This is a genomic window from Sorangium sp. So ce128 (genome assembly GCF_051525245.1).
Classification (GTDB): domain Bacteria; phylum Myxococcota_A; class Polyangia; order Polyangiales; family Polyangiaceae; genus Sorangium; species Sorangium cellulosum_B.
On sequence record NZ_CP150313.1, the window covers coordinates 5,289,629 to 5,404,971 of the forward strand.

Consider the following 115,343-nt stretch of genomic DNA (forward strand, 5'->3'; position numbering starts at 1 on the left):
CGCGAGGGAGTCGTCCGCAGCCCCGGCCAGGCCCGAGAGGAGCAGGCCGTAGAGCGCCGTGTACGCGAGCAGCAACCCGCTCGTGATCGCGCTCAGGAACAGCTCGATCTTCGGCGACGCGCCGCGCGGCTCGGACCGCCGCCACACGGCGCGGTGGGGCGGCTCGCCGCAGCGAGCACAGGGGTCCGCGGGGCCACATCGCCGCCGCGTCCCGCAGCCGAGGCAGATGTCGATCGGGGGCAACCGGCTTGGCATCGGTGGTCCAGAATAGTGGCGCATCCTCGGTTCGTCGCCACGACCGTGACCCACGGCGCGGGCTCGCCGCGCGCACGGTTTCGCACACGCGCACAGGGCGGGAGCGCGCCCCTGCCCGCTTCGGGCTTGTCGTCGCGCCCTGTCCGGCGCATCGAGTCGCACATGCCCCATCGCCGGCTCCGCATGGTCGCTGTCAGCCACCTCGCCGTCCTCGCCCTGTGCCAAGACGTCGCCCTCGCGCAGCCGGCGCCTCCCCAGGGTCGGCCGGGCCAGCAGGCTCAGCCGCGGCCGGGCCAGCAGGCGCCCGCGGCGGCCCCGACGACGGCGGCCGCCGCGCCGGCGGCGATGCCGCAGCGCATCGAGGTGAACGACCCGGCGCTCGCGCCGGTCCCCCCGCCGGCGCGCACGCTGGCGAGCTGGAACGACGCGCGCGTGATGATCGAACAGCGGTCGGTGGACTTCGCCATCGCCGTGCAGGAGGTCGCCCGCGCCGAGGGGGTCGCGCGGCGGGCGCTCGCCGCGGCGCTCCCGAGCCTCGACGCGCGCGGCGACCTGACGCACGAGCTGGCGGGCGGCAGCAGCGTGAGCCCCTCGCTCCCCGCGCCAGGGGGGCCGGGCGCGGGGGCGATCGAGGATGCGCCGACGACCGCGTCGGCGTCGCTCACGCTCCGCCAGCCCATCCTCGCCCCGCGCGCCTGGTACGGCATCGGCACCGCCAGGCGCTCGGTGGACGTCGCCAAGCTGAGCCTGGAGGATCGCCGCCGCGTCACCGTCGGCGCGGTGGCGGACGCCGTCGTCTCGATCGTCACGGCCGAGCGGGTCAGCGAGATCAACCGGGTCGGGCTGCGCAGCGCGCTCGAGCGGCTCGAGCTGACCCGGCGGCGCGAGCGCCTCGGCACCGGCACGAAGCTCGATGTCGTCCGCGCGGAGCAGGACGTCGCCCTCGCCCGCGCGACGCTCGTGTCCGGCGACGAGGCGCTGCGCAAGGCGCGGGAGACGCTCGGGGCCGTGCTGGGCGAGCGCGGCGAGGTCGGCGTCCCGCAGGGCTTCTCGCTGAACGCGATCGCGGCGGAGGTGCAGTCGGAGTGCGCCGAGGCGCGCTCGGATCAGCGCGCGGACGTCCGCGCCGCCCGGGCCGAGCTCGAGATCGCGGAGCGCAACCTCACCGACGCGAAGCTCGCGTTCGCCCCGTACGTCGATCTGTCGAGCACGCTGAGCGCCCGCACCTCGATCGGGGACGAGTCCACCCGAAGGGCGCGGTCCTGGGGGTGGTCCATCAGCGCCGTGCTCACCGTCCCCATCTGGGACGGCGGGGCGCGCTACGGCGATCTCCAGATCAGCAGGGCCGCGGTCGAGCAGCAGCGGGTTCGCCTCGGGGCGGTGGAGCGCACCGCCGGGCTCGAGACGACGCAGGCGGTCCGGGGCGTCGCCGTCGCCGAGCAGTCGCGCGCGGTCGCCGAGCAGTCGCGCGACCTCGCGCGCGAGACCGCGCGCCTCACGCAGGTCGCGTTCGAGGCCGGCACCACGACGAGCTTCGATCTTGTCGAGTCCGGCCGCAGGCAGCGCGAGGCCGAGCTCGATCTCGCGGTGCGGGAGTTCGAGGTGGTGAAGGCGAAGATCACCGCGCTGCTCGCGTCCGCCTCGTGCAAATGAGGTGCGCGCAGGACGTGCGCCCGCCGAGCGCGGCCGCGGCCCGGCGCGCGCCGAGCGCGGCCACGACCTCGCGCGGGGGTTGTGCCGAGCGACCGCGCGAGTAGGCTACGCGCCCGATGGAGCGGCTCGAGAGCTACGTCGAAGGGCAGTGGCGCGCCGGCCAGGGCGCGCCGCACGTGCTCGTCAACCCCGCGACCGAGGAGCCGCTCGCCGAGACGAGCACGGACGGCCTCGACCTCGCGGCCGCGGTGGCGTTCGCGCGCGCCGAGGGCGGGCCCGCGCTGCGCGCGCTCACGTTCGCCGAGCGCGGCGAGCTGCTCCGCGCCATGTCGCGCGCCGCGCACGCCGAGCGCGACGCGCTCATCGACGTCGCCATCCGGAATGGCGGCAACACCCGCGGCGACGCCAAGTTCGACATCGACGGCGCGATCGGCACGCTCGCCTACTACGCCGACCTCGGCGCCCAGCTCGGCGACGCGCGGCTGCTCACGGACGGCGACGGCGTGCAGCTCGGGCGCTCGCCGCGCTTCTTCGGCCAGCACATCCTCGTCCCGCGCCCCGGCGTCGCGGTGCACATCAACGCCTTCAACTTCCCCGCGTGGGGGCTCGCGGAGAAGGCCGCCTGCGCGCTCCTCGCGGGCATGCCCGTCATCACGAAGCCCGCGACCAGCACCGCGCTCGTCGCGCTGCGGCTGATGAAGATCTTCACCGAGCGCGCCCCGCTGCCGCGCGGCGCGCTCTCCTTCGTCGCCGGCCCGCCGGGCGATCTCCTCGCGCACCTCGGCGGCGAGGACGTCCTCGCCTTCACCGGATCGAGCGCCACCGGCGCCGCGCTCCGGCTCTCGCCCGGCCTCGTGCGCGACGGCGTCCGCGTGAACGTCGAGGCCGACAGCCTGAACGGCGCCGTCCTCGGCCCCGACGCCGTCCCCGGCTCCGAGACGTACGCGATGTTCCTGCGCGACGTCGTGCGCGACATCACCCAGAAGGCCGGCCAGAAGTGCACGGCGATCCGCCGCGTCTTCGCGCCCGCGGCCGTCGTCGACGCCGTGCGCGACGACCTCGTCGACCGCCTCCGCGACGCGCGCGTCGGCGATCCCGCGCAGGACGGCGTCACGGTGGGTCCGCTGACCACGTCCGATCAGCTCCGCGGCGTGCGCGCGGGCATCGAGCGCCTCGCGGCAGGTGCTGCGGTGGCGCTCGGCGGCGCCGGGCCCTTCGAGGCGATCGGCGTACCCTCGGGCAAGGGGTACTTCGTGCCGCCGACGCTGCTCGTCGCGAGCGGCCCCGACGGCGCGCCCGCCGCGCACGAGCACGAGGTCTTCGGCCCCGTCGCCACGCTCTTCCCGTACGACGGCGGCGCGGCGCACGCCGTGGCGCTGCTGCGACGTGGCCGCGGGAGCCTCGTTTGCTCCGTCTACAGCGACGACCGCGCCTTCGCGGCGGAGGTGCTGATCGGCGTCGCGCCGTACCACGGCCGCGTCCTGCTCGGCAGCGAGAAGATCGCCGATCAGGCGCCCGGCCCGGGCACCGTCCTCCCTCAGACGATCCACGGCGGCCCGGGCCGCGCCGGCGGCGGCGAGGAGCTCGGCGGCCTGCGCGGGCTCCATTTCTACTCGCAGCGCACCGCCGTGCAGGGGTCGCGGCCGATCCTGGAGGCGATCCTCGGGGCGAAGGGCGAGCCCCGCCCCGCGCCGGCGAAGCCGTAGATCGCGAAGGCCGGGGTAGCTCTTTCCGTGGACTTTATGGTGAAGTCTCGCTCATGAGCGCGGGCCCGCAACTCATCGGCAAGACGATCGCAGGGCGCTTCCGCGTCACCGGGTTCATCGGCGAAGGCGCGATGGCGGCGGTCTACCGCGGCGAGCAGGACGCGGAGCCGCGCGACGTCGCCATCAAGATCATGCACCCGCAGCTGCTCGGCGACGAGACGTTCGTCACCCGCTTCTACCGGGAGGCGAAGGCGGCGTCGCGCCTCCACCACCCGAACACGGTGCAGATCCTCGACTCCGGCGTGGAAGGGCACCTGCCGTACATCGTGATGGAGCTCGTCGCCGGGCAGGACCTGTTCGAGGTCCTGCTCGCCGAGCGCCGCTTCTCCGAGGCCCGCGCCGCGCGGTTCCTGATCGGCATCACCGACGCCCTCGCCGCCGCCCACGCGCGGGGCATCGTGCACCGCGATCTCAAGCCCGAGAACGTGATGGTCATGCGGGATCCGGCGGATCCGGCGGTCGAGCGCGTGAAGGTGCTCGACTTCGGGATCGCGAAGATGGTCGAGAGGAACACCCGCGGCGACGACGACGGGCCGAACAGCGCGCCCATCAGCGTATGGGGCTCGGTCACCACGGTCGGCGTGGTCGTCGGCACGCCCGCGTACATGTCCCCGGAGCAGTGCCGCGGCGACGTCATCGACGGGCGCAGCGACGTGTACGCGTGCGGGGTGCTCCTGTTCCTGCTCGTCACGGGCCGGCTACCCTTCCCGCCCACGGCCGTCGCGTGGGAGGTGGCGATGGATCACCTCCGGAAGCCGCCGCCCGCGCCGAGCCAGTTCCTGCCGCGGATCCACCCTGCCCTCGAGGCGATCATCCTCACCGCGCTCGCGAAATGGCCGAACCAGCGCCAGCAGAGCGCGGCCGAGCTGCGCGACGAGCTCGAGCGGCTCCTCCCCCACCTGTCGGACGCGCTGCTCCCTGCCGCCCGGACGAGCGCGCCCGAGGACGCGCCGACCCTCGAAGTGGCGATGCCGCCGTCGCTCCGGAGCTCCATGTCGGCCGCGCCGCCGCTGCGCGAGGGCGATCTGCCGCCGCCGGCGCAGCGGGGCGAGGTGCTGGCGAAGTCCGTGTTCCGCGAGGCGTCGCTGACGGACGGGCCGCCGTCGAGCGCGATCCTGTCGCTCGCCGCGACGCTCCCCGGCATCGCCCTCCCGCGCGAGGCGCCGGCCGGACCGACGTCGGACGACCTCTCGCGCACGCTCCCGGCGGTGCGGCGGCTCGTCGCGCCGACGAGCGATCCGCCGGCGAGCGACGTCGTGATCCACGATCGCAAGGACTTCGGGCCGCTCCTCCCCGCCGCGGGCGCCCGCGCGCCGTCCCCGAGGCCGGAGGCGCGGCGAGGCGCCGGCGCGACCGCCGCCGCCGCGCCGCCGCGACCGCCCTCGCGGTCCTCGGCCGAGAACGTCATCGAGATCGCGCCTGCGCCGGTCCGGCGCGACCGCCGCCCGCCCGCGCGCCCGACGGACCTGTGGATGGTCAAGCTCGTGGTGCCGCTGGCGCTGGTGATCGGGCTGGCGCTCGGGGTGCTCGCCTTCTTCCTGAGCCGCTGACGCCTGGCGCCTCAGGCGCTGGCCGGCGTGACGGGCGCCGACGCCTCGCGCCTCAGGCGCTGGCCGGCATGACGGGCGCCTCGAAGGCGGCCCGGAGCGCCTGCGCGCGCAGCTCGACCGCCGCCGACGCGGGCGGCGGGACCGGCGCCTCCGCCTCGGCCGACAGCGCCATCGCGAACGCGTCGAGCGCGGCCTCGACGACGCCCTCGATCGGGCGCGCCGCGAGCTCGTCGGGGGCGTCGTGGACCGCCACCATGCCCATCAGGACGGCGCGCACGTGGGCCGCCGCCCGCGGCGACGGCGCGGCGCCCCCTTCTTCGGCGCCGCTCGCGCCGCGCGCGCCGCGCGCCCCCGGCTCCGCGCCGGCCCGCGCCGCCCTCGCGATCTCGGCGGAGAGCGGCCAGCTCAGCCGCGCCACGAGCCGCTCCTGCACGTAGGCGCGGACGCTCGCGTCGGTGCGCTTGCGCTCCTCGGGCAGCGCCGCGATCGGGCGCAGGTCGGACGCGAGCTCCCGGCGCGCCGGCTCGAGCGCCTTGTCGATCGCCGCGGCGAGCGCGCGCCGGTCGCGGCGCAGGTACGCCGCGCTCGCGCGGAGCCGATCCGCCTCGGCGCGCGCCCTCCGCCCGGCCTCGCGGTCCTCGGCCGCGCGCGCCGACGCCGCATGGGCGAGCTCGGCCGCGATGCGGCCCGCCTTGCGGCGGAGCGCGCGCTCGCGGAGCGCGTCGCTCGCGTCGACGATCTGCTCGGCGAAGAGCGCCTCGACCTCGGCCCACCCCGACGCCGCGAGCGCCGCCTCGTCGCCGAGGCGCCCCTTCAGCGAGAGCCGCGCCGAGAACGCGATCGGCGGCGTGAGCGAGGCGATGGAGCTCGCCGCGAGGCTGTCGCGCACGTGCGCGAGCACCGTCTCCAGGGCGTCGGGCTTGAGCCGGTCGGCCTTGTTCGCGAGGATCTGCACGGGCACGCCGAGCGCGCTGATCTCGGAGAGCACCCGCCGCTCCGACTCCTTCATCGCCTGGGGCGCGTCGAGCAGCCAGATGGCGACGTGGGCCTCGTCGAACGCCCGCCGCGCCTCGGCGATGTGATCGGGGTCGGGCGCGTTGAAGCCGGGCGTGTCGAGGATCTCGACGCGCTTGAGCCGCTCGATGGGCGCGTAGATGAACACCCGCGCGACCTTGTCCCCGGCCGCCGCGAGCGCGCGCAGCGTGTCCTTCAGCGCCGCGTGCGGCACGACGCGGTCCTGGCCGCCGCGCACGACGATGCGCGCGAACGGATCGGGCGCCCAGGCGACCCAGTGGAGCGTCGCGGTCGTGGGCAGGACGCCGGTCGGCGCCACGTCCTCGCCGAGCAGCGCGTTCAGGAAGGTGCTCTTGCCCGCGTTGAACTCGCCCACCACGGCCGCGCGGAGCGGCCGCTCCCGCTCCACCGCGAGGGCCTCGATCGCCGCGAGCAGGTCGAGCCGGTCGAGGAGCTTGGCCGTGCGCGCGAGCTCGCGCAGCACGTCGCCCCACGCGGCGGCGGCGCGGGCCCCGGCGGGGCCGCCCGCGGGGGGCACCCACGCCAGCGCGATCGCGCGGCGCATGTCGTCGGCCCACGCGGCGCCCTCGCCGGTCACCGCGTCGAGCGCGTCGAGCGCGCCGCTCCCCTGCCCCGCGGACGCCATCGCCGCGGCGTCGCGCAGCCGGACGAGGTCGGGGGGGAGCGGGGGCGCGGCCGCGCCGCGCCGCTCCTTGTCGTCGTCGTGGTCCTTGCCGCGCGCGGCGAGCGCGTCGAGCGCGCCGAGGTCGCGGGTCTCGACGGCCATGCGGAGCAGCGCCGCCGCGGCGGCGCGGTCGCCCGCGGAGAGCCCGCGCGCGAGCGCCTGCCGCGCGTCGTCGCGCCGCCCCTCGGCGAAGGCGAACGCGGCGGCCCAGGTCGGCTCGTCGAGCGCGCCCGCGGCGCGGACGACGCGGCGCACGCGGTCGATGACGAGCACGTCGCGGGAGGCGGCGACCAGGGCGGCGCAGAGCTCGGCCGCGCCGGGCACGTCGAGCACGAGCGCCCGCAGCCCGAGGTCGAGCGCCCGCCCCACCACGGCGGGCGGCAGGGCCGCCGCGGAGGAGCCCGCCGCGGGGAACCCCGCCGCGGCGCTCGCCTCGGCCAGCGCGAGCCGGGCGAGCACGAGGGCGGCGCGCCCCTCGATCGCGGTGGGCTCGCCGAGGATCTCCGCGGCGGCGCGCGCGCCGTCGAGATCGCCGTACGCGAGCGCGCACTCGGCGCGGCGGAGGGCCACGTCGCGGTCGGGCACGGTGGTGAGCGGCGCCGGGATGCGGTCGAGCCAGCGCTGCGCGCGGGCCGGGTCGCCCGCGGCGAGGTCGAGGTCCGAGAGATCGAGCAGCGCGAGGCGCGCCGCGTCGCGCTCCTCCGGCGCCGACGTGGCCCGCTCGAGCGCGTCGCGCGCGCCGTCCCAGCCGATGCGCTGCCCCGCGCGGCCGAGGCGGAGCCACACGTCGGCGCGCCACGGGACGCGCTTCGCGAGATCCGTGAGCGAGGCGACGACCTCCTGGTCGAGCCACGCGTCCTCCGCGGCGTCGGCCCAGAGCGCCAGCCCGACCGCCGAGTCGGGCAGCACGGAGAGGATGGTGCGGGCGTGCTCGCGGGCCTCGAGGGGCATGCCCTTCGCGAGCGCGGCCTCGGCGGCGCTGCGCTCGTTCTCGAGGCCGAGGGCGAGGATCTCGACCCGCCCGAAGAACCGGTTCAGCGCCTCGACCAGCCTCGCCATGGGCGGGATGAAAGCCTTCCGGGAGGGCGGTCGTCCAGGAAGAAGCGAAGGCCGGAGCGGCGGGCGTCGCGCGGCGGGGGATCAGGCCGGGGGCCAGCCAGGACTTCTCCGGAAGGGCTGCGGGGCGCGCGCGAGGTCATCGGGCAGCGGAGCCGGCCGAGTGACCGCAAGCGGAGCTGGCTTCGCTGGTGCTCCGCATGCGCCGCCGACGGACGGACCGACAAGGACAAAAGGTACGCCGTGTCCATACGCTTGAGGTACTTACGAGGGCGCCGCGGACCGCACCGCGGGGTCGGTGGCGATCGTCATGCCAGACAACCGGATCACGGAGATTCACGCAAAGGGGCTGCGCTCGCTCGCCGATGTGCGGCTCCAGCTTGACGGTCTCACCGTCCTCATCGGGGACAACGGCAGCGGCAAGAGCAGCCTGATCGAGGTGTGCGAGCTGCTACAGCGCGCGGCAGGCGAGAGCTTCTTCGAGGATCTGAACAAGATCCACGGAGGTCTCGGGAGCCTTCTCCGCGTCGGCGCCGAGCACCTGGAGCTCGGCCTGGTCTTCGCGCCCGACGGTGACTCCTACACCAGGTACGAGTACGCCTTCGCACTCGACAGGAGCGGAGTCATCCTGCGCGAGCGCCTTGATAGGGTCCGCGGTGAAGTCGATGACAGCGACGCTGTCGTGGAACAACGTATCGGTATCATCTCGCGCGAGGGGGGGCTCTCCAGGAGCAGCTCCTTCAGGTTTCTGATCGATGAGACAGAAACTCCACCCATCGAAAGGGCCATCGATCCCAGGCGTCTGGCTCTCTCTTCGTTCGGCGAGTTCCCACCGCATTGGCTCGTGCGTGAAGCGCTGGCCGTGCTCCGCGCGATCGACGTCCACGTCCCCTTCGACACCACGGCGCGCTGGGTGCAGCGCTCGCGCGGCCAGCCTTCGCCCTTGCGCGGCGCGGCGACGATCGAGCCGGCGGAGGCGCTCTCGCGCTTCGGGGCCAACCTCCCGAACGCATGGAGCGCGCTCAAGAACGATTTCTCCGAGGCGCACTGGCGCGAGACGATGGACTACGTCCGTCTGGGCCTCGGTCCCGACGTCGAGTCCGTCAACGTGCGCGCGGATCCAGGCGGCGGCTCGATCGCCCTGCGGATCAAGTACGCCGGCCTCGACGAGCAGATCCCCTCGTTCGCGATCTCCGACGGCACGCTCGCGTACCTCGCGTTCGTGGCCCTCCACCGGCTGAACACGAAGAAGAGCCTCATCGCCTTCGACGAGCCAGAGACGCACCTGCACCCCGAGCTGCTCCAGCGCGTGCTCGGGTTCTTCGAGGCCATGGCGAAGGAGCGGCCGGTGCTGCTCGCGACGCACTCCGACCGGCTGCTCGACGGCCTCTCCGACCCGGCCCGTTCGGTCGTCCTCTGCGAGCTCGATGAGCGCCGCGCCACGAGGCTCGTGCGGCCCGACCCCGAGGCGCTGCGAGACTGGCTCACGGACTACCGCGGGCTCGGTGACGTGCGGGGAGCCGGCCACGCGGCCTCGATCCTGACGCGGCGGGAGGGGGCGTGACCCCGCTCGCGGTGATCCTGTACGAAGATCAGCGGGGCCCGGAGAAGGAGTTCGGCCTTCACAACCTCGTCGTCGCGTGCGTGACCGATGACGCCGGGGAAGACCGCTTCGCGCTCCGGAGGAAGCTCGACGGCCGGCCGATGAAGGGCGTGCAGAACCTGCTGCGGAGCTGCCGGAAGGACATCCGCCGCTTGAGCGCGAAGGGCCAGCAGGTCTTTGTGCTCGTCGACAACGACGCCATACGCCACCAGCTCAAGCATGAGGGAATCACGGAGAGCTCCGAGGACGCGGCGGTGGTGCGTGCGATCAAGGACAGGTGCGACGCTCCGGAGCGGCTCCACGTCTTCCTGCTGAAGGAGAACACGGAGACCGTCATCAAGGCAGCCGAGCAATGCGACAAGGACCTCGCGAGATCGCTCGTGGCGCAGGCGCTCCAGAAGGACGTCAACGCCCGCGACGCGATCTTCAACAGGATCTCGTGGCAACCGGATCGCGCTGTGCGCGATTGCATCCGACAGCGCGTGGAGGCGATCCTGGAGATCGTGAAGGCGCTCACCGCGCTCGTGCGCGGAGGCGACGTCAGCGCCTGAACGGGGGCGGGCGAAGCCGGCCGGGTCTCGACCTGGACCGAGCCTTGAAAACGACGGGATCGCCAGACCGGGGCCCGGCTCAGGTCCTGGCGACGAGCGCTCGATCAGGCCTCGACCCAGACCGAGCCCGGAACGTGAGCGCTTATTGTTAGAGTGGACCTGTGCCGGCAGACATCGTTACAGGGCGCGTCGACGCGCTGATCGTCACCGCGCTGCAGGACGAGCTCGAGGCGGTCCTCGCGCTCGGCGAGGGCGGTCGAGACGGCTGGCGGGAGGCGCGGGATCCGGGCGGGTTCCCGTACTACGTCCGCGACGTCCCGAACGACCGCGGCGAGCCGCTCCGCGTCGCCGCTGCGTGGTCGGGCCGGATGGGCGAGAGCGCGGCGGCGGCGAGGGCGCAGGGGCTCATCGAGGAGCTCGATCCGGGGTGCCTCGCGATGTGCGGCATCTGCGCCGGCAAACGCGGCGAGGTGTCGCTCGGCGACGTCATCGTCGCCGACCGGGTCTACAGCTACGACGAGGGCAAGCGCGTCGCCCACCCCGGCGGCGAGGGCGCGTTCTTCCACGACATCGAGACGTACAACCTCGAGCGCACGTGGAACATGGATGCCGCGCTCTTCGCGCGCGAGTTCGAGCGGCAGGCGGCGTTCGCGGCCGAGCGCCCGCCGTCGAAGCCGTCGCAAGCGTGGTGGCTCCGGCACGCGCTCTACGAGAGCCAGGTGGAGGGGGGACCGCCGCCCGTCTCGCGGCCGGAGCGCGCGGCGCGGTGCCCGGGCTGGACCGAGCGCATCGGCGAGCTGGAGGCGGCGGGCGTGCTCCGCATCGGCGACGGCGGCCTCGAGCTCACCGAGGCGGGCGTGGCGCAGGTCCGCCGGGATCGCCTGCTCCACCCGGACGGCCCGCCGCCGGCCCGGCCGTTCCGCGTGCACATCGGCCCGATCGCCACGGGGAAGGCGGTGCAGGAGGACGCGGGGCTGTTCGAGGGGCTGAAGCCGATCGGGCGGAAGGTGCTCGGCGTGGAGATGGAGGCCGCGGCGATCGGCTACGTCGCGGAGCGCCTCGGGCGGCGGTCGATCATCGCGAAGGCCGTCTCGGATCACGCCGATCACGACAAGGACGACAGCTTCCGCGCGTTCGCGTGCCGCGCCTCGGCGGAGTTCCTCGTCGCGTTTCTGAGGCGCTTTCTTCCGCCTGCGCGCGCCGAGCACGCCGGGCGGGGCCCGAGGCTGCGCCGCCTCCCGGCGCGCGCGCGGGGCGGCCACGCGAGTCCGCACGGCGACGACATCCTCCTGCCAGGGGAAGGGCGCAGCGACGACTTCCTCTCGCGGGTCGAGCGCGTGTGCAGGCTCCGCGAGCCCGAGGGCGTGAAGATCGAGTGGTTCGACGCGCCCCTCCCCTTCGGCGTCTACCTTCGCGTCTCGGTCAACGAGGGCGGCATCGTCCGGATCGCGCCGCTCGCGGCGCTCGAGAGCGGCATCTCGACCGAGGCGGTCTCCGCGTTCATCGAGAGCATCGACGCCTCGTACCGGCGCGAGGATCCCGGCCTCGTGTCCACGCTGGTCTACGGCGGCGAGCCCGCGCCGGAGGAGCTCGTGCGTTACGCGAGCGCGCGCCGCGTGCGCCTCGTGCGGTTCCTCGAGTACCAGGGGCTCATCGACTTCCGCGGCTACCTGGCGTGGCAGAACGCGAGCCTCGAGCGGGACCCCACGTATCCGCCGGCGCTCTACGTCGACCAGCGCATCGCGCTCACGATGGGCCAGGAGGAGGCGGTGCGCGAGCGCGCGCTCGACGCGATCGCAGAGCTGCTCGACTCGGAGCACAGCCGGTTCGTGCTGGTGCTCGGCGACTTCGGCACGGGCAAGACGTTCCTCCTGCACGAGCTCGCGCGGCGAATGGGCAAGGCGGGCGGCCCGCTGACGCCGGTGCTCATCGAGATGCGCGCGCTGGAGAAGGCGCGCGACCTGAACGCGCTCATCGCGCAGCACCTGGCGCTCGCGGGGCTCGGCAAGATCGATCTGCCCGCGTTCCGGCACATGCTGGCCGAGGGGCGGATCGCCCTGCTGTTCGACGGCTTCGACGAGCTCGCCTTCCGCGTGACGTACGACCGCGCGGTCGAGCACTTCGACACGCTGATCCAGGCAGCGCAGGGCAAGGCGGCGAAGGTCGTGGTCACGAGCCGGAGCCAGCACTTCATCTCGGAGCAGCAGGCGAGATCGGCGCTCGCGGAGAGGGCTGCCTTGCTGCCCGGCTACCGGCTCGCGCGTCTGCAGCCTTTCACCGGGGCGCAGATCCGCAGATTCCTGGTGAACCGGCTCGATAGCGAGGAGGCGGCCGACGAGCGAATGCAACTGCTCGCGGAGGTCAAGGACCTCCTGGGCCTGTCGGCGAACCCGCGGATGCTGGGGTTCATCGCCGAGATCGAGGAGGCGCAGCTGCGGCAGGCGAAGTCGGGTGACGGGGAGATCACCTCGGCGGGGCTGTACAAGCTGCTCCTGGATCGGTGGCTCGTCTGGGAGTACGAGCGCGCGCACCCGAAGGGCGCGCAGCCGGGGCTGTCGGTGGCGCAGAGGTGGCGGGCAGTGACGGAGCTCGCGACGCGGCTGTGGCAGCGGACGGAGCAGAGCGTGAACGTGCGCGAACTGCCGGCAGACCTGATCGCGGCACTGCAGGCGCTCGGCAGGCACGAGCTCGACCTGGGCGTGACGGCGCACCAGATCGGGTCGGGGACGCTGCTCGTGTGGGACGATCAGGAGAACTTCCGGTTCATCCACCAGTCGGTGCTCGAGTGGCTCGTGGCGCGGGCGGCGGCCGAGGAGGTGCAGCGTACCGGCGAGGCGGCGGCGCTGGCGCAGCGGGAGGTGAGCGACCTGATGGCCGACTTCTTCGGGGCGCTCGCGGGGCGCGAAGCGACGGAGACCTGGGTACGGGCAGGGCTCGGCGGGGCGTGGGGGACGGTGGCGGCGGCGAACGCGCTGCGAATCGACGGGCGGATGGCGCTCAGGGTGAGCGAGCGGATGAACCTCGCGGGGGCGGATCTGCGGGGGCAGGACCTCTCGAGGAGAGACCTCCGCGGGTGCGATCTCCGGGGGGCCGACCTGAGGGAAGCGAAGCTCGTGGGGGCGAACCTGAGCGGTGCGTTGATGGCGGGGGCGCTGCTCGACGGGGCAGAGCTCTCGGGGGCGGAGCTCCGCGGGGCAGATCTGACGGGGGCGACGGCGGTGCGGGGGCGCCTTGTGGGCGCGGATCTGACAGGGGCGACGCTCGCCTCGACGAGGCTGCGCGGGGCGAAGCTCGTGGGGGCGCGGGGGGCGCGGTTCGACGGGTGCGACACGTTCGGCGCGGCGATGCCGGAGGCGGGGAGGTTCGAGCCAACCTGGGTGCAAGGCGGCCGGTGCAACGCCGTGGCGATCAGCCCCGATGGGATCTTGCTCGCATCGGGTCACTCCCACGGGATCGTGTTGTGGGAAATGGCGACAGGGAGCGCGCTGCGCAGGCTGAACGGCCACGCCGACTGGGTCACGAGCGTCGCCTTCAGCCCCGACGGCGAGACGCTCGCATCCGGCTCGGACGACTGCACCGTCCGCCTCTGGGACGTGTCGACTGGCAACGCGCTCTGCGTGCTCAAGGGGCACGCTCGTTATGTGACCAGCGTGACATTCAGTCCTGACGGCGAGACGCTGGCTTCCGGGTCTTCTGACCGTACCGTCCGGCTCTGGCAGGTGGCCACCTTCCAACAGATCGCCATGCTCCGCGGCCATCTGGATGGAGTGATGGCCGTAAAGTTCAGCCCTGACGGCGAGACGCTGGCCTCCGGTGCCCACGACGCCATCATCCGGCTCTGGAAGGTCGCGACAGGCGAAACGCTCCGCGTCTTGAGCGGCCACCGAGCTGGCGTACTCAGCGTCGCGTTCAGCCCCGACGGCGAGACGCTGGCCTCCGGCTCCGTGGACTACGACATTGGCCTCTGGCGCGTATCGACGGCCGAGGTACTGCACATGCTGAAGGGCCACTCGCGACATGTGAGGAGCGTCGCGTTCAGCCCCGACGGCGCAACGCTCGCTTCTGGCTCGGGAGACGGGGCGGTGCAGCTGTGGAATCGATCAGGCGTCGCGTTACACGCGCTCGATGGCCACTCCGCTGGCGTAACGAGCGTCGCGTTCAGCCCTGACGGCGCGACGCTCGCCTCTGGCTCGAAGGACAGCACGGTGCGACTGTGGCACGTGTCCACTGGCGGCGCCTTGCGCGTGCTGGAAGGACAGCCGAGCGTGTCCATGGCGATGGCATTGAGCAGCGATGGCGCGACGCTCGCGCTCGGCTCCGAGGACTTTGGCGCTCATCTCTGGCGGAGGTCGACATGGACCGCGCTGCCGCCACTCAAAAATAGCGGCATTTCTTCCGCGAAGCTGGCCTTCAGCCCTGACAGTGCGACGCTGGCGTTCGCGCACCGCGACCACACGATCCGGCTCCGGAGGCTCGACGCAGCCCGCACGGTGCTCGTGTTGAGGGGGCATTATCACAGCATCACGGATATCGCCTTCAGCCATGACGGGGACATGATCGCGTCAGGCTCGCTCGACAGGACAGTGCGACTCTGGCGCACCGAGACAGCAGAGCCGTTTCGCGTTCTGGTGGGTCACGACGATGGAATCAGCAGCGTGGCGTTCAGCCCTGATGGCGTGACGCTGGCCTCGGGATCGAGCGATCGGACCATCCGGCTCTGGAAGGTGGACGGCAAACGAGCAGCGCGCCGCGTGCTGGAAGGTCATCATCATATCGTAAGGAGCGTGACGTTCAGCCCCGATGGCACGACGCTGGCCTCGGGATCCGACGACATGGCCGTGCTGCTCTGGCCGCTCGTCGAGGGCGGCGGCGAGCCACGTGCGCTGCGCGGTCACGCCGGCGGGGTGAGGTGCCTGTCCTTCAGCCCCGACGGTGCGTGGCTCGCATCGGGGTCCGACGACGGCAGCGTTCTCCTCTGGCGCGTGTCCGCCGACGAGATGGCGCGCGTCCTCCAGGGGCACACCGGCGAGGTCGTGAACGTGGCCTTCATGCCGGATGGCGAGACGCTGCTCTCCAGCTCCACCGACGGCACGGTCCGCTTCTGGGACGTGCTGACCGGCGCTTGCCTCGCCGTGCTCCTCAAGCTCCCCGAGGGCTGGGTCGCCTTCCGCCCCGACGGCCGCTACAAGCTCGGCGGCAACATCGCGGGCGGCTTCTGGCACGCTGCCAGCCTCTGCCGCTTCGAGCCGGGCGAGCTCGACGCGCTGGTCCCTGGGCTTCGCATCCCGGACGACGAGCCGCTGCTCCCCTTGCGGCCGACGCTAGCCCGGGGCTGAGCGCGGCCTCGTCGAGCTAGCTGCCAGGCCGAGCGACTACGGCACCTTGTCGATCGCCTCGATCACGATCCCGCCGAACCGGGCCTCGTCGGCGCGGCACCGCACGCCCCGGATGACGCATGCGTGGCTGTCCCGAGGCTCGCCGGTATCCGCGTAGCGCGCCCCGAAGCCGCCGCCAAATGACGTGTTGAAGAACTCGAGAGGCCGCCCGGCCTCGTCCGTGGCCTCATGCTTGCAGAGCCCGCACACCGCGCGCGGGTGGCGCGGCCACAGCTCCAAGGGATCGCCGCAGATCGGGCAGCCGTGCGTCCCATCCGGCATCCCGCTCCCGTCGGCGGTCACGAGGCGCGCGCCGCGCTCCCCCGCGGCGGACCGGTACGGGCCGCTGATCCCCGCGATGCTGGCGCGGTCCTCGCTCGCGACCGCGAACAGGCCGGCGCCGGCGAGGGTGAGCGCTTCGATCGCCGCCGCGAAGCCGGGCCGGTCGCCGATGTCCTCCCCGCGATCCTCGTGCCAGGACGCGATCTCGACGCGTTCCCGGCTGGACCAGGCATCGATCGCTGCGCGCTGCTCCGCAGCGGAGGCGCACGCGGCGTCCGTGGAGACGCGGACGTAGGCGACGGCGCGCTCGGGGCTGCCGCGCTTGAACCGGCGAGCTGTCATCCGGATGAGACAATCCTGGACGGCGACGGTTGTCCAGCGCCGTGGTCGCGGGTGGCTCGTCTCCGAGCGGTGCGCGGCAGAGGTTCGCCGGGCTGCCGTAAGCCCAGGGGCGGGGCGTGCGCGTTGCTCGTCGTCGAGATCGACGCGGGCGCAGAGGCGGAGAACGACGACCTGCTGCGCTTGTTCGGGTTCGGCGAGGTCCGGACCGTCGAGGCTCGACGGTGGCTCGCGCAGCAGCTTGGATCCGAGGAGATCGCCGTGGAAGTCCAAGACTTGGAGGGCTTAGAAGAGGAGATCCTCAGGCTCCTGGCCACCTTCCCGCCCGAGCGGGTGTTGTCGGCTTACACGCCCGAGCAGCGGTTGGCGGGGCTGTCGCCCGAGCAACGGATGGCAGGGCTATCGCCTGAGCAACGGTTGGCAGGGTTGTCGCCCGAGCAGGTGCTGCTCGCCTTGCCCGACGACGTGCTCCGCGCCCTGTCCGACGCCTACGTCGACACGCTCTCGGCGGAGGCGCGCGCCGCCATCCGAGCGCGCATCGGACGGTAACGCGGCAGCTCTGCGGACCGCGCCCAGCAGATCAGCGCGCCCGAAAGGCGCGGCGCTTGCGTGATGAGCCCCGCCAAGGCATCCGCTGCGTCCGGGTAGACTCCGGATCGATGCTCCTCCCGCCGAGAACGACAGGCCTCGCCGCGCCCGCGGGCCCCCTGCGCCCGTGGCCCTCCGTGCTGGCGACGTGGGGCCCTGGAGAGCGGAGCACGCTGCACGCCCACCATTGCTGGCACCTCGTGCTGGCGCTCGACGGGGAGCTCCAGATCCAGACGGCCGACAGGGGCGCGTTCCAGCCGGGAGGCGCCGTCCTCACGACCCCGGACACCGCGCATGCGATCGACGCGTCGGGCGTCCGTGTGCTCATCGTGTTCATCGAGCCGGAGAGCGACGTTGGCGATGGGCTCACCCAGGCGCTCGGGGCGTCGCCCATCGAGGTCATGGGCAGCGAGATGGCGGATCGGCTGCGGTCGCGCATCGCCGAGCGCGGAGAGGCCGGGCTCCCGGCGGCGCTGCCCGGCGTGTTCGAGGCGCTGGGGATCGCGGTCCCGCCCTCCTCGCCGAGGCCGAGGCACCCCGGGGTCCAGCGGGTGCTGCGCCACCTGCGGGCGAGCGCCGGAGACGCGGACACGTCGCTCGAAGCCCTGGCCGGCATCGCGCGGCTCTCGCCGGGGCGGTTCATGCACGCCTTCACGGAGAGCGTCGGCGTGCCGCTGCGGCCGTACCTCCTGTGGCTCAAGCTGGAGCGCGCCGGGGCGGCGATCGCCGGCGGCGCGGCGCTCTCGGAGGCCGCCAGCGCGGCCGGCTTCGCGGACGCGGCGCATATGACCCGGACCTTCCGCCGGATGTTCGGGGTGAGCCCATCCGATCTGAGACGCCGTAGCCAGCTCGTTCAAGACGGGTGAGGAGCGGGTCGCCACCTTGAGGGCATGGCACCTCTGCTCGTTCTCTCGATCTCGTTCGCGCTGTTCGTTGTCCTCGGGCGCCTCGGCGTCAGGCACCTCGGGAGCTGGGTGACGTGCTTGCGGTACGCCCTCGCGGCGATGTTCCTGCTGACCGGATCAGCCCACTTCGGGAGCCGGCGCGCCGAGCTCGTGGCGATGGTGCCGCCGGCGCTGCCCGGCCCCGAGCTCCTCGTGGCCGCGACGGGGGTCCTGGAGATCGCAGGCGCGGCGGCGCTCCTGGTGCCGCGGCTCGCGCCGTGGGCGGCTGCGGGGCTGACGGTGCTGCTCGTGGCGATGTTCCCTGCGAACGTGCATGCGGCGCGCGCGGGGCTCACGCTGGGCGGCAGCCCGGTGACGCCGCTCGGGCCGCGAACGCTGATGCAGTTCGTGTTCGTCGCCGCGACGGTCGCCGTGGCGCTCGGCGCTCGTGGCGGGGAGCGGACGGACCGGGCTCGGACGAAGTAGCACCCGGTCCGGTGCTTTGCTCCACGTCCCTGATCCTTCCTCGGCCTGCGGCCACCACACGGCGGCACGAGGAGGTCGTCTGTTAGACTGCCGCGGTGGCGAGGGACATCATCGACTTCGGCATCGAGCGCAGCCGCCACGAGCGCTTCTTCGGCCGAGAGGATGTGCTCGCCGCCATCGATCGCCACCTCGACGGCGCGGGCGCGTCCGGCCGCTGGGTGCTCGTCACGGGCGGGCCTGGCATGGGGAAGAGCGCGATCCTCTCGCGATGGCTCGACGTGCAGGAGCAGCGCGGGCACAAGACGCCGCACCACTTCCTCCGGCGCGACGTCATGGACTGGGATCGCCCCGACGCGGTCGCGCGCTCCCTCTCGGCGCAGATCGAGGTGCTCTTCCCGGCGCAGAAGGACCCCGAGGCGCGGCCGGAGAGCCGGCTGATCGAGCTCCTGGCCAAGGTCTCCAAGCACGAGCTCGCCCCCCCGTGGAGAGCGCCTCGTGCTCGTCGTGGATGGTCTCGACGAGGCGCGAAGCGACGGCGCCGGGCAGAACCCGCTGCCGAACTTTCTGCCGTACGCGCTGCCGCCCCGCGTGCACGCGCTCTGCGCCTCGCGCCCGCAGTACCCGCACCTCGGGTGGCTGGAGAGCCGCGGGAACGTGCGGCGCATCGATCTCGACGCGCCCGCGTGGGCGAGCTCGAACGAGCAGGCCTGCCGCGCGTTCTGGGCAGACCAGGGGCCCAGGTTCACGCCGCGGCTCGACCGGAAGCTCGTCGAGGAGGCGGTTGCCCGGGCGGAGGGGAACCTGCTCTATGCGGTGAAGCTCAGGGAATGGCTCGAAGAGCAGCCGGTCGAGCAGCGACGTGTGGAGCGGCTTCCTCGCGGACTGAGCGGGTTTCTGGAGCAAATCTGGCAGCAGCTCCGGAGCCTGCCACGCGAGCAATTCGGGCTTGTCGCGAACGGGCTCGGGCTGGTCTGCGCGGCGCGCGAGGCGCTGCCGATCGAGGAGATCGAGGCGGCGTGGGGGTGGAAGGACGTGGAGGCGGGCGAGGACCTCCTTCGCGCAGCGCGGGCGCTGCTCCTGGAGGAGCCGGCGTCGTGGCGCGGCGCGCGGGCGTATCGGCCGTATCACGAGGCGTTTCGCGCGTTCGTCACAGAGAAGCTCGGGGCGAAGCGCATGGCCGAGTTGCACCGGCGGCTGCTGGAGACGACCGCGCGGTGGCCGCAGGCAGAGGGGGAGAATGATTTCCGGAGGCGGTATGCCGCGCGGCACGCGATCGCGCACGCGTTCGCCGCGGACGATAAGGGGAAAGCGCGGGGGTTGTGCCGGGATCTCGGCCTTCTGGGGGCGCGCTGTAGCGAGGATGGCGCTGCGGCGCTCGAGGAGACACTGCGCTTCGGAGCGAAGGAGCTCGGAGACGGCGACATCGACCTGCTCCACCGTGCGGTGCGTGCCGAGTCGCACTGGCTCCGCGATGCGCCGGAGGCGCTCCCGGAGCTGGTCTACAACCGGCTGCGCTCGGCCGGATGGGAGGCGGAGCGAATCGCGCGGACGCTTCAGTTCCCGCGCGGCTTGCCGAAGATCCGACTGCGGTATCCGGTACGGATGTGGACTGGAGAAGAGCGCACGCTGCACGGCCACTCCGAGTCGGTCAATGCTTGCGCGATCAGCCCGGATGGCCAGCGCATCGTCTCGGCCTCCGACGACAGCACGCTCAGGGTATGGGATCTTGCGACCGGGCAGCTCCTGTCCACCCTCGAAGGCCACTCCGAGTCGGTCAAAGCTTGCGCGATCAGCCCGGATGGCCAGCGCATCGTCTCGGCCTCCTGGGACAAGACGCTCAAGCTATGGGACCTTGCGACCGGGCAGCTCCTCTCCTCCCTCGAGGACCACTCCAGTGGGGTCGAGGCCTGTGCGATCAGCCCGGATGGCCAGCGCATCGTCTCGGCCTCCTCCGACAGCACGCTCAAGGTATGGGACCTTGCGACCGGGCAGCTCCTCTGCACCCTCGAAGGCCACTCCGATCCGGTCGCTGCCTGCGCGATCAGCCCAGATGGCCAGCGCATCGTCTCGGCCTCATGGGACACGGCGCTCAAGGTATGGGACCTCGCGACCGGACAGCTCCTCTCCCCCCTCGAAGACCACTCCGATTCGGTTGATGCTTGCGCGATCAGTCCAGATGGCCGCCGCATCGTCTCGGCCTCCAACGACAAGACGCTCAAGGTATGGGACCTTGCGACCGGACAGCTCCTCTCCACCCTCGAAAGCCACTCCAATTGGGTCAATGCTTGCGCGATCAGCCCGGATGGCCAGCGCATCGTATCGACCTCCTCCGACAGCACGCTCAAGGTATGGGACCTTGCGACCGGACAGCTCCTCTCCACCCTCGAAGGTCACTCCGGTCCGGTCGCTGCCTGCGCGATCAGCCCGGATGGCCAGCGCATCGTATCGACCTCCTACGACAGCACGCTCAAGGTATGGGACCTTGCGACCGGGCAGCTCCTCTGCACCCTCGAAGGCCACTCCGATTCGGTCAATGCTTGCGCGATCAGCTCGGATGGCCAGCGCATCGTATCGGCCTCCTCCGACATGACTATCAAGAGATGGGAAACGTCGACAGGAAAATGCTTGGATACAGTGCATGGAATAGGCACCTTCATTAGCGTGGCCGGATCGCAACAGCTCCTCTGCGCGGGAGATGCACATGGCAACCTCTGGCATCTCTATTTCACGGCTCCAATACCTCGTGGGGAAAGTTTCCCGATAAAGAATGCCACCCGCCTCTTCTTCAGCTACTCCCACCAGGACGAGGCTCTCCGCGACGAGCTGGAGGCCCACCTCGCCCTTCTCAAGCACGACGGCCTCCTCCAGAGCTGGCATGATCGCCGCATCGCCGCCGGCGAAGCGTGGGCTGGCCAGATCGACAAGAACCTCGACACGGCCGAGGTGATCCTCCTCCTCATCAGCGCCGACTTCCTCGCGTCCGACTACTGCTTCGACAAGGAGATGAGGCGCGCCCTCGAACGCCACGACGCCGGCCGGGCACGCGTCATCCCGGTCATCCTTCGGGAGACCGACTGGCGCGGCGCGCCTTTCGCCAGGCTCCAGGCGCTGCCCAGGGATGGTAGACCGGTCACCAGCTGGAGGAACCGCGACGCAGCCTGGACCGACGTGGCCCTCGGCATCCGGCGTGCGGTCGAGGCGCTCCGAGGACACGTCGAGTAGCTTCCCGGGACGTTCGTCTGGTGCACACGGCGACCACGAGCGCCGCCGGGCCAAGGTCCTCTCGGACATCGTGGGCTACCAGGTCGGCCTGAACCGCTGCCGCGGCTCCGCGATGCGGAACAGCGCGAGCGCCTGGGTGGTGGAAGCGCGGGAGGCGCTCGCCCTGATGAACCCACGCGACGCGGTGCCTCGCGAGCGCGCCAGGGGGCGGCTCGCCCAGGCCGAGGCGGAGCTGACAGCGGCGACGCGCGGGCTGGATGCAGCGACGCCGTGAACGGCGCTGGAAACGAAGCGGACCGCGCTACGATGGGCGCATCGACGCCCTTCAAGGAGCACGCGATGTCCGACGCGATCACGACGTCTCAGGCTGAGCCGATCGACGACGAACAGTACCCGGCCTTCCTCGAAGCCATCCGCGCCCGCTTCGGTGAGGTGACCGCCGGCGGCGCGCGCCTCTTCACCACGGACGCCGCCGGCCTCTTCGACGCGTTCCTCGACGGGCTCCGCGCGGAGCGGCGCCAGCACTACACATGCAGCGCGTGCCGCCGCTTCGTCGAGCGCTTCGGCGGGCTGGTGAAGGTCGCGCCCGATGGGACCGCAACGTCAATCGCGTGGGCCCCCGACGCAGCACCGCCGTTCTTCCGGACGTCCGTCGAGGCCATGGCGCTCCTCGTCGCGCGCGCGAAGGTGACCGGCGTCTTCCTCTCCGACGAGCGCACGTGGGGGATGCCGAAGAACAAGAGCCAGAAGCCGCCCTTCTCCTGGAATCACATGGCCGTCGCGCCCGGGCGGGAGCTCGTCTTCAAGCCGTCCGCGGTGCAGACCACCTCGCAGGTCGTGGCCGAGAAGCTCCAGGACTACGGCACCCTCTGCCGAGGGCTCGCCGAGTTCCCGCTCGAGGTCGTGAGGCAGGCGCACACCCTCCTGGTCACCGGGAACCTCTACCGATCGGAGAAGTGCATCGGCGTGGCGAAGTGGCTGGTCGATCTGCACGAGGCGCGCGCGGCGACGAAGAACCCCGTCGCCCGCGACAACCTCACATGGCTCGCCGCGGCGACCGCGCCGGCCGGGTTCTGCCACGTGCGCAGCGGCATGATCGGCACCCTCCTGGAGGATATCCAGGCCGGGCTCGGCTTCGCCGACATCAAGGCGAAGTTTGACGCCAAGATGCACCCGCTCCTCTACCAGCGCCCCCAGGCGGCGCCGAGCGCCGGCAACATCGCGCAGGCCGAGGCCATCGTGCAGAAGCTCGGCTCGGCCGGCGCGCTGGAACGCCGGTTCGCCAGGCTGGAAGACATCCAGGCGCTGTGGAAGCCGAAGGCGGGTGCGTCCCAGGAGCGGGGCGGCGGCGTCTTCGGCCACCTGAAGGCCAAGATCACCACGGCCGCAGCGTCCGTGGAGCAGCCGCCGGTCATCATGACCTGGGAGAAGTTCCAGCGGACCGTGCTCGCGGACGCGGAGCGCATCGAGTTCTTCGTGCCCGAGCAGAACGCGTCGTACGCAGCGCTGGTGACGGCCGCGACCCCTGATTCGCCGCCCATCCTCCAGTGGGATCGCGAAGAGAAGCGGAACCAGGTGAGCTGGTACATGTACGTCAAGGGCTCGCCGGCGAGCGCGTGGAACCTGAAGGCGGGGCAGTTCCAGGACGTCACGGCGATCGCGCTGCAGCCGACGATGTGGGACGGCCCGGACAAGTACCCGCACCAGGGCCAGTCGGTCTTCTTCCTCCTCGACGGCGCGCGAGACGTGAACCACGAGCGCAGCGGCGGCTTCTTTCCGGAAGACCTGCGAAGCGAGTACCACGGCATCCGCGCCACCATGGAGGCGTACGCGAAGAACGCGACCATCGCGGGAGCCAACGAGGCGTCAGCCTGCGGCATCAAGCTCCAGAAGAGCGCCGGCAAGTGGGATTACCTCTTCCGCGTCACCACGAAGAACGGGCGGGTTACCTACAAGCTCGACCGCTGGGACTGAGGATCGGGGACCGGGAGCGCGGACACGCCGCTCGAAGCCCTGGTCCGCGTCGCACGGCGCTCGCCGGGCGGTGCATGCGCGCTGGTAGACTGGCGCCGTGGCGAGAGACCTCATCGACTTCGGCATCGAGCGCAGCCGCCACGAGCACTTCTTCGGTCGAGAGGACGTGCTCTCGGCCATCGATCGCCACCTCGACGGCGCGGGGACGTCAGGCCGCTGGGTGCTCGTCACGGGCGGGCCCGGCATGGGCAAGAGCGCGATCCTCTCGCGATGGCTCGACGTGCAGGAGCAGCGCGGCCGCAGGGCGCCGCACCACTTCCTCCGGCGCGACGTCATGGACTGGGATCGCCCCGAGGCGGTCGCGCGCTCCCTCTCGGCGCAGATCGAGGCGCTCTACCCAGCGCAGAAGGACCCCGAGGCGCGGCCGGAGAACCGGCTGATCGAGCTTCTCGCCAGGGTGTCGAAGCATGAGCTCGTCCCTCGCGGAGAGCGCCTGGTACTCGTCGTGGACGGCCTCGACGAGGCGCGGAACGAGGGCGCCGGGCAGAACCCGCTTCCAGGCTTCCTGCCGTACGCGCTCCCGCCGCGCGTGCACGCGCTCTGCGCCTCGCGCCCGCAGTATCCGCACCTCGATTGGCTGGAGAGCCGTGGCAACGTGCGGCGCATCGATCTCGACGCGCCCGCGTGGGCGGACCGACGTGACCCTCGGCATCCGACACGCCATCGAAGCGTTCCGAAGGCGCGCCGCATAGCTCCCGGGCCGTATCCGACATACCCGCCCGTCCTGCCGACCAGACCCCGGGGCGTATCCGACATACCCGCCCGCCCTGCCGACCAGGCCCCAGGCCATATCCGACATACCCGCCTGCCCTGCCGACCAGGCCCCAGGCCATATCCGACATACCCGCCTGCCCTGCCGACCAGGTCCCGGCGATGTCCCGACATCTCGCCCGCTCCGCCGACCAGGCCGGGCCATATCCGACATGCCGACCCGCCCTGCCGACCAGCCGCGGGCCATATCTCGTCCCCGCCCTCGCTCCCCCTCACCGGTACGGCCCGCCCCGCCCCTCCCCCCGCATCTGCCGCGCGAGCGCCAGCATGGGCCGCAGCACCTCCCGCGCCGCCGCGGGATCCGCGAGCGGCGCCCCGATCACCACCGCGATCGCGCCCGGCGCCACCGCGACCCCCTCCTCCGCATCCGCAACCCCACCGAGGCGCGCCGCCTGCTCCAGGATCGCCGCTGCGATCCCCTGCTCCGCCGCGTTCCTCGGCCGGGCCGCGCCCTCGATCGGCGGATCCAGCCGCAACGAGACCCGCGTCCTCGCCGGAACGGCCCCCTTGAATAGCGTCTCCAGCTCGAACCGCGCCCCTTCGAGCGTCCCCGATAGCCGCATCGAACCGACCCGGAGCGCCCCGTCGCTCTCCTCCGCGAAGCGGCGCCACGCGGGCAGCCACGCCGCCATCGCCACCGGCGGCGGCAGCGCCGCGCCGGCCCCCGCGAGCGCCTGCGCGAGCGCGTTGACCTGCGCCAGGAACGCGTCGAGCGCGTGCTCGTCCGACGCCTCCGCGGCGCTCCACACCCACGCCTCCCTGTCGTCCACGTCGGCCCGATGGAAAGCACGCAGCGCACGCCGGAGCGCAGGCCCGAGCACGGCCAGCACCTGCGCCTCCTCCCGTCCCGCCGCCCGGAAGCGCCGATCGAATCCCTCGTCCCCCGTCTCCAGCCCATCGAGCTCCAGCACGCGCCGCCACTGCACGTCGAGGCGCAACCCCCAGGGCTCCGCGAACCGCACCGTCGCGCCCAGGCCGGCCCTCAACCCCTTCACGGCAGAGGCCACCTCGACGGTGCACCCAGCGCGCACGCCGCGGAGCCGCAGCCCCCGTTCCAGCGAGAGCCCCACCCGCCGCCCCGCGCGCGCCCAGACCGCGCGCCAGCGATCCGCGCCGATCCGGGGCCGCTTTCCATCGCGCCCGGTCCGCGGCTCGAACAGGCCGACGATCACCGGCACGCGGTGCCGCACCAGCTCCCCGCCCGCCAGGTGCTCGATCGTCACCTCCAGCGCGTACTCCAGGGCAACCTCGCGGAGGCGGAAGGACGGCGCGAGATCGCCCGGCAGAGAGATGCGGAAAGGCACCTCCGTTCCCTCGGCGATCCCTGTGACATCCTGGAAGAACACGTTCGGGCAGCTCTCGTACGAACCGCTGCGCGCGTTCACCTGCTCCACCCCATTGCCGACCAGCGCGACGCGGAGCCCGAAGGGGTAGCGCCCCGGGAGACCCCCGAAGGCGACGGCCCCGGTCACGATCGCGCCCGGGGTGAGGGTCCGGCCCGGCAGCGACACCTCGACGAACGCGCCGCGCCCCCGGTGGCTCGCGTCGATGAACGGCTCGTCCTCCGGCCGCCGAGCGGACCTGGGCCGGACGAGGACCTCCTGGCTCTCCCGGGCGTCGAGCCACCACGGAATGGAGACGTGCGCGCGGACCTCGCACCGGCACGCCTGGAAGGCGCCGGCGAACGTCGGCGGGAGATCACCAGGCAGCGCGAACGAGACCCGGTAGCGGTGAATCCCCTCGCCGAGCCGCCCCTCCCCGGCCACCTCCTCGCTGAGGAGGAGCAGATCGCGAACCTCGAAGGTCCCCTCGACCGGAACCAGCCGCTCGTGCGTGTGCCGCAGGGCCACGCGCACGAAGTTGATGGGCGTCTTCGCGGCGCTCTCGAGCGAGAGCCCGACGTCGAACGTCTCGCCCGGATGAACGACCCTGGGGAGGCGCAGCGTGATGAAAGGGCGGCTCCTCATCGCCGCCTCCCAGTGTAAACGACCTGGCCGACCGCCCTCCGACGGGGCGTAGCACCGCCCGCTCGCTCGCGGTCAGGAGGTCGCGCCGCCCGCTCGCTCGCGGTAGGATCGACCGGAGAACGACGGCGCAGGCCACCCCGGCGGCGCAGCGGCGGGCGCGCGGGCCGCGCAGCGCTCCTCGCCTGGAGCGACGAGCGCGCTCGGCTACTCCGCCGCCTCGCCCAGCCACGCCCGCGCGAGCTCGAGCGTGCGCGCGTTGTCCACGGCCCGCTCCAGGAAGTGCGCCCGGAACGCGCCGTCGCTGATCTTCTCGGCGCGCGCGAGCAGGCGATCGCGCGCCTCGGCGATCGCCTGCGCGGCGTCGGCGCCACGCCCGCAGACCGACAGCGCCTCGGCGTAGACCAGGCGCACCACCGACTCGCCCTCCTCCACGCCCACCTCGTCGAGCAGCGCGCGCGCACGCTCGGCGGCGGCGAGCGCGTCGCCAGGGCTGCCGAGGTGGAGCAGCGCGCGCCCGAGCACCGCGACGGCGTAGGCGCGCATCGGCGGGGCCCGCTCGAGGATCGCGTCCGCGGCCCGCGCCTCGCGCGCCGCCGCCTCGGGATCGCCCGCGAGGAGCAGGATGCTCGCGAGGTAGACGCGCGCGCAGCCCTCCATCCGCACGTCGCCGTGGCGCTCCAGCATCGCGCACGCGGTCTCCTCGACCGACCTCGCCTCGTCGAGCCGGCCGCGGTAGGAGAGCACCAGGCCGAGGTTCTGGAGGACGTACGCCGTGGTGCCGCGCAGCTCCATGCGCTCCGACTCGGCGAGCGCCTGGCGCAGCGCCGCCTCGGCCTCCTCGAGCTGACCCACCTGGCCGTACGAGTAGCCGAGGTTCATGCGCGCCATGCACGCCCGCCGCACGTCGCCGGCCTGCTCGAACGCCGCGAGCGCCGCCGCGATGCCCGCGAGGCTCGCGCCGGGGTCGCCGCCCGCGTGCGCGCGGATCGCGCGCGCCTCGTGGAGGTTCGCCACGGCCTCGAGATCCGGCGCCGGGGCGCCCTCGATCGCGCGCTCCGCGCCCTCGAGCAGCGCGTCGGCCAGCGCATAGCGGCCGCCGAAGATCAGCATGAGCGCGGCGGAGCTCAGGCAGGCGCTCTTGGCGGAGCTCCCGTCCTCGAGGGGCGCAGGCGTGTCGCGCGCGACGGCGGCCCAGCGCTCGACGCGCTCGAGGCCGCCCGTGGCGCCCGCGGCGATGATGATCCGGGTCAGCGCGGCGAACCAGGCGGCGGATCCCTCCGCGAGGTGCTCCGCGGAGGCCGCGGCGCGCTCCTCGGCGAGCGCGAGATCGCCGCGCCAGAAGTGCGCCTGGCTCTCGAGCAGGCGGAGCTCGCCCACGGTGACGGGCGCCGGATCACACGCGACGCCGCGCGCCGCGCGCGCCAGCACCGCGCCGAGGTCGTTGCCCCGCAGCGCCTGCCGCGCCGCCGCGAGGTACGCCGTGGCCGCGCGCGCGGGCTCGCCGCCGCGCTCGAAGTGCTCGGCGAGCGCCATGGGATCGGCCTCGCCGCGCTGCGCGAGGAAGCCGCCCGCGAGCGCGTGGCCGAGCCGCCGATCGCCCTCGGTCAGCATGCCGTAGGCGGCCTCGCGGATGAGCGCGTGGCGGAACCGGAGCGCGGCGTCGCCGGCCGCGCTCCGCGGCCCGATCCGCACGATCGCCTCGTGCCGCACGAGCTCGTCGACCTCGCGCGCGACCTCCGACCGGCCCACGAGCGCGGCGACCCCCGCCTCGGAGAACGCCTCGCCGAAGACGCTCGCGGCGCGCAGCACGCGGCGCGCCTCCGGGTCGAGCGCGTCGAGCCCGGCCTGCACCATCGCGAGCACCGTCTCCGGCGGCGCCGCGGTCCGGCCGCGGGCGGCGGCGCGGATCTGCTCCTCCAGGTAGAACACGTTGCCGTCGGCCCGCTCCACGAGCGTCCTCACGAGCTCCGCGCTCGCCCGGGCGCCGAGCGCCTCCCGCACGAGCTGCTCTCCGCCCGACGGCGCGAGCGGAGAGAGGCGGACCTCCCGGACGAGGTGAGGCCCCCAGAGCCCCGGGAAGAGCTCGTGCACGCCGGGCCGCGCCAGCGCGAGCACCGCGAACCGCCTGCCCTTCAGGTTGCGCAGCGCGGCCTCGACCAGCGTCACGGTCGGCAGATCGCCCCAGTGCAGGTCGTCGAGGACGAGGAGCACCGGCTGCGCGGCGCACTCGGCGTCGAGGAAATCCTCCCACGCGAGGCGCAGCTGGTCGCTCATCAGGAGCGGGTGCCGCCGCGCCGCCCTGAGCTGCACGTCGTCGTCGTCCGGGAACGGCGCGCCCGCGAGCTCGCCGAGGAACGGCGCGACGCGCGCGGCCGCCGCGGCGCCGCAGCGGCGCTCGACGCGCGCGCGGATCTTGCGCCGCTTCGACTCGATCGGCTCGCCGTCGCGCAGGCCGAGCCCGCGGCGGAGCGCGCGCTGGAGCAGGCCGAAGGCGGAGCCGGCACTCATCGGGTCCGCCTGGCCGAGCCACACCGCGAGGGGCTCGCTGCGCGACCGGAGCGCGCGGACGAGCTCGTAGCAGAGGCGCGATTTGCCCGACCCCACCGCGCCCGTCACCAGCACCGCGCCCGGGGCCGCCCCGCGGAAGCAGGCGTCGATCTCGGCCTCGATCAGCCCGAGCTCGCGCTCGCGCCCGACGTAGGGCGCCGGCCGGCCGAGGAGCGAGGGCTGCGTCTCGGGCTCCTCGCGCGCGCCGTGGAGCCAGCACCCCGACGCGTCCCGGGTGGCGTCGAACCGCGCGCCGAGCAGGCCCGCGGTCGTGTCGTCGATGCGGATCGCCGCCGGATGGAGGGGCTCGCGGCTGCCCTGCACGAGCTGCACGAGGCGATCGATCACCGCGCCGACCGGCAGCCGCGCGGCGACCTCGGCCCGGCCGGTGACGAGCGAGAGGCGGGCGCCGCCGAGCAGCTCCCTGAGCGAGAGGGCGCAGCGGGCCGCCTGCGCCGCGAGGTCGGTGGGCGCGGCCGATCCCGAGAGCGTCACGAGCAGCCACCGCGCCTCCAGGAGCTCGATCCGGCCGCGGTGGCGCTCGACGATCTCGCGGATCGCCCGCGCCCTCGCCTCGTCCTCGACGTCGGAGAGCGTCGCCTCCGCGTCGGCCTGGCCCTCCCGGGCGAGGAGGAGGCACATGACCTTCCGTTCGCTGGTCGTGATCTCGCGGCCGCGCTGCGCCGGCGGGTGGGACGACGGGGGCTGAAGCGACGGCGGGCCCGCGTCGAGGCGTGAATCCAGCGCCTCCGAGGCGAGCGCCGCCGCGACGACGCCCGCGTCGCGCGGCCGGGACTCCCGCGCCTTCGACAGCATCCGCGCGACGAGCCGATCGAGCCAGGCCGGGACGTCGTCGCGGAGCTCCCTGAGCCGCGGCGGCTCCTCGAGGAGGACCTTCATGAGGACCGAGAGCGGGTCGCTGCCGCCGAACGCGGCGCGCCCGGTGAGGCACTCGAAGAGCACGCTGCCGAGCGCGAACACGTCGGCGCGCGCGTCGATCTGCGGCTCGCCGCGGGCCTGCTCCGGGGCCATGTACTGGGGCGTGCCGCGGATGTCGCCGAGCGTCGGGAACTCCTCCTCATCATCCCCGGAGAAGCGCGCGACGCCGAAGTCGATGAGCCGGACGCGCTGGAGGTCGCCGCCCTCGAGGATGAGGTTGCCCGGCTTCACGTCGCAGTGCACGAACCCCAGCTGGTGGACGGCGGCGAGCGTCTCGGCGATGCGCGCGGCGAGCGTGAGGCCCTCGGCGAGCGTGAGCGGGCCGCGATCGAGCCGCTCCGAGAGGGTCTCGCCATCGAGCCACTCCATCGCGAGGTAGAGCCGGCCGCCGCCCGTCGCTCCGTGCGCGACGTAACGGGCGACGCCGGGGATCGCGAGCGTCGCGAGGGCGAGATGCTCGCGCGCGAGGGCGCTCAGCGACGCGGTCGCGGCTGTCTGGAGGAGCTTGAGGGCGACGAGCTCGCCGGACCGGAGGTCGCGCGCGCGGTACACGCGCGCCGTCGCGCCCGAGGCGGCGTGCTCCTCGATCTCGAACCGGTCGTCGACGACCTCTCCTGCCTGCATCGAGCTGACGCGCTCCTGGCGGGCGCTCTGCCGCTATCGCACAGCGTGCCAGCGGCGCGCGCCGTCCGTCCACTGTCACTTCGCTCGACGCCGCGCGGCGTGCGCGCCGGCTCACCTCGGCCGATCCCCTGGCCGAGCCACCTCCCAGGGACGCATGTCGCGGCGCAGGCGCTCGCGTCGGCGCGGCGCACACGCCGGCGCACCGGCGCGCCTCGCCGGCTCACCTACCTGTCGCGCTGCGCGCCCGCGCCACGGGGCGCTTTGCCTGCGTCCGCGTCGTCTGCGCGCCGCCGCAGCACGAGGTAGCGGAGGTGCGGGAGGCCGCTCACCGCCACGGGAGCGAACGCGTCGCCAGCGCCGGGCAGGCGCGCGACGCGCTGCTCCACCCCGCGCGCGAACCGCGACGCGGGCCACGGCGACGCGGGCGCCTCGCCCTCGGCGAGCAGCAGCACCAGCGCGTCCACCCGGCGCGCGTCGAGCAGCGCCCCGGGGATCCGCTTCGTTGTGTGCCCGCCGGGCAGCGCCGCGATGGCCGGATCCGTGACGCCCGCGAGATCGACGAGGGTCGCGCCCGTCGCCGCCCCGAGCCAGCCGATGTCGAGCGCCGCGACGACCTCCGCCCCGGCGAGCGCGCCGCGGAGCTCCTCGACGACGCGCAGCCGGTCGCTGCCCACCCGCGCGGCGGTCGGCCCGACCCGGACCATCACGAAGAGCTCCCCCGCGAGCGCGAGCGCGAGCCGGAGCGCCGTGGCGCGCGCGTGGGCCACCGAGGCGACGTGGGCCGCCGCGAGCACCACGGCGGGCAGCGCCGGGACGACGAGCCGCGACAGCGGCATCCAGTCGCCGCCCGCCGCCGCGACCGCGAGGAAGTGCACCGCGACCGCCGCGAGCAGCCCGCGGGGCCACGCGGGGAGCGCGCGCCACGCGGCCGGCGCGATCAGCGCCGCAGGCCCGGTCAGGAGGAAACACGCGAGCGCGTACCGGGCCCCGAGCGCCGCGTCCGGCGCCTTCGCCAGCGCGGCGAGCGGCGCGGCCCGCCCGAAGAGCGAGAGGCGCGCCAGGGCCACGGCGACGAAGGGGAGGCCCGCGAGCGCGAGCGCGGCGAGCGCTCGCGCCCACGCGGGGCGCGGCGGCGCGCCCCCCGCGGCGTCGCGGCGCGGAGCCGCCTGGGCCGAGAGCGCGACGACGAGCGCGAACGGCAGGAGCTCCGGCCGGAGCGCCGCCGCGGCCCCGGCGCAGGCCGCGCCGGCGAGCGCGCGGCCGAGCGCCGGCAGCGCGACGGCGAGCGCCCCGAGCGCCGCGACGACGCCCGTCTCCATGCCCGCCACGCTCCAGGCGGCGAGCGGCGCCGACGCCGGCACGAGCGCGAGCGCCGCGAACCGGATGGGACGAGCGGAGGCGCGATCGATCGCGAGCGCCAGGACGCCGGCGGCGAGCGTCCACGCGAGGGCGCCGAGCGCCTTCGCGGCCGCGAGCGCGGCGAGCGGCCCGCCGGCCGCGAACGGCGCCAGCACGAACGCCCACCCGAGCGGCGTCACGCCGTCGGTCACCGGCCCGGCCGCGTTGAAGCGGTAGCCCAGCCCCCGGGCGAGGTGGTGCGCATAACGCGCCGTGATCAGGGCGTCGTCGACCGTGAACCCCGAGAGCGCGAGCGCCGGGAGCAGCGCCGAGAGCGCGCCGGCGAGCGCAACGAGCAGCGAACGCTCCCGCCCCGTCACGCCGCCCGTGCGTCCGCGCGGCACTCCGATGGACACGAGGCGCTGACGCCCGCGCTGCACCGGAGCCCGCGCCGCTCCGCGCGTTCTCCATCGAGGACGCACCGGCAGCAGAGCAAGCGCTCAGGGTGTACGGCGATCAGCACGCAGCGATCCTGTGACAGGCGCACGAAGGACGCAATTGCGCTCGTCTGCTCGCAATCGTGCGAGCAGACGAGATGCGAGACGCGACCACGCGGGCACGTGCGCGCGAACGTCGCGAACACCTGGGCTCGCCGCGGCGCGCACGCCTCGGACAACGGCGGCGCCGCTGCGCCTCATGGCAGCCATGCGCCCTCGTGGACGGTATAGTTCCCCGCATGGCACTTCCCGCCGCGCTCCTGGCCGCCGTCGAGCGGCATTCGTGTTTTACCGGCTGCTATCGCAGCGAATCGGAAGTCCAGGTCTGCATCGATCCGGCGCAGGCGCTCGTGCCGACGGTGCCTGTCTGTTGCAGCGATTGCCTGAACTTCCACCCGGCGGCGCTCGTGAGCCTCTTGCCCCTCGGCATGACGTCGTACGCGCTCGCGAACGCGCTGACGACACACGTGCGCTCGCTGCGCGGGTACAAGTGGGCGACCGGCGGCTACCACACCGCGGGCACCGGCTTCTGGCTCAACGCCGCCTACTACGGCAATGGCCTCTTCCTGGTCGACGCCGCGCGCAACCGCAACGCGAGGACGGACGTCGACATGCTGATCGAGGCCTTCCAGCACGGGATCGTCCAGCCGGAGGACCCGCGCATGCTCGATCCGGCGCTCTACACGATCGAGCTCGCGTACATCAACATGTCGCGGCCCATCCTGCCGGTCCGCAGCAAGCAGGATCTCCTGACGTCGCCGCAGCGCAGCGCCACGCCGAGGCAGGGGTTCTCGCGCGTGTCGATCGTGGAGTTCCAGCCGCTCGCCGTCGTGGGGACGTCCCCTTCCGCGCAGCCGGCGAAGCCGGCGCCGCAGCCCCGCGAGCTCAAGCTCGGCGACACGTGCCCGACGTGCGGCGCCGCCGTGATGGAGCGACCGCTGTTCTCGGGCACGTTCGTGGGCTGCCTCTGCTGAGGGCGCGCCGCGGGCCACGCCGGCGACCGGCTCACGGCGACGGCGGCGTGGTCGCGCGCCACGCGGTCTCTCCGGTCGCCGGATCGATCGCGCGCAGCGCGGCGCCGCTCACCGCGGCGCCGCTGATGACGTAGACGTAGGGGCCGGACGCCTTCGCCGCCGTGAGCCGGTCGCCGAGGTAGGCCGCGGCGCGCTCGTACCGCACGGCCCCGGACACCGGATCGAGGGAGATGATCCGCGGCTCGGTGCCGTTCACCACGTCGACGCCGACGACGACGGCGGCGCCGCCGCTCGCGACGAGGAACAGGTCGGGCCGCCCGCCGGAGAGCGGCGCGCGCGCGGCGAGCTCCTTCTTCCAGAGCGACTCGCTGCCCCGCCGCCCCTCGGCGGTGAGCCGCGGCGGGCCCCCGGCCGGCGCGGCAAGCACGACCTCCACGCCGCCGGCCTGGACCACCTGGGGGTTCTTCTTGCGCTCCCAGAAGTGCCCCGTGATCGCCGACGGCTGCGGCGCCGTCGGGCAGTCGGCCGCCCCGCCCCCTTCGAGCTTGATCCCGGTCGCCGTGCCGTCCTTCATCACCACGGTCGCGCAGCCGTCGCCCCCCGCGATCTCGTCGGGGACCCCGGGGAGGTTCGCCACCCAGCGCTCCTTGCCGGTGCGGGCGTCGAGCGCGCGCAGCGCGGCGTCGCCCCCGCCCGCGAGCACCATGTTCGGGTCCGCGCAGGCGAGCGCGTCCGGCTCCTCGATCTGCTGCGAGGCCCAGATCCCCTGCCCGCTGCGCCCATCGACGGCCACCACGCGCCCGCGGGTCTTGCCGTCCTGCCACAGCACCGGGTCGGGCGCGTCGTCGCCGTTCGCGTCCACGAAGCAGAGGGCGTCGAGCTGCGTGGAGAGCGGGCGCGCGCGCGGCGCGGGCTCCTGCGGCGGGTCGACGCGCGCGAAGAACATCACCGCGAAGCCGATCCCGACCGCGGCCATCGCCGCGGCGAGGAGCACCTTCGTCGCCCGCGATGGCCCCGGCGCGGGCGCGGGCGCGCCCCGCGGCGCAGCCGCGCCTGCGACGCCGGGGGCATCTGCGCCGCAGCGCGGGCATGCGATCCCATCACGACTTGCCTCCAGCGAGGCACCACAGCTCCAGCAGGGCCGCATCCCGACAGTCTATCGCCGCCGGGTGCCCGTGATCGAGAGCGACCGTGCGCGGCCCGCCGGACCGGGGACTCGCCTCCGCTACTTCGCCCAGAGCACCGAGAGATCGATCTCGATGGCCTCGAAGGGCACGACCCGGACCCGCGCCGCGTCGCGGTGGACGGGGCCGGGCTCCCAGCCCCTGTCCGCGGCGAGCGAGAAGACCTCGAGGGTGCGCCGGATTGGATCGACGAGCCACGCGTGGAGCACGCCTTCGCGCGCATAGAGGGGCATCTTCTCCGTGCGATCGACGTCCTCGGTCGACGGGCTCAGGACCTCGCAGATCCAGTCGGGAGCGAGCGGGAAGAAGGCCGTCTCGGGCAGCTCGGGCATGCGCTCGATCCGCCAGCCGGCGAGGTCGGGCACGAGCACGTCGAACTCACCAGGCGTGCGCGGGTCGGGGAGGTGCAGCTCAGGCTCGACCAGGATGGTCCAGCCGCCGGGCCCGCCTTCGCCCAGGTCGAAGGGGCCGGACAGCTTCCCCCCGAGCCGGGACGCGGCTCGCGCATGCCGCGGCGCCGGGCGGGGGAACACGTGCAGGGTGCCGCGGACGAGCTCCGCCACCTTGTTCGACGGGACGGCTTCAAGGTCCGCGTACGTGGCGCGGGGCTGCTTCTCGGCGGGCTGGCCCATGACCGGAGCCTGCCTGGACGCCCAGGGAGAGGCAAGGGTGTGTGGCGCGCCGAACCTGAACGCTCGCGCGGCGCCGCGCGCCTGCCCCTCCCCGGCGCGCGTCGGCGCCCGCCTGCCCCTCCCCGCTACGGCTTCGGTATCCTCAACGTGCCGCTGACCATGGCGCTGCCGCTCACGACATAGACCAGGCTGAGCGGGTGGAACGCCCAGGGGCCGAGCGCGATGGACCCGAGCCAGAGCTGCTCGTGCACGCGCTCCTTGGCAAACAGCACCCCGAAGAGCAGCACGATGAGCAGGCTCGTGGGGATCGGCGTCCCCTCGTAGTAGCGCACCTTTCCTCGCTCGTCCGACAGCTCGGCCGCCGTCACGTTGTACCGCGCGAGGCGGCTGATCCCGCAGGCGACGAAGTAGACGAGGGCGGCGGCGTCCCACGGCCCGCGCAGGCCGAGCGCGTAGCCGAGCACCGCGGGCGCGACGCCGAACGAGACCACGTCGGCGAGGGAGTCGAGATCGGCCCCGAGCGGCGAGTGCTTGCGACGCCAGCGCGCGATCGTGCCGTCGAGGACGTCGCACGCCAGCGCGAACGGCAGGAGCCCGAACGCCACCCAGATATAGATGCGCTCTCGCTCGGCCACGTAGTTCAGGCAAAGCAGGATGCTCAGCGTGCCGCTCGCCGCGTTCGCCAGCGTGACGAAGTCGGCGAGCGCGAACGACCGGAGCATCGAGAAATGGGGCGGTCTCTCGGCAGGCATGGCGCTCGGGGTGCGCAGTGTCGCACGTCCGGTTCGATTGCCAACCATTCTGCGCGGCGCGCGTCGCCGTTCTCGGGGCGTCCTCGCGTCGCAGGGCGCCTCGGGCCGCGGCGCGCCCGGCGCCGGCGCCGTCTAGCCAGGTGGCACGTGCTTGTCCACTCCGCGGCGATCCGCGCACAAAACTTAGGACCGGGCCGCGCGCTGCCTAGCATCCGTCGGCGGATGCCCGGACTGTCACTTGTCGCCGACAACACCCGTTGCTCATCGGAGCCCGAGCGCACGTCGCTGCACGATGTGCTCGACTTCGTCCTGGAGGGGGCGCGCAACGCGTCTCCTCCGCTCGATGGAGCGGCGCTGCCGCTACGCGCCGAGGCCGAGGCGCTGCCGCTGCTCTGCGAGCTCGCCGAGGCCGCGGCGGAGCTCGCCTCCGGACGCCGCGCGCGCGCAGTCGTGCGCCTGTGCCTCGAGCCCGACCCCTGGGAGCTCGGGCTGGAGCGCGTGGGCCGCGACCTCCTCGTCACCGTCTTCCAGGGCGGGGACGTGCCCGAGGTCGCCCTGCACGAGCGGCGCTTCGACGGCGAAGCGCTCTGCGCGCGCCTCCTCGCGGCCATCGACCGGTTCGCCTCGCGCAGGGGCCCGGGCGCGCGCCGCGACGCCGCCTTCGCCGAGAACGACGCGGATCTCGGCGGGATCGGCGAGCAGCGGCTCCCGGCCGCGCGGCGGTGCCTCGCGGCCTCCCTGCCGTTCTCGCCCGACGAGGCGGGAGGAGAGCCCGCGATCGTGGGCGTCGAGCCGACCGGCGAGATCCCGATCGCCATCGCGGCCGAGGCGCTCCTGCGCACGTCGCAGGGCGCGGCGCTCACGCAGCCGGCCGTGCTCCGGGCCGACCTCTTCTCGCTCCTCTTCCGGGGCAAGATCCGCGTGCTCGTGGGCGAGGAGGCGCGGGAGCTGCCCGACGTCTTCGTCTTCCCGTTCGCCGAGCAGCTCGCGTCGCTGTCGCTCGAGTCGCTCGACGCGTGGGCGCGGCGCCAGCCCTACCACCGGCGGCTGACCGTCGGCGGCGCGATCCTCGGCGTCCGGCTGCACAGCGAGGGGGCGCTGTCGCTCACGCTCGGCGTGCCCCGCGTGGGCCGCGTCCCCTCCGCGGATCCCCGCGCGCCCGGCGCTGGCCGCGTACCCTCGTTCGCGGCCGCCGAGGAGCGGGCGCAGACCTGGACCTTCCCGGCCGTCGACGTGGCCGCGCTCGCCCAGGGCGTGGTCGCGTTCGGGCGTGCGCTCGCGCGCAGCCTTGTGCGCCGCGATCGCGGCCAGACGTCGAACCTGCGCCTGTTCGAGTTCCGGGCGCGCGTCCGCGAGCTCGCCGAGCGGCTCCGCGAGCTCACGCGCAACGAAGCGAAGATCAACGTGGCCCCGGAGACGTACCGCGCCTTCGCGGCGGCGGCGCGCCCGCAGGCCGCCGCCGAGGACACGTTCGGGCGGACGCGCCTGCGCTTCACGGCCCGGTGGATCGCGGCGATCCCGTCGATCGATCTCCGCGCCACGTTCCTCTGCGGCGACGTGCTGGTGGTGGGCTCGACGCGCGAGCTGACGTGCATCGATCGGCGGACTGGCGAGTGCCTGTGGCGCAAGCCTGCGCCGCGCGCGGTCTCGGTGATGACGCCGGTCGGCCTCGGGCGGCTCCTGCCCGACGGCACGCTGCAGCTGCACGATCTGTCGAGCGGCGAGGTCGCCTGGTCGACGCGGCTCTCGCCGCGCGTGGGCGCGAACGCCTCGGGCGCGGTGGTGAGCGCCCCCGGGCTGCCGCGGATGCTCATCGTGAGCGAGGGGACGCGCCACCTCGCGGCCGTGGACCTCTACTCCGGCGAGGTGCGCTGGCGCTACGCCGCGCGGCGCGGCGAGAACTTCCGGCTCCGCCGCGCGGGCAAGCTCGTCCTCGTGGGCAGCGGCGAGCCGGCCCTCGCGGCGCTCGACGTGCTGAGCGGCGAGGTCGTGTGGCGCTTCTGCGACCGGCTCCCGTTCGCGTCGCCGGTGGCGGTCGATCACGACGCGCTCTTCGCGCTGGCGGGCGACGGCGCCTTCGTCGGCCGCGGCGGGGCGCGGCTGCACCACCTCGACCCGTGGTCCGGCGAGGCGCGGTGGACGGTCGATCTGCCGAAGCACGTGGCGCCGGTCGGCGCGCCGCTGCTCGGGCCCGAGACGGTGTGCGTGGTGACCCACGGGCGGCGCGGCACGGGGCTCGTGGGGATCGATCGCCGCACCGGGGCGACGCGCTTCGACCTGACCGCGTGCGCGTCGACGGCCTCGTGCCTCATGGTGGACGATGTGGTCGTCGTGAACAGCGAGGCAGGCGAGATCGTCGGGGTCGGCGCGCACGACGGCGCGGTCCGGTACCGGCACGTCATCGCGGGCGGCGTCGAGGGCGACAGGCCGCGGCGCCTCGAGCCGGTGCTCCGCTCGGGCGCGCTGTTCGTGCCGCAGAGCGAGGTGCACGTCGTCCGGCCGCGCGACGGCGCGCTGCTCGGCAAGGTGCCGACGGACCTCATCCCGGATCTCCTGCGGGTGGACGAGCGGTGCGACGTCTACGTGGCCGAGGAGAGCGGCCACCTCGCGGCCTTCGCCGCGGCCCCGCGGCTCAGCCTCGTCCAGTAGCCGCGGCGGCGCGCGTCAGCGCGGCCGTCAGTAGCCGCGGCGGCGCGCGTCAGCGCGGCCGTCGCGCCGGCTTCCAGATGAGCTCGAGCGTCACCTGGGTGACGCCGTCCTCGATGAGCCCGATCCGCTCGGCGGCCCTGCGCGACAGATCGATGATCCTGCCGCGCTTGAACGGGCCGCGGTCGTTGATCCGCACGCGCACGCGGCGGCCGTCCCGGCGGACCACGTCGACCACGGCGCCGAAGGGCAGCGTCCGGTGCGCGGCCGTGAGCGCGCGCGGGTTGTAGCGCTCGCCGCTCGCGGTGCGGCGGCCGTTGAACTTGTCGGCGTAGTAGGTGGCGCGCCCGCCCTGGATCGGCGTCCCCTTCGCCGCGCTCCGCGCGCTCGCGGGCGCGATCGGCGTGGAGACGCTGTCGATGTCGTCCGGATCGTCGTCCTCGGCCTGGTGCCGCGGGGGCGCCGGCGGGGTGCTCGGCGCGACGCCGAGCGCGATCGGCGCGTCGGCTCCCGTGCGGGGCGCTGCAGGCTGGTGAGCGGAGCAGGCGGGGGTGCAAAAGAGGAGGAGGAAGGCGAGCGTCCTCGCCACGCCGCGGCGTCCACCGGGCGTCATCACGTCGCCTCGGGCGCGGCGCGATCGGCCGACGAGGGGTCGAGGTCGGCCGCGGGCGAGGTCACCGCGGCGACCAGGGCCAGGGCCGCGGGCTCGCCGCTCCCCGCCCCGTCCGCGGACGGCGCCGCCTGGGGCCTGGCCTTGGCCCGAACGAACCCGGCCAGCTCGCGGAACGGCACGCCGGTCGGGCAGATCCTCTCCTTCTCGGCGAGCACCTCCTCCGGCACGTGCGCGAGCGCGAGCGCCGCGGCGTCGAAGTCCGGCATGCTCCGCGACGACGCGAGCACCACGGTCATGAGGCCGCGGTAAGCCCCCCTGGAGGCCGCGATGCGCTCGGCCTCCCCGAGGTCGCAGCGCCCGCACGCGATGCAGCGGGAGAAGCGGGGCAGGGCCGCGCGCTCGGCGGGCGAGAGCGGCGGCAGGCCATCGGCGTCGTAGTTCTCGCGGAAGAGCGCGAGCCCGCTCGGACCGTCGTCGAAGAGACGGCGCACCGCGACCTTGAGGAGCGACCACGCGAGGACCGCGAGGGCCAGGGCACGACCGGAGAGCACGATCCGTCCATAACCCGAAACAGGCCCGCGCGCCGAGCCGATGCGCGCGGGGTCTCCAGAACGGCGCCGGGCGCGTGAACCCGCGTTAACAGCGCCTCGGGCACGCGCAGGTCCGCGACGACCCGCCGCCGCTGCGATGACCCCTGCGACGCGCGCTCGTCGCCCGAGCTCCGCGGCTCCGGAGATCGCGTGCCGCGTCGGCGCTCCGCGGAAGATCGCGCGACGACGGCCGCCGCCGGGCGAGGACGCCGCGCAGCGACGCGACGCCCCGCGCATCGGTCCTCGCTGGCATGTCGGGTGCACAGGAGCCAGGCATGCCCAACGACTTGCTTCTCGGCGACAACGGACGCGAAGACCTCGGCGAGCTCGCCGAAGGTGCGCTGGTGGAGGCGATGATCGCGGGGGACGAGCGCGCCTGGCGCGCCTTCCACGCCCGCTACGATCGGCTCGTCCACCGCTGCATCAGCGGCGTGATCGCCCGCTTCTCCGCTGTGGTCGCGCAGGACGACATCCGCGACATCCACGCCACGCTGCTCGTGCAGCTGCTCTCGAACGACATGCGCAAGCTGAGGACCTTCGACGCAGGCCGCGGGTCGCGGCTGAGCTCCTGGATCGGCACGCTCGCCGTCCACTGCGCGTACGACCATCTGCGCTCGAGGCGGCGCGCGCCGCGCTGTGCCCCGCTCGACGACGCGGCGGTCGAGCTCCCCTGCGAGCGCCCCTCGCCGCAGGAGCAGGCCGAGCGCCGCGAGCGCGCCGCGCTCGTCGGGCGGGTGCTCCACGCGTTCTCCAACAAGGACCGCGAGTTCGTCGCGCTCTACTTCGCCGAGGGCCTGCCCCCGGAGCAGATCGCGACGCGGATGGGGATCAGCGTGAAGACGGTGTACTCGAAGCGCCACAAGATCCAGAGCCGCCTGGAGGCGATGCTGTCCAGCGTCAGCCTCGCGGCGTGACGTTTCCCTCCCCCGAAGGGGGCTCGGCGGCCGTCGGCCCTGTGGTATGAGCCGAGGAGGATGGCTCGCCCGCCCCGCACCTCCTCCGCGCTCCCGCTCATCGCGGCCGCCGCCCCGCTGCTCGGCGCGTGCGGCGGCGGCGACGGAGATGCCCCCGCGATCCCCCTCGCCGACGAGCGCGGCGGCGGCGCGCGCGTCGCCGAGATCGTCGGTGACGCCGGGTGGCTCGACCCGGAGGACGAAGAGAGCCGGCGCTGCGCCGCGCCGCCCGCTCGCCGCGCCCACGTCACCGGCGCCACCCTCGTCGCCATCGACAGCTTCGACGAGACCGGCGAGGGCGCGCGCGGCAACCACTACGTGCAAGACAGCGCCGACAAGCCGGTCCCCTACTCGGGGATGACGGTCTTCCAGCCCGCGTTCGACCCCCCGGATCTGCGGCTCATCCCCGGCGACGTCGTCGACGTGCTCGGCGAGCTCACCGAGTTCCTCGGCCCCTCCGCCGGCCGCTTCGGCGGCTGCCGCACCTTGCCCGAGCTCGGCGGGACCATGAGCTTCCGCTTCGAGGACCGCCCCGCCGTCCCGATCCGCGTGCCCCTCGACGACCTGAGGGGCTACGCGTCGGCGCGCCCGTACATCGGCATGCTCGTGCGGGTCGAGGGCGTCAGGATCGCCGGCGACCCCTCGAACCGCGACGGCCGCTACGCCGCGTCGATCGACGTCGGGGCCGGCGTGCGCCCCGCCGACGTCCCGCGCCTCTCGAACGAGCTCTACGATCTCGAGCGCGAGGGGCCGCCGCTCGCGGACGGCGCCTCCTTCCGGTCCGTCACCGGCGTGCTCACCTACTTCTACGGCTTCAAGATCGCCCCGCGTTGCCCGGCCGATTTCCAGCTGGAAGGCGCGCCGCTGCCCTCCGACGACGCATGCGCTCCCTGAGGCCCGCGCTCCTCTCGCCGCTCGTCCTGCTCGCAGCCTGCCGCGGCGCGGCGCCCGGCGGCCCGCCGGCGCCGGGGCACGCCCTCGCCTCGACGCCCGAGGGCAGCGTCGGGCGCATCGAGGTGCGCCACCTCGACGCCCGGCCGCGGCTCGCGCTCGTCTCGCGCGACGGCGATCCCGCGCCCGCGCTCGTCGTCTCGGTCGCGACCGATCTCGGCTCGGTCGCGACGACGGCGCTCGCCAGCGTGGTCGAGGCGCGCCTGCTCGCCGCCGGCTTCGACGTGGACGCGCGCATCGACCGCAGCGCCTTCCGCGTGCGCCTGCTCGTCAGGGACGCGGCGCGCGTCACGCCGTTCCTGCGCGCGCTGTCGGCGGCGTTCGCGCAGCCCATCGCGGCGGGCAGCCCGGAGGTCGCCCGGGCCGCGGAGCGGACGCAGGCGCTCCGATCGAGCCCGCTCGACGCGCCGGAGCTCTCGCCGATCGCGGCCTGCACCGGCCAGCTGGGCCTCGCGGGCGCCGAGCCCGTGGTCGATCTGGCGACGCCCGCGGGCGCGCGCGAGCTCGAGGGGTGGCGCGCCGCGGCGCTGCACGCCGGGCGCACCTCGATCGCCGCCGTCGGCCCCGCCGCGTTCTGCGAGGAGGCGGCGCGCGCGGCGGAGGGCATCGACGCCTGGCCGGCGGGCGGCCCGCCCACGGACCCCTGGCCGGCGGCGGACACGGTCGGCGTGTACACGACGAACCAGCTCGGACGGCGCGCCGCCCGCGTGACCGTGGCCGCGCGCGTCGCGAGCCCCCAGGCGGCCGTCGCCGCGGCGGAGCGGCTCGGCGCGCCTGGGTCCCCGCTCCGCGCGCGCCTCTCGGCGCTCCCCTCCCCATTTCGCGCCGTCGAGGTGCTCGGGGTCGCCCGCCCGCGCGGCGGCTGCGTGAGCGTGACCATCGAGGCCGCCGATCTGCCCGCGGCCCCGCCCGTCGAGGCCTCGGCGGCGCTCGCGGCCGCGGTGGCGCGGCAGGAGATCCGCCGCGGCTTCTCGGCGCCGCCGAACCCCGACGTCGCCACGCGTCAGGTCCTCACCGCGCAGGACCCTCGCGACGCCGGCGCGCGCGCCGCGTGGTGGGCGCTCTCGGGGAGCGCCCCGGGCGCGCCGCCGGAGCGGTGGGCGACGGCGCTCGGCCTCCCTCCGAGCGCCGACCCGCCGAAGCCCGCGGCGCCGGGCGAGGCCGGCGCTCGGCGCTTCGAGGCCGAGCTCTCGCGCGCGCTGGCGCCGGGAGCCCAGCCCTCCCTGGAGCGGCGGGCGCTGGTCGAGCGCGGGCAAGGCGAGGTCTGGGTCCTGCTCGGGAGCCCGTGCGGCGTCGCCGAGGAGGGGCTGTACGACGCCGGCGCGACGGCGCTCGCCGCGCTCGCCGCCGTGCAGACCCGGCGGCGCGAGCTCGACGTCACGATCGAGCCGTGGGTCACGGCGGATGCCGTCGGCGTGATCGCGCACGCGCCGTTCCGCGACGAGCGCGAGACCCCGGCCGAGCTCGGGCGCCGCGTGGCGAACGCCGCCGCGCGCGCGGTCGCGGCGACCACGCTGGGCCCCGAGGCGCTCACGCTGGCGCGCGCCGCGGCGCTCCAGCACCTGGAGCACCTCTCCGGAGGGCGGGCCGCGGCGCTCGAGGCCTTCGCCTCCGCGATCGCGCCCGACCACCCGTCCTGGATCGAGCCGTTCGGCGTCTGGGACCGGGTGGCGAGCGGCGCGCTCGAGACCGTGCAGCTCCGCTGGCAGGCCCTCGCGACCGGCCCGCTCCGGCTCGCCGTCCTCGCGAACGCCGACGCTTCCCAGGCGGCCGCCGCGGCGGAGGCCGCCGAGCGCTGGCTCGCGCCGCGGCTCACCCCGCGCGGGTGCGGCTCACCGGACGGCGCGGTGGTGCCCCGGCTCGGTCACCACGACGCCCGCCTGCCGGCCGGGGCGGCCCTGTCGCAGGCCGTCGTCGGCGCGCGGCTCCCTGCGGCGCGCGAGGCCTCTCCCACGGCGCGCGAGCTCGCCGAGCTCACGGCCTTCGCCCTCAACGGCGAAGGCGGACTGCTCGCGGCCGCGCTCTCTCCCGCGGCGAGCACGGCGTCCCCGGCTCCAGCCAGCGCAGCGCCGACGAAGCGGCCGCTCGCGGCCCGCGCGAGCGCGCGCGTCCTCGGCGGGACACGCGCCGCGGCGCTCGCCGTCGAGATCAGGGCAGAGGCCGGCGAGCTGAGCGAGGCCTCGGCCCGCGCGAAGGAGCTCCTCGCCGGCCTGGCGCAGCGGGTGACCGACGCCGATCTCGGCCGCGCCGAGGCCCACCTCGCCCGGCGGGAGCGCGACGCGCTCGCGGAGCCCAGGCGCCGGCTCATCCACCTGTTCAACGGCCGCCCCTCCCGCGCGGCCGCTGCGAAAATCACGCTGGCCGCGTGGCGCGCCTTCCTGGCGGGCGCGCTCGGCGCGGACGCGATCGTGACCGTCGAGGCCCGGCCCGACTGATCACTCCCCGCCGTCGAAGTCGCCGGCGTCCTCGATCTCGGCCGGCCGCCCAGCGCGGGTCGGCTCGGGGCCCTCGTCCTCGGCGTCGCCGTCCGCGCCCGTGGCCTCTTCCTCGTCGACCTCGTCCTCGTCGTCGTCGTCGTCCGGCTGGGTCAGCACGGGGAGCCGGCGCTTGCCGACCGGACCCTCGTCGACGAAATCGCGCAGCGCCATCATGTCCTTCAGCGCCTCTAGCTTCGCGAGCGCCTTGACCTCGACCTGGCGGATCCGCTCGCGGGTCAGGTTCATGATCGCCCCGACGTCCTCGAGCGTCGTGCCGCCGCGATCCGCGACGTCGAGCGCGCACGTCTCGTTCATGTCCCAGACCTCGAGATCGGGGAAGTTCAGCTTGATGGCGCCCGTCCTGGCGGAGACGTCGAGATAGAGGTGGTGCTGGCACGAGACGTACGGGCACGGCCTCGGACCGTCGACGCACTCGGCGCGGGCCCGCGGCTTGTAGTAGTCGGTCTCGGGGTAGAGCATCCGGCCGATCTCGAGCTCGCGCTTGGTCATGCGCTTGACGCTGATCGTCCGCGCCCGGATCTCGCGCTTCCGCCGCGACCTGCGCTGCTCGCGCGTGATGGCGTTCCCCGACTCCGCGGGGTCGACCTGGAGCGCGAGCGCGCCCTCCACGACGGGCTCCGTTGAGCCCGCTGGGTCGCGATCGCCCTCCGCCGCATCCGCACCGTCCAGGCCGAAGATCTCGAGCTCGCTGTCAGACACCGTCGCCATGCGCTGCCTCCGTTTGGTAGCGTCTCCGCTCTCAAGCGCGCGCGTCTCTCCCCGTACGTCCGAGTCCCAGCTCGAACGCAGAGGGATCCGCTCCTTAAGCCCGACGTAAAGCCGGATGCCGTCCCTAAAAAATTGCGACGAAACGAGCCGATGCTCGTCCCGTCGATCGCATCAAACCCAGGCGGGGCCGCGCCCGCGGCCCCATGTACTTCACGACGACGAAAGCCCCGCGACTCGGCCCCTCAAGAGGAAGCCGCCTGTTTCGTGAGCCGCGCTTGCGCCATCAAGCGCTCTTCTATCAACGCCAGCTTGGCGACGAGCTCCCGCGCGAGCGACTCTGCGCTCGCGAGGTCCTGGGCTATCGCCCTGCCGCTCGTCTCGCTCCGCCTCTCCTTGGCGGCATCCCTGAGCGCATTGAAGACCTTGGCCATCGTGCGCTCGAGCTCCTCGATATCACCTCTCACGAACAGGAATTCACGCTGGATCTCTTCGATGGTGTAGTCCTGGGCCATCATCTCTTTGATGCGCTGGACCTGGCGGACTACCGTGGCCGGATACATCCCCTGCGAGCCCTGGTGCTTGCCCTTGCGCCCCACCCGCACGCTGCGCGGGAGCAAGCCGAGCTGCACATACTTCCGGAGCGTCGCCTCGCTGAACTTGATGCCATGAGCCGCGAACAGCTCGAGGATATCGCTCGATGTGATCCCCTGGGCGTGCTCCCGCTCGATGCGCTCAAGCACCTCCTCAGGGATCCTCTGCACCGGTCCTCCCATCGATTGCCGGAGGCCCTACCCAACCGACGCGGGCGACTCTATTCCACTGAATGGAATACAGTCAATTGACGCGACTACGATTATTGTGTGGCTGTCGCGAGACGCGGTGCTTTGCCGGGGTTCTTGACATACCTCGGACATTTTTCGTCCGTCGGAGCGACGCGTCGGCCCGCCCGGCACGACGCGGGTCGGGGGCCGTGAGGGGAAAAAAGCGACGCTCGGTGCAATGGGTGCGAGCAGGGGGGCGCCCGACACCCAGCGGGGCTCGTGGAGCGGCATGCCCCGTACCCTGACACACATCGGTCCTTTCAGACAAAAGGGCTGATAGTCTCGCCGCCACCATGGCCAAAGCCCTCGCCAGCGAGGGTCGGGGCTCGGCCTCTCCCGCCGCCCCCCGACCCGTCGAACGCGTCATCAGGGATGTCACCGCCCGGGGTGTCAGGATGCGGGTCCTGGTCGCCGGCGCGGGCAACGGCCCGGCGCTGCTGCTGATCCACAGCTTCCTCGTCAGCCACCTGGAGTTCGATGACGTGATCGACACGCTGGCCCAGCGGTTCCACGTCATCGCCCCGGACCTGCCGGGCTTCGGCGAGAGCGAGAAGCCGAGCCCGGCGCGGTACGCCTACGGTATCGAGACGTTCTCCGAGGCCGTGGCCGACCTCATCGCCGCCTTCGGCGTCGGCCGCGCGCACCTCGTCGGCCACGCGATGGGCGCCGCCGTCGCGATCACGCTGGCCGCCAACCACCCGGAGCTCGTGCAGCGGCTCGTCCTGGAGGACGCGCTCTGTTACCCGTTCCCGATGAGCTTCAAGATGAAGCTCCCGCTCCTGCCGGTCGTGGGCGGCATCGTCTTCAAGCAGCTCCACGGCCGCGGCACGTTCCGGTCGTACTTCCGCGACGACGTGTTCCGGGCGGACGCGGCCGTGCCGCTCTCGCGCGTCGACCGGCACTACGATCTCTTCAACGCCCCCTCGGCGCGCGAGAGCGCCCACGCGGTGATGCGCGCGGTGCTCGACGCGCGCCCCGTCGTCGCGCGCCTCACCCGGATCACGGCGCCGACCCTCGTCGTGTGGGGGCGCGACGATCGCATCTTCCCGGCGGCGAGCGCGCAGCGGCTCGCCCGCGAGATCTCCGGCGCGATGCTCGAGATCATGGACGCCGGGCACTCGCCCCACGAGGAGCGGCCGGGGGAGTTCGTCGCGCTCGTGACGCAGTTCCTCGAAGGGAAGCGGTGACGGCGACGGCGCGCTGGGCTCGGCTCTCGCGCGGCGCGGCGCGAGCGGCCGGGCGCGCTGGGCGCGCCGTCCTCGGCGAGGACGCGGCGCGGCGGTTCCTCGGGGACCGCTCGGCGCTGCTCGGCCTCGGGATCGTCGCGCTGCTCTCGCTGTTCGCCGCGGTGGGGCCGGCCGTCATCCCCCACGACCCGAACGCGAGCGACTTCACCCTGGCCCGCGACGCCTCCGGAGCGCCGCCCGGGCCGTCGGCCGCCCACTGGCTCGGGACGGACCCGCTCTTCCGCGACCTGCTCGCGCGCCTCGCGCACGGCGCGCGGCTCTCGCTCGCCGTCGCGCTCTCGTCCACGGCCCTCGCCACGGGGCTCGGCGCGCTCGTCGGCGTCACGGCCGGCATGGCCGCCGGCACGCGGGCGGACGCGCTCGACGGCGCGCTCATGCGGCTCGTCGACGTGATCCTCGCCCTGCCGTACCTCCTGTTCGTGACCGCGATCGGCGTCGCCGTGGGGCGCGCGGACGTGGGGACGATCCTGCTCGTGCTCGGCCTCACGGGGTGGACCGGGGCGGCGCGGGTCGTCCGGGCCAAGACCGCAGAGCTCGCGCAGCGCGATTTCGTGGCCTCGGCGCGCGCGCTCGGCGCGGGGCCGCTGCACATCGTCCGGCGGCACGTCCTGCCGAACGTGGGCGGGACGCTGCTCGCGCTCGCGACCATCAGCGCCGGGCAGATGATCCTCGCGGAGGCCGCCCTCGGCTACCTGGGCGTCGGCGCGCAGCCGCCGACCGCGACCTGGGGCCGCATGCTGCACGAGGCCGAGCCGTACCTCGGGGTAAGGCCGCTCCTTGTGGCCGCGCCGGGCTTCGCCATCGTGCTCGCCGTGCTCGGCTTCCACCGCGCGAGCGAGGGGCTCCGCGACGCGCTCGATCCAGCCGGCGCGGCGCTCCCGCGCGGCCGTCGCCTGCCGGTCGATCTGCTCGTCGCGGGCGCGGCGCTGCTCCTGCTCTCGGGCGGCTCGGCGGGCGGCGTCCGCGCGCCCCTCGGCGGCGAGCCGGCGCCCGGCGCGCCCGTGCGCGGCGGGACGCTGCGCCTCGCGACCACGGTCAACGCGCGCGCGCTCGATCCGGCGCTCGCCTACGACGAGCTCTCGAGCACCGTCGCGGAGCTCGTCTTCGCCCGCCTCGTCACGTGGGACCAGGGCGGCCGCATCACGCCCGATCTCGCGCGCGCGATCGAGGTGGAGCGCGGCGGGCGGACGTACGTCTTCACGCTGCGCGAGGGCGTGCGGTTCCACGACGGCGCGGAGCTCCGCGCCGCCGACGTGAAGCGCTCGATCGAGCGGACGCTCCACCCGAGGACGCCGAGCCCGGGCGCGAGCCAGTACGACATGATCGAGGGCTTCGCCGAGTACCACGCGGGCGCGGCGCCGCACCTCGCCGGCGTGCGGGTGCTCGGCGATCACGCCGTCGCGATCGATCTGCGCGCGCCGGACGCGACGTTCCTGCCCCTCATGACGCTCGCGTTCATGGCGCCGGTGTGCCCCTCGTCCGGGGCCGCGGTCGACGCGGCGAGCCCGCCGCCGCCGTGCGGCGCCGGCCCGTTCCGCGTCGCGCGGTGGGACCAGGACGGCGGCATCGGGCTCGCCCGCCACGAGGGGTACTTCCGCCCGGGCCTGCCGTACCTCGACGCCATCGCGTGGCAGACCGGCGTGCGCGCGACGACCCAGCGCTACAAGTTCGAGGAGGGCGAGCTCGACGTCCTGCGCGATCTGACCGCGATCGACGCGGCGGCCTACCGCGCCGCGCCCGGGTGGGAGGGGCAGAGGCGCTGGGTGACGCGGGACAGGACCAACGCCGTCTTCCTCAACACCGAGCTCGCGCCGTTCGATCAGCTCGCCGTCCGGCGCGCTGTCGCGTTCGCCCTCGACCCCGCCGTGCTGGAGAAGGTGCGCCCCGATCTGCTCGCGCTCGACCGGGTGCTGCCGCCGTCGATCCCGGGCCCCCCGCGCGACGCGCCGATGCGGCAGCACGACCTCCCGCGCGCGCTCGAGCAGATGGCCGCGGCCGGCTACCCGTACGACCCGGCGACCGGGAGGGGCGGCTACCCGGGCGTCATCGACTACATCGCGGTCCCGGACACGCTGGAGCAGGCGATCGGCGAGATCGTCCAGCAGCAGCTCGCCAGGATCGGCCTCCGCGTCCGCCTGCGGCTCGTCAGCTGGGCGACCTACCTCGCCGAGGCCTCGCGGCGCCGCGCCGTCCCCATGGGCTGGGTCGGATGGCAGGCCGATTTCCCCGACCCGGCGAGCGTCTTCGAGCCGACGCTCTCGACGCGCGCCATCCGCGACGAGGGCTCGCAGAACTACGCCTTCTTCAGCGACGAGGAGCTCGATCGCACGCTCGACGCCGCCCACGCCGAGCAGGATCGCGCGCGGCGCCTCGCGCTGTACGACCGCGCCGAGCGCATCGTCCGCGATCGCGCGCCGTGGGTGCCCACGTACACGGCGCGGCAGCTCGAGCTCTGGCACCCCTACGTGCGCGGCCACGAGGGCGCCGCAGCGCTCACGTCCCGCTTGCACGAGGTCTGGCTCGACCCGTCCGCGCGACCCGGGGCCGGCGGAGGGCCGCGCGCGGCCGCGCCACGAACCGCGACGCCGCTCCGCGCGCTGCTCGCGCGAGCGGCCCTCCCCCGATGAGCACCCCGCGCGCGCGCCGTGCCCTCACGCCCCGCCCGGGCCGCGCCTCCGCGGTGGGCTCCGCGCTCGTGCGCCTGCTCCGGCGCCTCGGCTGGGCCGCGATCGTCATCGCGGGGGTCACCGCGGTCTCGTTCGGGATAGCGTACCTCCTCCCGGGAGACGCCGCGCGGATGCTCGTCGGACCGCAGGCCTCGGCGGCGGACCTCGAGCGCGCGCGGGCCATCCACGGGCTCGATCGCCCGGTCCCCGTGCAGTTCGCGCGGTTCGTCCGGCGGCTCGTCCACCTCGGCCCCGCGGGGGGCGGCGACGGCGGAGCCCCTGGCGCCCACGCGGGCGCGCGCGCCGATCCGGAGCACCGCAGCTGCGCGGCGGGGCCGCTCGGCCTGCACGTCGACCTCGGCTACAGCTTCCATTACCGCAAGCCGGTCGTGGATCTGCTCGAGGCGAAGGTGCCGCGATCCGTCGAGCTCGCGCTGGCCGCCCTGCTGGTGCAGCTCCTGCTCGGCCTCTCGCTCGGGATCGTCGCCGCGGTCCGCCGCGGGACGGCCTGGGAGGACGCGGCGCTCGGCGCCACCCTGCTCGGCGCCAGCGCGCCGACCTTCGTGATCGGCCCCGCGCTCCAGTACGTGCTCGCCTACAAGCTCCGGCTCTTGCCGTACGACGGGTACGGCGCCACGGCGGCCGATCACCTGCGCTCCCTCGTCCTGCCGGCGCTGACGCTCGGCGTGTTCGGCAGCGCCCTCTACGCGCGCATCGTCCGCGAGGAGCTCCGGACGCTGCTCCGCCAGGACTTCATCCGCACCGCGCGGGCCAAGGGCGCCTCTCGCCTGCGCGCGCTCGTCGTCCATGCGCTGCGCAACGCGCTCTTGCCGCTCGCCACGCTCGCCGCGCTCGACCTCGGGGCGCTGGCGGGCGGCGCGATCGTCACGGAGAAGCTCTTCCGCTGGCCCGGCGTCGGGAGCATGGCGGTCGAGGCGCTCCAGAACCGGGACGGCCCGCTCATCGTCGGGACGGTGCTCTTCTCCGCGGCCGCCATCGTGCTCGCCACCGTGGCGCTCGATGTGGCGGCCCTGGCCCTCGATCCCCGGCTCAGGTCGCGGTCGCGCTGAGCGCGGACCGCACGCTCACGGCATGCCGGCGAGCGCGCGGCACTCGGCGCCGAGCGAGGACTCGGGCGAGGAGAGCTCGGCGCACTTGCGGAACGAGGCCCGCCCGCCGCGCCCGGCCGCCTGCTCTGCGGCGCCGCGCAGGTGCCACGCCGCGGCGCTCCCCGGGGAGGCGGCGGTGAGCTGCTGCGCGAGCTGCACCGCCTTGCCGGTCTGCCCCGACTCCAGGGCGCGCATCACGCGCGTCGAGAGGGGCCCGCCCTCCTCGTCCGGCGCGGCAGGCGCGGGCGCGGCAGGCGCCGACGCGGGCGGGGCAGCCGAGGGCTCCGGCTCCCGCGTCGGCGCGGCGGCCTGGCCCGCGGTCGCCGCCGCGCTCGGCGGCGCCGCGTGGGTGGTCGGCGCGTGCGAAGCGTGCTCGGAAGGCGCTCCGGCCGGCGCGGGGCTCGCCGCGGCAGGCTTCGCCCGCGCGCTCGCCGAGGCTGGCGCGGCCGGCTGGCCCGCCGGGGCGTCGGCGGGGGTCGCTGCGGAGAGCCCCGCCGCTGCAGCGGCCGCCGGCTCTCCTTCCGGCTCCGACGCGGCCAGAGCCGCCGCGGGCACCACCGCGGAGTGCTGCCCCGCCGGCCCCTCCTCCGGCAATGGCGCATGGACCGGCGCCGCTGGCACGGGGCGCCCCGTCTGGCCGACCAGCCACACGCCGGCGGCCCCGAGCGCGAGCGCCGTGACCAGGCCGGCGACGATCCGCGCGATGCGGGCCCGGCGCTCCTCGTGGCGAGGCCCGAAGAGCGTGGCCTCGACTGCGCCGGCGGTCGTGTCGGCGTCCTCGGCCGAGGGATGCTCCCGCGCCGCCATCCCCTCCGGCGCGTCCACCCCGCCACCGAGGAAGAAGCGCTCGCTCTCGCTGATCGGCCCGGGGTCGCCAGGAGGCGCGTCGTCCGGCGCCGCCGCGAGGCTCGCCGCCGGGGCGGCGTCCGGCACCGGCAGCGGCGGCGGGGAGGCCTCGATCGGGCGCGCCTCCCCGGCCTTCGCTTCGACGGGCTGCGGCGCCTGCGCACGCTCCGCCGCGCGCGGGACGGCGACGGGCGGCGGCGCGTCGCTCGGCGGGCGGGGGCGCAGCGTGGGGCTCGTCGACACCGCCGGGGTGCGCTCCTCGCCGGCGGGCGACGCGACGCCCGCTGCCGCCGCAAGCACAGGCGGCGCCGCCGCAGGCGCGGGCGGCGCCGCGGGCTCGGGCAGCGCCGCTGCGGGCGCCTCGGGGGGCGTGGAGCGAACGCGCTGCTCGGCGGGAGCGGCCGCGGCCACGGGCCTGTCGCTCCTCGTGGAGCGCTGCTTCTGCGCGAAGCTGCGCGGCGTCACGAGCGGTCGCGTGAGCGGGGCCTCATCGCTGCTCGCGAGCGTGGTGTCCTTGTCGAGATCGACCTCGGCGCGCGGCCGCGTAATCCGGGCGGCCTCGGCAGGCGATGCGGCGTTCCTCGGCGGCTCCGACGGCGCGCGGCCACCCGCCGCGACAGGGTGCGCCACGGCGTTCCTCGGTGGATCCGACGGCGCGCGGCCGCCCGCCGCGACAGGGCGCGCCACGGCGTTCCTCGGCGGCTCTGACGGCGCGCGGCCACCCGCCGCGACAGGGCGCGCCACGGCGTTCCTCGGTGGATCCGACGGCGCGCGGCCCCCTGTCGCGCCGGCGCGCGCCGCTGCGGCCGACACGGTGCTCCGCGGCGGCTCCGACGGCGCGCGGCCACCCGCCGCGCCGGAGCGCGCCGTCGCGGCCGACACGGCGCTCCGCGGCGGCTCCGACGGCGCGCGCGCCCCCTCCGGCGCGGAGCGCGCCACGGCGGCGCTCGCGCTGGCCGCTCGGCCGACCGCCCCTGGCCCGTGCACCGCGCTGCGGGTCGTCACGGGGCGCCCGGGGGACTCCGCGTCGGGGTCCCCCGCCGGCGCGTGCAGCTCGTGACCGGGCCGGGAGCGCGGGAGCACCGCCGGAGAGACCCGGGTCGAGAGCGGCGCCGGGACCACGGCGGCGTCCTCGAGGTCGTCGGAGCCGGCGTTCCCCGGGCTCCCCTCGGGGTAGTTGGAGCGCCGCGCGCTCGACGGCGACGAGAGCGGCGAGAACTCGTCGTGGAACGCCGCCTCCGGCTCGCTCGGCACCACGTCGTCGGGCGGGAGCGCGGCGGCGGGCACCAGCAGCCCCTCGAAGTAGAGCTTCGAGATGGTCGACAGCGTCGAGAGATCCTCGAACGGTGACGCGTCGACCACCTGCATCAGCGTGCGCTTGCCGTCGAACAGGCGCAGGATCCCGTTCAGCTCGTCGGGGATCTCGTTCAGCCGCTCCAGGAGCTCTTCGCTGTCGACCTCGAAGACGGTCGCGAGCGACGGCAGCGCCTCGAGGAGCCGGCCCCACTCGTCGACGCGGCGCATGCCCTCCATGAGGAGGCCCTGCGTCGACGTCTCGATCCCGTCGGGGTTGTCGACCTTGCAGAACTCGACCTCGAACGTCCCCTCGTTCCACAGGAGCGCGCGGTAGACGGCCTCCTCGCCGCAGAGCCGGCCGAGCGTCGCGTCGACGACCTTGCCCTCGCGAAAGTAGACCTGCGCCTCGTTGTCCGCGTGCGACAGGTGGACGATCCCGCTCTTCCGGCTCACCTCGAACGTCTGCAGCAGATCCACGACGTTCATGTCGAGGATCGACCCGGAGAACCTGGTCCGCCCCGTCGTCGAGAAGTGGCGCGTCGTGATCCCCTCGCGCGTCCGCCGCGCGAGGAGCAGCGTCACGCGCGCGATGAGCTCGCGCACGAAGATCGGCTTGGTCAGGTAGTCCTCGACGCCGAGCTCCAGCCCGCGGATCTTGTCCTCGATGGACCGCTGGCTCGTGAGGAAGACGACCGGGATCGAGGCCCAGTCGGCGTGCTCCTTCATCTTGCGGACGAGGGCATATCCGTCCACGTTGGGGAGGCGCGTGTCGCTGAGGACGAGGTCCGGCGTCGAGACCTCGAGCTTCGCGAGAGCGTCCGCTCCGTCCTTCGCGGTGGTCACGCTGTAACCGGCCTTTTTCAGGCTGACCTCGAGGACCCGAACGCTGCGCGGATCCGCGTCGACCAGGAGGAGCTGTTGCTTGGCCACTAGAGGTTTCCGCCTCGCGAAGGATGGCGAGCCCGAACGGACGCTGTCAAGCGCTCCGCCCTGAGCGTCGCCGCTGCCGTCGATCGCTTGTCCCGCGGCCGCGGGCCCGGTGCTCGACGTCGTCCATCGTGCACACAGGACGGCTGCGAAGGCCAGGTTTCGTCGCGCGCCGATCGGGCGATCAGCGCTTCCAGGGATCGACGATATCGCCGGTAGCTTGCGGCCTTACCATGGAGGCCGTGGGCGCCGCGGTCGCCGACGGGCGGGCCGTCGCCGCGGTCGACTTCGCCGGGATCGGGGCGGCTGTGCCCTGGGTGCGGGGCGGCTCCTGCGCGGTCGGCGCGGGCGCCGCCGTCGCGGCCGCGGGCGCGGCGGGCGGCTCGTCGATCGCCCTGGCGGGCGCCGTCTCCGCCGGGAGGGCGCCGCCGGGAGCGTCGTCGGCGGCGGCCTGGGGCTGCTCCTCGGGCGCCGAGGCGCGCAAGGCGCGGACGCCGAGGGCGATGACGATGGGCACGAGGACCGCCGCGAGCGCGATCGCCACGCGCGCGGCCATCGAGAGCGGCTCGGACGGCTCCGCGGGCGCCTGGACCGGGGCGAGCACCTCCTCGTGCGCGAGCGGCCGTATCGACTCGCGCGCGCGCGGCCGCATCGACTCGTGCGCGCGCGGCCGTACCGACTCGTGGCGAGGCGGCTCGCCCGGGGGCGCGACGGAGACCCCGTGGCCCGGCGGATCGAGGGCGAGCTCGATGGCCTCGACGAGGTCGGCCATCGAGGAGAAGCGCTCCTCGGGGTTCTTCGCGAGGCAGCGCATGACGATCGGGCCGAACGCGCCGAGCGCGGTGGCGTCGGGCATCACCTGCTCGAGCGGCTCGGGCGACATGTACATGTGCTTGGTCAGCACGCCCATGTACGTGTCCGCCTCGAAGGGGACGCGCCCCGCGAAGCACTCGTACATGAGGACGCCGAGCGCATAGATGTCGGCGCGGGCGTCGATGCGCTTCCCCTCCGCCTGCTCCGGGCTCATGTAATGCGGCGTCCCGAACACCATGCCGATGCGCGTGAGCCGCTTGCCGCCGGTCACCTTCGCCACGCCGAAATCGAGCAGCTTGACGAACTCCTGATCGCCGTTGCGGACGAGGTACACGTTGTCGGGCTTCAGATCGCGGTGGATGACGCCCGCGGAGTGCGCGGCCCCGAGCGCGGCGGCGCACTGGAGCATGATCTGCCCGACCCTGTCGGCCGGCAGCATCTTCTCGGTGCGCAGCAGCGACGCGAGGGAGGTCCCGGAGAGGAACTCCATGACGAAGAACGGCAGCTCTGTCTGCCCCGTCTCGACCTCGATCGCGCCGAAGTCGCTCACCGCGACGATGTTGGGGTGGCCGATCGCCGCGGCCGCCTTGGCCTCCTGGATGAAGCGGGCGACGAGCTCGGCGTCCTGCGCGATGTCGCGCCGGAGCACCTTCAGGGCGAAGAGACGGCCGAGCGACTTGTGGCGCACCTCGTACACCGTCCCCATCCCCCCTTCACCCACGACCGCCTGCACCTCGTAGCGGCCGTCGATGGTGCGCCCGAGCATCGGATCGGCCGATGGATTCCAGTCGGGCGCGTCGGCGAGCGGATCGCCGTCGAACGGGCAGAAGCGGGAGTCGCCGGAGAAGGTCTGGTTGCAGGTCGGGCAGCGCCGCGCGCGCGGGGTCTGCTTCGCCTTCCCCCGGCGCGCCGGCCCGTCGAAGCGCGCCGGCAGGGGTGGGAGCGCCGGGCGCGCGTCGACGTGCGCTGGCAGTGGTTCCCCGCGCGGCGGCACGTCGCTGCGGAACGGCAACTCGCTGCGCGGCGGCGCGTCGCTGCGCGCTGGCGGCACGTCGCTGCGCGCTGGCGGCACATCGCTGCGCGCCGGAGGCTGAGCAAATGATTCGTCTCCGTGCAGCCGAGGGATGTCTTCCCGATGGAACAGCTCGGCAGCCTCGGACTCGCCGGCGGTCATCTCGGGCTGAGCATCCCCGGCCATGCGGAGCGTCACTGGCACCCGATCGAGTCTAGCCGAAAGCGCGCTCGGTGGTTCGGATCAGATGGCGCCAGTTTGGCGACCGCGGTGGAGCGCCTCCCCGCGGGTCGCCGCGCGCGGCGGCCAGCGCCGCCTTGTAAGGACTCAGATCTCTTCGAGAATCTTCGCCTTGCGGGCCTGGAACTCCTCGTCGGTGATGAGGCCCTTGCTCTTGAGCTCCCCGAGGCGCTCCAGGCGCTGCTCGATCGACGGCGCTGCGGCGGGGGTAGCCTGCGGCGCGCCCGGGTAACCCTGCGGCGCGCCCGGGTAGCCCTGCGGCGCGCCCGGGTAGCCCTGCGGCGCCCCCGGCTGCTGCATGTGCGGCGGCACGAACTGGGGCTGGCCCTGCGCCGCGAGCGCGGGGTTCATCGCCTGCGCCAGGCCGGCGCCGATCGCCACCTGAGCGCCCAGCCCCGCGACGCCGCTGCCGTCGCCGCCCTGCGCCATGCCCTGGCCGGCGCCCATCATCGCCTGGCCGGCGGCGTAGTTCTGCCAGTTGCCCGCCAGCTGCTGCACGTACCGCGCGTCCTGCTGGAACCGCTGATCGAGCTCGAACTGCTTCGCGCGGGCGGTGTCCTGCGCGACCCCGATGCCGCGGCGCGCCTCGCCGCGCGCCTTGTTCGCCTCGCGGAGGAGCTTCTGGTCCTCGGCCGAGAAGTTGATGTTGAAGTTGCCGATCTCGAGGATCTTGCAGCCGATCTCCTCGAGGTTCGGCGCGGATTGCACGATGCGGGCGCCGAGCTCCATGCTCATGCCGCCGAGGTTGAGCAGGCTCTTCTGCTGCTGCGCGCAGACCTGGCCGATCACGGTCTTCACGCTCATGAAGAACTTGCCCTTGATCCAGCTCAGGACGACGTCGTTGTCGCCGCTGCCGCCGCACTGCCCGTGGTACCCGACGACGAACCGCACCGGATCGACAACGACCAGCGAGAACTCACCGAAGATGCGCGGCGTCACGAACTCGTAAAGGGTGGGATCCTCCATCGACTCCAGCGGCCCGCCGAACGGCACGCCGCGGACCGGCTGCGTCTTGACGAAGAAGATCTCGGCGATGAAGACGTCCCCGCCCGTGAACTTGTTGACGAGGTTATTCAGGAACGGGATGTTCTGGGTCTGCAGGGTGTGGCGCCCTGTGGGCAGGTAACCCATGTACCTGCCGTCCTTGAAGAAGAGGGCGCACTCATCGCTGTCGACCGTCAGCTGCGACCAGAAGGGGATGTTCTGGTCCGGGTGCTTGTAAACGATGAGATGCTTCGCCGCGTCCGGGCGCGCGATCATCATCTCGCGGACGCCGCTCTTCACGAAATCGAAAATCCCCATGTCGCGCTCCTCTTCGGTGTGCTGGGTGTGACGGATCTGCCGGTCCCCTGCCCCCCGGGACCTCGGGTTTCATTCCGGCAGACGGCGCGCAGGGTCCGCGCCGTTCGTTCTCCGTTGACGGTCGCCGCGCCTTTCAGGCACACAGCGGCCTCAGGATAGTCCGCAGATCGCAGGGCAGCAATGCCCGCCGGGAGGACCGTATGCCCGTTGCTCCGCTCGCTCTGCTAGCTCTGATCGAGCCGCTGGCGTCATCCGAGTCATCCGAGTCATCCGAGTCGGCCGAGTCACCCGCGTCCTTCGGGATCCCGAGCTCCGCCGTGCGGCAGCCGAAGCGCTCGTCCTCCTGGCATGGGGCCGCGCTGGCGAGGGCGCCTCGATGACCGCGCCAATCGACATCAGCGCCCTCTCGGCGCCCGCGCAGAAGCTGGCGCAGCCGGGCGCGCCGCAGAAGCTCAGGGAGATGGCGGCGCGCGGCATCGCCCCCGGGCTCAAGCCGGGCGACGTCGTGACGGTGCTCGTGCTGCTCGCGTCGCGCGACGAGGAGCCGACCCGCGAGGCCGCGGAGAAGACGCTGGCGGCGCTCCCCGAGCCGCTGCTCCAGGGGGCGCTCGGCGCGGATCTGCAGCCGCCGGTCATCGATCGGCTGGCCCGCGCGTACGCGGACCGCCTCCCGGTCGTCGAGAGGCTCTGCGCGATGCCGGGCGTCGCCGCGGAGACGCTCGAGGAGCTCGCGCGGACCGGGGGCGAGGCGGTGACGGAGCTCATCGCCGTCAACGAGGAGCGGCTGCTCAAGAACCCGCGCGTCATCGAGAAGCTCTACCTCAACAAGAACACGCGGATGTCGACCGCCGACCGCCTCGTCGATCTCGCGTCCCGCAACGGGGTCGAGCTCACGGGCATCCCGGCGTGGCGCGAGGTCAGCGCCGCGATCAAGGACGAGCTCATCGCGGAGCCGTCGCCCGAGCCCACGCCGGACGACGTGCTGTTCAGCGAGACGCAGGCGCTCGCGGAGGCGCTCGCCGCGGACGAGCCGGTCGACACGCACGTCGAGGACGAGGAGGGCAAGGAGGCGATCAAGGAGCAGTACGTCCCGCTCTACAAGCGGCTCGCCGACATGACCATGTCGCAGCGGATCCGGCGGGCGATGCTCGGCTCGCGCGAGGAGCGCATGCTGCTCGTGCGCGACTCGAACCGCCTCGTGGCCAGCGCCGCCGTGCGCAGCCCGCAGATGCAGGAGGAGGAGGTCGTCCTCATCAGCCGCAACCGGAACATCTCGGACGAGGTGCTGCGGATCATCTCGACGACGCCCGAGTGGCTGAAGAGCTACACGGTGAAGCGGAACCTCGTCGAGAACCCGAGGACGCCGGTGCTCGTCGCGACGCGGCTGGTCCAGCACCTGCGCGAGTCCGATCTCCGGGGCATCGCGAAGAGCAAGAACGTGACGTCGCCGGTGAAGGACGCCGCGAGGCGGCACCTCGAGCGGCGCAAGAGCTGAACGGGGGACGAGCGATGAGCGACCTGGTCCGCTTCGGCGTGGCGATGGATCGCGCGCTGCTGGCCGAGTTCGATCGGCGCATCACCGCGCAGGGCTACGAGAACCGCTCGGAGGCGCTGCGGGATCTGGTCCGCGCGGAGCTGACGCGCGCCGCGCTGGACGAGGGGGCCGAGGTGGCGGCCACGCTGACGCTCGTCTACGAGCCCGAGGTGCGGGAGCTCGTGCTGCGGATCTCCGAGCTGGAGGAGCGGCGCGCGGGGTCTCTGGTCTCCAGCCTGCTGGTCCGCCTCGACGCGGCCCGGGTGCTCCAGGTGATGGTGCTGAAGGGCCGCGGGCAGGAGCTGTCCGAGCTCGCCGGGCAGCTCGCCGGGGCCAAGGGGGTCCTGTCCTGCGCGCTCACGCCGGCCGCGGCGCTCCCGGGGGCGCCGCGCCGGTAGCGAGGGGCGGCGCGCCGATGGAGGAGGGCTCTCCAGAGCTCCTGATCTACGCGTCGTCGCCGGGGCTGTCGGCCACTTTGACCGTGGTCTTGGGCGGGTCGACGATGAACGTCACGAGGCGCTCCTTGGCCTCGAACTCCTGCCGGTAGATCACGGCCGAGCGCTTGTACTTGAAGGGGCCCACGCGCACCCGGTGCCAGAGGCCGCGGCCCTTGACGTACGCCGGCTCGACGTACGCCTTGTGCCCGCGCCGGCGCAGGGCCGCCGCGAAGTTCTCGGCGTCGGTGGGGTCCTTGAACGAGCTCACCTGGAGCTGGTAGCTGCCAGGCCCCCCCCGCTCGGTCTCGGGCCCCTCCTCGCGCGACACGTGGCGGGCCATCGCGGTGAGCGTGTCGTTCGGGGCGACCTCGCCTCCGGGACGCCCGAGCACGTGCTGCGCCGGCAGCGGGACCACGGGCAGCCGGTCCGCGGCAGGCGGCGGGACGGGCTCCCCGGCGGGCGCCTCGGCGGAGGTGGCCGCCTTGGCCGCCCGCGGATCGCGCACGGCCTCGAGCGCGGTCGTCGGGTGCTCCGCGTCCGAGAGGACCGCGGGGAAGGTCACGTCCTCCCCGATCGTGGCAGGGCGCGGGGCCGGCTTCACGCCGGCCGGGTGGGCGCGCGCGACCAGATCGCCGAGCGGATCGGCGGTGACCGGCCGCTCGCGGTGCGGGGCGCGCAGGAGCGCCACCGCCGCGAAGACGATGCACGCCCCGCCGAGCGAGGCCAGCACCAGCGCGCCCGCGCGCGACGGGCGAGCCCCGGGATCCTCTTCCTGGATCTCCTCGAGGTTCCGCACCGCCCCGGTGTCCATGCTCTCGCCCTTGCTGCGCCTCATGCGTCCTCCTCGCCCCGTCTACCCTGCCCGGCCGGCGACCCACAACTTTCGTGTGCTACTTTATCCTACATCTTCCGGATGGGTCCGGTGGCTGGACGCGCGCTCTCGGGCGAGCGCGCGCTTCGGCGGGGCTGGGTAGCCTCGCATGCGCGGCGCGCGCGGAGAAAGTTCTCGGCTGGCGCCGGGCGCGCGCTGGCCGGCCGATCCCCGCGGGCTTCGTCCGCGGTGAGCCGTCTCGCGGCGCTGCCGTGACTCAAGGGGGCCGCTCGGGTCACGAGGCGGCAGGAGGCGTTCGGTCATTCCCAGCGGAGCCCCACGATCATGGTGATGCGCGCCGGCGCGCTCGCCCCCCCGCGAAGGCTCGGCGTGGTCGCCTATGCGAGCGACGAGGCGCTCGTGGAGGGCCTCCGCGCGAGGCATCCTGCCGCGCTCTCCGCCTTCCACGAGCGCTTCTCCGGGCACGTGCTCCGCGTCCTCGGCCGGCTGCTCGGCGGCAGCCGCGACCTCTCCGACGCGCATCACGACGCCTTCGTCCGCGCGCTGTCCTCCCTCGACACCCTGCGCGATCCGGCAGCGCTGAAGGCGTGGATCACCTCGGTCGCCGTGTTCACGGCGCGGACCTGCATCCAGCGGCGCGCGCGCCGGAACTGGCTCCTCTTCTTCGCCCCCGACGAGCTCCCACCCCTCGTGGAGCCCCCGCACGAAGGCGAAGCCCGCGAGGCGCTGCGCGCGACCTACCGCGCGCTGGATCGGCTCCCGGCCGACGAGCGCATCGCGTTCGCGCTGCGCCGCATCGAGGGCATGGATCTCCAGGAGGTCGCCGGCGCGTGCGGCGTCTCGCTCGCGACCATCAAGCGAAGGCTGGCCCGCGCGGAGGCCAGCTTCCTCGAGGCGGCGCGGGACCAACCCGCCCTCGAGGAGTGGCTGAAGGGAGGCGCGTCGTGAGCGATCGTCCCTCGCTCGCTCGTCTTCATGAGCTCCGCCGGGCCCAAGACGAGGAGCTCACGGCGCAGGATCTCGATGGTGCGCGCCGGCGGTTTCTGGAGATCGCGGCCGGCGGATCCTCCCGTCCCGGGGCTGCGCGCATCGGCCCCCCGCGTCCTCGGTGGATCGCGCCCGCGGCCCTCGTGGCGCTGGCGGGGGTTTGTGCGGCGCTGCTCCTCGTGCTGCTCCCCTCCTCGCGGTCGCTCTCGTTCGCGGTCGGCTCGGCGCAAGGTCAGGTCGGGGCGTGGATCGCCGCCAGCGCGGATGCTCCTCTGGCGGTCGCCTTCTCGGACGGCACGTCCCTGGCGCTGGACGCGAACGCCCGGGCGCGCGTGGTGGCCGCCGACGCCCATGGCGCGCGCGTGCTGCTGGAAGGCGGCCGGCTCACGGCGACGGTGACCCACACCGCGACGAGCGCATGGAACTTCGACGTCGGCCCATTCGACGTGCTGGTCACCGGCACGCGCTTCGAGCTGAGCTGGTCCCCGGCGAGCGAGCAGCTCAAGCTGGTGCTGCGGGAAGGATCGGTCGCCGTGTCGGGGCCGCTCGTGGGCGGGCGGCGCGCCGTCGCTGCGGGAGAGACGCTCGAGGTCTTCTGCAAAGAGCAGCGCTTCGAGCTCACGCGCGGGGAGCTGCGCGCCGCCGCCCCACCTCCGCCGTCCTCCACGCGCATCGATCAGCCGGCCTCCGAGCCGGCCCCCGCGGCGACCGGCGCCGGCGAACGAGCGATGGTCGCGAAGGCCGCGGACGCCGCCCCCCGCCGGCCGAGCTGGCGCGATCTCGTGGCCAGCGACAGGTACCAGGAGGCCATGACGGCGGCCGAGGCCGAGGGCTTCGACGGGCTCGTCACCCGCGCGAGCGCGGCGGATCTGCTGACGCTCGCGGACGTCGCGCGCTTCTCCGGGAAGCCGGAGCGCGCCGCGGCGGCGCTCACCGCGGCGCGGAGCCGGTTCGCGGGCTCGGGCGAGGCGGCGAAGGCCGCCTTCCACCTCGGCCGGATGGCGTTCGACCAGCGGCGATCGTACGCCGAGGCCGAGCGCTGGTTCCTCGTGTACCTCGAAGAGCAACCGGGCGGCTCCTTTGCGCAGGAAGCGCTCGGGAGGGTCATCGAATGCCGGGAGTCGATGGGGTCGGCCGGCGAGGCCCGCGAGGCCGCGCGCCGCTACCTGGCGCGGTATCCGGCAGGGCCCCACGCCGCGCACGCCAGGGATCTCCTCGAGGGGGAGTGAATGCCGTCTCGAAGGCCGGCTCGCGCGGCGCACGCCGGAGCCTGGGCGCTCGGGCTCTGCCTCCTCATCGCACCCGAAGCGCGCGCGGCGCCGCCGGAGCCACCGCCGGAGCCTCCACGCCCGAAGGTCGTCCTGATCGCCGATCGCCGGTCCGACCCCATCATGGCCCGGGTCTATGCCGAGCTCGCCACGCTCGGATTCACCGTGGTTGTCGTGAGGGGCGGCGCCGAGCCGCCCTCCCAGGGGCCGATCGAGACGAGCGCGCGCGAGGCCGGAGCGGCGGCGGAGATCCGGGTGACGGAGGTGCCAGGTGGCGTCGAGGTCTGGATCGCTCGTGGTGCGACGGATCAATCGGTCCACAGCGCCGTGATGGCCGACGATCCAGCCACGGTCGCGGTTCGCGCGGTGGAGCTCCTGCGCGCGAGCCTCCTGGATGTGCGCTCGCCCCGTCCGTCGCAGGGCGAGGTCGAAGCCGATCCCGAGGCTCGCGCCGTCGTCGACATGCAAGAGCCACCGCCGGCCAGGCCCGCGCCCGTCGCCGCCGCGCGCCCGCGAGCCGACGGCGCCTCCCGCGTGCCCCCTTCCCCGGCCGCAAGGCCAGGCGCAACCCGAAGAGCACCGATGACGTTCGGCGTCGGGGCGGCGCCAGCGATCCTGTGGAGCGCAGGCGGCGTGCCTGCCACCCCGATGGTGGACGTGTCCGGGTACGCGATGATCTGGTCTCGTCTGGGGCTCTCCACCTTCGTCCAGATCCCGCTCGCCAGCGCGAGCCGTGAAGGCAAAGAGGGTACGCGGCACACGCGCATAGCGCTCGCCGCCCTGGGGGTGCGCGTCCCGCTCGGCCCCACGGACGCCGCGTGGCTGCCATCGGCCGGCGCAGGGCTCGCCGCCGCCTGGCTGCACGTCGAGGGCGAAGGCCGCTCGCCCCGGTACGCCGGCAGGTCGGAGGACGCGTACGCGGTCGCGACGTACCTGCGCGCAGGGCTCTCGTTTGCGCCGACTCCATACCTGCGGATCAGCGAGCACCTGCTCGCCGGGATCGCGGTGCCGCGCATCATGATCGACGCCGCAGGCCGCGCGACGGACGCGTGGGGTCGCCCGTTCCTGGGCGCGTCTCTCGGGGTGGAGGTCGTGTTGCCGTGAGCCGAAATGGGCAGCTTCCGTGACCTCAGCGCAGACCATCTTGACGCCGGGCGCGTCGGCGCGCGGCGTGGAGGACCCAATGAAGATCACGGCTACGAAGCGCTGGGCTCTGGGCTTGTCGGCGGCCTTCGCGTCCGCTCAGGCGGCGTGCGGCGACCGCCATGTCGATCCGATCGTGCAAGTCCACCTGGCGACCACCGTCGAGGGGGCCACCGAAGGGCCGTGGGCTGCCTGCGTTTCCTCCGGGGACGAGGGCAACTTCGCCCTCCCCCACGTCTGTCCGGATCCCGAACCGAGCGGTGAAGAGCGCAGGTGCAGGGTGGCGTACGTCGCCGAGCGACAAGACGATGGATCGACGTGGTGCGATGTGGCGTCGCAATGCAACTACGAGTGCGAAACGGCGGAGGACTGCCCGCGGCCGCCGAGCGGCACCGCCACGCCGGTGTGCAACTCGGTCTGCGAGTTGCCCTGCGACGAGAACACCACGTGCCCGAGCGGCATGGAGTGCTGGCACATGTTCCACGGGCCTGGCCTCCGGGACGAACAGGGCTTCTGCATGTGGAAGTACGAATGTGACTGAAGGTCGAGGTCGACGAACCTGGCCAGTCCACCTCGGTCTGCCCGCGGACCCGCGCGACGACACGCAACCGCGATGACGGCTTCGGTCTCGCGACGAGAGCTTCCCCTCGACGCATCATGCGCCGGCCCCCGCGAGCCGCCGCGGAGGATTCGATCCATCGGCGCGCCACCGACGCGCTATGACTCCGCCTCATGGACCACCCCGACACCCCGGCGCGCCCTCCCGACGCTCGGCCTGCTCTCCGCGGCGCGACGGATCCCGCGGCGCCCCGCGACGGCTCGTCGCAGGCCGGCGCGGCTCGACAGGCCGCGGACGCGGCGCACGGCCAGCACGGCGGCAAGGCCGCGCTCGCCCTGGCCGCGCTGGGGGTCGTCTTCGGCGATATCGGCACGAGCCCGCTCTATGCGCTCAAGGAGTGCGTGAGCGCGACGCACGGCGTCCCGCCGACGCCCGACAACGTCCTCGGGCTGCTCTCGCTCCTCTTCTGGTCGCTGATGATGGTGGTTACGGTCAAGTACGTCACCTTCATCACGCGGGCCGACAACGACGGTGAGGGCGGCATCCTCGCCCTGCTCGCGCTGGTGCCGGAGCGGCTGCGCGCCAGCGGGACGCAGGGCGTCGGGTGGCTCGCCGGGCTCGTGGTGCTCGGCGCCGCGCTCCTCTACGGCGACGGGGTCATCACGCCCGCCATCTCGGTGCTGAGCGCCATGGAGGGGCTCGAGGTGGCGACGAGCGGGCTCAGGCCGTTCGTCGTGCCGCTCACCTGCGCGATCCTCGTCGGGCTCTTCAGCGTGCAGCGCTGGGGGACGGCGCGCGTCGGCAAGGTCTTCGGCCCCATCATGGTCCTCTGGTTCACCGCGCTCGCCGTGCTCGGGCTCGTGTTCATCGCCAGGAACCCGGCGGTGCTCGCCGCCCTGAACCCCGTGTACGCGGCGCGCTTCTTCGCCGCCCACGGTTTCCACGGGGTCGCGATCCTGGGGTCGGTCGTCCTCGTCATCACGGGGGGCGAGGCGCTCTACGCGGACATGGGGCACTTCGGGCGCGGCCCGATCCGGCTCGCCTGGTACGCGATCGCGCTGCCGGCGCTCGTGCTCAACTACTTCGGCCAGGGGGCGCTCCTGCTGCAAGCGCCCGAGGCCGCCGCGAACCCGTTCTTCGCGATGGTGCCGAAGGGTCCCTTCACCTACGCGCTGGTCGCGCTCGCCGCCATGGCCACCGTGATCGCGTCGCAGGCGCTGATCTCGGGCGCCTACTCGCTCACGCACCAGGCGATCCAGCTCGGGTACCTGCCGCGGACCCAGGTGCGCCACACCTCGAGCGAGGCCGCGGGGCAGATCTACATCCCCCTGACGAACTGGGCCCTCGCGGCCGGGTGCCTCGCGCTCGTGCTGATCTTCCAGCAGTCGAGCCGGCTGGCCGCGGCGTACGGCATCGCGGTGACCGGCACGATGGGGATCACGTCGATCGTCTTCTTCGTCGTGATGCGGCACACGTGGCGAGCCCCGCTCGCGAAGGCGCTGCCGCTGCTGATCCTGTTCCTCTCGTTCGATCTGCCGTTCTTCGGGGCCAACCTGATCAAGTTCCTCGACGGCGGGTACGTGCCGGCGGTCATCGCCGCGGTCCTGTTCGCCATGATGGTGATCTGGAAGCGAGGCCGCGCGATCCTCGCCGAGCGCTTCACGCGGGCGGCCCCCTCGGCCTCTGCCTTCGTGCGCGATCTCGACGCGAAGTGCCGCGCGCGGGTCCCCGGCACGGCGGTGTTCCTGAGCGCGCGCGCGGGCAAGACACCTTACGCGCTGACGCACCACCTCAAGCACAACAAGGTGCTCCACGAGACGGTGGTGATCTTGACCGTCGTGACGGAGCACGTCCCGCGGGTCGCCGACAGGGATCGCCTCGACGTGACGAGCCTCGACAAGGGGGTTCACCAGGTCGTCATCCGATCGGGCTTCATGCAGTCGACCGACGTGCCGGCCCTCTTGCGGCGGGCCGCGGCGGCGCACGCGCTGCCCATCGATTTCGCGGACGTGGCGTATTACCTCGGCCGCGAGACGATCCTCGCCACCGACAGGGGCCGGATGGGCAGGATCACGGAGACGATCTTCGCGGTGATGGCGCGGAACGCCGGCGCCGTGTCCGACTACTTCAGGCTGCCGCCGGAGCGGGTGGTGGAGATCGGCGTGCAGGTCGACCTGTAGCGGGCGGTGGAGATCGGCGCGCGGCGCGATCGGCCACCTCCGCTGGGCTTTCGCGCGCTCGAGGCGCTATGACTCGGCCCTCATGAAGATCCCGCTCCTGGGCCGTGTCCTTCCCGCGCTCGGCCTGTCGCTCCTCGGCTGCGCGGAAGGGCCGCGGACGCTCACGGTCGAGGTCGTGCCAGGGCACGAGGGGACCGCGTTCCAGGACGACCCGCCTGTCGCCCGGATCGAGGTGACCGCGACGGCGGCCGAGGGAGACGTCACCGTGTCGGCGGCGGCGGCGCCGGGCGGCGAGCTCGATTTCGGCGAGATCCCGGCGGAGCGGGCGTACACGTTCGATGTGCGCGGCCTCGACGCGGGCGGCGCGACCGTGGTGCGGGGGCGCTCCGCGGCGGGCATCTACCTCGCCGCGGTGACGGGCGACGTGCTGCCGCTCTTCGCCCAGCGGACCGGCCGGTGGGCGCGGCCGCCGGGCGAGCTCGCGGCGTCGCGCGTCGGCGCGCCCGGGGCGGCGCTCGCGGAGCGCTACCTGATCCTCACCGGCGGGGCCGCGGCCGGGGGCGCCGCGGCGGGCAGCGTCGACCCGGCGCGGCTCGACGCGTACGACCTCGCCGCGTGGGGCGGGAGCGCCTCCAGCGGCGCGCTCCCGCGGGCGGCGCGGTCGCTCGTGGTGCGGGGAGATCTGCTGCTCACCCTGGACGACGAGGGCGCGAGCTGGACCGACGTCGCGGCGGGGCAGAGCGCCGAGGCGTCGCTGCCCGAGGGGCTCGGCTCGTTCGCGGAGGTGGCGGGCGGCCGGACGGTCGAGGCCTCGGACGGGCGCTCGTTCGTGGTCGGCGCGACGCGCGCGGGCGCGGCCGCGGGAGCGCCGGGCGCGCCTTCGGACAAGGTGCTCGTCGTCGGCGCGGACGGGGCGCTCTCCGTGGCGAAGCTCCGCCATGCGCGGGCCGGCGCCGCGGCCGTGTGGGTGGAAGGTCTGGGCCTGGTCGTCGCGGGCGGGAGCGCGGACGGCGCGGGGCTGGAGGTGCTCGGCGACGGCGCGACCGAGTTCTCGCCGAGGCCGTTTCCGCCGGACGCCTCCGAGGGGGCGGGCGCCGCGGTGACCGGTCCCGGGGAGATCGCGCTCGTCGGCGGGGTCCAGGGCGGCGCCGCGGCGCCGACCCGGCGGCTCGCGCCGGGGTGCGCCGCGACCTGCGCGGCCGTGGAGGTCGAGGGCGCCGCGCTGACCGCGGCCATCGGGGGCGTCGCCGCGTTCGCGCTGCCCGGCGGGCGCATCCTCGCGGTGGGCTCCGAGGCGGGCGAGGACGGGCTGACGCGGAGCTTCATCGTCGACGTCGCGGCGGCGCAGGTCGAGGAGCTGCCGCTGCGGGAGCCGCGGCGCGGCGCGGCCGTGGTGCCCGCGCCGACCGGGACGCTCGCCGTGCTCGGCGGGGTCCACGCGGATGGGACGCCGGCGCTGACGATCGAGACGTTCTTCCCGGAGTGAGCGGTCCGCCGGAGGGTGCGGCGCTTTCAGGACGATCTCGCGGGCGCTGCGCAGGGCTCGCTCGATCGCCCTCGCGCAGCTCTTCCCGGCGCGGCCCGTCGGCGCGGACAGCAACCGGCGCGAGTGGCCCTCGCGGCGGCGCCGCCGTCAGCGGGCGGGCTGCCCGGCCGGCGGCTTCGCGCTGTGGGCTTGCATCCAGCCGCGGACGCAGCGGAAGCCGACGTCGGCGTTCTTCGCGCTGGCGAACATGAAGTGGCGCGCCGCGGCCCGCAGCCGGTTCTTCGCGACCACCCGCCACGAACCGCCGCGGAGCACGCGCCCGTAGCCGATGGAAGGCCCGACCGGATTGCTCACCGGACCCTCGACGGCCTGGTAATCGCCGTACCAGTCCCAGCACCACTCCCAGACGTTGCCCGCCATATCGAGGATCCCGAACGGCGACGCCCCCTTCGGGTAGTACCCCACGGGGCTGGGTCCGGCCCGCATGGCGAGCACCGGACTCTTGATGCGCGTGTCGCTCCAGGCGAGCTGGTCCGATGGCGGCTCCTCACCCCACGGATACATGCGTCCGCGGGTCCCCCGCGCCGCGTACTCCCACTCTGCCTCGGTGGGGAGCCGATAGCCGTTCGCCTCGCGATTCCAGATCACGCCCTCTCCTTCGAGCTGGTATGCGGGCGCGAACCCTCGTAGCGCGGACAGACGGTTGCAGAACTCGATCGCGTCCCACCAGTTGACGTTGTTCACCGGGAGCTCGTCGCTCGCGGGAAGCCCCGGGTTCGTGCCCATCACCTCGCGGTAGAGCCGCTGCGTCGTCGGATAGACGCTCATCCTGAACGCCGCGACCAGCACCTGCCGCCGCGGGCGCTCATCGGGCTTCGCCGACACGTCCTCGTCCGCGCTGCCCATCCAGAAGCGCCCGCCCACGATCACGGCCATCTCGATCTTGGGCGCGCTCCCGGCGCGGCCGGCGTCATCCTCGGCGTCCACGGCGCGGGCCACGATCGCTCCCGGGCTCCCCGCCTGCGCGGTGAAGGCCGCGGATCCGACGGCAGGGATCCCGGTCGCCGGCGTCGCCGTGGCGGAGGGCACCACCGCCACGGGCGCCGCCGCCGGGGGCGCCTCGGACGGGCCGCGCCGCGCCTGCAGCGCGCCCCGCGGCCGGCTCGCGATGCTCAGCGCCGCGCAGAGGTCGTCGATGCTGGCGTACCGCTTCTCGCGCTTCCACGCGACGGCCTGCTCCAGGACCGCCTTGACCGTGCCGTCGCACGAGAGCTCCCGCAGGAACGCCGCCCGGTCGTGCACCGCCTCGGCCGGCAGCTGGGCGCCGTGGAGGCAGAAGAGCGCGGTCATCCCGAGGCCGTACACGTCGGCCCGCGCGTCGGCGTCCTGGGGCCGGTCCATCGACTCGGGCGCGCTGTACACGTACGTGCCGAGCGCCCCCGTCCGCGTCCCGCCGGTCGTGTCCGCGGCCGCGACCAGATCGAAGTCCGTGAGCCGCGGCTCGCCCGACGGATCGAGCAGGATGTTCGCCGGCTTCACGTCGCGGTGCACGAGGCCCTTCGCGTGCGCCGCGCGGAGGGCGTCGCCGACGCGCAGGACGAGCGGGATCACCTGCGCCGCCGGGAGGCGCTGCTGGAGGACCGCCTGGTGCAGGTCGCCGCCGCTGACGAACTCCATGACGAAGAAGTGGAAGCCGCCGTCCTCGCCGTGCGGCTCGATCACGCGCACGACGCCGGGGTGATCGAGCCCCGCCATGCGCTGGGCCCCCCGGAAGAAGCGCTCGCGCCGGATCGCGTCCTCCGCGAGGCTCGAGTGCAGCACCTTGATGGCGACGACGTGGCCCTGCTCGTCGTCGCGCGCGCGCCACACGTTCGCGAAGCCGCCTCGCCCGACGCGATCGAGGAGCAGGTACCTGCCGCGCTGCCCCAGCCTGTCGCCGGCGCGGAGCTGGCCTCCCTCGCGCAGCTGCCGCCGGAGCTCCAGGACCTCGCGCTGCGCCTCGGCCGTGTCGCCGCCCGCGAGCTGCAGCGCCCCGAGCCGCACGCGCGCGCGCTCCAGCTCCTGGGCGAGCCTGCGGGTCTCGGCGTCCGGGTAGATCGGCCTGTGGCTCTGCGCGCGCGGGCGCTTCTTGTCGCTCTTCTCGTTCTTCTCGAGCGCGGCGCGGATGCCGAGCGCCACGTCGGTCCAGGCCTCGTCGCGATCGGCCCGGCCCTGGATGGGGCGCTCGTTGTCGGGCAACGCCGCGAGGTGACCGAACGGCGCGCCCTTCCAGTCGCACGCCCTGAGCAGGATCGGGATGACGCGCGCCGAGCCGGCCGCGTGGCGGGCCATCGCGCGCTCCATCTCGACGTCCCAGCAGGACGGCGAGGCGATGAAATCCGCGCTGACGAGCAGCAAGATGAGCTGCGCCGCCTCGAGGCGCTCGCGCACCTCCTCCTCCCATCGGGCGCCGGCCTCGAGCTCCCGATCGTGCCACGCCCGCAGGATCCCCTGTCGCTGCATGGGCGCCAGGTGCGAAATGAGCTCCCGTAGAGCGGATTCATCCCTGCGCGCGTAGGAGATGAATACGTCGATGGGCTTCTGCACGGTCGTCCGAGGTGCCAGCCGGGAAGGCGCGTGGTGCGACGAGTCGACCAGGGGAATCTACTAGGAAGAGCAAACGACCTCTTGGAAGTCAAGCCCATCGTCGCGCCCGCGCGGTTGTCTCGCACCGGTTCGCACGGTTCGCACGGTTCGCACGGTTCCCGCGTCTCGCACAGTCCTCGCGGGATCGTACGGCTCGCCCCGACCCGAGTCCCTGGAATTGACTCTCAACGTAACCGCCCTGGCCTGGCCGACGGCACTCTCTCCGACCTGCCTTCTCGCGCACCGAGCGGCAGCGCCCCCAACAGCTCGTGTCTCCGCGTGTTGCCCTCCAGGTTCCATGCAGTTCCTGGCGGGCGGCCACGCCGTGAACCTGCCTGATCAACGGACAACCGACCGTCCGGTCGGCCATCGTTCGGCCATTGTTCGGCCGGTGAGACTCGCACGCGGCTTATTCACCGCCGCCGTGATGACAGCTTCGCAAATATTGCAAGCGAGGTAGATGCGACGCAGTCGGTGCAGACCGCGCAAACAATGCAATTCGCAAAATCTTGCGGCCGATGCGAGCGCGACGCAGTTGTCGCAGACCACGCAAACAATTGCAAAAACGTCAACGATGAACGAGCTGCCGGGAGCCGGCATCTCATGCCTGAACCACGGAATCGTCGTCTTCACGACTTGACATGCATGCATGCGTGAGCGGCGGACCATGGATGAATATTTGTCTTGGGCTTTTGCAGCGACTCACGCCGCACCTCGCCTCGTACCCAGCGCTCATGACCGTGGGGCTACACGACACTGGCATTGCGCGCGGCGAAGCCTTGCGCGGCGAACCACAACGGCTGTCACGGAGAATCTTTGTATGAGAGATAAAATGAAATACTCAGCGCCCTGTGCGCTGGTCTGGCGAGCCCCTCGCGGCCTCGTGCGGCGCCGATCCCGGCGGCGCGGGCGACGACGGCGACGAGAGCGTGGCGCGCGCCGCGCAGGCACTATCGACCGAAGGACAGGTGTGCACCACCGTCCAGCGCGGCGCCGGACCAGCGGGCGTGGATGACGTCGTGCTCTGGCAGAACGCGCCGACGTGGAACGACGGCGCGAACGTGGCGCTCAGCTCGGGGACGAGCGCGAGCGGCGGGATCCGGCGCAGCTTGCTCCGGTTCGACCTCTCCGGCCTCCCATCGAACGCCGAGGTCGTGTCGGCGAACCTGTCGCTCTCGCAGATCTACAAGGCGGACACCAGCACGGTCCGCGTCCACCGCGTCACGAGCGCCTGGGCGGAGTCCACCGCGACCTGGGGGAGCTTCGGAGAGTCCTTCGATCCAGCGATCGTCGCGTCGTTCACCGGCGGCGGTGCGGCCGGCGTCCGCTCCTCCGACCTCACCGCGCTCGCGCGCGCGTGGGTGAGCGGCGAGGCCGAGAACCACGGCGTCCTCATCGAGGAAGATCCGGTCGTGAGGAGCGAGTTCAAGAGCAGCGAGCGGCCGGAGATCGCGAGCCGGCCGAAGCTCGACGTCTGCTACGTCACGTGCGACGACGGGATCCAGAACGGCAGCGAGAACGGCGTCGATTGCGGGGGCCCGTGCGCGCCCTGCGGCGGCGAGTCGTTCGATGGGCCACCGGGCGGGAGCCCCGTCGACCTCGAGGGCAACGGCGCGACCTATGGCTGGTCGGTCGGCGATCTCGATGAGTTGCCGGAGGCCATCGCGGCGCAGGGCACGAACGAGCCGTGCACGACCGGCGAGGACTGCCAGTTCGACCAGCACTGCGACAACCCCGCGCAGGGCGCGTGCGCCCACGATCCGTGCGCGACGGGCACCCCGCTGCTGTCGACGTGCAGCGGTTGCGTCACGAAGGTCTGCGACGCCAACCCGAACTGCTGCACGCCGACGGCCGTGCCGGGCGACTGCGCGCACGACGCCTGCGTGGCGGCTCCCGGCCCGGCGACCAACATGACCACGACCTGCGGGGACGCGTGCATCGCGAACATCTGCGCGAACCATCCGCGCTGCTGCGATATCACGTGCACGAACACCGCGCAGTGCACTGCGATCATCGGCACGGGCAGCACCTGCGTCTTCCCAGGCCGATGCACTCCGCCCGGTGGCGTGTGCCCCGCGGGTACAGTCCTTGTAGGCGGCCGCTGCACCGGGACCTGGAGCTCGACCTGCGCGGGTTATGTCGCCACGGAGTGCGCCCCCAAGATGTGCAGCTCGGTCACCCCGCGATGCGACGCGAGCTGCGTCGCCCTGGCCGGATCGCTGTGCGGCTCCACCTGCGACACCGATCCCGGCTGCGCGCACGACAAGTGTTACACCGGCGAACGGCTCAATGCATCGTGCAACTCCTGCGTGTCGCAGATCTGCGATGTGTCGCCGAGCTGCTGCGCGCCGGGCGGTGCGTGGACACAGAGCTGCGTCGACCTCGTGGAGAGCGTCTGCGGAGAGACCTGCCCGCAGCAGGGGCTCTGCAATGCCTACCTGCCGGGCGAGACGAACCCCGAATGCTCTCTCCCGGACCTCACGATCGGCGTGCCCTGCGGCGGGACGATCCCCGTCTGCAACCGCGGCACCACGCAGGCGCCCGCGGGCATCGCCATCCACCGCTATGCTGCGGGCGCGGCCAGCTCCCCTCCTCGGAGCCGAGCCGGATCCTCGACGCCTGCAGCCCGAGCGGCGGCACCCTCGCCTGCACGACGACGGAGCCGATCGAGCCGGGCGAGTGCATCAGCGTGGCGGGCTGCACCGGCGTCACCGACGGCATGGAGCTCATCGTCAATCCCCCTGGCGCGGGGCAGATCGCCGAGTGCCAGTGCGGCAACAACGGGAGCGTCTATCAATCGGGCGAGTGCGGGTCGCCCGCCTGCACCGCCACGGCCAGCACCTCGCCGTTCAGGCCGGTCACCCTGTTCGTGGCGCTCGATCGATCCACCTCGATGCGGCAGACGCTGTCGGGGGTGGACGTGAGCGCGGATCGATGGATTCCGGCGACGAACGCGCTGAAGTCCTTCTTCCAGGATCCGGCGTCGGCGGGGCTCGGTGTCGCGTTCCGATTCTGGCCGCTCGACAACCCGGGCCCGTGCAACGAGACCCCTTCCTGTCCGCCTGCCGGCGGCGGCGGCTGTGCGCTGCCGCTCGTCCCGTTCAACGGCGCCGCGGCCGACAGGTTGACCGAGGAGTCCGCGGCGATGGGGGACCAGCAAGAGATCAAGCTCATGCAGGCCTTCATCAACTTCCCGACGCCCAACGGCGAAACGCCGATGTACCCGGCGCTGGACGGCGCCACCACCTGGGCGAACAACTACAAGGACGCCCATCCCGAGGAGGAGGTCGCCGTCGTGTTCATCACCGACGGCATCCCGTCGAGCTGCAACACCGTCCCCAACGCGATCGGAAACCTGGCGCGAAACGCCTTCGTGAACCACGGCGTTCGCGTGCACGCGGTGGGCTTCGGCAACTCGAACGCGGAGCTCATCAACCTCATCGCGGCTCAAGGCGGAGGGCAGGCGCACAACCTCAGCGCCGGCTCGACGCTGCAAGGTAACCTCCTCAATGCGCTGGTCTCGATCCGCGGAGAGGCGCTGCCCTGCGACGTCACTGTCCCCCTCGCGGGCGTCTCGGATCCCGCGTCGGTGTCCGTCGTCTACGAGAACGCCGCCGGCGTGGAGACGACGCTCACGCCCCGGGCCGGGGTCGGCAGCTGCGGCGCGGGAGGCTGGTACTTCGATTCCGGAAACACGCGCGTGAAGCTCTGCCCGGAGACCTGCTCCATCGTCCGCGAGAACCCGGGCGGCAAGGTCCAGGCGACCGTCCTGTGCGCTGACGAGGCCCTCTCGCCCATCACCACGAGCTGGGAGCGCTACCACGGCGTCTGCCCGCCGGGGACCAAGGCCCGGTGGGAATACCTCACGTACAGCACGACCACCCCGGGCGACTCGAGCATCGAGTTCTTCGTGCGATCGGCCGACGACACCGCCGATCTCGGCGCAGCGGCCGTGACGCTCGCCGCGACCGCCCACGCCACGCCGGCCGATACCCAGGTGTGCGACGGCACCTCGACGCCGTCGTGCGCCGTCGATCTCGGCGCGCTGCCGGGAGCGCAAGCGGATTACCTCGAGCTCCAGGTGACGCTGAATCCGACGAGCGACGGCGCGGGCGGAGTCCAGGTGCAGGACTGGGAGATCGGGTATTCGTGTCCCGACGTGGAATGAGCCCGGACACGTTCGCGATCCCTCCGGTGTCGGCTCACCTCTTCCTGCCCCCACGCTGAGGCGCGGCCGCGCGGCGCGCCCCGTAGACCGCTCGTAGATCCTTCGCGATCTCCCGGAGCCGCGCCCGCAGCGCCGCCGGCTCGACCACCTCGACGCCCCTGCCCAGCCCGACGATCTGCGAGACCGCGATCGACTCCCGCTCGAAGTCGACCGTCACGACGCTCGTCCCCTCGCGCCCGCACGTTCCCCGCCCCCACCGCTCGTGCTCGCCGCCGGGCCGGACCCGCCGGAGCGCCTCTTCCCCCTCCCCGGTCACGCGCAACGACACAACGTAGCTCGCCCTCTGCTCCGCGAAACGCCGGCTCAAGGCCTTCCAGCACGCCGCCAGGTCGAACCCCTCCGGCCGCGCAAACGTCGCTTCGAGGAGCCGCGCGCCCGCCACCCGCGCCCCCCGGAAGATGCTCGGCCCCCGCTCCGTCCCGGCGACGAGGTACCAGCGGTCGGCCTTGATCACGAGGCCATACGGCTCCACCACCCGCTCGCTCGCTTCCCCGTCGAAGTCCCGGTACGCGAGCCACACCTTGCGATCCTGCCAGACCCCCACCCGCAGGACGTCGAGGTGCGGCACCACCTCCCTGCCCTGGAACCACCCCGACGCGTCCACGTGGAGCCGCTGCCGCGCGCGCTCGGCCAGCGACCGGTGCACGGCCGGCAGCGCCGCCGACAGCTTGATCAGCCCGCTCTCCAGCGCCGCCGAGAGCCCGATGTCGGCCAGCGCCCCGGGCGCAGCGACCGCCGCGAGCGCCTGCACCTCGGGCTGCGTCAGCCCGGTCAGGCTCGTCTGCCACCCCTCCGCCAGCGCGATCCCGCCGCTCGGGCCGCGCTGCGCATAGACGGGCACGCCCGCGGACGACAGCGCGTCGAGGTCCCGGTAGATCGTCCGCGCCGAGACCTCCAGGCGGCGCGCCAGGTCCTCGGCCGTCAGCTGCCGGCTCTTCGCCCGCTGCAAGAGCAACATCAAGCTGAGCAGCCGATCCGCACGCATGACCGTCCGTGGCTCCCGACCCCGAAATGACCCGCCCGAGAGGCTACGCGCAATTCATGACAGGAGATGTCAGGAATTCGCCCGTAGCGTCGCAGGACGACCGGAGCAGGCCGGAATGCAAGGGCGCGCGCCGCAGGAGCCCGCGCGCCCGCCGAGCCGCCGGTCCCCAAGAAGGAGACACCGTATGAGACCGCTCGAAGGACAGATCGCCCTCGTCGCCGGAGCCACGCGCGGCGCGGGGCGCGCCATCGCGTGCTCGCTCGGCGAGGCCGGCGCCACGGTCTATTGCACAGGACGCAGCGTCCGGGGTCGGCCCGCCACGGGCCAGCGCCCCGAGACCATCGAGGAGACCGCCGAGCTCGTGGCCGCGGCAGGAGGGCGCGGCGTCGCCGCGCAGGTCGACCACACCGTCGAGGAGCAGGTCGAGGCGCTCTGCGCCCGGATCCGGCAGGAGCAAGGGAGGCTAGACGTCCTGGTCAACGATGTGTGGGGCGGCGATGAGCTCACCGAGTTCGGCCAGCCGTTCTGGAAGCTCTCCCTGCCCAGCGGGAAGCTCCTGCTCGAGCGGGCCGTCACCTCGCACATCATCACGAGCCGCCACGCGGTGCCGCTCATGCTCGAGCGCGATCGCGGCCTCATCGTCGAGATCACCGACGGCGACCACTTCGGCTACCGCGGCAACCTCTTCTACGACCTGGCAAAGATGTCGGTCATCCGCCTGGCCTTCGCCATGGCCTGGGAGCTGCGCCGCCACCCCGCCATGACGGCGCTCGCGGTGACGCCCGGCTTCCTGCGCTCGGAGGCCATGCTCGACCACTTCGGCGTCACGGAGGCGAACTGGCGAGACGCCGCCGAGAAGGACCCGCACTTCATCGAATCGGAGACGCCGTTCTACGTCGGCCGCGCGGTCGCGGCGCTCGCCGCCGATCCGCACGTCGCGACGAAGTCCGGCCGCGTCTTCAGCTCGTGGGATCTCGCGAGGGAGTACGGGCTCACCGACGTCGACGGCCGGAGGCCCCACTGGGGCGAGTACTTCGAGCGGCACCTCGGCCGGTACAACAGGGCCGGCGAGGCCGCCTATGCCAGCTGGTTCAACGGCCCGATGGAGCTCGCGTGCCCCGACTGGCCCAAGGAGTGAACGGCGCGGCGGCCGCCGCCTCGAGCAGCGGCCGCCACGCTGGGCATCGACCGCAGCGTCGGGCATCGGCCGCCGCGTCGGGCGGCGGCTGCAGGGGCCGGCGCGGCCGTCTCAGTGGGCGTAGGGCTCGCCGCGAAGCAGGGTCATCGCGCGGTAGAGCTGCTCGATCAGCACGAGCCGCGCGAGGCGGTGCGGGAACGTGAGCGGCGACAGGCTCCACCGGTCGTCCGCCGCGGCGGACACGTCGGGCGGCAGCCCGTCCGCACCCCCGATCAGGAACGCGACCACCCCCTTGCCGCGCGAGCCCCAGCGCTCGACGCCGGCCGCGAACGCCTCGCTGCCGAGCGCCTTGCCGCCCACCTCCATGGCGATGACGCTCGCCCCCGCCGACGCGCGCGCAAGGAGCGGCCCGACCTTCGCCGGCGGGCCGTCCTGGATCTCGATCTCGTCGCACGCCACGTAGCGGCGGATGCGGCCGAGGTACTCGTCCATCGCCGCGCGCAGCGGCTTGTCCTTCACGCGCCCGACGGCGGCGACGACGAGTCGCACGGCGCGCTCAGCTCGGATCGAACCGCGGGGCGGGCTGCGCCCCCGGCGGCAGGGTCTCCTCCGGGACCGGGACGCGCCCCGCGTCGATCCAGAGCCCCTCGATGTCGTAGAGGCGGCGCGTATCCTCCTGGAACACGTGCACCACCACGTCGCCGAAATCGATGAGCACCCAGGTCGCCGCGGCGAGGCCCTCCATCGAGAGGGGCGCGAGTTTCTGCTTGCGCACCGCCTCCTCCAGCCCCGTCGCGATCGCGTGGACGTGCCTGTCCGAGCGGCCGGTCATGATCACGAGGTAGTCCGCGTAGTCGACGCGCCCCACGACCTCCAGGATCTCGACGCCGATCGCCTTCTTGTCGAGCCCCGCCGCGGCGAGCGTCAGCGCGAGCTCGCGCGCGGGGGCCGAAGGCTCGGGGACGGGCGGCGGCGTGCTCCGGCGCGAGCCGGCGCGCTTCGGGCCCGCGAGCGGCGACTTGCTCCGCGCGGGCGACCGCCCCGCGAGCGGCAGCACCGCCTTCGCGCCGCCCTCGCCGCCGCCACGCGCGGCCCGCGGGGCCGGCGCGTCGCCGTCGTCGCGCGCCGGACGCCGCGCCCTCGGAGCCGGCCGATCCGCCGGGATCGGCCGCGCCGCGCGCTCCAGCGGCTCCGCCTCGCCGCCCGCGCGGCGCGCGCGGACCACCTTCTTCGCGCCGGGCTCGCCGACGCCCGCGTGGGAGGCGCGGATCCGGGGCGACGCCGGCCGCTTCGGCTTCGCCGCGGACGACGCTCGACCGGCCGCGCCCGCCTTGGCCGTGGTCGCCTTCTTCCGCGCCGGCGCGCGCGGCTCCGCGCCCTCGCTCGCCTTCGACCCCGACTTCGCCCGCGGCTTGCCGCTCCCCTCGCCTGCGTCCTTCTTGCTCGCCAACGTTCTCTCGCTTTCTTGCGCCCGTCGATGACGGGCGCCACTCGTCTCGCCCGCGTCAGCGGGTCTGGCCCTCGCCGTACGCGATCCACTTGAGCGTCGTCAGGCTCGCGAGCCCCATCGGGCCGTAGGCGTGGAGCTTCGTCGTTGAGATGCCGATCTCCGCGCCGAGGCCGAGCTCGCCGCCGTCGTTGAACCGTGACGACGCGTTCACGAGCACGCAGCTCGCGTCGACCTCGCGCAGAAACCGCTGCGCGTGGTCGTAGCGGGGCGTGCAGATCACCTCGGTGTGCATCGAGCCGTAGCGGCCGATGTGCTCGATCGCCTCGTCGAGCGACCTCACGACCCGGACCGCGAGCACGGGCGCGAGGAACTCCCGCCCGTAGTCGTCCTCCGCGGCCTTGCGCGCCGACGGCACGAGCGCGCAGGTGGCGGCGTCGCCGCGCAGCTCGAGCCCGCGCTCCGAGAGGGCGGCCACGCGCCCGAGCAGCGGCGCCGCGACGCTCTCGTGGACGAGCAGGCACTCCAGCGCGTTGCAGACGCCGGGGCGCTGGAGCTTGCCGTTCTCGACGAGGCGGCAGGCCATCTCGACGTCGCAGCCGGCGTCGGCGTAGAGGTGGTTCACGCCCTTGTAGTGCTGGATCACGGGGACGCGCGCGTTCTCGGCCACGAACCGGATGAGCCCCTCGCCGCCGCGCGGGATGGCCAGATCGATCATGCCGGTCAGGCCGAGCAGGATCCGCGTGGCCTCGCGGTCGAGCGAGGGGACCATCTGCACGGCGTCGGCCGGCAGCCCGACCGAGCGCAGCGCGTCCGAGATCAGCTCGCCGAGGGCCGCGTTCGAGCGCGCCGCCTCCTTGCCGCCGCGGAGGATCGCGGCGTTGCCGCTCTTCAGGCAGAGCACCGCGGCGTCGACCGTCACGTTGGGGCGCGACTCGTAGATCATCGCGATCACGCCGAGCGGGACGCGCACCTGCCCGACGAGGAGCCCGTTCGGCCGCCGCTCCATCCCGACGACTTGCCCGACCGGGTCGCTGGCGGCGGCGACCTCGAGCACCGCGCCGGCGATCGCCACGAGCCGCGCCTCGTCGAGCACGAGCCGGTCGACGAGCGCCTCGGACACGCCGGCGGCGCGCGCCGCGGCCACGTCCTCGGCGTTCGCGGCCAGCACCGCGGAGCGCTTGCCCTCGCCGGCCTCGGCGCGCAGCCGCTCGGCGATGGCGCGCAGCGCGCGGTCCTTCTGGGCCCTGTCCAGCGGGGCGAGGGCGCGGGCAGCCGTCCGGGCGCGCTGGCAGAGCGCGCGAAGCGTGCCCTCTAGATCGATGTTGCTCTGTTCCACAGCGGGAACCTAGCTCGCCTCCCTGCGCGGGCCAACCGTTCTCCTGCGCGTCCATGCTAGCGTACCCGCCGTGTCCGGCGATCTCCGAAGCTCGAGCCAGGCGTCGTTCGCACCCCGCTCCCGAGACGCCCGCCGCGCCCCCACGAGGAGCGCCGCTGCCCGCCCGCGGCGCGGCGCGGCGCTCCTCGTGGGGGCGCTCCTCGCCGTGATCGCGCCGGCGTGCCGCGGCTCGGACGCAGGCGCGGACGCGCCCGCCACGGCGAGCACCGGCATCCCCCTCGCGGCGCCGGGCGCGCTGGGGGCGCCGCTCGACGCGCCGCCGGCGGCCCCCTCCGTCCCCTCCGTCCCCTCCTTGCCGTTCGCCGATCCGGAGGGGCTCCATGTCCCGCCCGATCCGGCCGGCCCTCCCGAAATACCGCCGTATCGTGCTCCTCCCGGGAACACCGGGGGGAGCGGAGTGGAGCTATGACTCGCGCCCGCCACGCCTCGCCGATCGCCGCGCTCGCCGCGATCCTCGCCGCGCACCTCGCCGCGGCGTGCTCCTCCGCCGCGCCGAAGCCGCTCCCGCCCGGTCCGCCGCCCGAGTACGAGCGCCCGCGCGTGTACGACGGCGGCGTCGGCGACGCGCCGGCAGCGCCGCCGGACGAGCCGGGTGCGACGGATGCGACCGACGCGACGCCGGGCGCGCCGCTGCTCGCCCCGTCGCCGGGCGCGCCGCCCGCGTCCACGCAGCCGCCGCCCACGCCGCCGCCCACGCAGCCGTAGCGCCGTGCGCCGCGAGCGGGCGCGCGGCGAGCGCCTCGGCCGCGCGACTCTGGCGGATCCAGCCCCGCCATGCTAGCGGCAGCCATGCTCTCACCCCGGCGGGACTTCGTCGTCATCCTCGATTTCGGCTCTCAGTACACGCAGCTCATCGCCCGGCGCGTGCGCGAGTCTGGCGTCTACTGCGAGATCCACCGCTTCGACGTGCCCATCGCCGAGCTGCGCCGGCTCGCCCCGCGGGCGCTCATCCTCTCGGGCGGCCCCGCCAGCGTGTACGGAGACAACGCGCCTCGCTGTTCCCGGGAGGTGCTGGAGCTCGGCGTCCCGACGCTGGGCATCTGCTACGGGCTCCAGCTCATGGCGTATCACCTCGGCGGCAAGGTCGAGCGCGCGCACACGGGGGGCGAGTACGGCCCCGCGGCGGTGCGCGTCGAGCGCCCGACGGGCATCTTCTCGCGCTTCGCCGAGGGCGACGCCATCGACGTCTGGATGAGCCACGGCGATCGGCTCACCGCGATGCCGGAGGGGTTCGTGTCGCTCGGCACCACGACCGGCAGCCCGCTCTGCGCCGTCGCCCGCGAGCGCGACAAGCTCTACGGCCTCCAGTTCCACCCCGAGGTCGTCCACACGCCGCGCGGCAAGGAGATCCTCCAGTCCTTCCTGTTCGACGTCGCCGGGCTGTCACCGACCTGGACGCCCGCGTCGTTCGTGGAGGAGGCGATCGCCGCGGTCCGCGAGAAGGCCGGGCCGAGCGACCGCGTCATCCTGGGCCTCTCGGGCGGGGTCGACTCGTCGGTCGCCGCCGTGCTCTGCCAGCGCGCCCTCGGCGACCGGCTGACGTGCATCTTCGTCGACAACGGCCTGCTTCGTGAGGGGGAGGCGGAGAGCGTCGAGCGGACCTTCCGCGGCCACTTCCACATGAACCTCGACGCCGTCGACGCGTCGGCGCGGTTCCTCGAGGGGCTGCGCGGCGTCGTGGATCCCGAGCAGAAGCGCAAGGTGATCGGCCGCCTCTTCATCGAGGTGTTCGAGGAGGAGGCGAAGCGGGTCCATGGCGCGAAGTGGCTCGTCCAGGGCACGCTCTACCCCGACGTGATCGAGAGCGTCTCGTTCAAGGGGCCGAGCGCCGTCATCAAGAGCCACCACAACGTCGGCGGCCTGCCCGAGCGGATGAACCTCGGCCTGATCGAGCCCCTGCGGGAGCTCTTCAAGGACGAGGTGCGGGCCGCCGGCGAGGCGCTCGGCATGCCGCGGGACATCCTGTACCGCCAGCCGTTCCCCGGCCCGGGGCTCGCGGTGCGGTGCCTCGGCGAGGTGACGCCGGAGAAGCTCCGCGTGCTCAGGGAGGCCGACGCCATCTTCGACCAGGAGATCCGCGCCGCCGGGCTCTACGAGTCGCTCTGGCAGAGCTTCTGCGTGCTCCTCCCGGTGCGCTCCGTGGGCGTGATGGGCGATGAGCGCACCTACGACGAGGCGATCGCGCTCCGCGCGGTGCACTCGACCGACGGGATGACGGCCGACTGGGCGCGGCTGCCCTACGACCTCATCGCCCGGGTGAGCTCGCGCATCATCAACGAGGTGCGCGGCGTGAACCGCGTGGTGCTCGACGTGTCCTCGAAGCCGCCCTCGACGATCGAGTGGGAGTGACGATGGCGAGCGCGAGCGCGAAGCGGACGCGCGCCACGGCGGCGCTCCTGATGCTCGGGCTGTCGGCGTGCGTCGCGCGGGCTCCGGCGACGGTCTCGCTGCGGGTGAAGGGGAACGTGCCCGACGCGTCGGTCACCATCGACGACCAGTACATCGGCGCGCTCGCTTACGTCGCCGCCCACGGCGTCGCGCTGCCGCCCGGCGCGCACCGGATCACCGTGGAGAAGGCCGGCTACTTCGCCTGGGACCGCCTGGTCGAGGCCAGGAGCGGCGCCCCGCCGATCCACCTCCAGGTGCAGCTCACGCCCGTGCCGGATTGACGACCTCGCGGGGCCGGCACCGGCCGGCCCTGGCGCAGCCGCACCCTCACCGGGGCGCACGCGCGAGAGCACAGGACGAAATCATCTCCACGCGGTCTCCGTAATCCATGTGGTGGATGCACGCGGCATCCATCCCGATCTCCACTTTACGGGGGACCGAATCATGCCGAATCGGAGCAGTCCGAAGGCGCGCGTGACGAAGACGCGCGCGCCTTCCATGAACAAATCAGCTCGGCGCGCCCGCCGATGCGCCACCCTCGAGGTGTGCGGCCCCGAGAGCTGTCGTCCGGGAGGCCGCCTGTTTCACGCCCTGTGCGATCTCGCCGATCGCTTCCTGCAACGCCGGGGAGATCCGCGGGCGATGCAGCTGGGCACCGTGCTGTTTTATGTCGCATTCCACAGCGCTCGAGCCGCCGAGGACGACGACTTTCGCCTCTCTCTCCGGACCTCCCTGGACATGCTCGTCGAGCTCGAGCCGGTCGAGCGCTGGCTCCGGCCGCCGCCGGCGTTCGATGTGCCATCCGGACGACCTGCGCCGCGCCCCTACCCTACCTGCGCCGGCGCGGAGCTCCCGGCGCCACGAGGCTCCGGATGACGTCGCCGCGCTCATCGCCGTCCGCGCCGCCGTCCGCGCCGGCGCGCCCGTCGTTCGAGACGGTCTATGCCGTGGGCTTGCCGTTCCTTCATCACGCGCTCCGCTGGCTGGGTGTCTCGGTGAACGATCTGGACGACATGCTCCAGGAGGTCTTCCTCGCGGCCTATCGGGGCCTGGCGAGCTACGAGCCATGGCGTTTCCACGCGGCCCCTGCGGGCGGGCTCGCCGCGGCAGGACCGCCGCCCCTTCGCATCACGCCCGAGGCGGCGCTGCATCGATGGCTGTTCGGCATCGCATGGAGAAAGACGAGCCACTACCACGCGCGCGCTCACCGGCGTCGCGAGATCCCCTCCGGGGCCGGCGTGTCCTGGCCGTTCGACGAGCGTGCCCCGGCGCCGACGCCCGAGCAGTCGCTCGCGGGCGCGGACCGCGCCGAGATCGTGACGGCGCTGCTGCTGAAGATCGCGCCCGAGCGGCGCGTGATCCTCGTCATGTACGATCTCCTCGGCGTCGCGGTGGCCGACATCGCCGGCGAGCTCTCGCTCAACGAGAACACGGTCCGCTCCCGCCTGCGCCTCGCCCGCGAGGACTTCCGCGCCGCCGTCGCGCGTCAGTCGGCCGAGCGCCGCAGCGCCCTGTGCGCCCTCACCGCGTCGGAGCGCCCCCTCCACACGAGCGCCGCAACCATGCTCCACACCGTGCGCGCGTTCCCTCCCGTCCCCGCGCCCGCTGCACGCGCGCTCTGGCGCCGCCTCCAGCAGCGGATCGACGAGCGCGCTGCCATTGCCAGGACCGCCCCGCCCGCGCCGTGGTAAGGACCAGCGAGCCAGCGCCACCAATGCACGGACGATAGGGACAGAACGCAACACGCACGGCGCCGCACACACCCACGCGACCAAGCGACGGCAGACGAGACGGTAAGACGAGAGCGAAGAATACGAAGCGGGCGACCCCACTGACAGCTTGACGCCCCCGCACGTTTGTGTAGTCTCCGCCGCCCTCGCAGAGAAAGTCCTACGATCATGGCCAATACTCCGAAGTGGAATGTCCGTCTGCGTCACGAATGGCTCGCCACCCCGCTCAAGAAGAAGCGCCTGAAGCGCTGCCAGAAGGCGCGGATCGGCCTGCTCGATGCGGAGCAGCGCAAGGCTGCCAAGCAGAAGCCCGTCCAGGTCGAGCAGCCCGCGAGCTGACCGGCTGACCACCGTTACGCACCGCGCGACACTTGCCAGCCCGGCCGCGCGAACACCTCGACATCACGTGCCGATCGCGGTTCCGCAGGTCGGCGCCCTCGCGCGGCGCGATCCGTGGTAGCGTCGCCTCGCGGTGTTCGCCCGCGCGTTGGCGACGACTCGTCGAACCTCACCTCTGGTGAGGTTCGACCCGGATCCATGGGAGCGAGGCCCTGAGCGTGTCGGATTCGAGCTTTTCGCCCGGTCGCTCGGGCACTCCTGCCGTGCCTTCGTCTCGCTCTGCAGGGGGCGAGGAAGGCGACGGACCCACCCGCGTCATGAGCGACACGGAGCGGCAGGCCGCGCTTGCCGCCGTGCGCGGAGCGCAGGCCGCGGCCGCCGCCGCTGCGGTCACCTCTACGACCGCGGAGACGGTTCGCCCTCCGCCGCCCCCTCCCTCCGCGTCGGGCGCGGCGGCGCACGAGCTGGCCGCCGAGACGGTCCGCCCCGCTGCGCTCCCGAAGGGGCTCGCAGCGGCGGCTGCGCACGACGCGACCGCCGACACGGTCCGTCCACCCGCTCCTCCCACGGGGAGCGCGGCGAGCCCTGCGGAGAGCGCGGCGGACGGGCAGCCGGCGGAGGCGGACCCGCTCGTCGGCACCACGGTGGCGGGCGCGTACCACGTCATCCGCCTGCTCGGCGAAGGCGGCATGGGCCGCGTCTACGAGACGCACCACACCCGCATCCCGGGCAAGCGGTTCGCGCTGAAGACGCTCCACCCCGAGCTCGCCCAGCAGCCCACCGTCCTCGCGCGGTTCCAGCGCGAGGCTGAAGCCGCAGCGTCGATCCGGAGCCCGCACATCGTCGAGATCTTCGACGTGAACCGGCTGAGCGACGGCCGGCCGTGCATCATCGCCGAGTACCTGGATGGCAAGGGCCTCGACGAGCTCCTCGCAGGGTCGGGAGGGCGGCTGCCGGCCGGCGCCGCGGTGCGGATCGCGCGCGAGGTGTGCGACGGCATCGCGGCCGCGCACGCCGCGGGCATCGTGCACCGGGACATCAAGCCGGAGAACATCTTCCTCACGGGCGACCCCGCGTGTCCGACCGTGAAGATCCTCGATTTCGGCATCTCGAAGACCTCCGCGCCGTCCACGCTCACGAGGACCGGCATGGTGCTCGGAACGCCGGCGTACATGGCGCCGGAGCAGGCGAAGGGGGACGAGATCGACCCTCGAGCCGACATCTACGCGGTGGGGGCGGTCCTCTACCACGCGCTCACCGGGCAGCGCCCCTTCGAGCGCAGCGACCCGACGGCAGTGCTCCTCGCGGTCATGACGGAGGAGCCGCCGCCGCCGCGATCGCTCAACCCGGACATCCCGCCGGGCCTGGAGGCCGTCGTCCAGCGCGCCATGGCGAAGCAGAGAGAGGACCGCCACGCCTCGATGGGCGAGCTCGCAAGCGAGCTCGCGCCCTACGAGGAAGCGGCCGCGCCCGGGCCGCCCAGCGCTCGCGCGTCGCTCGCGCGCGCGTCCGTCGTGCTCGGGCGGCCTTACGCGCTCTCGCACGCGTTCGGCCTGCCCGGCTCGGCGTCGTCCGAGGCGTACCTGACGCGGCAGATGGTCTTCCTCGCGGTGAGCCTCGGCCTTGGGTGGCTCGGCGCGGGCCTCGTCAGCTGCCTCGCCGGCTTCGCGCGCGCGGCGCGCGGCGACGCCGCCGCGCTGTCGGGCCAGGGCGCCACCCTGCTCACGCTCGGGATCCTGTGCGCCCTGTTCGGCGTCGGGCTTCTCGGCGGCTTCTATGTCTTTCGGCGTGTCTGGCGGGACGACGCCCGGATGAGCGCGCTCGCGCCGCGGCTCACGACGCCCGTCGTGCTCGCCCTCGTGGCCTACGGGGCCGCGTCGCTGCTCGTGCGGCTCGTGGAGGCCGTGCTCCTGCAGCGCGCCATCGGCATCGCATGGCCGGTCTGGGACGCGCTGCTCTTCCTCATCAGCGTGCTCGCCGCGGGCGCTGCCGCCCTGTTCCAGTGGCGAGGACAGCGGCGATGAGCCCGCGGCCGGGCCGCCGGACGCGGGCCATGGGCCGCTGTCCGGGCGTGTGTTAGGGGGAGCAGGCCATGCCAGCGCAGGCATCTGGGACGAGCGCCCGCCAGGCCAGCACCCCCGGCAGACCGGGCACACAGCCGGGAACAACCACCGTGCTCGGCGCAGGCGGCAACGCCTCGGGCTCGCGCGCCTCCCTGCTGGCGCGGACGCCGCCCGCGGCGCTCTGGCTCGTCACGGGCGCGGCTGCGCTCGTCGCCGTCGTGTTCACCGCGGCGCTGCTGCGCGACGGCGTCTCGCTCTCCCGGCTCGAGGCGGCCTCGCTCGCAGAGCGCGCGCCGCCGTCGAGCTCCGGCCTCCGGCGTCCGGTCGCGCCGCGACCTTCCGATGCTGTCCCCGCCGACGAGCTCGCCACAGCGACCGCGGGCGGCGTGCTCGCGCTGGAGGCGCTCGCCTCGCGCTACCCGAAGGATCCGGTGATCTTCCGCGCGCTGATGCTGCGCCACGCGCTCCCGCCGCCTTACCACGCCGCCGCGCTCGCCGCGGCGAAGCGGCTGCTGGAGCTCGATCCGGGGGCGGCGGCCGACGACGACGTGAAGCGCATCGTTTCGAGCGCCGCCGGCGGACCGCCCGAGGCGGCCTCGGCTGCGCTCGACCTGATGGCGACCGGCATGGGGAGCCACGGGGCGGATCTGCTCTACGAGCTCGCGGTGGGCAGCTCCGCGCTGAAGGAGCGCGCCGCGAAGCGGCTCGCGGAGGCCGCGGTCCTGGGGCGAGCGACGCCCGCGCTGCGCATCGCCCACGAGCTCCGGATCGCGCCCTCCTGCAAGGCGAGGCAGGCCTTGCTGGCGCGCGCGACGACCGATGGCGATCGGCGCGCCGTCGATGTCCTCGCGCCGCTCGTCACCAGCAAGGGCAAGGGGTGCGGCTTCCTGGGCATGAGCCGGTGCGCGGCGGCGTGCGCCTCGATCGCGGGAGAGATCAAGGCGGCGATCCAGGCGATCGAGGCGCGCACCGGGCCAGCGCCCCGGGCGGCCGACGCGCCTGCGAGCCGATGACCGCGCCTGCGAGCCGATGACCGCGCCTGCGAGCCGATGACCGCGCCTGCGAGCCCATCGTCTCACGCTCGAATCGATGACGTTGACCGAGGGTTGCGCAGGTGGGAGCCTTGCCATAGTAGGGCTCAACTCATGTACGTTCCTGCTCAACCCTGGTCGCCGGACTCATGGCGTGAACGGTTCAACGCTGCGCCGCTCCCCTATGACGATCCCGACGCCGTCCAGGTGGCCGTCGACAAGCTCCGGGCGCTGCCGCCGCTCGTGACCTCGTGGGAGGTCGAGCGACTCAAAGGCTATCTGGCCGAAGCGCAGCTCGGCCGCCGGTTCGTGCTCCAGGGGGGAGACTGCGCGGAGACGCTTGACGACTGCCGCCCGAACATCGTCACGAACAAGCTCAAGATCCTGCTCCAGATGTCGCTCGTGCTGGTGCACGGCGCCCGCCGGCCGGTGGTGCGCCTCGGGCGCTTTGCCGGGCAGTACGCCAAGCCGCGCTCCAGCCCGGTCGAGACGCGCGATGGCGTGAGCTTGCCCAGCTATTTCGGGGATCTCATCAATCGCGCTCCCTTCGACGCCACCGCCCGGCGCCCCGATCCAAACCTGATGATCGCGGGATACCAGCACGCGGCGATCACCCTGAATTTCATCCGTTCCCTGTCGGAGGGCGGCTTCGCCGATCTGCACCACCCGGAGTACTGGGACCTGAGCTTCCTCGAGCGGGCGGATCTGCCCGGGGAGCTGCGCGAGCGATACCAGCGGATGACAGAGCAGGTCGGGGAGGCCCTTCGGTTCATGGAGGCGCTCGCGGAGGTGCCGGTCGGGGAGCTCTCGCGGGTCGAGTTCTTCACGAGCCATGAAGGGCTCCACCTGCACTACGAGTCCGCGCAGACGCGGAAGGTCGCGCGCCGGCCTGGCTTCTACGATCTGACGACCCACCTGCCCTGGATCGGCGAGCGCACGCGGCAGCCGGACGGCGCCCACGTCGAGTTCTTCAGCGGCGTGGAGAACCCGCTGGGCATCAAGCTCGGCCCGAAGACGCTCCGCGACGACGTGATCCGCCTCCTCGACCGGCTCAACCCGGCGGACGAGCCGGGCAAGATCGTGCTCATCGTGCGCATGGGCGCGGGCCGCGTGCGCGACGGGCTCCCGCCGCTCATCGAGGCGGTGCGGTCCGCGGGGCGCAAGGTGCTCTGGATGTCCGATCCGATGCACGGCAATACCCAGACGACGTCCAGCGGGATCAAGACACGGAATTTCGAGGATATCCTCACCGAGATCGAGGCGAGCTTCGAGGTGCACGAATCCATGGGATCCCACCTCGGCGGCGTCCACTTCGAGCTCACGGGCGACGATGTCACCGAGTGCGTCGGGGCGGGGCTCACGGAGTCCGATCTCGACCAGCGCTACGCCAGCCTGTGCGACCCGAGGCTGAATTACCGCCAGTCGCTCGAGATGGCGTTCCGCATCGCCCACCGCATGGCGGAGGCCTCCCGACGCGCGAAGGGCTGAGTCGAGGGCAGGAGTCTCCTGCTGGCGTTCCGTCGAGACTGCCCAATGAACACCCGCAGGGGGTAGTTCGCCATGCAGACCATCTCGACGGAACAGGGTGAGAGCCGACAGGGCGGAGAGCAAGCCGCGACGGATGCCTCGCACGAGTGCCCGCAGCGCTCCGGCGCCAGCCCCACGCTGCTCGAATATTTCCTGCCTGAGGCCGATATCGTCATGAACCACGCCATCGTGGTGATGGCGCCACCGGAGGTGACGTACGCCGCGCTGAAGCGGGTGGATTTCGCGAGGAGCCGCTCTCTCCTCCTGCGCGCGATCTTCGCGCTCCGCCTGGCCGCCGTGCGGCGCGCCCGGCGCAGGCTCCGCCTCGCGCCGCTCCCGGCGCGCGTGCGGATGTCGCTCCAGAACATCGAGGATTACGGCCAGTCCAAGCTCGCCGAAAAGGAGGGCTCCGAGATCGTCATCGGCTCGATCGCGCGCCTGTTCAGCGTGGAGAGCCTGTTCACGAGGCGGACCGGCGCCGAGTTCAAGTCGTTCGACTGCCCGGGTCACTTCAAGGCGGCGGCGAGCTTCGTCGTGATGCCCTACGGACAGCGCCGGACGCTGCTCGCCTACGAGACCCGCATCCGCGCGACCGACACGCGGACGAGGCGGCGGCTGTTCCTCCTGGACGCGCTGACGGCGCCGCTCGGGAGGCTCGTCATGCGCCGGATGCTCCGCGTCGTCGCCCGGGTCGCCAAGTACCAGTGCGCGGCGCCGGCGCATCATCATCGCCAGCAGGCCATGTAGCGCGATCACTGGCGATCCGTCGAGACTACCCCAATGAATCACCGCAGGGGGTAGTTCGCCATGCAGACCATATCGAGAGAACAGGGTGAGTTCCGGCAGGGAGAGGGACAGGCCATGACGGGTGCCTCGCCCCAGGGCCAGCAGCGCTCCGGGGCTTGCCCCACGCTGCTTGAATATTTCCTGCCGGAGGCCGACATCGTCGTGACCCACAAGATCGTGGTGATGGCGACGCCGGAGGTGACGTACGCCGCGCTGAAGAGGGCGGATCTCGCGAAGAGCCGCTCTCTCCTGATGCGCGCGGTCATCGCGCTCCACCTGGCCAAGCTGCGCCGCGCCCGGAGCAGGCTCCGCCTCGCGCCGCTGCCCGCGCGCGCGCGGATGACGCTCCAGAACGTCGAGGACTACGGCGAGATCAAGCTGGCAGAGCGGGAGGGCTCCGAGATCGCCATCGGCACAATCGAGCGCCTGCTGAACACAGAGAGCCTGTTCACGAGGCGGACTCCCACCGAGTTCATCGCGTTCGATTGCCCCGGGCACATCAAGGCGGTCGGGGGCTACGTGGTGACGGCCTACGGCCAGCGTCGGACGATGCTCTCGTACGAGGTACGGATCCGCGCGACCGACACGCGGACGAGGCGGCGGCTGTTCCTCCTGGACGCCCTGACAGCGCCGCTCATGAGGCGCTTCTCGCGTCAGATGCTCCGCTATATCGCGAGGGCCGCCGAGCGCCAGTGCGCCGAGCCGACGTACCGCCAGGCCACGTAGTGCCCTCGGTGTGCCGGGCGCGGGCCGCCGGCCGCGCGCCGGCCACGAACGGGCGCGCGCGGCTCGCGCCCCCGCCGGGAGCGCTGCCGGGGCGCGCCTTGCGCCGCGGCCCTCGCTCGTGCACCCTAGGCGGCGAAGGAGGCCCGCCATGCACCCCATTGCATCGACGAGCCTCGGCCTGACGCGCCGCTGAGCGCGCCGGCGAGGCTCACATCCCCGAGCTCATCTCGCGTGTCGCTGGAACAGCGCGGCCGACGCGTAGGTGCGTCACCGCGCCCTCGGGAGCATGGCATGGGCAAAGATCGATCGCGGAGCCGCGAACGCGCGCGCTCCGTCGTGGATGCAGGTTCGTTGTTCGGTGGGACGGCGGCGCGGAGCGCGCAGCGCAAGGAGCGCCAGCTCTGCCGTCAGGTGCAGGAGGCGGTGAGCGACGCGCTCGCCGCGCTCCGCGACGACGTCCTCCAGGACGTCTGGGTGATGGGTGTGGAGCCGGCGCCCGACGCCAGCCGGCTCGCGGTGGTCGTGCAGGTCAGGCCTGGCACGCCGCCGGAGGTGGCGGCGGCGCGGCTGGAGAAGGTGGCGGGCTACGTGCGCGCGGAGGTCGCGGGGGCGATCACCCGCAAGCGCGCGCCGACGCTCGCGTTTCAGGTGCTGCCGCCGGAGGGAGAGCCGTGAGCGCGCGCATCTCCGCGTGGCTCCCGGACGGCGCGAGCGCGGCGCTCAGCGCGTCGCTCTCGCGGCTCGCGCGCACCGACGACGTCGCGCACATCGCGGTCATGCCCGACGCGCACGTGGCCGACGACGTGTGCGTCGGCACGGTGACCGCCACGACCCGTCGCCTCTTGCCGGCGGCGGTCGGCGGCGACATCGGCTGCGGCATGGTCGCGCTGCGGCTCCGCGCGGACGCCGATCTGCTCGCGGATCGCGATCGCGCGGCGCAGCTCCTCGCCGCGCTGTGCCGCCGCGTCCCGCACCTGTTGCGCCCGGCCGCCGGCGCTCCGCCGCTGCCCGGCGATCTCGCCGAGGCGCGGCTCGGCGCGCCTCGCCTCGAGGCGATGAAGCACCGCGAGGGCCGGATGGAGCTGGGTACGCTCGGCCGGGGCAACCATTTCCTGGAGGTGCAACGCGACGAGGAGGGCGCGCTGTGGCTGCTCCTCCACAGCGGCTCGCGCGCCATGGGCCCGGCGATCCGGCAGCACCACGAGGCGCTCGCGGCGCGCGACCCGTCGGGCGTCCGCTTCCTCGACGCCGAGAGCGAGGCCGGGCGCGCGTACCTCGATGATGCAGCCTGGGCAGCGAGGTACGCGCGGGCGAGCCGCGCGCGGATGGTCACCGAGGCCCTCTCGCTCTTCGCCGAGCTGTTCGGCGTCGACGCCGACGCGTCGTCGCGCATCGAGATCGATCACAACCACGTCCGGCGCGAGGAGCACGGCGGGCGCGCGCTGTGGGTGCACCGCAAGGGCGCCATGGGGCTCCGCGAGGGGGAGCCCGGCGTCGTGCCCGGATCGATGGGGAGCCCGAGCTTCCACGTCGAGGGGCGCGGCCACCCCGAGGCGCTCGGCTCGTCAGCGCACGGCGCCGGGCGCGCGCTGCCGCGGGGCGAGGCGCGCCGCCGCATCGGCGCGCGGCAGCTGCTGCGCGAGGCCGAGGGCGTGTGGTTCGATCACCGCCTCGCGGACCGGCTGCGCGAGGAGGCGCCCTCGGCCTACAAGGACATCGGCGCGGTCATGCGGGCCCAACGCGACCTCGTGCGCGTCGTCCGCCGGCTCTGGCCGGTGCTCGTCTACAAGGCGCCATGAGCGGACCCGTCACGGCCGGTCGAGGGTGACGACGGGCGACGTCCACGTCTCCCAGTGCGCCTCGTTGTCCGGATCGCCGAGCGCCCGGAGCGCGCGGAGCTTGATCAGGTAATCCCCGTCCGGGACGACGGTGAGCCTCCCGTCGAGCTTCGTCGTGCCCTTCCATCCATACCGCGTGACCGCCGTCGCGGACGCGCTCTGACCGACGTGGGACAGCATCAGCGCGCGCCCCCACGGCTTCGCCGTGGCGGCGTCGACGATGTCCAGCGCCAGGACCTCCGCGCCGTGATCGAGGTGGACGACCACATACGGAATGTCGTCCGACGCCAGCGTGTACGCCGCGCCGCGCGGCTGCTGGGTCAGGCGCGTCCCGCTCAGCTTGCCGAGCCACGGAGCCCCGGACCCCGACGGCTTGAGGAGGGGCAGGCTCTGGTAATCGCCCTTGAAGCCCGCATACGGCACCCGCAGCAGGCCGTCGGCCGCGCCGCCCCGCGGCGTGAACACGAGGTAGCCGCCGAACAGGCCGCCTTCCGCGAGCGCGTCGCTCGCCGTGACGGTGACGGAGACGGTCGCGCTCCCGGCGGCGGGCACCGTCACGCTCGCGGCGCTGAAATCGACGCGCGCGGCGCCGGTCGTGGCGCTCGCCGGCGCCCAGTGGTCGCCCCCTGTCGCGCACGCCGCGGGCGCGTGCGACAGGTCGTAGGTGACGTCGTGCCCGCTCGAGTTCTCGAGCGTCAGCGTGCGCGCGGCGGGGCCGGCCTCGCTCTCTCCCAGCGAGAGCTTTCCGGGGCTGATCACGGTGGTCGCGCGGATCGCCCGGTCGACGCGGATCACCCCTGCGCCCTGCCGGTGCGCGCTCTCCGGCACGCCGGCGCCCAGATCGCCGCTCCACGGCGCGGGGACCGCGGTGTTCTGGAGGACGTCGCGCACGCGCGCCGCGGACAGCTCCGGGCGCGCGGCGAGCAGGAGCGCGACGGCCCCGGCCACGTGCGGCGCCGCCATCGACGTCCCGCTGAGCGTGTCGTACGAACCTTGCTCGATCGGCACCGTCGAGTAGATCGTGCCGCCGGGCGCGGCGAGATCGGGCTTGAAGGACAGCGCCGCGCTCAGGCCGTGCGAGCTGAAGCGGGAGACGAGGCCCGCGGTGCTGTTCCGCGCGGCCACGGCCCGGTGGGTCCAGCTGTGGGTCACGGGCCCGGCGTCGAGGCGCGCGTTGAGCAGCTCGCCGTCGGCCTGCGCGATCCCCACGACCGGGAGGGTGATCGGAGGGTCGCCCTCCACGGACGGGCTCATCGCCCCGGACCGGTCGTTGTAGAACAGGACGCCGACGGCGCCCGCGGCCTGCGCGTGCGCGGCCTTCTGGTGGAACGAGCAGCCGCCGCGCCGGACGAGCGCTATCTGGCCCGCGAGGCTGCCGGCGGGGAGCTCGGCGCACGCGTCGCGGGCGCTGGTGGTCGTCCCCGTGCGCGCGAGGGCGGCGCTCCCCGAGAGCGGCGCGGGCGGGCTCCCGGCGCCGCGGGTGTAGCCGATCACGGCGTTGCCCGGCGCGACGGTGAACGACAGGGTGGTGACGCGCGTGCTGTCGACGGACGCGGTGCCGATGACCGCCTCACCCACGCCGGGCGCGCCCGCGGCCCAGAGCCCCTTCTCACCGCTGTTGCCGATCGACGCGACGACCACGACGCCGCGCCCGACGAGCGCGCTCGCCGCCGTCGCCGTCGGATAGTCAGGCCACTGGAACGGCGTTCCGATGCTGATGTTGATGACGTGCATGCCGTCGCTGGCAGCCCGCTCCATCGCCTTGAGGATGATGTCGGCGCGGGAGCCGCCGCGGCAGCCGAACACGCGGTAAGCGCCGAAGGTCACGTCCGGGGCCACGCCCTGCACGACCCCGTTCGCCCCGATGATGCCGGCGACGTGCGTGCCATGGCCCAGGCAATCGTCCGGCTCTCCGTCGGGCACGGGCGGCTTGGTCGCGTCACCGGCGACGAAATCGTCGCCGACGAAATCGTAGCCAAACGCCACGCGGCAGCCCGGGCCGAAGCAGCCTCCGAGATCGGGATGATGGTAGTCGATCCCGCTGTCGATCACGCCGACGCGGATGTCCTCGCCGGTCACGCCGAGCTCTCGGCGCACGACGTCCGCGCCCGACATCTCGCCTGCGACGGCGAGGTCCGGGTCGACCGTCGGCGCGGCGCGCGTGGTGTCGAGCTCCACCGGCACCACCGGGTAGACGGCCTTGACCCCGGGCATGTCCGGGAGCGCGGTGGAGCCGTCCTGCGCGACCCGGACGGAGAGGCCGTTCCAGAGCTCCTCGAACGAGAATCGTTGTTTGTACCGGAGCCCGCGGGCCGCAGCAGCTCGCCGGAAGAGCTCCCGCTCCTCCTCGACAAGGCCCTTGATGCGGGCGCCCCCGCTGCCCCTCGCGGCCGGCGCTCGCTCGAACTCCACGAACCAGAGCTCCGTGGCCTCCTCCGGCGCGAACGTCGCTTCGCCTGGCTCCGAGTCGTCGGGAGGAGCAGTGTCCTGGCCCGCCTCCTTGTCTCCAGTCTCTCCGCTGCACCCTGAAATGGCGAACCAGAGAGATGCCAGAACGAGCCGGCAACCACCGCACCTCACACGCCCCTTCCCGCGCGCTCCGATCATCGATTCAGCTATGTTCGATGACGCGAATCGGTCAAGCGTGAGCGGTGCGAGAACGGAGGGCGGCGCGCGCCACGGACCGTCATTGTCGCAGACCATGGAAGAGTGGTTGTTTCAGAGCAGCCGCCCTTTCGGGTCGGGCGTAACGAGAGTTGCGCTGTGCGGCCCTGCCACGCGCGACGGAGCGCGGTGGCGCGGTGGCGCGGTGGTCACGGAGCCCAGGCGCCATGAGAGGCGCCCTCGAGAGGTCGTTATCTCGCGATGTCGTCGCTGTCCTGCCATGCCGCGGCGTACGAGCTCGTCGCGCTCAGGAGGCCGCCTCGGCCTCCGGCGGCGCGGGACGGCCCCGGACGTTGCTGGTCCTCGAGCGCTCGACTAGCGTGGCGCGACTCTCCGGCGCGGGCGGCGCCGGGGCTCGGATGCACGATGACGGTCCTCGAGCGCGCCCTGTTCTCCTTGCACCATCGCCTGGTCCATGTGCCGCGCGTGGGCCGCGTCGCGCGGGCGCTCGCCGCGCAGGTGGGCCCTGCGGCGTCGCTGCTCGACGTGGGCGCGGGCGACGGCACGGTCGCGCTGGAGGTCGCGCGCCTGGTCGGGGCGCTCCGCGTCGTCGGCGTGGACGTGAAGGCGCGTCCCGGGGCGGCGCTGCCGGTCATCGGCTATGACGGCGAGCGCCTCCCCTTCCCCGACGCGGCGTTCGAGGCGGTGCTCCTCTCCGACGTGCTGCACCACGCCGCGCGCCCCGGCGCGCTGCTCGCCGAGGCCCTCCGGGTCGCGTCGCGCGTCGTCGCGCTCAAGGATCACTTCCGGTTCGGCCCGGTCTCGGAGCGCGTGCTGCTCTGGATGGATCTCGCCGGCAACGCCGCGCCCGGCGTCGAGGTGCGGGGCACGTACTTCACGCCGGGCGAGCTCGTCGCGCTCGTGCGCGGCGCGGGTGGCCGCATCACCGGCCTCGAGTGGCCGCTCCGGATCCACGATCTGCCGTTCCGCCTCGTGACCCAGGATCGCCTCCAGTTCGCGGCGCGGATCGAGCGCCTGGCCGCGGGAATCGCGGGAACCGCGGGAGACGCGCGATGACGGAGCTCAGGTCGTTCGTCGTCGGCGGCGCCGGGTTCATCGGGAGCCACCTCACCGATCGCCTGGTCGAGCGCGGCCCCGTGACGATCTACGATAACCTCTCTGTCGGGCGCCGCGCGTTCGTGGCGCCGCACCTCGCCTCCGGTCGCGCGACGCTCGTCGAGGCCGACGCCCTCGATCTGGAGCGGCTCACCGAGGCCATGGCGGGCCACGACCTCGTCGTGCACCTCGCGGCGAACCCCGAGGCGCGCTGGGGGCTCACGCGGACGCGGCTCGACCTCGATCAGGGCACCATCGCGACGTACAACGTGCTCGAGGCGATGCGACGGACGGCCGTCAGCCGGCTGATCTTCTCGTCCTCCGGGACGGTCTACGGCGACACCGCGCGTCGGTGCGCGGAGGGCGATCTCGGCGCCTTGCCCATCTCGCTCTACGGCGCGAGCAAGCTCGCGGGCGAGGCGCTCATCAGCGCCTACGTCGAGTGCTTCGGCCTCACGGCGTGGATCTACCGCTTCGGCAACGTCGTCGGGCCGCGCGGGACGCACGGCGCGGCGCTCGATTTCCTGAAGAAGCTGCGCGATCGGCGGACGGAGCTCGAGGTGCTCGGCGACGGGCGCCAGTCGAAGCCGTACCTCGATGTCCGGGACTGCGCGGAGGGGATCCTGTTCGGCTTCGACCAGGCCAGGGAGCGGCTCAACCTCTACAATCTCGCGCCCGAGGACGCGACGAGCGTCTCGCGCATCGCGGAGCTGTGCGTGGCGGCGTCGCTCTATCCGGACGCGGTGATCCGGTATCAGGGAGGCGAGCGCGGCTGGCCTGGCGACGTGCCGCGATCGCGGATGGATCCCGGCAAGCTGGCGGCGCTGGGCTTCCGGGTGCGCCACACGAGCGACGAGGCGGTCCGGATGGCGGTGGAGGCGCTGGCGAGCGAGGTGTTCGGGGGCGAGCTGGCGCGACGAGCGCAGTGAGCGCGCCGCCGCGCGGGTCGGCCGCGGTGGTAGACTCCACGCATGGCTGAGCTCACCCTCTATCTCGGGAACAGGACCTATTCATCGTGGTCGCTCCGGGCCTGGCTCGTCCTGAAGCAGGCTGGCGCCGATTTCGAAGAGGTGGTGATCCCTCTCCGGGCGCCCGGCACACGCACCCTGGAGATCCAGCGTTACTCTCCGTCGGGCAAGGTGCCGGCCCTGCAGCACGGGGCGCTCACGATCTGGGAGTCGCTCGCGATCGCCGAGTACGCGGCGGAGCTCTTCCCCGCGGCGAAGCTCTGGCCGGAGGCGCGCGACGCGCGCGCCGTCGCGCGATCGGTGAGCGCCGAGATGGCGAGCAGCTTCGCCGCGCTCCGCACCGCGCTGCCGATGAACGTGCGGCGGAAGATCCAGGGCGTGGCGCTCACCGACGCGGCGTCGCAGGACATCGCGCGCGTCCAGGCGATATGGAACGACTGCCGATCGCGCTTTGGCCAGGGAGGCGAGTTCCTGTTCGGGCGCTTCAGCGTGGCGGACGCGATGTACGCGCCGGTCGCGACGCGGCTCGACACGTACGGCGTCGAGCTCGACGCGGTCTCCCGGCGCTACGTGGCGTCGATCCTCGCGCTGCCCGCGATGCAGGCGTGGATCGCGAAGGCCAAGGAGGAGCCGCACATCATCGAGGAGTACGAGGCCATCGGCGTCGTGGGCATGTAACACGTCAACAAGTAACAAGTAAGTAGAGGCGAGCGCGGCCCACGCCTCGCTCGAGATCACCGGCGGCGCCGCACCACGAGGCGGCGGCCGGCGACGGAAGGCGCTAGACCCGGACATGCCGCACGAACTCGATCTGATCCTCACGATCACGGGCGGGCTCACCGGAGCCCTGGCGCTCGGCTTCGTCACCCAGCGCCTGAGGCTGTCCCCCATCGTGGGCTACCTGCTGGCCGGCATCCTCGTCGGCCCCTTCACCCCGGGGTTCGTGGCGGACAAGCGGCTCGCGGACCAGCTCGCGGAGATCGGGGTCATCCTGCTGATGTTCGGGGTCGGCATGCAGTTCCACGTCCGCGAGCTGCTGGCCGTGCGCAAGGTCGCCGTGCCCGGCGCCCTCATCCAGATCGCGGTCGCCACGGCGCTCGGCGCCCTGATCGGCCGCGCCGCGGGCTGGACGTGGGGCGCGGCGGTCGTCTTCGGCGTCGCCATCTCGGTGGCGAGCACCGTCGTGCTCACGCGGGTCCTCAGCGACAACGACGTCCTGCACACCCCCGCTGGCCACCTTGCCATCGGCTGGCTCGTGCTCGAGGACGTCTTCACCGTGCTGGTGCTCGTGCTGCTCCCCGCCGTGATGGGCGAAGCCGCGGGCGCGGGCGCGGCGGGCGTCGCCATGTCCGTGGGGATCGCGGTCCTCAAGCTCTCCGGGCTCGTGGCGTTCGTCTTCATCGTCGGACGGCGCTTCATCCCCGCGCTGCTGGGGTACGTGGCGAAGACCGGCTCGCGGGAGCTCTTCACGCTGACGGTGCTCGTCGTCGCGCTCGGCGTCGCCGTGGGCTCGGCCATGCTCTTCGGATCGTCGATGGCGCTCGGCGCCTTCCTCGGCGGCCTCGTCGTCGGCCAGTCCGACTTCAGCTCGCGCGCCGCATCGGAGGCGCTCCCGATGCGCGACGCGTTCGCCGTGCTTTTCTTCGTCTCGGTGGGGATGCACCTCGACCCGGCGCAGCTCGCCGTGGGCTGGCAGCTGGCCGCGGGGACGCTCGCGGTGGTGCTGATCGGCAAGCCGCTCGCAGCGCTCGCGGTGACGGTGCTGCTCCGCCGCCCCCTCCAGACCGCCTTCGCCGTGGCCCTCTCGCTCGCGCAGATCGGGGAGTTCTCGTTCATCCTCGCGGCGCTCGGCAAGAAGCTCGGCGTCCTGCCGGTCGAGGCCGAGCAGGCGCTCGTCGTCGCCGCCATCGTGTCGATCACGCTGAACCCGGTGCTCTTCGGCGTCCGCGATCGCCTCGCGCGATGGACGTCCGCGCTCTTCCAGCGGCGCGACGCCGCCCTCGCGGAGGCCGAGGCCGCTTCGCTGGACGAGCACGCCCACCGCACCGTCGTGGTGGGCTACGGCCCTGTCGGGAAGACGCTGACGCGGCTGCTCCGTGAGAACGGCATCGCGCCGACCGTCGTCGAGCTGAACCTCGACACGGTGAAGCAGCTGCAGGACCAGGGCATCCGCGCGATCTACGGCGACGCCACGCAGCGGGAAATCCTCGAGCGGGCCGGGGTCGGGACGGCGGACAGCCTGCTGTTCACGGCGGCCGGCGCGCCCGGGGACGGGGTGATCGAGCAGGCGAAGGGCGTGAACCCGCGGCTGTTCGTCCTCGCCCGCGCCTTCTACCTGCGCGAGGTGACCGCGCTGAAGAAGGCGGGCGCGGACGTCGTGGTGACCGGCGAGGCGGAGGTCGCGTTCTCGATGACCGAGCGCCTCCTCGTGCGGCTGGGCGCGACGTCCGAGCAGCTCGAACGCGAGCGCGATCGCGTCCGGAGCGAGCTCTTCGGCAGCGGCTCACCAGGGCCTCGCCCCGCGGTGCACGACGCCTGACCCCGCGGCGGGCATGCGCCGCGCCCCGCGGCGGGCATGCGCCGCGCCCCGCGGCCCCGGCGCTCCCGAGCGGGGCACGGATTCACTTCGACTTGCCGAGCCAGCTCACCCCGCCCACGACCAGCGTGAGCCCGACGACCTGCTGCCACGTGGCCGGCTCGCCCAGGATGACCCACGAGAAAGCGATCGTGAGCACCGGGCCCAGCGTCGAGAACGTCGCCGCGCGGCCCGCGCCGAGACGCCGGATGGCGGCGGCGAGCAGCACGATCGGGAGCACCGTGCTGATCGTCGCCATCGCCGCCGCGTACCCCCACACCGACGCCGGGAGCTCGCCCAGCCTGACCGGGCTCCCCGTCGCCGCGTAGTGCGCGAGCACCATCAGGCACGAGGCCGCCCCGCAGTACGCGGCGAGGCGCGTCGAGCCGACCCTGGAGGCGAGCTTGCCGACGCCGATGTAGTAGAGCGCGTAGGTCACCGAGCTCGCGAACACCCACGCTCCGCCGATGGCGACGGCCCGCACGTCCCCGGATTGCTCGAGATCATGCCAGACGGCCGCCCCAAGCCCGAGATAACACACGGCGAGCGCTCCCCAGGCCTTGCCGTGCACTGGCTGCTTCAGCCACACCGCGCCGATCAGGAGGACGAGCGTCGGATACACGAACAGGATCAGACGCTCGAGGCCGGTGCTGATGTACGTGAGCCCGATGAAGTCGAACAGGCTGGAGAGGTAATATCCTAGGAACCCGACGATCAGCACACCTCCCCAGAGGCGAGGCGTCAGGGGCCCTTCGGCGGCGCCGCGCTCCCTCCGGGCGAGCCACAGGAAGAACGGCAGCGCGATGCCCATCCGCAGCGCGAGCAGCGTCACCGCGTCGACGGGGTGCGCGGCGTAGGCGAGCTTCACGAAGATCGCCTTGAGCGCGAACGTCGCCGCCGAGAGGACGGCGAACGTCCGGCCGTCGTCGAGGAGGCCGGTCCGGATCTCGCCCGTCAACGCGCCCACGCTCTCATGAGGGGACATCCCATCTGCTTCTCTGCTCTTCACCAGGCTCGCTCCGCCAGGGGACCGGACATCGTCGCCGACAGCCCGCCTCCGGGCCGGCGCGCTCCTCCGCGGGAGGCGCGCCGGCATTGCGCGCAGAAGCGCGCGTTTGCCACCGCACGAGACTGCCTCGGGGTGAGGCGGGCACATTCCACGTAGAGGACGATCTCCTGCTTGGGTAGCGGTCTCGACCTCTCGGGCGCCGGCCTCTCGGGACGCCAGATCGCGCCGCGCTCCCCGGGAGCCTTGGGCTAAGCTCCCGTCTCCCATGACGTCTCCTGCTGGCCCAGGCACCGCCGCGCGCGCTCACGGCGGCGGCGCGCTCGCCTCGTCCGGCGCGCCGCCCGTGCCACCCGTGAAGCGGCCGCGCGCGCCGATCGCGCAGGAGCCCTCCGGCGTCCACCAGCTCGGCGGCTCGTTCCTCCAGATCGCCGCCACGGTGGGCGGCATGGCCGTGCTCGCGGGCAAGATCGCGGCGCGCGTGGCCACGCTCCGCGTCGACGGCGCCGAGTTCATGCGCAACCTCTACCGGATGGGCGTCAAGTCGATGCCCATCGTCGTCGTGACCGCCCTCTTCACCGGCGCGATCATGGTCATCCAGGCGGCGCCGCTGGTCGAGCGCTTCGGCGCGCACGGCCTGCTCGGCTGGGGCGCCGGCTTCGGCACGCTCCGCGAGATCGCCCCGCTGCTCACGGCGCTCATGATCAACGGCCGCGTCGGCGCCAACAACACCGCCGAGCTCGGCACCATGGTCGTCACCGAGCAGATCGACGCCCTCCGCGTCCTCGCGATCGACCCGGTGAGCTTCCTCATCGCCCCGCGCTTCCTCGCGATGGTGCTGACGCTGCTCCTCTCGGTGATCTTCGCCGACGCGCTCGCCCTGCTCGGCGCCGCGCTGACCGGCGACCTCCTCCTCGGCGTCGCCCCGGCCGTCTTCTACAACGGCCTCACGAGCGGGCTGCTCGACATCGGCGACGTCATGAGCGGCCTCGTCAAGAGCGTCGTCTTCGGCGTCGTGCTCGCGCTCTCGAGCTGCCAGTACGGCCTCGGCGTGACCGGCGGCGCGCCCGGCGTGGGCCGCGCCGTCAACGCGACCGTCGTCGCCTCGGCCGCCGGCATCTTCATCCTCGACTACTTCGTCTCGTTCACGCTCGACTGATCGGCGGCGCCCGCATGCCCTCCCCGGACAAGAGCTCCTCCGACCGCCCGAGCGCCGGTCCGCCCTCGAGCGAGCTCAGGGATCTCGCGCCGGAGGCGTCCGGCGTCGCCGCGATCGGCGCCGCCGCGCTGTCCCTCTTCCAGTCGGCGCGCGAGCTCTACTCGGTATTTGTAAGGACGCTTTACTACTGCGCGAAGGGGCGCCGCGAGCCGGGCGCGGTGCTCCAACAGATGTACGAGATCGGCAACAAATCGCTGTTCTTCCTGACGGTCGTGATGGGCTTCATCGGGATGATCATGGTCTTCCAGGCCGGCCAGCAGGCGAAGCGGGTCATCCCGGATCTGACGATGCTCGGCGCGACGTACCTCGAGCTGCTCGTCCGCGACCTCGCCGCGTCGATCGCCGCGCTGATGCTCGCCACGCGCGTCGGCGCGGGCATCGCCGCCGAGATCGGCTCGATGGTGGTGACCGAGCAGGTCGACGCGCTCCGCATGTGCGCGGCCGATCCGATCGACTACCTCATCAAGCCGCGGTTCATCGCGAGCCTCCTCATGACGACGTGCCTCATCGTCTGGAGCGCCGCGGTCTCCTTCACCACCGGGATGGTCACCGCGTACAGCATGTTCGATGTCAGCCCCGAGACGTTCATGAACGTCAGCCTCGTCGACGCCGGTGATCTCGCGACCGGCCTCGCGAAGTGCGTGGCCTACGGCGCCGCGATCCCGGTGGTCTCCGGCCACTCCGGGCTGTCGACGTTCGGCGGCAGCGAGGGCGTGGGCTGGGCGACGACGCGCGCGGTCGTGAACTCCTCGCTCGCGGTCATCGTGCTCAACATGCTGATCTCGGCGGCCGCTTTCCTGATCTTCCGCTAGGCGGGCGTCCCCGCCGCGCCGCGCCGGCGCCTCACTCGATCGGCCCCTCGGCGCTGCCGGTGATGAACTGCTGCACGACCGGATCCGGCGAGCCCTGGAACGCCGCGCGATCCCCGAGCAGGCGCACCAGACCTTGATAGAGCATGACGACGCGGTCGGCGATCGTGAAGATGCTCACGAGGTCGTGGCTCACGACGATGCTCGTCACGCCGAGCGTGTCGCTGAGCTCGCGGATCAGCTTGTCGACGCGCCGCGCGCTCACCGGGTCGAGGCTCGTGGTCGGCTCGTCGAAGAGCACGTAGCGCGGGTCGAGCGTGAGCGCGCGGGCGATGGCGACGCGCTTGCGCATCCCGTCGCCGAGCTCCGGCGGGAAGCGGTCCCCGAACTCGCGCATATGCACCTGCTCGAGCCGCTTCCGCGCCTCCGCGAGCGCCTCCTTCGGCCTGAGCCCCTTGTGCTTGCGGAGCGGGAGCGCGACGTTCTCGGCGCACGTCATCGAGTCGAACAGCGTCGAGTGCTGGAACACCATCGCGCACTTCATCCTCACCGGGTACATCCGGGCCTCGTCGAAGCGGCTCACCTCCTCTCCGTCCAGCCAGATCTCCCCGCCGTCCGGATAGAGCAACCCCACGAGGTGCTTGATGAGCACGCTCTTCCCGACCCCCGACTGCCCGATGATGAAGAACACCTCGCCGTCCTCGACGTCGAACGAGACATCCTTGAGGACATCTTTGGGGCCAAAGGATTTTCGGACATTTCTGAACGAAATCATCGCGGTCTGGGGATAGTGGATAGAGGAGAGAAGCGGAGAAAAGCGAGGAGAGACGAGGCGAAGCGAGACGAGACGAGACGAGGAGAAGCGAAGAAACGAGCAGAACGAAGAGAAGCGCGGTTGCGTCAAAGCAATGGCTGCGCGAAGCGTCACGCCGCCCGCTGGAATATCGCGCTGCGGCAGGTGGATCCTGGCCTATTTCCCTCCCCCGGCCGCCGCCAGATCGGAGAAGATAACGAACTCATGGCAAGCCCGCGATCGATCGAGGTCAAGGTCGGGATCCTCATCCTGACGGCGCTCGGGCTCCTCGCCACGTTCATCCTCGTGATGGGCGGGGTCAACTTCCAGCCGAAGTACTCGATCTACGTCGAGTTCGACAACCCGGGCGGCCTCCAGACCGGGGCGCCGGTGAAGATCGCCGGCGTGGAGATCGGCAAGCTGAGCGAGATCCACTTCAGCGGCGGCAAGCTCGGCAAGGACGGCAAGCGCGAGCCGCTCGTGCGGATCCAGCTGCGCCTCGAGGAACGCTACCAGCAGAGCATCCACGACAACGCCACGTTCTACGTCACCACGCAGGGCGTGCTCGGCGAGCAGTTCCTCGCGATCGAGCCCGGCTCGACCGATCGGCCGGTGATCCCGCCGAACGCCGTCGTCCGGGGGCTCGATCCGCCGCGCCTCGACATGCTGCTCGCCGAGGGATACGAGCTCCTGCACGCGACGGTCTCGGCGATGCGCGAGCACCGCGAAGAGGTCGGGGAGGCGTTCGACGGGCTCCGGAAGACGCTGAAGGGCACCGGCGACTTCATGCACCGAAACCAGGATCGGCTCGATCGCATCGCCGAGAACGTCGAGCAGATGAGCGTCGACGGCACCGATCTCGTGAAGGACGCCCGGCAGCGGTACGTGAACAACCCGCAGATCGACCGCATCCTCGCGAACACCGATCAGCTGACCGGGACGGCCGCGCGCGATCTGCCGCCGCTCATGGCGGACGCGCGCGAGACGCTGGCGAACGCGCGCCGCCTCTCGACGACCGTGGGCGGCGAGACCGAGCAGGTCAAGATCAGGAAGACGCTCGACGACATCGCCGAGATCGCGGGCAGGGCGAGGGCTGCGACGGCCGACGCCCAGGAGGTCCTCGCCCACGTGAAGCGCGGCAAGGGGACGGTCGGCGCGCTCGTGATGGATGAGCAGCTGTTCGACGACCTGCAGGAGCTCGCGCGAGACCTCAAGCACAACCCCTGGAAGTTCTTCTGGCGCGAGTGAGCGGCGCCGCGCGCGTCCTGCGAGGGCGCGCGACCGCGCCCGGCGCGCCGGGCCGATGACCCGGGCGTGAGCGCGATGTACGTCCGTGGGCCGTCGGTTCCCCGTCGGCCCTGACGGCCGCTCAGGCCAGCTTGACCAGCGGGGCGCCTTCCGTGACGGCGGCCCCCTCGGTGACGAGGATCTCCTCGACCGTCCCCGCTTCCTCAGCCTCGACGGGCATCTCCATCTTCATGGACTCGAGGATGACGACGACGGTCCCCTCTTCGACCTCGTCGCCCGGCTTGACCTCGATCTTCCAGACCGTACCGGTGATGTGCGCCTTGATGACGTTCGCCATGGGCGCGCGACGCTACCGGAGAGCCACCGAGAATCCAACGGGGCCGTGGTGAGCGACGATGCCCGCCATCGGGCGGCCCCTTCTTCCATCATGCCCTGGGCGCCCTCCGCGACGGACCAGTTCGTCCGGCGACGGCGCAGGCGCGCGCTGACAACCGGGGGGAACGGAGGTGAACCAAGGAGGACCAAGGGGAACCGAGGGCACGCGAGCTGACCGAGGTGACCTCGGTGACCGAGGTGAACACGTGGAGGTGAGGTGGAAGGGACGGAGCGCAACGATTTCCGCTGGTACCTGCGGTGCACCACGGCGATACTCTGGCTGGCGGCTCCACGGCGCCTCGACATCACGAGGGTCGTGGCGTTCGCGAATAATTGCGTCAAAGCCGCTCTGCGGGTCAGAATCGTCCTGCTCGGTGGCCCTCCGAGGGCGACCTGCAGGTCCCCGCACCGCCCCTTGGTAGCCCAACCGCACGCGCTCGATCGAAGGAGCCACGAGGTCATGTCGGAACAGAAGGAAAGCTCGGTCCTGTTCTCGCTCAAGGAGCTGATGAACCTCGAGGAGGATCGCATCAAGAGCGAAGAGGCCCAGAAGGCCGCCGCCGCCGCCGCCGCCGAGAAGGCGCGCGTCGAGGCCGAGCGCGCCGCGCGCGATGCCGAGGAGCAGCGCATCCGCACCGAGGAGGAGCGCCGTCGCAACGAGGAGCGCCGGTCCCGCGAGGAGGCGGCGCGGCTCGAGGCGATCCGGCAGGCCGAGATCGAGAAGGCGCGCGTAGAGGCCGAGCAGAAGGCGCGGCTCGAGGCGATGGCCGCGCAGCAGCACCACGAGCGCTCGCTCGCGGCGCTGCAGCAGGACGAGTCGAAGAAGAAGCTGCGCAAGCTCCTCATCGGCGGCGCCATCGCGAGCGTGCTGGTGATCGGCATCGTCACGGTCGTCGCCGTCGACTCGGCGCAGAAGAACGAGGCGCGCATCCAGGCCGAGGCCGCGAGGGCCCGCGAGCTCGAGGAGGCGAACAAGCGCCTCGAGGCGCAGTTCAAGGAGTCCGAGGGCAAGATGGCCGGGCTGCGCGATCAGCTCGCGACCGCCAAGGACGAGGCGACGCGCCTTGCCCTGCAGAAGCAGCTCGAGGCCGAGCAGCAGAAGCAGGAGCAGCTGCGCCGCGGCGGCGGCGGACGCCCGGCGGCGGGCGGCGCGCCGGCGAGCGGCGGCGGCGCCAAGGCGCCCTGCAACTGTGCCCCTGGCGATCCGCTCTGCAGCTGCCTCTGACGCGGAACGGGGTCCCCTGAATGGCTAACCACAGCTCCGTCAGGCAGAGAACGAGCCTCGGCGGCGGCTCGCTCGACGAGGCGCGCCGCAGGCTCGTCTTCCCGCTCGACTACGCGAACCTCGACGAGGCCAGGGCGGCGGCGACCCGCATCGCCCCCTCGATCGGCGTGCTCAAGGTCGGCCTGGAGCTGTTCGTTCGCGAGGGGCCGAGGGCGGTCGAGATCGGCAAGTCGCTCGGGCTCGATGTCTTCCTCGATCTGAAGCTGCACGACATCCCCGAGACGGTGGCGCGGGCCGTGGCGAGCGCCGCCGCGCTCGGGGTCCGGTACCTGACGGTGCACGCCGCCGGCGGCGCCGAGATGCTGAGGCGCGCGGCCCACGAGGCGGCGCGCTCCCAGGACATGATCCTGCTCGCCGTCACCGTGCTCACGTCGCTCGACGACGGCGATCTCGCCGCGCAGGGCGTGCAGGGGAGCGCGTCCGAGCACGTGGTCCGGCTGGCGCAGCTCGCGCGCGGCGCCGGCGTCCACGGGTTCGTCGCCTCGCCGCACGAGGTCCCCGCGCTGCGGGAGGCGCTCGGGCGGGGCGAGCTCATCGTGACGCCGGGCATCCGCCTCGGTCCAGGCGCAGGCAGCACACAAGGCGATGATCAGAAGCGAATCGCCACGCCCTCGGCCGCGATCTCGGCCGGCGCAGATCTCCTCGTGGTCGGCCGGCCGATCCGCGACGCGGCCGATCCGCTCGCCACTGCGCGCTCGATCGTCCAGGAGATCGCGCACACGCTCCACCCTCCGCGCCCGTGAGCCGCCTCGTCTACGGTCTCCAGCCGGTTCGTGAGGCGATCCGCGCGCACGGAGCGCGCGTCGGATGGGTCCTCGTCCAGCGCGACGGCGGCCCGAAGCTCGACGCGCTCGCGCGCCTCGCGGAGGGCCAGGGCATCCCGACCGAGCGCGCGCCCCGCAACGAGCTCGATCGCCGCAGCGCCGGCGGGCGCCACCAGGGGGCCGTGGCCTCGGCGCCCGAGCTCCAGATCGTCGGTGTCGACGAGATCCCGGTCGTCGAGGAGGGCCAGCCCGGCGCCGGCACGATCACGGTGGCGCTCGACGGCGTCATGGACCCGCAGAACTTCGGCGCGGTGATCCGCAGCGCCGTCGCCCTGGGCGCCCGGGCCATCCTGTGGCCCGAGCACAGCTCGGCGCCGCTCACCCCGGCGACCTTCCGTGCGTCCGCGGGCGCGATCGAGCACGCGAGGCTGTGCCGCGTCCCCTCCTTGCCCGACGCCCTGGAGGCGCTCGCCGCCCGAGGCGTCGCCGCGATAGCGCTCGACGCCCAGGGTCCGGTGGAGCTCGGCGAGCTGCCCCTGACCGGCCCTGTCGCGATCGTCATCGGCGCCGAGGACAAGGGCACGCGCCGCTCGGTACGCCGCGTCTGCCAGCACGTCGCCCGGCTCCCCATGACCGGCCCCATCGCCTCGCTGAACGCCTCGGTCGCAGGGGCGATCGCGCTCTACGAAGTCGTCCGGCAGCGCCGCGCGTCGAGCGCGTAGCCGGACAGCGCGCTCGGCCTCTCGCGGCGCGCCTCCAGGTCCCGGTCACCAGCGCGCTCGCGCGCCGCGACGTGGCCTGGCAGCACCACCGCGCGTCGAGCGCGAGCTCATCCGAGAGCTGGCCTGGACGGCCCTCGATCGATGCGTCCGGAGCCGGCGTGATCGCGCGCCGCGAGGTCGCCGGGCGGCGCCGCAGGCCGACTCCTTACATCAACAAAATTGACAATAAATTCGAATGGATACAACCAGAACCTGAAGCGAAGTCGAGCACCTCGTCGAACGCTGAACAGGCTCACAGCAAGACGACCGATTCGATCCATTCAATGGATCGACCTAAAGAATCCACAGCCCCCTCGAAAAGCTCAATCGCTACGAAGAGATACCCCTGTGGACTCACCCTTCTCTGCGCGCTTATCCGGAATGGCTCGAGGGATGGTTCAAGAATCGACGGGTTCCCGGTAAGCGACGGGATCGGCTCAGCTTCCGGCTCGAAGCGATCGCAGGCGGGAGAGCACGCGGGCCACGCGGCGCGTGGCCTCGATGAGGTCGGCCTCGGCCGTGTCCTCGCCGATCGAGAAGCGCACGGCGGACGCCGCGCGCTCTGGCCCGAGCATCGCCGTGAGGACCGGGGAAGGCTCGGCGGTCCCGGCGCTGCAGGCCGATCCGCTGGACACGGCGACGCCCTCCAGGTCGAGCGCGGCGCAGAGCTCGTCGCCGCGCCAGCCGGGCCAGGAGAGGTTCGTGATGTGGGGGGCGCGATCGCCGTCCCCGTTGCGGATCGGCGCGGCGCCGGCCGCGCGCCCGATCTCGACGAGCTCGGCCTCGAGGCGATCGCGGAGCGGGGCGAGCGCCGCGTAGCGGGCAGGACCGCCGATCGCGCGCCGGGCGGCCACGGCGAAGCCGGCCGCGGCGAGCGGGTCCTGCGTCCCGGGCCGCAGCCCGCGCTCCTGGGCGCCTCCGAGCAGGACGGGCCGGAGCCGGATGCCCGGCCGGACGGCGAGGGCACCGATCCCCTTCGGCCCGCGGATCTTGTGGGCCGCGATCGACGCGAGATCCGCCCCGGCCCACGCCTCCGGCGGGAGGCGTCCCACCGCCTGGACGGCGTCCACATGGAGGCGCGCCCCGCGGGCGTGGACGATCGCCGCCGCCTCGGCGATCGGCTGGACGACCCCCGTCTCGTGGTTCACCGCCTGGAGGCTCACGAGCCGCACGGGCGCGACGGCCGCCGCTCGATCCACGGCGGCCGCGATCGCCTCCGGCGCGACGCGGCCGGACGGCTCGGGATCGATCCACGCGACGTGCACGCCGCGGCCGGCGAGCGCCTCGGCGGCGCGGGTCACCGACGGGTGCTCGATCCGCGAGACGACGAGCGCCCCGGATCGCTCGTCGAACGCGTGGCAGAGCGCGAGGTTGTTGGCCTCGGTGCCGCCCGAGGTGAGGATCACGTCGCGCGCGTCGAAGCCCGTCAGCCGGGCGACCGCCTCCCGCGCCTGCTCGATGAACGCGCGCGCCCGACGCCCGGGTCCGTGGACGCTCGCAGGGTTGGCCCAGGCCACCTCCGCCGCGGACTGCATCGCCGCCAGGACCTCGGGGTGCGGCGGCGTCGTGGCGTTCCAGTCGAGGTAGATGGCGCGAGCGGCCGGGTGCATCAGATGGACGATGAGGGATCGGTGGGAGGCGACGAGGGCGGGCCGAGCCGACCGGGGGAGCTGCCATCGTCCTGGAAGGGCGCTCGCCGGGCGACCGTCAGGTAGAACGCGGCCCCGGTCAGCGTCTCCCCCTCGATGATCTCGTTGCTGGGAGACGCGACGCGCACGTCGCCGCCGAGCCCCCGGGCGGTGCGCCGCGCGATCGCGAGCCCGACGCCGACGCCGCCGTAGGCGCGCGTGGCCGAGCCGTCGACCTGATAGAACGGCTCGAAGATGCGCGACTGGCGGTCCGCCTTGACCCCAGGCCCGGTGTCGGCGACGCAGAGCTCGTAGTGCCCCGACTGGAGCACGGTGACCCGCACGCCCGCGGTGCCGCCGGCCGGCGTGAACTTCGCCGCGTTCTCGAACAGCTGGATCATCGCCCGTTGCAGGCGGCCTGCGTCGCCCCACGCGGGAAGCGGGCCGCGCGGCAGCTCCTCGACGAGCTGGACCTTCCCCTCGGCGAAGCGGTCGGCGACCTGGGCGAGGGCGCGCCGCGTGGTGTCGAGGAAGTCGTACTCGGAGTGCATGAAGCGCATCCGGCCCGTCTCGATGCCGGTGACGTCGAGGAGGTTGTCGATGAGCGAGCGGAGCCTGCGGACGCAGTCCTCCATCGCGAGGAGCGCCTTCTTCTGCGCCTTGTTGAGCGGGCCGAGCTCCTCGTCGGCGAGCAGCTTCACGTACCCGACGATCGGGGTCATCGGGGTCGCGAGCTCGTGGGAGATGTTGCGGTAGAACTCGGTGCGCGCGGCGTCGAGCTCGCGGAGCCGGGCGTTGGCGCGCGAGAGCTCGGCCACCTTCTGCTCCAGGTGGGCGACGATGCGCTGGCTCTGCTCGCGCAGCCGGAGCGGCCCCTGGGACGCGGGGAGCTCCTCGCGCGCGCCGCTGAGGTAGCGGGCGATGATCGACGGGAAGGAGCGCGCGTCGATCGGCTTCTGGAGAAAGCCGTCACAGCCGACGGCGAGGCTCGTGTCCCGGTCGCCCTCCGCGGTGATCGCCACGATGGGGACGCCGGCGAGCGACGCCTCGCCGCGCAGGCGCAGGGTGACCTCGAATCCATCGAGGCCCGGGATGTTCAGGTCGACGAGGACGAGGTCGGGGTGCTGCGTACAGGCGAGACGTACCCCTTCGAGCCCGTCGGCGGCCTCTAGGACCTCGTAGCCCGCGTTCTGGAGCAGCTTGCGGACGAGCAGGCGGTTCGCGGGATCGTCCTCGATGTGAAGGATCTTCGACATGGGCTCTGCGTGCGCATAGTAGTCGCGATCGTGGGGGTTCAGGCACGTTCTGCGCGAACTTCCACCGCCTGGCCAGGCTGCGCGGGCGCGCGCAGCGCCGGGGTCGTCCGCTCGGAGCGCTCGTTTGCGGTGCGGGTTGCCAGGCTCGCGCCGAGCGGGTTGCCAGGCTCGCGCCGAGCTCGCGCCGAGCGGGTTGCCAGGCTCGCGCCGAGCGGGTTGCCAGGCTCGCGCCGAGCGGGTTGCCAGGCTCGCGCCGAGCGGGTTGCCAGGCTCGCGCCGAGCGGGTTGCCAGGCTCGCGCCGAGCGGGTTGACGGAGCGACAGCGTCCCTTCAATACGGGGGCCGCCATGCTCGGCCCTTCCAGGTTCCACCGCGCCGCCGTCACGACGGCGCGCTGCCTTCCCTTCCCCGGGCGCTCCCGATGACGACCGCGCACCAGCAAGAGAGCGAGGCTGCCGTCGCAGACGCCGGGGGTGGAGAGACCGCCAGCCTCCCGCTGCCGGACGCGCCGCGCAGCGCGGGCGCCCCCCCGGCGAGCGCGGGAAGAGCAGCGCGCGCGCTGCCCGCGCGCCTCGCCTATGCGCTCGCGGCCCTCAGCGGGCTCTTCTACTTCCTCGGGTTTCCTGGGATGGATCTCTGGCCGATCTCGTTCTTCGGCCTCGTCCCCCTGATCGTCGCGCTGCGCGGACAGACGCCCAGGCGCGCGGCGCTGCTCGGCTGGATCGCCGGCTTCGTCATGACGATGACCGGCTTCTACTGGCTGCTCGAGATGCTGCGCGTGTTCAGCGGATTCCCCACGATCCTCTGCGCGCTCTTCATGGCCATCCTCTGCGGCTACCAGGCCGGGAGGATCGCCCTGTGCGGCTGGCTCTACGGGCGGGCCGAGGCGCGCGGATGGCCAGGCTCGGTGGCCTTCGCGCTCGCGTTCGTGACGAGCGAGCTCGTCTTTCCGCTGCTCTTCCCCTGGTATTACGGCGCCTCGGTCCACAACGCGCCGGTGATGGGCCAGGTCGCGGATCTCGGCGGCCCCTACCTCGTCGGCCTGGTGCTGGTCGCCGCGAACCTCGCGATCGCCGAGCTCGTGATGCTCCGGCTGGATCGCGCGAGCCCCGCGCCGGGCGAAGCCGGCCGCGACGCCGGCCCGCCGCGACGCGGTCGCCCGCTGAACCGCGCGGTCGTCGCGGTGGGGATCGCCGCCCCCGCCCTCGCCGCCGTGTATGGCGTTCTCCGGATCCGCGCCGTGGACGCGGCCGTCGCCGCGGCCGAGCCGATCAAGATCGGGATCGTCCAGCCGAACCTCGCGCTCTTCGACCGGCGGAACGCGCTCAAGATCCACGTGAGCCGGACCCGGGAGCTCGCGCAGCAGGGCGCGGAGCTCGTCGTGTGGAGCGAGGCGGGCGTGCCGCAAGCGTTCCGCGAGTCGGCCTACCAGCGCGAGGTCCAGCGGTCGCTCACGGGCCGCCTCGGCGTCCCCACGGTGGTCGGCACGGTCATCCACCGGCTCCCGGCCGACCGGAACGAGCGCGGCGTGAGCTTCAACACCGCGCTCATGGCCGGCAAGGACGGCGAGATCCTCGGTCGATACGACAAGCAGTACCTGCTCGCGTTCGGCGAGTACCTCCCGTTCGGCGAGCTGGTCCCGTACCTCTACAAGCTGTCGCCGAACTCGGGCCGCTTCAGCCCCGGCACGTCGCTCGCTCCGCTCGAGTGGGACGGCCACAGGCTCGCGACGATGATCTGCTACGAGGACATCCTGCCGCACTTCGTGAACAAGCTGGTCGCCCAGGGCGACCCCGACCTCCTCGTCAACCTCACGAACGACGCCTGGTTCGGCGACTCGACGGAGCCGTGGATCCACCTCGCGCTCGCGAAGATGCGCTCGATCGAGCACCGCCGCTACCTCGTGCGCGCGACGAACAGCGGCGTCTCCGCGATCGTCGACCCGGTCGGGCGGGTCGTCGCGCACAGCGACACGTTCAAGGAGCAGTCGCTCCTCGGCGAGGCCCGGTTCATGCGCGCGCAGACCGTCTACGGGACCGTGAAGGACATCCCGTGGTACGTCGCCGCGGCCGCGAGCGCCGCCATGGCGCTGTTCACGCGGCCGAAGCGCTGGCGGCTCCGGCGCGGCGAAGGCTGAGCCGCCCGCGCATTCGCGTGGCAAACGCCGACGCCGCGCGCGGCGCGGCGGACGCTCGAGCGACCCAAGAGCGGCGGTCACCCGCACAGGAGACGGGCCCAGCTCGGCGTTTTCTGCGCGGAAGCGTACTCACGTACGCTGAGCACAGAAAACGTCGAGATGGGCCCGTATCCGAAGCGGGCGACCGCCGCTCTAGAGCTTCATCGCCTTTTTGAAGCGCTTCGCGTCGGCGAACATGTCGACGTTCGTGAACACGTACGTCGCGTCGTCGTGCTTCGCGCCGCGCGCGATCTCCGCGAGCCGCTCGATCGCCGGATCCTCGTAGCGCGACTTGTGCCCCGCGGGACCGTGCAGGCGGTAGTAGGCCACCTTCAGCCGCGAGAGCCCCGCGTTCAGCGGATCGCGCGCGGCGAGCGCGCCGACCTCCTGGGTGAGCTCGTCGCACTCGTCCAGATCCCACCCGGGCGGAGGCTCGAAGACGACGCGCTCGAAGCGCTTCTTCACGTTGAGGAGGAAGTCGCGCAGGATGGCCTTGTTCGCGCGCGTCGGCGTGAACTCCGGGGGGCCGACGAAGACGGCGAGCTTCGCCTCGAGCTCATCCGCGACCGCCTCGATGCTCTTGAGCGCCGTCTCGATGACCTTGCCGTCCCGAAAACCCTCCTGCCCTATCTCGCGCGGACCGAGCAGGGCGAAGCGAAAGCCGCCTGGAGCTTCGCGCCGCCAGCGCCGGATCGTTCCAGGTCCCGGGAGGGACACATGGGTCTCCTGCACCTCCACGAACATGAACTCGCGGAAATAGCGCGTCGCTGGGACGGGAAAACCGGCGCAGCCGACGGTAATCATCGTCCCCACCCTAGCCCACGCGCGCGCTGGCGAGAAGCCAGACCGATGGATTTCTCGATCGGCTCGCCTGGGCGCCCAAACGATGACGCGGGGGCGCGAGGACGTAGTGGATGCCCGCTCACTCCTCCCTCCCCCTCGCGTCCCCCTCGCGCTGCGGCGCCGCTGGCTCGGAGCACGGGCGCGCAGGAGCGCCGTCGACCGCACCCGCGCCAGCGGCTTGCCCGAACGGCAGCGCGAGCGCCGCGGCGCTGCGATCGACCTTGCGCTGCAGGCGGGCCCGGCGGCGGGCCTGCGCGGGCTCGGGCTCCGCGGTGCCCTGGTCGGCCAGCTCGAGGGCGCGGGCGAAGGAGCGCACGTGGTGCTCGTAGAGCTTCGCGAGCTCGAGGCGCACCGAGGGATCGTCGATCTCGGCCGCGAGGGCCTCGTAGTCCGCGAGCGCCCGCGCCTTGTCCCCGCGCGCCTTGGCGATGTCGCCGCGCGCCCGCCGCGCGACCGCGCCGCCGCCGCGCTCGACGGCCGCGTCCGCGAGCTCGGCCGCGCGCTCGAGCGCGCCCGCCCGCCGCAGCGTCGCGGCCGCCCCGGCGAGATCGCCGGCGGCGAGGCTGCCGAGCGGCTCGCCGTAGAGGCCGACCAGCGCGACCATCGCGAGGACGTCGGCGGCGTTGTGCTCGACGACGCCGAGCAGCGCCTCCTCGTCGCCGGTGCGCAGGAAGTGGGCGTAGCACGCGACGATCTCGCCGCCGGGCACGTCGCCGACGCGCACCCGGCCGAGCACGTCGTGCTCGAGGGCGATGAGGGTGCGGCTCTTCAGGCGGGCCTTGTGGATGCGGCGCGCGACGTGGACGAGATCGAGGTGCGGCAGCTCCGGCGGCGGCGGCAGGCGGTTCATCACGTAGCGCGTGCGCAGGAGCGGCATGTCGAACGCCTTGCCGTTGTACGTGACGATCATCGAGGCGTCGGCGAGGCGCTCGGCGAGGCGGCGCAGGATGGGCTCCTCCTCGCCGAGGCGGCGCAGGAGGAGCTGCTCCATGACGAAGCCGTCGGACGGAGGCTCGCCGAGCGGCCCCGCGCTGTCCGCCCCGGGGTCGAACCAGGCGAGGCCGATCAGGAACGGCACGGTGCCCGTGCCACCTGCGAGGCCCGTGGTCTCCGTATCGAGGAACAGCGCCCGCCGCACGTCGCAGCCGGCGAGCGCCGGATCGAGCGAGAGGAGCGCGAGCATGGCCGGGTCGGCGTCGCGCGCGGCGACGAGCGGCGCGCGGCCGACGCGGGCCGCCGCGAGCGAGCGGGTGCGGCTCGCATAGAGCGGCCCCCCGGGCGTCTGCTCGACATGGAAGGGGAGCTCGCCGCGCGCGGGATCGGCCCTGGGGGTCGGCGGCGCGCCCCGGGCGACGATGCGGGAGATGCGCTCGCGCAGATCATCGAGCGACGGTCGAGCGACGCCCGTCGAGGGCGATGCAGGCGCCGCGGCCGGCGCCGCGTCGGTCGGAGCCGGCGCCGCGGCCGCCAGTGCGGGAGGAGCCTCGGAGGGGCCGACGCCGTCCACGGCGGGACCGCGATCGAGCGACGCCTGCGCGACGGCGAGCGGCGCGGCGCCGCGCCGCTCCGCCGGGAGCGGTCCGAGCCGCGCGAGCTTCGACTTGAACGACGTCATCGGCCGGTCGCGAGGTTTCCACGCCGGGCACTGCGCATCAAGTCAGTGATCCAGCGGATGCCGCGTCAGGGATCCTGGCCCGATTTCTGGCGCGCGGCGCTGGGGCCGACGCCGAGCTTCGCCCGGATCGAGGCGAGCACCTCGTCGGCTTGCCGCTCGGTCGCGGCGCGATCGCCGGAGTTCTCGATGACGTAGTCGGCCATCGCGACCTTGCTGGCGAGCGGGAGCTGCGCGGCGAGCCGGGCGCGCACGTGGTGTTCGGTCGCGCCGTCCCGCGCCATCGCGCGGGCGATCTGGACCGCCTCGGGCACAGCGACCACGACGAGCGGGCGGAACGCATCGGCGACCCCGTTCTCGACGAGGAGCGCCGCCTCGTAGCAGGCCAGCGGCTCACCCTGCGCCTGGAGCTCGGCGGCGCGCTCCAGCGTGAGCGCCGTGATGCGCGGGTGCACGATCGCGTTCAGCTGGCGGCGCTTGTCCGGATCGGCGAACACCACCGCTGCGACACGCGCGCGATCGAGCGAGCCGTCCGGCGAGACCACCTCCGGGCCCAAGGCGCGCACCACCTCGTCGAGCCCCTCGGTACCCTTCGCCACCACCTCGCGGGCGAGCGCGTCGGCGTCGATGACCGGAAGCCCCCGCGCGCGAAAATGGGCCGCCACCGTGCTCTTGCCGGATCCCAGGCCGCCGGTGAGCCCGAACAGGACGATCCCCATGGCCGCCTCAGCCCCCTCCCTGGAGCGACCGGCACGCCTCTCCGCTTCCTGATCTCGACCCAGCATCACAACGCATTGCGTCAAAACCTACCTTTGTCGTGATG

The 115,343-nt window shown here is 73.3% G+C and carries 89 protein-coding genes and 1 pseudogene (1 of these 90 cut by a window edge); 58 read left to right on the plus strand and 32 right to left on the minus strand.

Annotation, left to right across the window (positions count from 1 at the left end):
• Positions 1 to 147, minus strand: the 5' portion of a protein-coding gene (locus tag WME82_RS20105; protein ID WP_438044145.1) for a hypothetical protein. The gene continues 792 nt to the left of window position 1, outside the view; 147 of the gene's 939 nt are visible here — the first part of the coding sequence; its start codon is at positions 145 to 147; its stop codon lies off the left edge, out of view.
• 270 nt (positions 148 to 417) lie between these two features.
• Between WME82_RS20105 and WME82_RS20110 the strand changes: the two genes are divergently transcribed.
• From WME82_RS20110 to WME82_RS20120, 3 genes are all read left to right on the plus strand, one after another.
• Positions 418 to 1,908 (plus strand): TolC family protein, encoded by a 1,491-nt coding sequence (locus tag WME82_RS20110; RefSeq protein ID WP_438044146.1) that lies wholly within the window; start codon positions 418 to 420, stop codon positions 1,906 to 1,908.
• A 116-nt stretch (positions 1,909 to 2,024) separates the two neighbouring features.
• Positions 2,025 to 3,614, plus strand: a complete 1,590-nt coding sequence (locus tag WME82_RS20115) for a 3,4-dehydroadipyl-CoA semialdehyde dehydrogenase (protein WP_437873025.1) — start codon at positions 2,025 to 2,027, stop codon at positions 3,612 to 3,614.
• 53 nt (positions 3,615 to 3,667) lie between these two features.
• A complete protein-coding gene (locus tag WME82_RS20120; RefSeq protein WP_438044147.1) occupies positions 3,668 to 5,224 on the plus strand; it encodes a protein kinase domain-containing protein in 1,557 nt (518 codons plus the stop codon).
• A gap of 52 nt (positions 5,225 to 5,276) precedes the next feature.
• Here WME82_RS20120 and WME82_RS20125 read toward each other — a convergent pair whose 3' ends face one another.
• A complete protein-coding gene (locus tag WME82_RS20125; RefSeq protein ID WP_438044148.1) occupies positions 5,277 to 7,982 on the minus strand; it encodes a dynamin family protein in 2,706 nt (901 codons plus the stop codon).
• Between the two features lie 307 nt (positions 7,983 to 8,289).
• Here WME82_RS20125 and WME82_RS20130 point away from each other — a divergent pair, with 307 nt between their 5' ends.
• From WME82_RS20130 to WME82_RS20140, 3 genes are all read left to right on the plus strand, one after another.
• Complete coding sequence (locus tag WME82_RS20130) at positions 8,290 to 9,543, plus strand: AAA family ATPase (protein WP_438044149.1); 1,254 nt, start codon at positions 8,290 to 8,292, stop codon at positions 9,541 to 9,543.
• Positions 9,540 to 10,133: a hypothetical protein gene (locus WME82_RS20135; RefSeq protein WP_438044150.1), complete on the plus strand. Its 594-nt coding sequence runs from the start codon at positions 9,540 to 9,542 to the stop codon at positions 10,131 to 10,133. The genes WME82_RS20130 and WME82_RS20135 overlap by 4 nt, the downstream gene beginning before the upstream one ends.
• A 161-nt stretch (positions 10,134 to 10,294) precedes the next feature.
• Entirely contained in the window at positions 10,295 to 15,469 is a 5,175-nt protein-coding gene (locus tag WME82_RS20140; protein ID WP_438044151.1) for a pentapeptide repeat-containing protein, read from the plus strand.
• Between the two features lie 36 nt (positions 15,470 to 15,505).
• Here WME82_RS20140 and WME82_RS20145 read toward each other — a convergent pair whose 3' ends face one another.
• Positions 15,506 to 16,132 (minus strand): recombinase family protein, encoded by a 627-nt coding sequence (locus WME82_RS20145; RefSeq protein WP_438044152.1) that lies wholly within the window; start codon positions 16,130 to 16,132, stop codon positions 15,506 to 15,508.
• Positions 16,133 to 16,255: 123 nt separating this feature from the next.
• Between WME82_RS20145 and WME82_RS20150 the strand changes: the two genes are divergently transcribed.
• The 8 genes and pseudogenes from WME82_RS20150 to WME82_RS20185 form a co-directional block, all read left to right on the plus strand.
• Positions 16,256 to 16,678, plus strand: coding sequence for a hypothetical protein (locus WME82_RS20150; protein WP_438044153.1), 423 nt, complete (start codon positions 16,256 to 16,258; stop codon positions 16,676 to 16,678).
• A gap of 110 nt (positions 16,679 to 16,788) precedes the next feature.
• Complete coding sequence (locus WME82_RS20155; protein WP_438044154.1) at positions 16,789 to 17,583, plus strand: helix-turn-helix domain-containing protein; 795 nt, start codon at positions 16,789 to 16,791, stop codon at positions 17,581 to 17,583.
• A 24-nt stretch (positions 17,584 to 17,607) separates the two neighbouring features.
• Positions 17,608 to 18,087: a DoxX family protein gene (locus tag WME82_RS20160; RefSeq protein WP_438044155.1), complete on the plus strand. Its 480-nt coding sequence runs from the start codon at positions 17,608 to 17,610 to the stop codon at positions 18,085 to 18,087.
• A 95-nt stretch (positions 18,088 to 18,182) separates the two neighbouring features.
• The gene (locus WME82_RS20165; RefSeq protein WP_438044912.1) at positions 18,183 to 19,328 is read left to right on the plus strand and encodes an ATP-binding protein; all 1,146 of its coding nucleotides are present in this window, start codon (positions 18,183 to 18,185) and stop codon (positions 19,326 to 19,328) included.
• Complete coding sequence (locus tag WME82_RS20170) at positions 19,261 to 21,309, plus strand: TIR domain-containing protein (RefSeq protein WP_438044913.1); 2,049 nt, start codon at positions 19,261 to 19,263, stop codon at positions 21,307 to 21,309. Before WME82_RS20165 ends, WME82_RS20170 begins: the two co-directional genes overlap by 68 nt.
• Before the next feature lie 70 nt (positions 21,310 to 21,379).
• Positions 21,380 to 21,583 (plus strand): hypothetical protein, encoded by a 204-nt coding sequence (locus tag WME82_RS20175; protein WP_438044156.1) that lies wholly within the window; start codon positions 21,380 to 21,382, stop codon positions 21,581 to 21,583.
• Positions 21,584 to 21,648: 65 nt separating this feature from the next.
• Complete coding sequence (locus tag WME82_RS20180) at positions 21,649 to 23,283, plus strand: hypothetical protein (RefSeq protein WP_438044157.1); 1,635 nt, start codon at positions 21,649 to 21,651, stop codon at positions 23,281 to 23,283.
• 166 nt (positions 23,284 to 23,449) lie between these two features.
• A pseudogene (locus WME82_RS20185) lies at positions 23,450 to 23,845 on the plus strand (ATP-binding protein); the annotation flags it as partial.
• Between the two features lie 481 nt (positions 23,846 to 24,326).
• On the opposite strand, the gene WME82_RS20190 reads toward WME82_RS20185, so the two are convergent.
• The 3 genes from WME82_RS20190 to WME82_RS20200 form a co-directional block, all read right to left on the minus strand.
• The gene (locus WME82_RS20190; protein ID WP_438044158.1) at positions 24,327 to 26,081 is read right to left on the minus strand and encodes a hypothetical protein; all 1,755 of its coding nucleotides are present in this window, start codon (positions 26,079 to 26,081) and stop codon (positions 24,327 to 24,329) included.
• Positions 26,082 to 26,285: 204 nt separating this feature from the next.
• Positions 26,286 to 30,191 (minus strand): serine/threonine-protein kinase, encoded by a 3,906-nt coding sequence (locus WME82_RS20195; protein WP_438044159.1) that lies wholly within the window; start codon positions 30,189 to 30,191, stop codon positions 26,286 to 26,288.
• 224 nt (positions 30,192 to 30,415) lie between these two features.
• A complete protein-coding gene (locus WME82_RS20200; protein ID WP_438044160.1) occupies positions 30,416 to 31,945 on the minus strand; it encodes a hypothetical protein in 1,530 nt (509 codons plus the stop codon).
• Positions 31,946 to 32,265: 320 nt separating this feature from the next.
• Between WME82_RS20200 and WME82_RS20205 the strand changes: the two genes are divergently transcribed.
• Positions 32,266 to 33,000, plus strand: a complete 735-nt coding sequence (locus WME82_RS20205) for a hypothetical protein (RefSeq protein ID WP_437747134.1) — start codon at positions 32,266 to 32,268, stop codon at positions 32,998 to 33,000.
• Positions 33,001 to 33,031: 31 nt separating this feature from the next.
• Here WME82_RS20205 and WME82_RS20210 read toward each other — a convergent pair whose 3' ends face one another.
• The 3 genes from WME82_RS20210 to WME82_RS20220 form a co-directional block, all read right to left on the minus strand.
• Complete coding sequence (locus WME82_RS20210; RefSeq protein WP_438044161.1) at positions 33,032 to 34,147, minus strand: outer membrane protein assembly factor BamB family protein; 1,116 nt, start codon at positions 34,145 to 34,147, stop codon at positions 33,032 to 33,034.
• Positions 34,148 to 34,225: 78 nt separating this feature from the next.
• Positions 34,226 to 34,816: a Uma2 family endonuclease gene (locus WME82_RS20215; protein WP_438044162.1), complete on the minus strand. Its 591-nt coding sequence runs from the start codon at positions 34,814 to 34,816 to the stop codon at positions 34,226 to 34,228.
• A 125-nt stretch (positions 34,817 to 34,941) separates the two neighbouring features.
• Positions 34,942 to 35,568, minus strand: coding sequence for a CDP-alcohol phosphatidyltransferase family protein (locus WME82_RS20220; protein WP_044965217.1), 627 nt, complete (start codon positions 35,566 to 35,568; stop codon positions 34,942 to 34,944).
• Positions 35,569 to 35,790: 222 nt separating this feature from the next.
• On the opposite strand from WME82_RS20220, the gene WME82_RS20225 reads away from it, so the two are divergent.
• Entirely contained in the window at positions 35,791 to 38,217 is a 2,427-nt protein-coding gene (locus tag WME82_RS20225) for a PQQ-binding-like beta-propeller repeat protein (protein ID WP_437747137.1), read from the plus strand.
• Positions 38,218 to 38,266: 49 nt separating this feature from the next.
• Here WME82_RS20225 and WME82_RS20230 read toward each other — a convergent pair whose 3' ends face one another.
• Positions 38,267 to 38,635 (minus strand): septal ring lytic transglycosylase RlpA family protein, encoded by a 369-nt coding sequence (locus tag WME82_RS20230; RefSeq protein WP_437748003.1) that lies wholly within the window; start codon positions 38,633 to 38,635, stop codon positions 38,267 to 38,269.
• Positions 38,636 to 38,826: 191 nt separating this feature from the next.
• A complete protein-coding gene (locus WME82_RS20235) occupies positions 38,827 to 39,378 on the minus strand; it encodes a hypothetical protein (RefSeq protein WP_438044163.1) in 552 nt (183 codons plus the stop codon).
• 314 nt (positions 39,379 to 39,692) lie between these two features.
• Between WME82_RS20235 and WME82_RS20240 the strand changes: the two genes are divergently transcribed.
• The 3 genes from WME82_RS20240 to WME82_RS20250 are packed head-to-tail and all read left to right on the plus strand — an operon-like array spanning position 39,693 to position 43,756.
• A complete protein-coding gene (locus WME82_RS20240) occupies positions 39,693 to 40,331 on the plus strand; it encodes an RNA polymerase sigma factor (protein WP_438044164.1) in 639 nt (212 codons plus the stop codon).
• Between the two features lie 60 nt (positions 40,332 to 40,391).
• Positions 40,392 to 41,264 (plus strand): hypothetical protein, encoded by an 873-nt coding sequence (locus WME82_RS20245; protein ID WP_437916846.1) that lies wholly within the window; start codon positions 40,392 to 40,394, stop codon positions 41,262 to 41,264.
• Entirely contained in the window at positions 41,252 to 43,756 is a 2,505-nt protein-coding gene (locus WME82_RS20250; protein WP_438044165.1) for a hypothetical protein, read from the plus strand. The genes WME82_RS20245 and WME82_RS20250 overlap by 13 nt, the downstream gene beginning before the upstream one ends.
• On the opposite strand, the gene WME82_RS20255 is transcribed toward WME82_RS20250, so the two are convergent.
• Both WME82_RS20255 and WME82_RS20260 read right to left on the minus strand, forming a co-directional pair.
• The gene (locus WME82_RS20255; RefSeq protein ID WP_438044166.1) at positions 43,757 to 44,527 is read right to left on the minus strand and encodes a sigma factor-like helix-turn-helix DNA-binding protein; all 771 of its coding nucleotides are present in this window, start codon (positions 44,525 to 44,527) and stop codon (positions 43,757 to 43,759) included.
• 242 nt (positions 44,528 to 44,769) lie between these two features.
• A complete protein-coding gene (locus tag WME82_RS20260; RefSeq protein WP_437803275.1) occupies positions 44,770 to 45,267 on the minus strand; it encodes a MerR family transcriptional regulator in 498 nt (165 codons plus the stop codon).
• A 476-nt stretch (positions 45,268 to 45,743) separates the two neighbouring features.
• Between WME82_RS20260 and WME82_RS20265 the strand changes: the two genes are divergently transcribed.
• The 3 genes from WME82_RS20265 to WME82_RS20275 are packed head-to-tail and all read left to right on the plus strand — an operon-like array spanning position 45,744 to position 50,331.
• Positions 45,744 to 46,535, plus strand: a complete 792-nt coding sequence (locus tag WME82_RS20265; protein ID WP_437553997.1) for an alpha/beta fold hydrolase — start codon at positions 45,744 to 45,746, stop codon at positions 46,533 to 46,535.
• A complete protein-coding gene (locus WME82_RS20270) occupies positions 46,532 to 49,222 on the plus strand; it encodes an ABC transporter substrate-binding protein (protein ID WP_438044167.1) in 2,691 nt (896 codons plus the stop codon). Before WME82_RS20265 ends, WME82_RS20270 begins: the two co-directional genes overlap by 4 nt.
• Positions 49,219 to 50,331, plus strand: coding sequence for an ABC transporter permease (locus WME82_RS20275; RefSeq protein WP_438044168.1), 1,113 nt, complete (start codon positions 49,219 to 49,221; stop codon positions 50,329 to 50,331). Before WME82_RS20270 ends, WME82_RS20275 begins: the two co-directional genes overlap by 4 nt.
• 15 nt (positions 50,332 to 50,346) lie before the next feature.
• Here the strand turns inward: WME82_RS20275 and WME82_RS20280 are convergent, their stop codons facing one another.
• The 3 genes from WME82_RS20280 to WME82_RS20290 all read right to left on the minus strand — a co-directional run bounded on the left by WME82_RS20280 (position 50,347) and on the right by WME82_RS20290 (position 56,806).
• The gene (locus WME82_RS20280) at positions 50,347 to 53,442 is read right to left on the minus strand and encodes a response regulator (RefSeq protein ID WP_438044169.1); all 3,096 of its coding nucleotides are present in this window, start codon (positions 53,440 to 53,442) and stop codon (positions 50,347 to 50,349) included.
• 181 nt (positions 53,443 to 53,623) lie between these two features.
• On the minus strand, positions 53,624 to 55,450 hold the full coding sequence (locus WME82_RS20285; RefSeq protein WP_438044170.1) for a serine/threonine-protein kinase: 1,827 nt from the start codon (positions 55,448 to 55,450) through the stop codon (positions 53,624 to 53,626).
• 141 nt (positions 55,451 to 55,591) lie between these two features.
• Positions 55,592 to 56,806: an SPFH domain-containing protein gene (locus WME82_RS20290; protein WP_438044171.1), complete on the minus strand. Its 1,215-nt coding sequence runs from the start codon at positions 56,804 to 56,806 to the stop codon at positions 55,592 to 55,594.
• A 376-nt stretch (positions 56,807 to 57,182) separates the two neighbouring features.
• Between WME82_RS20290 and WME82_RS20295 the strand changes: the two genes are divergently transcribed.
• On the plus strand, positions 57,183 to 58,301 hold the full coding sequence (locus WME82_RS20295) for a hypothetical protein (RefSeq protein ID WP_437747148.1): 1,119 nt from the start codon (positions 57,183 to 57,185) through the stop codon (positions 58,299 to 58,301).
• A gap of 14 nt (positions 58,302 to 58,315) precedes the next feature.
• Positions 58,316 to 58,738: a nickel-responsive transcriptional regulator NikR gene (nikR, locus tag WME82_RS20300; protein ID WP_438044172.1), complete on the plus strand. Its 423-nt coding sequence runs from the start codon at positions 58,316 to 58,318 to the stop codon at positions 58,736 to 58,738.
• Positions 58,739 to 58,784: 46 nt separating this feature from the next.
• Here the strand turns inward: nikR and WME82_RS20305 are convergent, their stop codons facing one another.
• On the minus strand, positions 58,785 to 59,612 hold the full coding sequence (locus WME82_RS20305; protein ID WP_438044173.1) for an SPOR domain-containing protein: 828 nt from the start codon (positions 59,610 to 59,612) through the stop codon (positions 58,785 to 58,787).
• 321 nt (positions 59,613 to 59,933) lie between these two features.
• Here WME82_RS20305 and WME82_RS20310 point away from each other — a divergent pair, with 321 nt between their 5' ends.
• From WME82_RS20310 to WME82_RS20335, 6 genes are all read left to right on the plus strand, one after another.
• Positions 59,934 to 60,557, plus strand: a complete 624-nt coding sequence (locus WME82_RS20310; protein ID WP_438044174.1) for an RNA polymerase sigma factor — start codon at positions 59,934 to 59,936, stop codon at positions 60,555 to 60,557.
• Positions 60,554 to 61,825, plus strand: a complete 1,272-nt coding sequence (locus WME82_RS20315; RefSeq protein ID WP_438044175.1) for a tetratricopeptide repeat protein — start codon at positions 60,554 to 60,556, stop codon at positions 61,823 to 61,825. Before WME82_RS20310 ends, WME82_RS20315 begins: the two co-directional genes overlap by 4 nt.
• Complete coding sequence (locus WME82_RS20320; protein ID WP_438044176.1) at positions 61,826 to 62,968, plus strand: hypothetical protein; 1,143 nt, start codon at positions 61,826 to 61,828, stop codon at positions 62,966 to 62,968.
• 79 nt (positions 62,969 to 63,047) lie between these two features.
• Complete coding sequence (locus tag WME82_RS20325) at positions 63,048 to 63,548, plus strand: hypothetical protein (RefSeq protein ID WP_438044177.1); 501 nt, start codon at positions 63,048 to 63,050, stop codon at positions 63,546 to 63,548.
• 191 nt (positions 63,549 to 63,739) lie between these two features.
• A complete protein-coding gene (locus tag WME82_RS20330; protein ID WP_438044178.1) occupies positions 63,740 to 65,746 on the plus strand; it encodes a potassium transporter Kup in 2,007 nt (668 codons plus the stop codon).
• Positions 65,747 to 65,828: 82 nt separating this feature from the next.
• Complete coding sequence (locus WME82_RS20335; protein WP_438044179.1) at positions 65,829 to 67,232, plus strand: hypothetical protein; 1,404 nt, start codon at positions 65,829 to 65,831, stop codon at positions 67,230 to 67,232.
• Between the two features lie 147 nt (positions 67,233 to 67,379).
• Here WME82_RS20335 and WME82_RS20340 read toward each other — a convergent pair whose 3' ends face one another.
• Complete coding sequence (locus WME82_RS20340; protein WP_438044180.1) at positions 67,380 to 69,818, minus strand: SUMF1/EgtB/PvdO family nonheme iron enzyme; 2,439 nt, start codon at positions 69,816 to 69,818, stop codon at positions 67,380 to 67,382.
• 378 nt (positions 69,819 to 70,196) lie between these two features.
• On the minus strand, positions 70,197 to 70,490 hold the full coding sequence (locus WME82_RS20345; protein ID WP_438044181.1) for a hypothetical protein: 294 nt from the start codon (positions 70,488 to 70,490) through the stop codon (positions 70,197 to 70,199).
• Positions 70,491 to 70,864: 374 nt separating this feature from the next.
• Here WME82_RS20345 and WME82_RS20350 point away from each other — a divergent pair, with 374 nt between their 5' ends.
• Positions 70,865 to 72,781 (plus strand): DNRLRE domain-containing protein, encoded by a 1,917-nt coding sequence (locus WME82_RS20350; RefSeq protein ID WP_438044182.1) that lies wholly within the window; start codon positions 70,865 to 70,867, stop codon positions 72,779 to 72,781.
• Entirely contained in the window at positions 72,751 to 74,025 is a 1,275-nt protein-coding gene (locus WME82_RS20355) for a vWA domain-containing protein (RefSeq protein ID WP_438044183.1), read from the plus strand. Before WME82_RS20350 ends, WME82_RS20355 begins: the two co-directional genes overlap by 31 nt.
• A 34-nt stretch (positions 74,026 to 74,059) precedes the next feature.
• On the opposite strand, the gene WME82_RS20360 is transcribed toward WME82_RS20355, so the two are convergent.
• The gene (locus WME82_RS20360; RefSeq protein WP_438044184.1) at positions 74,060 to 75,070 is read right to left on the minus strand and encodes a helix-turn-helix transcriptional regulator; all 1,011 of its coding nucleotides are present in this window, start codon (positions 75,068 to 75,070) and stop codon (positions 74,060 to 74,062) included.
• Positions 75,071 to 75,254: 184 nt separating this feature from the next.
• On the opposite strand from WME82_RS20360, the gene WME82_RS20365 reads away from it, so the two are divergent.
• Positions 75,255 to 76,208: an SDR family oxidoreductase gene (locus WME82_RS20365; RefSeq protein WP_438044185.1), complete on the plus strand. Its 954-nt coding sequence runs from the start codon at positions 75,255 to 75,257 to the stop codon at positions 76,206 to 76,208.
• Positions 76,209 to 76,319: 111 nt separating this feature from the next.
• Here the strand turns inward: WME82_RS20365 and WME82_RS20370 are convergent, their stop codons facing one another.
• Genes WME82_RS20370 through WME82_RS20380 form a run of 3 tightly spaced genes read right to left on the minus strand, consistent with a single transcriptional unit; the run spans position 76,320 to position 78,994 of the window.
• A complete protein-coding gene (locus WME82_RS20370; protein WP_012236304.1) occupies positions 76,320 to 76,757 on the minus strand; it encodes a 23S rRNA (pseudouridine(1915)-N(3))-methyltransferase RlmH in 438 nt (145 codons plus the stop codon).
• A 7-nt stretch (positions 76,758 to 76,764) separates the two neighbouring features.
• Positions 76,765 to 77,658 (minus strand): ribosome silencing factor, encoded by an 894-nt coding sequence (gene rsfS / locus WME82_RS20375; protein ID WP_438044186.1) that lies wholly within the window; start codon positions 77,656 to 77,658, stop codon positions 76,765 to 76,767.
• 55 nt (positions 77,659 to 77,713) lie between these two features.
• Positions 77,714 to 78,994 (minus strand): glutamate-5-semialdehyde dehydrogenase, encoded by a 1,281-nt coding sequence (locus WME82_RS20380; RefSeq protein ID WP_437747164.1) that lies wholly within the window; start codon positions 78,992 to 78,994, stop codon positions 77,714 to 77,716.
• 70 nt (positions 78,995 to 79,064) lie between these two features.
• Between WME82_RS20380 and WME82_RS20385 the strand changes: the two genes are divergently transcribed.
• The 14 genes from WME82_RS20385 to WME82_RS20450 all read left to right on the plus strand — a co-directional run bounded on the left by WME82_RS20385 (position 79,065) and on the right by WME82_RS20450 (position 91,443).
• Positions 79,065 to 79,463, plus strand: a complete 399-nt coding sequence (locus tag WME82_RS20385; protein ID WP_438044187.1) for a hypothetical protein — start codon at positions 79,065 to 79,067, stop codon at positions 79,461 to 79,463.
• A complete protein-coding gene (locus WME82_RS20390; RefSeq protein WP_438044188.1) occupies positions 79,460 to 79,759 on the plus strand; it encodes a hypothetical protein in 300 nt (99 codons plus the stop codon). The genes WME82_RS20385 and WME82_RS20390 overlap by 4 nt, the downstream gene beginning before the upstream one ends.
• Positions 79,760 to 79,828: 69 nt before the next feature.
• Positions 79,829 to 81,403, plus strand: a complete 1,575-nt coding sequence (guaA, locus tag WME82_RS20395) for a glutamine-hydrolyzing GMP synthase (protein ID WP_437747167.1) — start codon at positions 79,829 to 79,831, stop codon at positions 81,401 to 81,403.
• A 2-nt stretch (positions 81,404 to 81,405) separates the two neighbouring features.
• Positions 81,406 to 81,723: a PEGA domain-containing protein gene (locus WME82_RS20400; protein ID WP_437300722.1), complete on the plus strand. Its 318-nt coding sequence runs from the start codon at positions 81,406 to 81,408 to the stop codon at positions 81,721 to 81,723.
• A 217-nt stretch (positions 81,724 to 81,940) separates the two neighbouring features.
• The gene (locus WME82_RS20405) at positions 81,941 to 82,318 is read left to right on the plus strand and encodes a hypothetical protein (protein ID WP_437916863.1); all 378 of its coding nucleotides are present in this window, start codon (positions 81,941 to 81,943) and stop codon (positions 82,316 to 82,318) included.
• The gene (locus WME82_RS20410) at positions 82,315 to 83,133 is read left to right on the plus strand and encodes an RNA polymerase sigma factor (protein ID WP_438044189.1); all 819 of its coding nucleotides are present in this window, start codon (positions 82,315 to 82,317) and stop codon (positions 83,131 to 83,133) included. Before WME82_RS20405 ends, WME82_RS20410 begins: the two co-directional genes overlap by 4 nt.
• Before the next feature lie 207 nt (positions 83,134 to 83,340).
• The gene (locus WME82_RS20415; RefSeq protein ID WP_012236312.1) at positions 83,341 to 83,511 is read left to right on the plus strand and encodes a hypothetical protein; all 171 of its coding nucleotides are present in this window, start codon (positions 83,341 to 83,343) and stop codon (positions 83,509 to 83,511) included.
• 317 nt (positions 83,512 to 83,828) lie between these two features.
• Positions 83,829 to 85,535 (plus strand): serine/threonine-protein kinase, encoded by a 1,707-nt coding sequence (locus tag WME82_RS20420; RefSeq protein WP_437873069.1) that lies wholly within the window; start codon positions 83,829 to 83,831, stop codon positions 85,533 to 85,535.
• A 68-nt stretch (positions 85,536 to 85,603) separates the two neighbouring features.
• Complete coding sequence (locus WME82_RS20425; protein ID WP_438044190.1) at positions 85,604 to 86,587, plus strand: hypothetical protein; 984 nt, start codon at positions 85,604 to 85,606, stop codon at positions 86,585 to 86,587.
• Positions 86,588 to 86,719: 132 nt separating this feature from the next.
• Complete coding sequence (locus tag WME82_RS20430) at positions 86,720 to 88,093, plus strand: 3-deoxy-7-phosphoheptulonate synthase class II (RefSeq protein WP_438044191.1); 1,374 nt, start codon at positions 86,720 to 86,722, stop codon at positions 88,091 to 88,093.
• Positions 88,094 to 88,165: 72 nt separating this feature from the next.
• A complete protein-coding gene (locus tag WME82_RS20435; protein ID WP_438044192.1) occupies positions 88,166 to 88,879 on the plus strand; it encodes a hypothetical protein in 714 nt (237 codons plus the stop codon).
• 114 nt (positions 88,880 to 88,993) lie between these two features.
• Positions 88,994 to 89,644, plus strand: a complete 651-nt coding sequence (locus tag WME82_RS20440) for a hypothetical protein (RefSeq protein ID WP_438044193.1) — start codon at positions 88,994 to 88,996, stop codon at positions 89,642 to 89,644.
• Between the two features lie 351 nt (positions 89,645 to 89,995).
• Positions 89,996 to 90,319 (plus strand): ribosome-binding factor A, encoded by a 324-nt coding sequence (locus tag WME82_RS20445; protein ID WP_231864927.1) that lies wholly within the window; start codon positions 89,996 to 89,998, stop codon positions 90,317 to 90,319.
• Complete coding sequence (locus tag WME82_RS20450) at positions 90,316 to 91,443, plus strand: RtcB family protein (protein WP_438044194.1); 1,128 nt, start codon at positions 90,316 to 90,318, stop codon at positions 91,441 to 91,443. The genes WME82_RS20445 and WME82_RS20450 overlap by 4 nt, the downstream gene beginning before the upstream one ends.
• 9 nt (positions 91,444 to 91,452) lie before the next feature.
• Here WME82_RS20450 and WME82_RS20455 read toward each other — a convergent pair whose 3' ends face one another.
• The gene (locus tag WME82_RS20455) at positions 91,453 to 94,089 is read right to left on the minus strand and encodes a S8 family serine peptidase (protein ID WP_438044195.1); all 2,637 of its coding nucleotides are present in this window, start codon (positions 94,087 to 94,089) and stop codon (positions 91,453 to 91,455) included.
• A 423-nt stretch (positions 94,090 to 94,512) separates the two neighbouring features.
• Here WME82_RS20455 and WME82_RS20460 point away from each other — a divergent pair, with 423 nt between their 5' ends.
• The 4 genes from WME82_RS20460 (at position 94,513) to WME82_RS20475 (ending at position 98,709) form a co-directional block, all read left to right on the plus strand.
• The gene (locus WME82_RS20460; RefSeq protein ID WP_437747178.1) at positions 94,513 to 95,163 is read left to right on the plus strand and encodes a class I SAM-dependent methyltransferase; all 651 of its coding nucleotides are present in this window, start codon (positions 94,513 to 94,515) and stop codon (positions 95,161 to 95,163) included.
• Positions 95,160 to 96,131, plus strand: a complete 972-nt coding sequence (locus WME82_RS20465) for an NAD-dependent epimerase/dehydratase family protein (RefSeq protein WP_438044196.1) — start codon at positions 95,160 to 95,162, stop codon at positions 96,129 to 96,131. Before WME82_RS20460 ends, WME82_RS20465 begins: the two co-directional genes overlap by 4 nt.
• 42 nt (positions 96,132 to 96,173) lie before the next feature.
• Positions 96,174 to 96,848 carry a glutathione S-transferase family protein gene (locus WME82_RS20470; protein ID WP_438044197.1) on the plus strand — a complete coding sequence of 225 codons (675 nt, stop codon included), beginning with the start codon at positions 96,174 to 96,176 and terminating at the stop codon, positions 96,846 to 96,848.
• Positions 96,849 to 96,963: 115 nt separating this feature from the next.
• A complete protein-coding gene (locus tag WME82_RS20475) occupies positions 96,964 to 98,709 on the plus strand; it encodes a cation:proton antiporter (protein ID WP_437873079.1) in 1,746 nt (581 codons plus the stop codon).
• 82 nt (positions 98,710 to 98,791) lie between these two features.
• On the opposite strand, the gene WME82_RS20480 is transcribed toward WME82_RS20475, so the two are convergent.
• On the minus strand, positions 98,792 to 99,730 hold the full coding sequence (locus WME82_RS20480; protein WP_437873080.1) for a DMT family transporter: 939 nt from the start codon (positions 99,728 to 99,730) through the stop codon (positions 98,792 to 98,794).
• Between the two features lie 289 nt (positions 99,731 to 100,019).
• Here WME82_RS20480 and WME82_RS20485 point away from each other — a divergent pair, with 289 nt between their 5' ends.
• Both WME82_RS20485 and WME82_RS20490 read left to right on the plus strand, forming a co-directional pair.
• Positions 100,020 to 100,910, plus strand: coding sequence for an MlaE family ABC transporter permease (locus WME82_RS20485; RefSeq protein WP_438044198.1), 891 nt, complete (start codon positions 100,020 to 100,022; stop codon positions 100,908 to 100,910).
• A 14-nt stretch (positions 100,911 to 100,924) separates the two neighbouring features.
• On the plus strand, positions 100,925 to 101,782 hold the full coding sequence (locus WME82_RS20490; RefSeq protein ID WP_012236326.1) for an MlaE family ABC transporter permease: 858 nt from the start codon (positions 100,925 to 100,927) through the stop codon (positions 101,780 to 101,782).
• Between the two features lie 31 nt (positions 101,783 to 101,813).
• On the opposite strand, the gene WME82_RS20495 is transcribed toward WME82_RS20490, so the two are convergent.
• Positions 101,814 to 102,554, minus strand: coding sequence for an ABC transporter ATP-binding protein (locus WME82_RS20495; protein ID WP_437747183.1), 741 nt, complete (start codon positions 102,552 to 102,554; stop codon positions 101,814 to 101,816).
• A 243-nt stretch (positions 102,555 to 102,797) separates the two neighbouring features.
• On the opposite strand from WME82_RS20495, the gene WME82_RS20500 reads away from it, so the two are divergent.
• Positions 102,798 to 103,820 carry an MlaD family protein gene (locus WME82_RS20500; RefSeq protein ID WP_437747184.1) on the plus strand — a complete coding sequence of 341 codons (1,023 nt, stop codon included), beginning with the start codon at positions 102,798 to 102,800 and terminating at the stop codon, positions 103,818 to 103,820.
• Positions 103,821 to 103,941: 121 nt separating this feature from the next.
• Here WME82_RS20500 and WME82_RS20505 read toward each other — a convergent pair whose 3' ends face one another.
• A complete protein-coding gene (locus WME82_RS20505) occupies positions 103,942 to 104,157 on the minus strand; it encodes an acetyl-CoA carboxylase biotin carboxyl carrier protein subunit (protein WP_012236329.1) in 216 nt (71 codons plus the stop codon).
• 498 nt (positions 104,158 to 104,655) lie between these two features.
• On the opposite strand from WME82_RS20505, the gene WME82_RS20510 reads away from it, so the two are divergent.
• Genes WME82_RS20510 through WME82_RS20520 form a run of 3 tightly spaced genes read left to right on the plus strand, consistent with a single transcriptional unit; the run spans position 104,656 to position 106,966 of the window.
• Positions 104,656 to 105,420, plus strand: a complete 765-nt coding sequence (locus tag WME82_RS20510) for a hypothetical protein (RefSeq protein WP_012236330.1) — start codon at positions 104,656 to 104,658, stop codon at positions 105,418 to 105,420.
• Between the two features lie 20 nt (positions 105,421 to 105,440).
• Entirely contained in the window at positions 105,441 to 106,223 is a 783-nt protein-coding gene (pyrF, locus tag WME82_RS20515; RefSeq protein ID WP_437747186.1) for an orotidine-5'-phosphate decarboxylase, read from the plus strand.
• Positions 106,220 to 106,966 carry a TrmH family RNA methyltransferase gene (locus tag WME82_RS20520; RefSeq protein ID WP_437300742.1) on the plus strand — a complete coding sequence of 249 codons (747 nt, stop codon included), beginning with the start codon at positions 106,220 to 106,222 and terminating at the stop codon, positions 106,964 to 106,966. The genes pyrF and WME82_RS20520 overlap by 4 nt, the downstream gene beginning before the upstream one ends.
• Positions 106,967 to 107,442: 476 nt before the next feature.
• Here WME82_RS20520 and WME82_RS20525 read toward each other — a convergent pair whose 3' ends face one another.
• Together WME82_RS20525 and WME82_RS20530 are read right to left on the minus strand one after the other, a co-directional pair.
• Positions 107,443 to 108,615, minus strand: coding sequence for a cysteine desulfurase family protein (locus WME82_RS20525; RefSeq protein ID WP_437910192.1), 1,173 nt, complete (start codon positions 108,613 to 108,615; stop codon positions 107,443 to 107,445).
• Positions 108,615 to 109,889 carry a hybrid sensor histidine kinase/response regulator gene (locus WME82_RS20530; RefSeq protein ID WP_437803314.1) on the minus strand — a complete coding sequence of 425 codons (1,275 nt, stop codon included), beginning with the start codon at positions 109,887 to 109,889 and terminating at the stop codon, positions 108,615 to 108,617. Before WME82_RS20530 ends, WME82_RS20525 begins: the two co-directional genes overlap by 1 nt.
• A 421-nt stretch (positions 109,890 to 110,310) precedes the next feature.
• Here WME82_RS20530 and lnt point away from each other — a divergent pair, with 421 nt between their 5' ends.
• A complete protein-coding gene (gene lnt, locus WME82_RS20535) occupies positions 110,311 to 112,026 on the plus strand; it encodes an apolipoprotein N-acyltransferase (protein ID WP_438044199.1) in 1,716 nt (571 codons plus the stop codon).
• 192 nt (positions 112,027 to 112,218) lie between these two features.
• Here the strand turns inward: lnt and WME82_RS20540 are convergent, their stop codons facing one another.
• From WME82_RS20540 to coaE, 3 genes are all read right to left on the minus strand, one after another.
• Entirely contained in the window at positions 112,219 to 112,869 is a 651-nt protein-coding gene (locus tag WME82_RS20540; RefSeq protein ID WP_438044200.1) for a DUF72 domain-containing protein, read from the minus strand.
• 118 nt (positions 112,870 to 112,987) lie between these two features.
• Complete coding sequence (locus tag WME82_RS20545) at positions 112,988 to 114,523, minus strand: ribonuclease H-like domain-containing protein (protein WP_438044201.1); 1,536 nt, start codon at positions 114,521 to 114,523, stop codon at positions 112,988 to 112,990.
• Positions 114,524 to 114,588: 65 nt separating this feature from the next.
• Positions 114,589 to 115,239, minus strand: coding sequence for a dephospho-CoA kinase (gene coaE, locus WME82_RS20550; protein ID WP_438044202.1), 651 nt, complete (start codon positions 115,237 to 115,239; stop codon positions 114,589 to 114,591).
• Positions 115,240 to 115,343 lie beyond the last annotated feature (104 nt).

Coding starts and splice junctions, on each gene's coding strand:
- WME82_RS20420 (WP_437873069.1), top strand. CDS start 83,829: ATGAGCGACACGGAGCGGCAGGCCGCGCTTGCCGCCGTGCGCGGAGCG.
- WME82_RS20240 (WP_438044164.1), top strand. CDS start 39,693: ATGCCCAACGACTTGCTTCTCGGCGACAACGGACGCGAAGACCTCGGC.
- WME82_RS20265 (WP_437553997.1), top strand. CDS start 45,744: ATGCGGGTCCTGGTCGCCGGCGCGGGCAACGGCCCGGCGCTGCTGCTG.
- WME82_RS20435 (WP_438044192.1), top strand. CDS start 88,166: ATGCAGACCATCTCGACGGAACAGGGTGAGAGCCGACAGGGCGGAGAG.
- WME82_RS20335 (WP_438044179.1), top strand. CDS start 65,829: ATGAAGATCCCGCTCCTGGGCCGTGTCCTTCCCGCGCTCGGCCTGTCG.
- WME82_RS20415 (WP_012236312.1), top strand. CDS start 83,341: ATGGCCAATACTCCGAAGTGGAATGTCCGTCTGCGTCACGAATGGCTC.
- WME82_RS20410 (WP_438044189.1), top strand. CDS start 82,315: ATGACGTCGCCGCGCTCATCGCCGTCCGCGCCGCCGTCCGCGCCGGCG.
- WME82_RS20210 (WP_438044161.1), bottom strand. CDS start 34,147: ATGCGGCCCTGCTGGAGCTGTGGTGCCTCGCTGGAGGCAAGTCGTGAT.
- coaE (WP_438044202.1), bottom strand. CDS start 115,239: ATGGGGATCGTCCTGTTCGGGCTCACCGGCGGCCTGGGATCCGGCAAG.
- WME82_RS20545 (WP_438044201.1), bottom strand. CDS start 114,523: ATGACGTCGTTCAAGTCGAAGCTCGCGCGGCTCGGACCGCTCCCGGCG.
- WME82_RS20170 (WP_438044913.1), top strand. CDS start 19,261: ATGGCCGAGTTGCACCGGCGGCTGCTGGAGACGACCGCGCGGTGGCCG.
- WME82_RS20465 (WP_438044196.1), top strand. CDS start 95,160: ATGACGGAGCTCAGGTCGTTCGTCGTCGGCGGCGCCGGGTTCATCGGG.
- pyrF (WP_437747186.1), top strand. CDS start 105,441: ATGGCTAACCACAGCTCCGTCAGGCAGAGAACGAGCCTCGGCGGCGGC.
- WME82_RS20120 (WP_438044147.1), top strand. CDS start 3,668: ATGAGCGCGGGCCCGCAACTCATCGGCAAGACGATCGCAGGGCGCTTC.
- WME82_RS20290 (WP_438044171.1), bottom strand. CDS start 56,806: ATGGGGATTTTCGATTTCGTGAAGAGCGGCGTCCGCGAGATGATGATC.
- WME82_RS20360 (WP_438044184.1), bottom strand. CDS start 75,070: ATGCGTGCGGATCGGCTGCTCAGCTTGATGTTGCTCTTGCAGCGGGCG.
- WME82_RS20180 (WP_438044157.1), top strand. CDS start 21,649: ATGTCCGACGCGATCACGACGTCTCAGGCTGAGCCGATCGACGACGAA.
- WME82_RS20225 (WP_437747137.1), top strand. CDS start 35,791: ATGCCCGGACTGTCACTTGTCGCCGACAACACCCGTTGCTCATCGGAG.
- WME82_RS20480 (WP_437873080.1), bottom strand. CDS start 99,730: ATGTCCCCTCATGAGAGCGTGGGCGCGTTGACGGGCGAGATCCGGACC.
- WME82_RS20115 (WP_437873025.1), top strand. CDS start 2,025: ATGGAGCGGCTCGAGAGCTACGTCGAAGGGCAGTGGCGCGCCGGCCAG.
- WME82_RS20155 (WP_438044154.1), top strand. CDS start 16,789: ATGCTCCTCCCGCCGAGAACGACAGGCCTCGCCGCGCCCGCGGGCCCC.
- WME82_RS20455 (WP_438044195.1), bottom strand. CDS start 94,089: ATGATCGGAGCGCGCGGGAAGGGGCGTGTGAGGTGCGGTGGTTGCCGG.
- WME82_RS20245 (WP_437916846.1), top strand. CDS start 40,392: ATGGCTCGCCCGCCCCGCACCTCCTCCGCGCTCCCGCTCATCGCGGCC.
- WME82_RS20275 (WP_438044168.1), top strand. CDS start 49,219: ATGAGCACCCCGCGCGCGCGCCGTGCCCTCACGCCCCGCCCGGGCCGC.
- WME82_RS20460 (WP_437747178.1), top strand. CDS start 94,513: ATGACGGTCCTCGAGCGCGCCCTGTTCTCCTTGCACCATCGCCTGGTC.
- WME82_RS20355 (WP_438044183.1), top strand. CDS start 72,751: ATGCGGCAGACGCTGTCGGGGGTGGACGTGAGCGCGGATCGATGGATT.
- lnt (WP_438044199.1), top strand. CDS start 110,311: ATGACGACCGCGCACCAGCAAGAGAGCGAGGCTGCCGTCGCAGACGCC.
- WME82_RS20430 (WP_438044191.1), top strand. CDS start 86,720: ATGTACGTTCCTGCTCAACCCTGGTCGCCGGACTCATGGCGTGAACGG.
- WME82_RS20330 (WP_438044178.1), top strand. CDS start 63,740: ATGGACCACCCCGACACCCCGGCGCGCCCTCCCGACGCTCGGCCTGCT.
- WME82_RS20130 (WP_438044149.1), top strand. CDS start 8,290: ATGCCAGACAACCGGATCACGGAGATTCACGCAAAGGGGCTGCGCTCG.
- WME82_RS20390 (WP_438044188.1), top strand. CDS start 79,460: ATGACTCGCGCCCGCCACGCCTCGCCGATCGCCGCGCTCGCCGCGATC.
- WME82_RS20505 (WP_012236329.1), bottom strand. CDS start 104,157: ATGGCGAACGTCATCAAGGCGCACATCACCGGTACGGTCTGGAAGATC.
- WME82_RS20440 (WP_438044193.1), top strand. CDS start 88,994: ATGACGGGTGCCTCGCCCCAGGGCCAGCAGCGCTCCGGGGCTTGCCCC.
- WME82_RS20285 (WP_438044170.1), bottom strand. CDS start 55,450: ATGGCCGGGGATGCTCAGCCCGAGATGACCGCCGGCGAGTCCGAGGCT.
- WME82_RS20400 (WP_437300722.1), top strand. CDS start 81,406: ATGGCGAGCGCGAGCGCGAAGCGGACGCGCGCCACGGCGGCGCTCCTG.
- WME82_RS20215 (WP_438044162.1), bottom strand. CDS start 34,816: ATGGGCCAGCCCGCCGAGAAGCAGCCCCGCGCCACGTACGCGGACCTT.
- WME82_RS20470 (WP_438044197.1), top strand. CDS start 96,174: ATGGCTGAGCTCACCCTCTATCTCGGGAACAGGACCTATTCATCGTGG.
- WME82_RS20255 (WP_438044166.1), bottom strand. CDS start 44,527: ATGGCGACGGTGTCTGACAGCGAGCTCGAGATCTTCGGCCTGGACGGT.
- WME82_RS20310 (WP_438044174.1), top strand. CDS start 59,934: ATGGTGATGCGCGCCGGCGCGCTCGCCCCCCCGCGAAGGCTCGGCGTG.
- WME82_RS20500 (WP_437747184.1), top strand. CDS start 102,798: ATGGCAAGCCCGCGATCGATCGAGGTCAAGGTCGGGATCCTCATCCTG.
- WME82_RS20365 (WP_438044185.1), top strand. CDS start 75,255: ATGAGACCGCTCGAAGGACAGATCGCCCTCGTCGCCGGAGCCACGCGC.
- WME82_RS20190 (WP_438044158.1), bottom strand. CDS start 26,081: ATGAGGAGCCGCCCTTTCATCACGCTGCGCCTCCCCAGGGTCGTTCAT.
- WME82_RS20305 (WP_438044173.1), bottom strand. CDS start 59,612: ATGAGGCGCAGCAAGGGCGAGAGCATGGACACCGGGGCGGTGCGGAAC.
- WME82_RS20195 (WP_438044159.1), bottom strand. CDS start 30,191: ATGCAGGCAGGAGAGGTCGTCGACGACCGGTTCGAGATCGAGGAGCAC.
- WME82_RS20250 (WP_438044165.1), top strand. CDS start 41,252: ATGCGCTCCCTGAGGCCCGCGCTCCTCTCGCCGCTCGTCCTGCTCGCA.
- WME82_RS20295 (WP_437747148.1), top strand. CDS start 57,183: ATGACCGCGCCAATCGACATCAGCGCCCTCTCGGCGCCCGCGCAGAAG.
- WME82_RS20525 (WP_437910192.1), bottom strand. CDS start 108,615: ATGCACCCGGCCGCTCGCGCCATCTACCTCGACTGGAACGCCACGACG.
- WME82_RS20485 (WP_438044198.1), top strand. CDS start 100,020: ATGACGTCTCCTGCTGGCCCAGGCACCGCCGCGCGCGCTCACGGCGGC.
- WME82_RS20490 (WP_012236326.1), top strand. CDS start 100,925: ATGCCCTCCCCGGACAAGAGCTCCTCCGACCGCCCGAGCGCCGGTCCG.
- WME82_RS20320 (WP_438044176.1), top strand. CDS start 61,826: ATGCCGTCTCGAAGGCCGGCTCGCGCGGCGCACGCCGGAGCCTGGGCG.
- WME82_RS20425 (WP_438044190.1), top strand. CDS start 85,604: ATGCCAGCGCAGGCATCTGGGACGAGCGCCCGCCAGGCCAGCACCCCC.
- WME82_RS20145 (WP_438044152.1), bottom strand. CDS start 16,132: ATGACAGCTCGCCGGTTCAAGCGCGGCAGCCCCGAGCGCGCCGTCGCC.
- guaA (WP_437747167.1), top strand. CDS start 79,829: ATGCTAGCGGCAGCCATGCTCTCACCCCGGCGGGACTTCGTCGTCATC.
- WME82_RS20510 (WP_012236330.1), top strand. CDS start 104,656: ATGTCGGAACAGAAGGAAAGCTCGGTCCTGTTCTCGCTCAAGGAGCTG.
- nikR (WP_438044172.1), top strand. CDS start 58,316: ATGAGCGACCTGGTCCGCTTCGGCGTGGCGATGGATCGCGCGCTGCTG.
- WME82_RS20205 (WP_437747134.1), top strand. CDS start 32,266: ATGGCACTTCCCGCCGCGCTCCTGGCCGCCGTCGAGCGGCATTCGTGT.
- WME82_RS20125 (WP_438044148.1), bottom strand. CDS start 7,982: ATGGCGAGGCTGGTCGAGGCGCTGAACCGGTTCTTCGGGCGGGTCGAG.
- WME82_RS20110 (WP_438044146.1), top strand. CDS start 418: ATGCCCCATCGCCGGCTCCGCATGGTCGCTGTCAGCCACCTCGCCGTC.
- WME82_RS20475 (WP_437873079.1), top strand. CDS start 96,964: ATGCCGCACGAACTCGATCTGATCCTCACGATCACGGGCGGGCTCACC.
- WME82_RS20405 (WP_437916863.1), top strand. CDS start 81,941: ATGAACAAATCAGCTCGGCGCGCCCGCCGATGCGCCACCCTCGAGGTG.
- WME82_RS20325 (WP_438044177.1), top strand. CDS start 63,048: ATGAAGATCACGGCTACGAAGCGCTGGGCTCTGGGCTTGTCGGCGGCC.
- WME82_RS20160 (WP_438044155.1), top strand. CDS start 17,608: ATGGCACCTCTGCTCGTTCTCTCGATCTCGTTCGCGCTGTTCGTTGTC.
- WME82_RS20530 (WP_437803314.1), bottom strand. CDS start 109,889: ATGTCGAAGATCCTTCACATCGAGGACGATCCCGCGAACCGCCTGCTC.
- WME82_RS20220 (WP_044965217.1), bottom strand. CDS start 35,568: ATGCCTGCCGAGAGACCGCCCCATTTCTCGATGCTCCGGTCGTTCGCG.
- WME82_RS20540 (WP_438044200.1), bottom strand. CDS start 112,869: ATGATTACCGTCGGCTGCGCCGGTTTTCCCGTCCCAGCGACGCGCTAT.
- WME82_RS20495 (WP_437747183.1), bottom strand. CDS start 102,554: ATGATTTCGTTCAGAAATGTCCGAAAATCCTTTGGCCCCAAAGATGTC.